The organism is Brevundimonas sp. VNH65, assembly GCF_049445955.1.
Taxonomy (GTDB): domain Bacteria; phylum Pseudomonadota; class Alphaproteobacteria; order Caulobacterales; family Caulobacteraceae; genus Brevundimonas.
In genome coordinates, this window is the sequence record NZ_JBMSDX010000005.1 from 56,306 (window position 1) to 167,254 (window position 110,949).

Below are 110,949 nucleotides of genomic sequence, written 5' to 3' on the forward strand. Positions count from 1 at the left end.
CGCCGGTCAGCAGCTGATCCAGGACGCCGACGTTGTGCATCGACTGATAGGGATACCAGGGAAAGTCAGCGCCCTGAGCCTTCACCTGCTGAAGGGTTTCGGCGAAAACGTCGGCCTGACGTCTGACCTCGTCCATGCCGGATGGTGTTCTTTCCAAGGGGGCGGGCGCCGGGGCCGGATCGTGCACCGGGGGAGAGGCGGGGGCGGCGACCACGGCGGCCGGGCCGGTGTCCCGAGGCCTCTGCGGCGGGACGGCGCGCAGCGGCTTCAGGGCCCGCGCGATGCGGCGCTTGAGGGTGGTCGGCTTTCGGGTCGAGGTCATGTCAGGGCCGATAGGTCGTGATGAGGGCGAGGTCCGGACGCACGCGCTCCATCGGAGCTTCGGGCGCGGTTCCAATGTGAATGAAGCCGGCGATGCGTTCGCCGGGGCTCAGGCCGAACAGGGTCACGGCGTCGACGTCATAGGCGTACCAATCGGTGATCCAGGAGGCGCTGTAGCCGTATGCGTCCGCGGCGTGCTCGAGGTTCATGCAGACAGCGCCCGCAGAGAGTTCCTGTTCCCAGACGGGCACCTTGTGATCGGGCGTCGGCCGCGAGACGACCAGAACGGTCAGTGGCGGATTGGCGAGCTTGGCCAGCACCGCCGTCGACTTGGCCGGCAGTCCCTTGCGTTCGGCAAGGACCGCCAGCTGTTCCGAAATCGCGGCGCGCGTCTCGGGCCCCAGAACCATGAACCGCCAGGGAAACAGCTTGCCGTGGTCCGGCGTGCGGGCCCCGATCGTCAGTATGCTCTCCACCTCCGCCGAAGTCGGGCCCGGGCCCGACAGCGACTGGGCGGCGGCGGAGCGCCTTTGGCCGAGCCTGAGCCGCATTTCGGGAGACGGTGTCGGCAGGGGCAGGGGCTGGCCAAGTTCGGTCGTGGACATGCAGACTAGCTAGCGACGCCGGGGCGGGGACGCCATAGGCCGGACGAGAGGCGACATGAAAATCGACGATGCGCCGGACGATCCGACCCCGGCCTGGCAGGACGGGGCCGACGCGGTCCCCCGCTGGACTGACGATGGGTCGGAGACGGCCTATGACAGCCCCTGGCTGAGCCTGACCCGCCACCGGGCGACGGCGCCGACCGGGCGGACGGTCGACTATGGCGTGGTCAGGCCGAAGTCGGTGGCGACGGGGGTGCTGCCTCTGCACGACGATGGGACGGTGACCCTGGTGGGCCAGGCCCGGTTCGCCCTGATGAACTATTCCTGGGAGATGCCGGAAGGCGGAGCGCCGGTCGGCGAGGACCCGTTCGACGGCGTTCGGCGAGAACTGGCCGAGGAGGCGGGCCTGGCGGCGCGGGAGTGGCGGGAGGTGTTGAGGATGGAACTGTCGAACTCCATCACCGACGAACGGGCGATCTGCTGGCTGGCCTGGGGGCTGTCGCCGGTCGCGGCGGCGCCGGATCCGACCGAGGTCATCGCCCTGGCGCGCGTGCCGTTTAGGGCGCTGATCGGGGAGATCGGGCGCGGCGCGGTCCGGGATTCCATGACGGTGGCGACGGCGTTGAAGGCCTATCATATGGCGAGGGAGGGACTGCTGCCGGGCTGGCTGGCGCACGCCATGCTGACGCGGGTATGATGGTGCCGAGGAGCAAGTCATGAGCCCTGCCAGTCCAAAGCTCGCTGTCGTCGCCGCAGAGACCGGGGTGTGGCCGCAGTTGCGCGCCGCCGCCGAAACGGCCGCCCGCGAGGAACCGCACCTGGGGTCGCTGCTGAACGCCACGGTGCTGTCGCACAAGGACCTGGCTTCGGCCCTCAGCTTCCAGATCGCGCGCAAGCTGGGCGACGCCGAACTGGCCACGATGAGCGTGCGCGAGGTATGCGACGACGCCTTTGCGGCGGATCCGGCGATCGTGGCGGCGGCCGAGCGCGATCTGATCGCCGTGGCGGAACGGGATCCGGCGATCCGGACGCTGTTGCAGCCGTTCCTGTATTTCAAGGGCTTCCAGGCCTTGCAGGCGGCGCGTGTGGCGCACTGGCTGTGGGGACAGTCGCGCGAGACTCTGGCCTTCCATTTCCAGAGCCGCATGTCGGAGCTGTTCCAGATCGACATCCATCCCGGCGCGACCCTGGGCGCCGGTCTGTTCCTGGATCACGGCACGGGCATCGTCATCGGCGAAACGGCGGTGGTCGGGGACGACGTGTCCATGCTGCACGCCGTGACCCTGGGCGGGACCGGGGCGGAGCGGGGTGATCGCCATCCGAAGATCGGCAAGGGCGTGCTCCTGGGCGCGGGAGCCAAGGTGCTGGGCAACATCGTGGTCGGAGACTACGCCAAGGTGGCGTCAGGCTCGGTCGTGTTGAAGCCGGTGCCGTCCGGCTGCACCGTCGCGGGGGTGCCGGCGCGGGTGGTCAACTGCCCGACCGAGGCCGAGCCGGCGCGGACGATGGATCACACGCTCGCCGACGTCGTCTATGACTTCGTGATCTGAACGGCGGGTTCGGGGTTCCCATCGGAAGGGGGCTTGTCTATCAGTCCCGCCGACGATTTCAGAAAGGCCGAGCCGTGAAAGACAGCGACATCAAGCGCGTCGAGACCCATCTCAAGCGCACCTTCAACACCGGCGGCATCATCCTCAAGGCCCGCCCCAAGGCGCCCGATTCGGCCGAGGTCTATGTCGGCGACGAGTTCATCGGCATCGTCTTCGAGGACGAGGACGAGGCGGGCAGCTTCATGTTCGAAATGGCCATCCTGGCGGAAGACCTGCCGGAGTAGGGCTGCTCGATCTGCGTATCGAATGAAGACGCCGGACGGTTCGACCGTCCGGCGTTTTCATTTCAGGGATGTCTTCAGCGCTTGCCGAAGATCATGTCGCCCAGCTTGGCGAAGAAGCCCTTGGAAGGCGCCGGAGCGGCGGCGGGCGCCGGTGCGGGCGTTTCGACCGGCTTGGCCGCTGCGGGGACGGCGGGCGCCGGCTTGGGCGCGGCGGCCGCCGCAGGGGCAGGGGCCGCCACAGGTTTCGGCGTGGCCGGCTTGGCGGCGGCGGGTTTCGGAGCCGGCTTCGCCGCAGCGGGTTTGGCCGCGGCCTTGGGCTTCGCCGTCTTAGGCGCCGCTGCCTTGGCCGCCGGAGCCTTGGCCGGAGCCGCAGGCTTGGCCGCGGCCTTCGGGGCCGCCTTGGGAGCGACGGCCTTCGGGGCGGCCTTGGCGGGCGCTTTCGCGGGAGCGGTCTTCACAGCCGTCGTCTTCGCCGCAGCGGGCTTGGCGGCGGGCTTCGGAGCCGCAGCCTTGGCCGCAGGCTTCGCCGCCGCCGGTTTGGCCGCCGCCTTGGGCTTGGCCGGAGCCTTGGCCGTCGCCGGCTTTGCAGCGGTCGATTTGGCCGCAGCTGGTTTGGACGTAGACGGTGACTTAGCCATGAGATACCCGACCCCTCGGTGTTTCGCGGCCGCCGGGAGTGCGGTCCGCCAATAATCCTGATTCGCAATCATACCGGCGTTTTGGCCATGTCATATACCCCTCTTCAGATTGTCGCCCACGGGGCTCGCGCCGAGACGGAGGCCGCCGCCGAGGCGATGGACGCCGACTCCCTGCTGGAGGGTGCGACCTATTCGATCCTGGAGGAGGACGAGGATCGCGGAATCTGGCGGATCGACGCCTTCCCGACCACGGCGGAGGAAGCCGAGCGGATGCAGGCCGTGCTGGCCGACCATCCCGGCGTGAAGATCAGGGTTTCGGTCCTGGCCGACGCCGACTGGCTGGCCATGTCGCTGTCGGGGCTGCCGCCGGTCGAGGCCGGACGGTTCTTCGTCTATGGCGCCCACGATCAGGGCCGGGTGCCGCCCAGCGCGGTGTCGCTGAAGATCGACGCGGGCGCGGCGTTCGGCACCGGACACCACGGCACGACGGTCGGCTGTCTGATCGCCTATGACGACCTGCTGAAACGTGAGCGGTTCGAGCGGGTTCTGGACGTCGGCTGCGGCACGGGGGTGCTGGCCATCGCGGCGGCGAAGACGGGCAGCCGGGTCGCCGTCGGCACCGACATTGACGCCCCGTCGGTGCGGATCGCCAACGAGAACGCCAAGCTGAACCAGTCCAACGCCAGTTTCGTCCACGCCTCGGGCCTGAACGACCGCAAGGTGCGCCAGCACGGGCCTTATGATCTGGTGTTCGCCAATATCCTGGCACCGCCGCTGGTGTCGCTGTCGCAGGACATCAAGACGGCGCTGCGCATCGGCGGCGTGGCGATCCTGTCCGGCCTGTTGCGGACGCAGGAGCGACGGGTGACGGCGGCCTATGTGTCGCGCGGCTTCCGGCTGGAGCGTCGGATCCGGCGCGACGCCTGGTCGGCCCTGGTGCTGAGGCGGATGGGCTGACGGCGAGTTGGCCCTGCATCTGATCAAGCTGTGCGTCGGGATCGCCAAGGTCGAGACCCTGGAGCGGCGCGTCGCCAAGCTGCCGCATCTGATCGTCAACACCAGAATGACGCCGAAGCGGGCGACCGAGCTGGAGGACGGCGGGTCGCTGTACTGGGTGATGAAGGGGTCGGTCGTGGCCCGTCAGGCGATTCTGGACGTCACGACCCGAGGGGAAGGCAAGGCCAGCCGGTGTTTCATCATGCTGGAAAACAGGGTGGTCCGCACCGCGCCGCAGGGCCGACGTCCGTTCCAGGGGTGGCGATATCTGGAAGCGAAGGACGCGCCGCCGGACCTGTCGTCGATGGATGCGGGCGATCTGCCGGACGACCTGGCGAAGAAGCTGCGCGAAATGGGGGCGTGGTAGACGTGCGGAGGAGGCGAACCTCTACGCCTGACGTTTCTGCGGCGTTTGGGGTGGGCCCTCGGGACAGGCCCGAGGGTGACGGGGCTTTGTGGGATGGGCGGCCAGCCCCCTCCACCGCTTCGCGGTCCCCCTCCCCCGATGGGGGAGGAATGGACATGCGTTGTCGGCTTCTCGGCGGGGGGCCTGAAGGGTGCGGGAGGGGCGGAGCGCCGAGCCTCGCCCGGTCTGGGGTTAGAACTACCGTTTTCGCCGATCCCCGGAACGGTCGGGATTTCAACTCCGACCCAGCCTCGGCTCCGAAAAGGTTCCCCTCCGCGGTCGAGGCGGCGAGGCTCCGATTTGGAACCCCGCCCCCGCTGTCTCGCCTCCACCGCCCGCAGGTCGCCGGCCGACGGCCCTCCCGTGCGGTGAAGCGGGGGTATTATGGATGAGGTCTCACCTTCGCCCGGAAGTGGGGCGCATCTTTCGTGGAAAGCTGAGGGATTACAACGATCGGAGGCGCCGAACCGCGATAGACGCGTCAGGCCATAGGAGTCCAGCCGAGGGGGCGTAGGGCCTCGAGCGGGCGAAACTGGGCCTTGTAGTCCATCTTGGGGGAGCCCTGAACCCAGTAGCCGAGATAGACATAAGGCAGCCGGACCGCCGTCGCCTGACGGATGTGATCGAGAATGGCGAAGACCCCGAGGGAGCGGCGCTCCATCTCCGGGTCGTAGAAGCTGTAGACCATCGACAGGCCGTCCGAGAGCAGATCGGTCAGGGTGACGGCGACGAGGTCGCCCGGCCCGCCGTCCATCGAGGGCAGGCGGTACTCGATCAGGTGGGTGCGGACGGCGGTGTCCTCGACCATGGAGACATAGTCGGACCAGCCCATGTCGGTCATGCCGCCGCCGGGATGGCGATGCGCCAGGTAGCGTTTCAGGAGGTGGAACTGTTCGGTCGTCGCCTCGGCCTCGACCAGATCGCGCGACAGGTCGGCGTTGCGGTTCAGGATCTTGCGCTGGGACCGGCTGTAGGCGAACTGGGCGACCGGGAGGCGCACGGAGACGCAGGCGTCGCAGGCGTCGCAGGCGGGGCGGTAGGCGATGTTCTGGCTGCGGCGGAAACCGGCGTGGGTCAGCTCGTCATTGACGTGAGCGCCGTCGGAAAACGGCAGATTGGCGAACACCTTGCGCTCGGTCATGCCCGGCAGATAGGGGCACGGCGCGACCGCCGTCATGAAGAAGCGAAGCTGACGGTGCGGGATGTGCTGCGTCACGGCCCTAGGTCCGCACCCGGATCGGTCGAGAATATGGCGCGCGCGTCATCCGCATGCGCTGATCTGGCGCCGCAGGGCCGGGGTCCGCAAGGGCGATCGCGCCACAGGTGCGGACCGAAGCGGTCACAGGCTGGTGTCCGAAGGCAGGACCGGCGCCTCGCGCAACAGCACGATGGCGATGCGGCGGTTGCCCGCGAGCGACGGATCGTCGGGGTAGAGCGGATCCGAGCCCGCCTTGCCGGCGACCGAATAGATGCGGTCGGGATCGACGCCGGAGCCCTGGAGAATCTGACGAGAGGCGTCGGCGCGGTTGGACGACAGCGGCCAGTCGCCCGGAGCCGAGGCGCGGCCCGATCCGGCGACCGCCGAGGTGTGGCCGGTGATGGAGACGCGGTTCGGCAGACGGTTGATGACGCCGGCCACGGCGCGCAGCAGGACCTGGGCGCGGGCGTTCGGACGGGCCGAGTTCTGGTCGAACATCGAGCGGCCTTCCTGATCGACCAACTGGATGCGAAGACCCTCGGGCGTCTGGTCGATGATCAGCTGTTTCGACAGTTCGGCCAGTTCGGGCATGCGCTGCATGGCCTGGCGCAGGGATTCGGCGGCGGTCTGGAAGTCGGCCGCTTCACGTTTGGCGATCTCGTCGCGCAGGGCCTGTTCCGAGGCGCCGGAGAGGTTCTGCGACTGGCCTGCCTGATCGGTCGGCGGGGCGGTGGGCGCCAGTTGCTGGACGACGGCGACCGAACCGGCGCCCTTGGCCCCGGCGTCGCCCAGGGCGGTGCCGCCCAGGATGCCGCCCGAACCGGATGTGGTCTGGGACACGCTGGCCGGGGCGAAATATTCGGCGATGCCGCGCTTCTGCTCAGGGTCTGTCGTGTTGATCAGCCACATCAGCAGGAAGAAGGCCATCATGGCGGTGACGAAGTCGGCGTAGGCCACCTTCCAGGCGCCGCCGTGGTGGCCGCCGCCGGAGACCTTCTTGACCTTCTTGATGAGGATCGGACGATCGCTCGCGGACATGCGCACAGGCCTCGGGGAGAGTTCGCCGGACAGAGTGAAGCTTCGAGGTTAATGGGGTGTTTCCGCGGGGCGCGCAGCGAGGCCGTGCTTGCTCCGCGCGCGGCCCTCGCCTAGGTCCGGAGGGTGAGCCTCGAACCGCTGCCCGACGACCTGGCCCAGGAGACCGCCGCCTATCGCCAGGCGCTGGGCGCCTTCGCGACCGGGGTGTGCGTGGTGACGGCCGACAGTCCGGCCGGGCCGCTGGGAATCACGGTCAATTCGTTCGCCTCTGTGTCGCTGACTCCGCGGCTGGTGCTGTGGTGTCTGGACGAGCGGTCGGAGCGGTGGCCGGTGTTCGCCAAGGCGGACGCCTTTGCGATCCATGTGCTGCCGTCCGAAGATGAGGCGCTGGCGCGGCGGTTCGCGCGGGGCGTCGCGGTGCTGGAAGATCATGAGTTCAGTCGCATCGACGACGGGGCGCCGTGTCTGGCCGAGGCGTTGGCGCGGTTCGAATGCCGGACCCACGCGCGGCTGCCGATGGGCGACCATGTCATCATCATCGGCGAGGTTGAGCGGTTCACTTCAGCGCCCGGAGCGGCCCTGACCTTCTTCAGGGGGCGGTTCGGGCGCGCCGTGCAGGATCAGGACGAGGATTAGGGCCATGAAGATCGGTTTCGCCGGACTGGGCGTGATGGGCGGGCCGATGGCCCGGCATCTGGTCGCGGCCGGGCATGAGGTGGCCGGCTATAACCGCTCGTCGGCCAAGGCGAGGACCTGGGCGGAAGCTCATGGCGGACTGTTCGCGGAAACGGTCGAGGCGGCGGCGACGGGCGCCGAGCTGTTCATCCTGTGTGTCGGCAATGACGACGACGTCCGCTCGGTCGTGACGGCGGCCCTGCCGCATCTGGCCGCCGGGGCGGTGGTCGTGGACCACACGACCACCTCGGCGCGGGTGGCGCGGGAGATGTCGGAACTGGCGGCGAGCCGGGGCATCAGCTTTGTCGACGCGCCGGTTTCGGGCGGACAGGCCGGCGCCGAGAACGGCCAGTTGAGCGTGATGGCGGGCGGCGACGCAGCGGCGCTGGAGCGGGCGCGACCGGCGCTGGACGCCTATTCCAAGGCTGTGCAGCACATGGGGCCGTCGGGGGCGGGGCAACTGACCAAGATGGTCAACCAGATCGCCATCGCGGGCGTCGTTCAGGGCCTAGCCGAGGCGGTGCATTTCGCCCAGGTCGCCGGGCTGGACACCGACAAGGCCTATGACGCCGTGTCCAAGGGGGCGGCCCAGAGCTGGCAGATGGACAATCGTTGGAAGACGGCGGCGAGGGGGGAGTTCGAGTTCGGCTTCGCCGTCGACTGGATGCGCAAGGACCTGGGGCTGGTGCTGGACGAGGCGCGGAGTAATGGCGCGCGGCTGTCGCTGACGGCGCTGGTCGACCAGTTCTATGCCGAGGTGCAGGCGATGGGCGGGAATCGCTGGGACACCTCCAGCCTGAAGGCGCGACTGCCCGGACCGGGAGAGGCGAAGTGAGACGATTTCTGGCGGCGGCGAGCGCCGCGACGGTCCTGATCTGCGCGGGTCAGGCAGGCGCCCAGGCGACCGCGCCGTCGACCCCGGCCGTGACCGAGGGCGACTGGACCACGCGCGACTTTCCCATCGCATCCGGCGGGGCCCTGGCCGAGCTGAAGATGCACTATCGCACGCTTGGGACGCCGCGGCGCGACGCCGAGGGACGGGTGACCAACGCCGTGATGGTGCTGCACGGCACGGGCGGAACCGGCGCGCAGTTCCTGCAGCCGCATTTCGCCGAACTGTTCGGCCCCGGCCAGCCGCTGGATGCGGCGAAATACTACATCATCCTGCCCGACAATCTGGGCCATGGGGGATCGTCCAAGCCCAGCGACGGCCTGCGCGCGCGGTTTCCTGAGTATGGATACGCCGACATGGTCGAGGCGCAGCGGCGGCTGCTGGTCGAGGGCCTGAACGTCGATCGGCTGAGGCTGATCTTTGGAACCTCGATGGGGTGCATGCACGCTTTCGTCTGGGGGCAGGCGCATCCGGACTTCGCCCAGGCCCTGATGCCGATGGCCTGCCAGCCGACCGCGATCGTGGGGCGCAACCGACTGTGGCGGTCGATGCTGAAGGACGCGATCCGCGCTGATCCGGCCTGGCGAGGCGGCGATTATGAAGTCCAGCCGGTGCAGGGGCTGAGAACGGCGGTGGACCTGCTGATCCTGGCCGGGTCGGCGCCGATGGCGATGCAGAAGGACTTGCCGACGGCGGATGCGGCTGACGCCTGGATGACGGCACAGATCGCGCGTCGCATCCCGCCGCTGGACGCCAATGACCTTTGGTATCAGGTCAACGCCTCGTGGGACTATGATCCTTCGGCCGGGCTGGAGGCGATCACGGCGCCAGTGACCTGGATCAACTCGGCGGACGATTTCATCAATCCGCCGGAGCTGGGCCTGTCGGAACGGTTCGCGCCGAGGCTCCGCAACGGGACCTATCGGTTGATCCCCAACAGCCCCGAGGGGAAGGGGCACGGGACGCATACCTGGCCGCAGTTCTGGAAAGATGATCTGATCGCCCTGATGGCGCGGTCGGAGACGCGCTGAACAGGATCAGGCGGTCGTCATGCCCAGGTGCGCGACGAACGGGTCGAAGTCGCGGTCGCTGTAGAGCAGGTCGTGGCCGCTTTCGATGCAGCGGGTGGCGATCAGGCAGTCGATGGTCTTGCGAACGGTGACACCGAGCGCCCGCAGGCGACGAAAGTTGCGCGCTGCCTGAACGGCCAGGTCCACGCCGCCGATCTCGATCGGCTCGCAGGCCGACAGCAGGATCCGGGCGCGGTCGAAGTCCCGGTCCGAACGAAATCCCTGGAGCACCTCTGTCAGGATCAGATCGCCGACGGCCACCGGCTGGACGCCCAGATAGAGATCGAGGCGTGTGGCTTCCGGCGTATCCCGGCCGTTGAAGAAATCGATCCAGACGCTGGAATCGACGAGGATCACGCGGCGTCGGCACGCAGGGCGTCGAGGTCGCCCTGCCATTCAAGCCGACCCTTGTAGCGACGAATTTCCGCCTGGCGCTGGAGCCGGATCAGGGCGCGCAAAGCCAGATCGACGGTTTCACGCTTGGTCTTCGATCCGGTGACGGCCTGGGCCTCGGCCATCAGGGCGTCGTCGATGACGATGTTGGTGCGCATGATGTGCATCCATTCCTTGTCCGATACACATAGCATTTCGCCTGCGCGCGGGCAAAGCGGTCGGTCAGAGCGTTAGACCTTCCGCACGAACTCGGCGCGCAGGACCAGGCCCTTTATGGTCGGGTGGCGGCAGTCGATTTCCTGATCGTCGCCGGTCAGGCGGATCGATCTGATGACCGTGCCGCGCTTCAGCGTCTGGCCGGCGCCCTTGACGGTCAGATCCTTGATCAGGGTGACGCTGTCGCCGTCGACGAGCGGGTTGCCGACGGAATCGACCACCTTGACCACATCGGCGGCGGCCTTTTCAGCGGCCTCGGCGGGGCTGAGCCATTCGCCGGTGGCCTCGTCATAGACATAGTCCTGGTCGCTCATGGTCACGCGCCCAGCAGGCGCGCCGCCTGGGGCGCGAAATAGGTCAGGACGCCCGCGGCGCCCGCGCGTTTGAAGGCGTGCAGGCTTTCGAGGATGGCGCGGTCCTCGTCCAGCCAGCCGTTGGCCATGGCGGCCCGCACCATCGCGTACTCGCCGCTGACCTGATAGGCGAAGGTCGGGACCCTGAAGGTCTCGGACACGCGGCGGACGATGTCGAGATAGGGCAGGCCCGGCTTGACCATGACGGCGTCGGCCCCCTCGGCGATGTCCATGGCCACCTCGCGCAGGGCCTCGTCGGAGTTGGCGAAGTCCATCTGATAGGTCTTCTTGTCGCCGGTCAGGGCCCTGGCTGACCCGACCGCGTCGCGATAGGGGCCGTAGAAGGCCGAGGCGTATTTGGCGGCGTAGGACAGGATCAGGGTGTCCTGGAAGCCGTTGGCCTCCAACGCCTCGCGCACGGCCTGGATGCGGCCGTCCATCATGTCGGAGGGAGCGACGACGTCGGCCCCGGCGTGGGCGTGGATGAAGGCTTGTTCCGACAGGCGGTCGAGGGAGGCGTCATTGAGGATGCGGCCGTCCTCCAGCACCCCGTCGTGGCCGTGGTCGGTGTAGCAGTCCAGCGCGACGTCGGTCATGACGCCGATCTCGGGCGCGGCGTCCTTGATGGCGCGGATGCAGTCGGGGATCAGGCCGTCCGGGTCGGTGGCGCCGCTGCCGATGCTGTCCTTGATCGCGCCGTCCACATTGGGGAACAGCGCGACCATGGGGATGCCCAGGTCGCGAGCCTGGACGGCGGCCCTGGCCGCTTCGCTCGGCGACAGGCGAAAGACGCCAGGCATCGAGGGCACGGGCACGCGGTCGTCGGCGCCGTCGTGGACGATCAGGGGCCAGACGAGGTCGGCGGGCGACAGGGTCGTCTCGGCCACCAGGCGGCGAATCCACGGCTGGGCGCGCAGGCGGCGGGGGCGGGCGAGGGGAAAGGGCGCGGGCGCGAAGGGCGGGACGGACATGGCGCGGCTTATAGGCGCTGACTTCCGCTGAGGGAACGGCTTGCCAGGCAGGGGCAATTGGCGGCTAATCGCACCGCAATTTTCGCGTGGGAGGTTCGGATGGCGAAGCGTTTCATCGGAGCGGCGGCGGGCGTGGCGCTGGCGGCCCTGCTGTCGGGGTGCATCGTCATCGAGAGCAGCGGCGGCGAGCGGGTGGTGGTGCAGGCCCCGGCCGCGTCGGGCGCCCTGGCGGCGGCCGACACCTATGCCGAGGTGGTGGCCGATCCCTCGCGTCCGGCGGCCGATGTGGAGCGCGATTCGCTGCGTCATCCGGCCGACATCCTGGCCTTCGCCCGCGTGGCGCCGGGCGACCGGATCGCCGACGTGCGGCCCGGGGCGGGCTATTTCACCACCCTGTTCTCGCTGGCGGTGGGACCTGGCGGCCACGTCTATGGCTTCATCCCCAACCGCACGGCCGAGCGGGACAATGTCACCTTCGCGCCCGTCGACGAGCGGCTGGCCAATGTGACGAAGGTCAACGGCGATCTGGACGCCGCCAGCTTCGCCTTCGGCGAACCGCTGGACATCGTCTTCATGAGCCAGGAGTACCACGACTTCACCATTCCCCGGTTCGGGGTGGACGTGGACCGGATGAACGCAAGGGTGTTCGAGGTGCTGAAGCCCGGCGGCCTTTATGTGCTGATCGACCACGAGGCGGCGGCGGGGACCGGGATTTCGGTCGCCGGCACCCTGCACCGGATCGAGGGGGCGGCGTTGAGGAAGCAGGTGGAGGCGGCGGGCTTTGTCTTCGAGGGCGAGAGCCAGGCGCTGCGCAACCCGGCCGATGACCATTCGATCAACGTCTTCGGCGCGGCCATTCGCGGCAAGACGGACCAGTTCGTCTATCGCTTCCGCAAGCCCGGCTGACGCGTCTATTCCACCGTGCATCCCGGCGAAGGCCGGGATCCAGGTCGCGCCGCTGGATCACCCGCGACACATCCACCCCTTGACCTCGCCGCCTGGATCCCGGCCTTCGCCGGGATGCACGGAAGGGATTGGGAGGCCGGAGGCATCATGAGGATCGTCAGCTTAGCCCTGGCAGTGGGCCTGACGACTATCGGAGGTCAGGCCGTCGGTCAGGGAATCGGTGGCGGAGGTCTGGCGGCGCCCTATGCCGTGGCGCCGGGGCTGTTCGGCGCCGGGCGGCCGGACCTGGGGCTGAGGCCCGCGCCGGGAACGGAGACCTTCACCGTTTTTGCGCCGACCGAGGCGGACCAGAGGTTCAACAACGGGGTGGTGCTGATCCCGTTCAGGGGACGGCTGCACGCCATGTGGCAGACCTCGGCGAAGGACGAGGACAGCGCCGACACCCATGTGGTCCATGCTGTCAGCGACGACGGCGAGACCTGGAGCGCGCCCGTGGTGCTGGAGCCCGCAGGGCAGGGCGGGCGGATGCATTCCAGCGGCGGCTGGATGACGGACGGCCAGACTCTGGTCGCCTATGTCAACGTCTGGCCGGACGGGTTCCAGTCGGGCGCGGGCGGATACGCCGAATACCGGACCAGCGCGGACGGGGCGACCTGGTCCGCGCCGCAGCGGGTCATGGGCGCCGACGGGGCGCCGGTCGAGGGGGTGATCGAACAGGATCCGCATGCCTACGGCGGGCGGGTGCATACGGCCTTTCACATGCGGCCCGGCATGATCGCGCGGCCGTGGTTCACCGATGATCCTCTGGGCCGGACCGGCTGGCGGCCTGGGGCCTATCAGAACCTGCCGCGCGACATCTCGGGCGCGGCGGCGGAGCATGAGAAGCGGCTGAGCCGCGAGATCGAGCCCAGCCTTTTCCGGCGCGCGGATGGTTGCCTGGTGATGGTGTTTCGCGACGAGGAGCTGAGTTTCCGCCAGATCGCCACGGAAAGCTGTGACCGGGGCGAGACCTGGTCGGCGCCGGTCCTGACCGACATGCCGGATTCACGCGCCAAGCAGAGCGCGGGGAACCTGCCGGACGGGACGGCCTATCTGGTCAATGCGCCGAACAGCGACCGGCCGCGCATTCCGCTGGCCGTGACCCTGAGCGACGACGGGCGGCGGTTCGACCGCAGCTACCTGTTGCGCGGACAGGGCGACCTGCAGCCCCTGCGGTTCGAGGGGCAGTACAAGCGGCCCGGCTATCACTACCCCAAGAGCGTGGTGTGGAACGGCCATCTGTATGTGGCCTATGCGGCCAACAAGGAGGACGTGCAGGTGACGCGGGTTCCGATGGGCGCGCTGGAGGGGCGGGAGTGAAGGAAAAGGAACTGGTCCATGATCGTGCAACTTAGATGTCGAGCCTTTCACATCAAATTTCACGATTCAGTTATCTAATTTCTCTATTCTATTAAGCAGTAATACGTGACGTGGAAGACTTTCATCCCGAACATAAGCATATCGCGTATAATGGCGGCCCCATGTCTGTGACCGTTCAAATGGAATAAATACTCTATACTCTCCAACCAAATCTGATACTTGGCATTTATAGTGGTATCCATTTCCGTATGAAGTCCTGTATTCACGAACAGTATATAATTTATTCATGCACAATTTTTGAGTCGGCCAGTCTGGCAGATCGTATCTGGCGTCGTTCTCAATATCTGTGGACATCGGGACGCAATTTATGCCTTTGCGGCAGTCAGAAATCGCATCTTCAGGACTGGTAGTAGAAATTTTCGGACTGCAAGATGCAATGATGAAGCTAAAAACAAACATCGAAATTGACATTTTTTTAGCCACACGGACATCATTTACGTTATAAACAAACATTTATGTGGCAGCTTTCCGGAGTATATTTTCATCAATCTAGGGTGATTGTGCTGGCCAGCCAAAGCTGGCCTGCTTTTCAGTCGCTGAAAGCTGATATTTTTTTCTCCCTGTTCACAAAAGCAATGGCAAGGGACCGATAGCATCCTGCAACGGATTTGAGTACGCCGTCAGATGGGGGTTAGAGCGTCGGGATGAGCAACAGCGCATCGGGCCGCAATGCGACCTGATAATCGTTATCAATTGAGCGGTTAGGACGTTTTGTCCTTGTCGGCGCCATGGACATGAGGGCTCAATCAGCGCAATAGCCCGGCTGAATTTCGTGGGGCCCGGCCGGGCGCTGAAGAGCCGTTGGACGTGTACGACTACAAGGCTGCATTCGAGACCGCCGTCGAGCAGGTGAAGGGGGAGGGGCGCTATCGCGTCTTCGCCGACCTGAAACGTGTGCGCGGCCAGTTTCCGATGGCCGTGCGGCGGCGCGAGGACGGGTCCGAGCAGGACGTCGTCATCTGGTGCTCGAATGACTATCTGGGCATGGGCCAGCATCCGGCGGTGATCGAGGCCATGACGGTCGAGATCGAGGCGGCGGGCGCCGGCGCCGGCGGCACGCGCAACATTTCGGGCACCACCCGTTCGGCGGTGGACCTGGAGGCCGAACTGGCGTCCTGGCACCAGAAGGAAGCGGCCCTGCTGTTCACCTCGGGCTATGTCGGCAACGAGGCGACCCTGGCGACCCTGCAGAAGATCCTGCCGGGCCTGATCATCTTTTCCGATGCCCTCAACCACGCCTCGATGATCGCGGGCATTCGCCACGGCGGGTGCGAGCGGCATGTGTTCCGGCACAACGACCTGGGGCATCTGGAGCAGTTGCTGGCCGCCGCGCCGGCCGATGCGCCCAAGCTGATCGCCTTCGAGAGCGTCTATTCAATGGACGGCGACATCGCCGACCTGAAGGGCACGATCGCCCTGGCGCGTCAGTACAACGCCATGACCTATCTGGACGAGGTCCACGCGGTCGGCCTGTACGGCGAGACCGGCGCCGGCGTGGCCGAGCGCGACGGCGTTCTGAACCAGATCGACATCATCGAATGCACCCTGGGCAAGGCCGTGGGCGTGATGGGCGGCTATATCGCGGCGGACGCCGTGATCGTGGACGCCGTGCGCAGCTGGGCCTCGGGCTTCATCTTCACCACCTCCCTGCCGCCGGCCCTGACGGCGGGCGCCCTGGCCTCGGTGCGTCACCTGAAAACCCACCCCGAACTGCGCACGGCGCATCAGGAACGCGCCCAGGCGCTGAAGGACCGTTTCGCCGCCGCCGGCATTCCGGTTATGGCCAATGACAGCCACATCGTGCCGGTGATGGTCGGCGATCCGGTGCACACCAAGATGGTGTCGGACATGCTGCTGGAAGAGCACGGCGTCTATGTGCAGCCGATCAACTATCCGACCGTGCCCAAGGGCACCGAGCGCCTGCGCTTCACTCCCTCGCCGAACCACACCGATGAGATGATGGACGCCCTGGTCTCGGCCATGGACAAGCTGTGGTCGCACTGCCGCATCGCGCGGATGCCGACGGCGGCGTGATGACCGACGATGCGCTCGGCGAGGTGATCGTCGAGTTCGTGCGCAACGGCGCTTATGTCAAATGCTCGGCCATCCATGTCGCCAGCGGGCGCGAGGTCAGCGCCATGGGACCGGCGAACGAGCCGAAGGCGGTCGAGCGGATCGCCGTCGCCAAGCTGAAGCGGGCGCTGGCAGCGGGCTGAGCCACAAGATGTTGTGGCGATGCGCCGTCGGGACTAGATAGGCGGCAGATTTTGCGTCTTCGGGGACTCGCCAGTGACCGCCTTCACCCATGCCGACTATTTCTCGAAGACCCTGGCGGACGCTGATCCCGAGATCTTCAAGGGCATCCAGGGCGAACTGGGGCGTCAGCAGGAGCAGATCGAGCTGATCGCGTCCGAGAACATTGTCTCGCGCGCGGTGCTGGACGCGCAGGGCTCGGTCCTGACCAACAAATACGCGGAGGGCTACCCGGGACGCCGCTACTACGGCGGTTGCGAGTTCGTGGACGTCACCGAGGACCTGGCGCGGGAGCGGGCCAAACAGCTGTTCGGCGCGGCCTTCGCCAACGTCCAGCCGCACTCGGGCGCCCAGGCGAACCAGGCGGTGTTCTTCACCCTGCTGCAGCCCGGCGACACCTTCCTGGGCATGGACCTGGCCTGCGGCGGGCACCTGACGCACGGGTCGCCGGCCAACCAGTCGGGCAAATGGTTCCGGCCCGTGACCTACAAGGTCAATGAGGACGATCACCTGATCGACTATGACAACGTCGCCGAGATGGCCGAGAAGGAGAAGCCCAAGCTCATCCTGGCCGGGGCGTCCGCCTATTCGCGTCACATCGACTTCAAGCGGTTCCGCGAGATCGCGGATTCGGTCGGCGCCTATCTGATGGTCGACATGGCCCACTATGCGGGGCTGATCGCGGGCGGGGTCTACCCGGACCCGATCCCGCACGCCCACGTCGTGACCACGACCACGCACAAGACCCTGCGCGGGCCCCGAGGCGGGATGATCCTGTCCAACGATGTGGACCTGGGCAAGAAGATCAACTCGGCGGTGTTCCCTGGCCTGCAGGGCGGGCCGCTGGAGCATGTGATCGCCGGCAAGGCGGTGGCGTTCGGCGAGGCGCTGAAGCCCGAGTTCAAGCTGTACGCACAGCAGGTGGTGAAGAACGCCCAGGCCCTGGCGGCCGTGCTGGTGGACCGCGGCCTGGCCATCGTCTCGGGCGGCACCGACAGCCACCTGATGCTGGTCGATCTGCGGCCCAAGGGCGTGACCGGCAAGGCGACCGAGCATGAGCTCGAAAAGGCGCTGATGACCTGCAACAAGAACGGCGTGCCGTTCGACACCGCGCCGTTCACCGTCACCTCGGGCGTTCGCCTGGGCACGCCGGCGGGCACGACGCGCGGCTTCGGCGTGGCCGAGTTCGAGCAGATCGGTCACTGGATCGCCGACGTCGTCTCGTCGATGAACGGCGGGGATGAAGCCGATCCGGCTGTGGTCGCCTCGGTCGCGGCCCAGGTGCGGGAGTTGACGCACCGCTTCCCGATCTACGGGTAAGCCACAGATGAAGTGCCCTTTTTGCGGACATGCGGACACACAGGTGAAGGACAGCCGGCCGTCGGACGACGGTTCGGCCATCCGGCGCCGGCGTATGTGCCCGGCCTGCGAGGGGCGGTTCACGACATTCGAGCGGGTGCAGTTGCGCGAACTGGTCATCCTGAAGCGCAACGGGCGGCGCACGCCGTTCGACCGTGACAAGCTGGAGCGGTCGCTAGGCATCGCCCTGAGGAAACGGCCGGTGCAGCCGGACCAGGTCGAGCAGCTGGTCAGCCGGATCGTGCGCCAGCTGGAGAGCCTCGGCGAGACCGAGATCCCGTCCAGCGTCGTCGGCGACTTCATCATGAAGGCGCTGAAGGGCGTGGATGAGGTGGCCTATGTCCGCTACGCTTCGGTCTACAAGGACTTCCGGCACACGGGCGACTTCGCGCGGTTCCTGGGAGCCGAGGGGCTGGACGACGGCGGCGAGCGATGAGCGCGCCGGGCGGTTCACGGCCGCGCGTCACCCTGAAGATCGCCACCTCGCTGGACGGCCGGATCGGCACCTCGACGGGCGAGAGCCAGTGGATCACGGGGCCGGAGGCGCGGCTGCAGGGGCACCGGCTGCGCGCCCAGGCGGACGCCATTCTGGTGGGGGTCGAGACGGTGCTGGCCGACGATCCCCGCCTGACCGCTCGGGTGCCCGAAGGCGAGACCGCCGTCGATCCCCTGCGGGTGGTGCTGGACAGCCGGCAGAGGACGCCGCCGTTCGCCCGGCTGGCGGTTGCTGGGACATTGATCCTGACAACCCGCGAGCCGCAGCCCATCGGCGGCGCCGAAGTGGTGCAGGTGGCCGCCGACGCAGCGGGGCGTTGCGCGGTCCCGGCCGTATTGAGCCTGCTGCACGAACGCGAGGTGAAAGACCTGATGGTCGAGGGCGGCGGACGAGTTGCGGCGGCCTTCGTCCTGGCCGGGGTGGTGGATGCGATCGAATGGTTCCGCGCTCCCATGCTGCTGGGCGGCGACGGCCGGCCGGGGGTGGCCAATCTGGCCCTGGCGCGCCTGGTGAATGCGCCGAAGTTCAAGCGTCTTGCGGTCGAGCCTGTGGGTGACGATCTGTGGGAACGCTACGAAAGGCTTTGAGGCGTGTTCACTGGCATCATCACCGACATCGGCCGCGTCCGGCGGGTCGATCAGACGGAGCGTGACCGGCGCTATGAGGTCGAGACCGCCTGGGACGTGTCCGGCATCGACCTGGGCGCCTCTGTCAGCCATGCGGGCTGCTGCCTGACGGTCGTCGAGAAGGGCGACCACTGGTTCGCCGTCGAGGTGTCGGACGAGACCCTGTCCAAAACGACGCTGGGCGGCTGGGTCGAGGGCAGCCGGGTCAATCTGGAGCGCGCCGCCAGGCTGGGCGACGAGATGGGCGGCCATGTGGTGTCAGGCCATGTCGACGGCCTGGGCCGCGTGGTGTCGATCGAACCGGTCGGAGGATCGCACCGCATCGTGGTCGAGGCGCTCGCGCCGCTGCATCGCTACATCGCCGCCAAGGGCTCGATCACCGTGGACGGGGTGTCCCTGACGGTGAATGCGGTGGATGGGCGTCGCTTCGACCTGAACATCATTCCGCATACCTGGGAGGCGACGACGCTGGGCGCGCTGAAGCCGGGCGACGCGGTGAACCTCGAAATCGACATGCTGGCGCGGTATCTGGCGCGGTGGCAGGAGACGGCCTGATGCAGCTTGCAGCCAATATGAACGACAGCCCGATCAGTCCGATCGAGGACATTCTGGAGGACGCCCGGAACGGCCGTCCCTATATCCTGGTGGACGCCGAGGATCGTGAGAACGAAGGCGACATCATCATTCCGGCCCAGTTCGCCACGCCGGATCAGATCAACTTCATGGCTCGCCATGCGCGAGGTCTGATCTGTCTGGCCATCACGGCGGATCGCGCGCGGCAGTTGCGCCTGCCGCCGATGGCGGCCGAGAACCGGACCAGCATGGGCACGGCCTTCACTGTCTCGATCGAGGCGAGGGAAGGCGTGACGACCGGCATCTCCGCCGCCGACCGCGCCCGCACGGTGCAGGCGGCCGTCGATCCGAACAAGGGCGCCGACGACATCGTTTCGCCAGGGCATGTGTTTCCTCTGGTGGCGCGGGACGGCGGGGTTCTGGTCCGCACCGGCCACACCGAGGCGGCGGTGGACATCAGCCGGATGGCAGGGCTGACCCCGGCGGGCGTGATCTGCGAGATTATGAACGAAGACGGCACCATGGCCCGGATGCCGGACCTGATCGCCTTCGCCCAGCTGCATGGGTTGAAGATCGGCACGATCGCCGATCTGATCGCCTATCGCCGCCGGACGGAACGGTTCGTGGAGCGAGTGCTGGATACGCCGTTCGACAGCGTTCACGGCGGGCCGTTCCGCCTGATGCTGTATCGCAACGTCATCGAGGGGGCCGAGCATATCGCCCTGGTCCATGGCCGGATCGAGCCGGGCAAGCCGACCCTCGTGCGGATGCATCAGGTGGATGTGGCCGCCGACCTGCTGGGTCATGTGCCGAACCGGCAGGACTATATCGCCTCGGCCCTGAAGACGATCAGCGCCGTGGACGGGCCGGGGGTGGTCGTCCTGTTGCGCGATCCGGCGCTGCAGGGTCTGGCCGAGCGTCTGGCGGGACCGGACAAGTCGAGCGAACGTGTTCTGAAGGCTTACGGCGTCGGGGCGCAGATCCTGCTGGATCTGGGCGTGCGGGACATGGTGGTGATGAGTTCGACGCGGCCCGAGCCGACGGCGTTGGAAGGCTATGGCCTGCGCATCGTCGGCTGGCGCGACATGGACGGAGAGACGAGGTCATGAGCGAGCCGTTCCGGATCCTGATCGTCGAGGCGCGGTTCTATGACGACCTGGCCGACGCCCTGCTGGAAGGGGCCAAGGACGCCCTGCGGGCGCGGGGGGCGGAGTTCGACGTGGTGACCGTGCCGGGCGCCCTGGAGGTGCCGACGGTGATCGCCATGGCCGACGAGGCCGGTCGTTATCCCACGGCGCCGCGCTATGACGGCTTCGTCGCCCTGGGCACGATCATTCGCGGCGAGACCTATCATTTCGAGATCGTGGCGGACCAGTCGGCGGCCGGGATCACCCAGCTGGGCCTGAAGGGTCTGGCCATCGGCAACGGCATTCTGACGACCGAAGACGAGGATCAGGCCTGGGCGCGCGCGCGCGTCAGCGAGGGCGACAAGGGCGGGTTCGCCGCCCGCGCCTGTCTGGATTTGATTGCATTGCGCAAGCGGTTGCGGCACGGGCTCGGCGGATGACCGAACCGAACAGCCTGAAATCCGTACTCGATCAACTGGCCGAGGCCGAAGCCTCACGCGCTGAGCCGCATCTGAGCGGGCGTCAGCGCCGCGCCCGCACCGTCGCGCGCCTGGCCGCCGTGCAGGCCCTGTACCAGATGGAGCTGGCGGGAGAGGGCGTGGAGACCGTCATCAGCGAGTTCTCCAACCATCGATTCGACGGCGACATCGAGGGCGAGATGCTGGCCGAGGCCGACGAGGACTGGTTCGCGGACCTGGTGCGCGGCGTGGTCGGTGACCAGAAGGCGATCGACGCGGCCGTGACCAAGCGGCTGGCTTCGAACTGGAAGCTGGAGCGGCTGGACGCCACATTGCGCGCCCTGCTGCGGTCCGGCGCCTGGGAGCTGGCGCACAAGCCCGAGGCCCCGCGCGAGGTGGTGCTGAACGAATACGTCGAACTGGCCAAGGCCTTCTTCGACGACAGCGAGGCCAAGTTCGTCAATGCGGCGCTGGACGGGGTGGCCCGCGACGTGCGCCCCCATCGCTGATCGCGGCGAGGCGTCATGAGCCTCGAGTTCAGCACCATTCGCGACCTGTTCGCGCCGCTGGCACACCCGCAGTGGGCGCGGGGACTGAAGGACGATGTGGCGGCCCTGCCGTCGCGACCCGGGTATGACCTCATCCTGACCAAGGATGCGATCGTGGAAGGGGTGCATTTCCTGCCCGACGATCCGCTGGACACGGTAGCGCAGAAGCTGATCCGGGTGAACCTTTCGGATCTGGCCGCCAAGGGAGCGGAGTCTTTCGGCTATATGCTGGCCTGCGCCTGGTCCTCTCGCTGCGGCTGGAGCGAGCGGGAGCGTTTCGCGGCCGGGCTGGCGGTCGACCAGCAGGCGTTCGGCGTGAGCCTGCTGGGCGGGGACACCGTCTCGACGCCCGGGCCGGCGACTTTCGCCCTGACCATGCTCGGCTGGGCGGCGCGGGGCGAGACGGTCGGTCGTGACGGCGCGCGGCCGGGCGACAAGGTCTTCGTCAGCGGCCGGATAGGGGACGGCCGTCTGGGTCTGGCGGCCGCACAGGGCCGGTTGCGGGCCGCGCCGGAGCGGCTTGAGTCCCTGATCGAACACTATCGTCGTCCGTCGCCGCAACTGGCCCTGGCGCCGGTGATCCGGGAGTTCGCAACAGCGTCTCTGGACGTTTCGGACGGGTTGGTGGCGGATCTGGGCCATATCGCCGTGGCCAGCGGTGTCGGGCTGGTGCTCGCCCTGGAGACCTTGCCGCTGTCGGCCGCCGGTCAGGCCTGGGTCGAGGCGCGCGCCGATCATCAGGACGCCCTGCTGTCGCTGGCCACAGGCGGTGACGACTATGAAATCGCCTTCACCGTGCGAGCCGAAGACGAGGATCGGGTGCGGCGCCGCGCCGAGGGGCTGCATGTCCGGGTCACCTGCATCGGCGAGGCGACGGCGGCCGGGCCCGGCGCGGTCCAGGTGCGATATCTGGGCCTGGACACGCCGGCGGGGCAGGGCGGCTGGACGCACGGATAGGCGTAGGCCCGGGGCCGTCTCGCCGAGCGGCGTGAGCCGGAGATTCAGCATTCTCTAAGCCGTTCGGGTCATGCTGTCGGGCATGAACCGTCGTCAGATGATTTCCGCCTCGGCCGCCGGTCTCGCCGCCGCCAGCGCCGTGTCCGCATCCGCCGCGGCGCCCGAGAGCGCCGAGACGGACGCCGCGCCGACCGTGAACATCACAGGGGTGTCCCTGCCGGTGATCGCCGACGGGCGGCTGCGCAACTATGTCTTCGTGGGCCTGAAGCTCAATCTCAAGCCGGGCAAATCGGTCGAGGAGGTGCGCGCCAAGGAGGCCTGGTTCCGCGACGCCATCGTCCGCACGGCGCATCGCGCGCCGTTCTCCGTGGCCGGCGACTGGAACCGCCTGCACGAGGGCGCGATCAAGGCCGCCATGGTGGCGATCGGCGGCGTGGTCATGGGGCCGGGCGTCGTGGCCGGATGCGAGGTCGTCAGCCAGTCACCGAGACAGCGCGTCGCCAACCCGACCGCCTGAGCGGCGTTGCCGGACGGCCGATGAGGTGTTAGAGGCCGCCGCTTGATCGGCGGGCCTCCGCCACACATGTAAGCGGCCATGCTCCAGAACATTCTCCTCGTCGTCATGATCCTGATCTCGGTCGCCCTGACCGGGGTCGTGCTGCTGCAGAAGTCCGAGGGCGGCGCCCTGGGCATGGGCGGCGGGCCGTCGGGCTTCATGACCGCGCGCGGGGCGGGCAATCTGCTGACGCTGGTCACCTGGTGGCTCGGCGCGGCGTTCGGCGTCTGCGCCATCGCCCTGACGATCGTCGGCAACATGGACCGCAACAGCGCCTCGGTCATCGATGCGGACTCCGTGGGCTCGATCGCCGTCGACTCGCAGCCGGCGCCCGCGCAGCAGCAGGCCCCGACGCAGCAGACCCCCGCCCAGCCGGCCGCGCCGTCGCTGGACGACCTGGAAGCCAGCCTGCCGACCGCCGGCGCGCCGGCTCCGGCCCCGCAACAGTAAGGATGTCGTCGGCGGCCTCTCCCGCCGCCGTCCCCGCCCTCAAAGTCTCCGCTATCCGGGCGTCGCGCGCGGATGGCGGAGCGTATTTTTCGTTATCAACAAGAGCGACGTCGACGCCCGGGCCGCGCCGGGGCGAATCGGCGCTAAGGTGACTTCCCATGCCTCGTTATGTGTTCATCACCGGCGGCGTGGTTTCCTCTCTTGGAAAAGGCCTCGCTTCCGCCGCTCTCGGCGCGCTTCTGCAGGCGCGCGGCTACAAGGTCCGGCTGCGCAAGCTGGATCCTTATCTCAACGTGGACCCGGGCACGATGAGCCCCTACCAGCACGGCGAGGTGTTCGTCACCGACGACGGAGCCGAGACCGATCTGGACCTCGGCCACTATGAGCGGTTCACCGGAGTGTCGGCCGCCAAGAGCGACAACATCACCACCGGGCGGATCTATCAGACGATCCTCGAGAAGGAGCGCCGAGGCGACTATCTGGGCGCGACCGTGCAGGTCATTCCCCACGTCACGGACCAGATCAAGGCGTTCTGCCTGACCAAGGCCTTGACCGACGCCGGCGAGGATGTGGATTTCGTCCTGGTCGAGATCGGCGGGACGGTCGGCGATATCGAAGGACTGCCGTTCTTCGAAGCCATTCGCCAGCTCGGTCAGGATCTGCCGCGCGGACAGAGCTGTTTCGTGCATCTGACGCTGCTGCCGTTCATCCAGACGGCCGGCGAGATGAAGACCAAGCCGACGCAGCACTCGGTCAAGGAGTTGCGGTCGATCGGCATTCAGCCCGACATCTTGCTGTGCCGCTGTGAACAGCCGATCCCGGCGGAGGAAAAGCGCAAGATCGGCCTGTTCTGCAATGTCCGCGAAAGCGGCGTGATCCAGGCGATGGATTCCGCCGACATCTATGCGGTTCCGCTGGACTATCATCGCGAGGGGCTGGATCGCGAGGTGCTGGCGCACTTCGGCATGGCCGACGCGCCCGAGCCGGATCTGGCGGGCTGGCAGGAGATCGTGCGGCGCCGCCTGCAGCCGGACGGAGAGGTCACCGTGGCCGTGGTGGGCAAGTACACGGTGCTGAAGGACGCCTACAAATCCCTGATCGAGGCCCTGCATCACGGCGGGGTGGCGAACAAGGTCAAGGTCAACATCGACTGGGTCGAGGCGGAGACCTTCGAGGGGGATCGCGAGGCCTGCAACGCGCGCCTGCAAGGGGCCCACGCCATTCTGGTGCCCGGCGGGTTCGGCGAACGGGGAGCCGAGGGCAAGATCGAGGCGGCGCGCTTCGCCCGCGAGAACCGCATCCCTTATTTCGGCATCTGTTTCGGCATGCAGATGGCGGTGATCGAGGCGGCGCGGAACCTGGCCGGCCTGCCGAAGGCTTCGTCGACGGAATTCGGCCCGGCCGAGGAGCCGGTCGTGGGCCTGATGACGGAATGGACGCAGGGCAATCAGCGCGTTCTGCGCCAGCAGGGCGGGGATCTGGGCGGGACGATGCGCCTGGGCGCCTACGACTCCACGCTGAAGGTCGGGTCCCGCATCGCCGAGATCTATGGGGCGACGGACATCAGCGAACGGCATCGCCACCGCTACGAGGTCAACATCAACTATCGCGAGGCGATCGAGAGCCGGGGCGGCCTGAGCTTTGCCGGCCTGTCGCCCGACGGCGTGCTGCCCGAGACGGTGGAGCGGGCCGACCACCCCTGGTTCATCGGCGTGCAGTACCATCCCGAACTGAAGAGCCGGCCGTTCGCGCCTCATCCCCTGTTCGCCAGCTTCATCGGCGCCGCCCTGGTGCAGAGCCGCCTGGTCTGAGATCACATTCCCGGCACCCGCGTTCGCCCGTTAGGGATTGCGACGGATTTGTGGTATTTAATGAGTCTGCCGACGTAGAGTCGATGAATGACCGGGGGTGTCGGCAGGGGAAACGAGATGGTCGGCGAGATTCTGTATTTCTTGCATCGTCACGTCAGGATCGCCACGCCGCTGGCGCTTGTTCTTCTGTTCGCCGCCGGCGCCGGAGCCTTGAATGTGCTCGGCCACATGTGGGCGGCCGTCTTCGGCTGAAGCCTGACGCGCGAAGACCCAGGCCTGTGAGGCGCGGTCTGACGGCATCCTCCCGAACCCTGAGTGCGACCTTCAGCGCCTGATGTGATCAGGCGGCGGGAGCCTGTCGCGAGAATTGGTCCGTACAGACACCGACTGTCATCGACCCGCCGCGCCATCGTCAAAGAACGACGATCCAAGCGTCATCAACTCTCCGACGCCCTGTCACAGACGACCTTTAGGCCACGGTCAGGGCAGGGGGGCGGCGATCATCGCCGGGCGATAGACGCCGTGCAGCCTCCTGATCCGTCGATCTGTTGGACAGACACAGGACCTGATAATGACCGGCCTTCGTTTCAAATCTGCGCTCGCCGTCGCGGCCAGCGCCCTGGTGCTGGCGGCCTGCGGCTCGTCCGAGGTGGCTTCGCCCGGCGAAGGCGACTTCGGCAACGGCGGCAACCCGACCAACCCCGGAAACCCGACCAACCCCGCGCCGGGCACGCCGGCCATGGACTGCCCGAGCGGCTTCGCCAATGTCGGCCTGATCGCCAACGGCACCCTGCGTGTCTGCCAGCTGCCGCAGCAGATCGTCGGCAATCTGACGGTGCCGCTGCGCGCCGGCACGATCTATTCGATCACCGGCCGGACCGAAGTGGGCACCGACCGTGGCATCGATCCGGCCGCTCCGACCGCCGGCAGCCAGCAAGGCATTCTGACGGTTGAGCCGGGCGTGCGCGTCTTCGCCTCGGGCGGCGGCGACTATCTGATCGTCAATCGCGGCTCGCAGATCTTCGCCGAGGGCACCGCCTCGCAGCCGATCATCTTCACCAGCCGCCAGAACATCGAAGGCACGACGACCGCGACCTCGCAGGGCCAGTGGGGCGGCATCGTCATCGCCGGCCGAGCCCCTCAGGCCAACTGCCAGCTGACCGCTCCGGTCACCTGCACCGGCCAGGTCGAGGGCACCAGCGCCTTCTACGGCGGCAACACAGCCGCCGACAACTCGGGCCGTCTGCGCTACGTGCAGATCAAGTACTCGGGCTTTGAGATCTCGACCGGCAACGAGCTGCAGGCTCTGACCCTGGCCGGCGTCGGCTCGGGCACCACGATCGAATACGTGCAGTCGTACAACAGCTCCGACGACGGCATCGAAATCTTCGGCGGCAACGTCAACCTGCGCTACCTGGTCATCAACGGCGCCGACGACGACGCGCTGGACACCGATACGGGTTGGCGCGGCGGCGCCCAGTTCGGCATTGTGACCCAGCGCGCGCCGAACTCGACCAGCCGCTCGGCCGGTTTCGAATTCTCGGCCGCCCCGGCCGCGACTCCGCTGGCCTCGCGCTACATCTCGCAGCCGAAGATCGCCAACTTCACCCTGGTGGGCCGCAACTCGCCGACCGACGCCCACACGGTGGCCCACTTCGACACCGGCACCAAGGCGACGGTGATCAACTCGGTGTTCACGAACGTCTCGGGATCGGCCTCCGGCTGCCTGGACATCGCCGACGCAGATACGGCGACCTCGGCCCCGGTGTTCCAGTCGGTGTTCATGTCCTGCGGCATCTCCTACCGCGCGTCGAACGCCGCCCGCTCGGCCGGGATCTTCACCGCCGGTTCGAACAACACCGCCCTGGGAACCTCGACCCTGACGGCGCCGGCCAGCGGCACCTCGCTGTCGAACCAGACGCTGACCTTCATCAACGGCGCCAACGAGAACGCGGTGACGGCCGCCAGCGCGTCGTCGGCCTACAGCTGGTTCACCAACACCTCCTACATCGGCGCCGTCCAGAACAGCTCCGACGTCTGGTGGCGCGGCTGGACCTGCGGCCTGACCGCCGATCTGAGCTGCTGATCGCGACAGGGCGGCGGCGCCGGACAGGCCCGCCGCCCCCTTCGCCCGTTCCGACTTCTTCGAGGCCCCCGTTCATGAAGACCTTCGCTCTGACCCTGACCGGGGTCCTGATGGCCACCAGCGCGCTCGTCGCCCTTCCGGCGCGCGCGCAGACCCAACCCGCGCCCGTCGAGGCCGCCCAGCCCGATATGGAGCAGACCGACGTCGTCGAGGAGATCGTCGTCCTCGGCCGCAACATTCCGCAGCCGAACCGCGAAAGCTCAGAGGTCGCGGCCTTCCTGACCTCCGAGGACCTGGAGCGCACGGGCGATTCGAACGCCGCCGCCGCCCTGACCCGGGTGACGGGTCTGTCGATCGTCGAAGGCCGGTTCGTCTATGTGCGCGGCCTGGGCGAGCGGTATTCGTCGGCCCTGCTGAACGGCTCGCCCCTGCCGAGCCCGGAACCGTTGCAGCGCGTGGTGCCGTTGGACCTGTTTCCGTCCGGCATCCTGGAGAGCGTGACGGTCCAGAAGACCTATTCGCCCAACTTCCCCGGCGAGTTCGGCGGCGGCGTGGTCGATCTGCGCACGATCGACGCCCCGACCGACCCCTTCTTCGACATGAGCGTGTCGATCGGCGTCGACAGCGAGACCACGGCCAAGGACGGCCTGATCTATTTCGGCTCGCGGACGGACTTCACCGGCTTTGACGACGGCACGCGGGACATTCCGTCGGCGCTGAACCTGGCCTTCCAGTCCGGCAAACAGGTGAATGCCGCCAACTTCACGGCCAACGAACTGCAGACCATCGGCCATTCGCTGGTCAACTCGCCGCTGCGTCTGCTGCAGCAGGACCAGATTCCGGTCGATGTGGGCTTCGGCCTTTCGGGCGGGACCTCGGTCGAGACCGGTCTGGGCACCCTGGGGATGTTCGCGACCGCCGGCTATGACAACAGTTGGCAGACGCGCCAGGGGCAGCAGCAGGAAGGCCAGTTCTCGGGCGATGTGCTGGTTCCGGTGACGGACTACGCCTTCCGGTCGACACAGAACGACGTGCAGCTGAACCTGCTGGCGGGACTGTCGCTGACCGGCGAGTTCCACACCCTGAAATGGACCAACTTCTACGTCCGCAACACGACCAAGGCGGCGCGCAGCAAGGCGGGGCCGGACTTCGACGCCGGCGGGTCGATCCTGCGGACCGACTACACCGAATATTTCGTGCGAGACCTGTTCTCGACCCAGCTGGCGGGCGAGCACGAGTTCATGGACGGGTCCCTGACGCTGGACTGGCGGGCCGCCTATGCGCGGACGTCGCGCGATGCCCCCTATGAGACCAAGTTCGAGTACGGACAGAACGCCGACGGCGACTGGATCCACAATATCCAGGGCAACCTGATCTCTTTCAGCTCGCTGGAGGACGAAGTCCTCTCGGGCGGCGCAGACCTGAACTATCGCCTGCCGCTGTCGTCGCGCCGGGACGCCGTGTTCAGCCTGGGCTTCGCCGCGTTCGACAACACCCGGTCGGCCGAACGTCGCGACCTTCAGTTCGAGGCGGTCAATGGTCTGACGGACTCGCAGCGCCTGTCGCGGGTCGATTTCCTGACCAGCGACTTCAACATCAATCCGTGGACGCTGCAGATCCGCGAGATCGCCGGCGGCAACGGCGACAACGCCTATGACGCTGATCTGAAGGTCAACGCCGTCTACGGCATGGTGGATGCGGAGATCATCCCGCTGGTCCGCACCACCTTCGGCGTCCGTTTCGAGGACGGCCAGCAGAGCGTGACGCCGCGCAACCTGTTCGGGAACACGACCCTATTCCCCTCGACCGAGATCGACGAACAGTATGTGCTGCCCTCGCTGACCGCGACCTGGAACTTCGCCGAGAACCAGCAACTGCGCGTGGGGGCGTCGCAGACGATCGGCCGTCCGCAGTTCCGCGAACTGGCGCCCCAAGCCTATACGGACCCGGAGAGCAACCGCACCTTCATCGGCAACCCGTATCTGGTGGATACGGAGATCCTGAACCTGGACACCCGGTATGAGTGGTTCTTCGCGCGTCAGCAGTATGTGACGGCCGGACTGTTCTACAAGAAGCTGGACAAGCCGGTCGAAGCGACCATCGTGGACGTCGGCAACCAGCGTCAGCAGTCGTTCCTGAACGCGCCCGAGGCGACCGTGTATGGCGCCGAGTTCGAGGTGAAGAAGTTCTTCGAGTTCCCCGACAACGGCTCGAGCTTCGTGGCCAACAAGCGGTGGCTGGTCCAGGGCAACTACACCTACGCCAAGTCGGAAGTGAACGTCGGCGCGGACGATACGGTTCTGACCCTGGGAGGCGGCGGACAGCCCGAACAGGCGGCCTTCTTCATCGCCGACGGCAGCCGTCTGCAGGGCCAGTCCGAGCATGTCGCCAACCTGCAACTGGGCTGGGAAGACGATACGGCGCGGTCGCAGGCGACCCTGATCGTCAACTTCGTGTCGGAGCGCATCACGGCGCGCGGCGCCGGTGCGGCGGGGGCTCGTGAGCCCGACTATGTGCAGGAGCCGGGCGTCTTCCTGGACTTCGTCTATCGCAAGGACTTCGACATCGGCGATCGCGAGCTGGGCTTCGCCCTCGAGCTGCGGAACCTGCTGCGCACCGGCTTCGAAGAGTATCAGGAGCTGGGCAACAAGATCGTCATCAACGGCTATGACCTGGGGGCCACCGGTTCGGTCAGCCTGACCGCCCGGTTCTGATCCGGACCTCGGAACGATGAGGAAGGGGGCGTCTTCGGGCGTCCCCTTTTCTGTTGGCGATCTGGAGTATGACGGTCTTGCGTCGTTCGCTCCGTTTCCAGCCTATTCGTCACAGACGTTTGTCGTCGCCGTCACGGAGCCGAGTGAGAGGTTCACGGACGATCACGCTACGAGCGGCCCCACACGGCCCGAAAGGCCGAGGCGGCGAAGGGGCGCGGCTTGACCGTCGGCGTGGTTCAGATCGGTGATCGGTTCAGATCGGCCCTGATCGGCGTGCGGGAGCGCATGTCGGGACGTGTCGACGGCGTCACCGCCCTGTGCGTGGTGCTGGGCCTGGCGCTGGTCGTTCAGGCAGGCCGGCTGGTCTGGATGCTGGTTCAGCCCGGTCCCACGATTGCGGTGGCGGACGAGGTTCAGGCTCCCCCGGCGGATCCGAGCGTGTTCGGCCGGTTCGACGCCTTCTTCCGCACCGGCGGCCAGAGCAGCCTGGCGGAGGCCACGGGGGCGGACGCCGCCCAGATGCGTCTGTACGGCGTGCGTGCGGGGGGACGGGACGGCGGTTCGGCCATCATCGGTCTGGCAGACGGCCGTCAGATCTCGGTCGGGGTCGGCGAGGAGGTCGAGCCCGGGCTGCTCCTGCAATCCGTCGCCCCCGATCATGTGATCCTGGCGAGAGGCGGCTCAGTCAGCCGGCTGGTGTTCACGGAGGTTCCCGCAAACGCGCCGCAACCTCCGGCGCCCGCCCCGGCGCCCCAGGTCATGACCCCGACGCCCGCTGCGGCGACGCAGGCGCAGGCGGGACCGGCGAGCGTCGATCCCCGCCGACTGATCGCCCAGGCCGGGTTGCGGCCCCGTTTGAAGGGAATGGCGTTGAACGGTTTCGCGGTGACCCCCACCGGCGACGGCGCCGCGCTGCGAGCGGCAGGGCTGCGCGCCGGCGACGTGATCCTGTCGGTGGACGGTGTCGAGCTGAATTCTCCTCAGGCGGTCGCGGGGCTGAGGGACCGGCTGGCCGGCGCCCGCAACGCCCAGATCCGATTCGAGCGCGACGGCGTCGTGCAAACTTCCAGCATTCAGGCCGCCCCGTGAATCCATCGCTCCGTCGTCTGTCGGCCGTCGCGGCCGCCGCCCTGATCGCCGTCCAGGGACTGGCGGCGCCTGCCGTCGTCCTGGCCCAGGAGGCGCGCCAGACCTTGAACGTCCAGGGCGCCGATATCCGCGCCTTCATCCAGGACATCGCGCGCTCGACCGGCCGCACCTTCATCGTCGATCCGGCGGTGACTGGCACGGTGACGGTGTCCAGCGATCGGGCCCTGACGCGGACCCAGACGTTCGAGGTCTTCCTGTCCACCCTGCGCGCGAACGGCCTGGTGGTGACGCCGACCTCGTCCGGCGCCTATCGCATCAGCCCGGCCCAGGGCGCCGCGCAGGGACCGGCGACGGTGGGAACAGAGCGGTTCTCGACCGAGGTGTTCAACCTGCGCCACATCGACGCCGCCTCGGCGGCCGAGACCATCCGGCCTCTGGTCGGAGCGCAGGGCCAGGTGCTGGCCAATCCGGGATCGAACAGCCTGGTCGTCGCCGACTTCGCCGACAATCTGACCCGGGTCAGAGCTTTGGTCGGCCGGATCGATGTGGATCGAGCGGCGTTCGAGGTGGTCGGGCTGTCCAACGCCTCCGCGCGAGAGATCGCCGCAGTGCTGCAGGCTGCGACCACGGGGCCGGGCGGTGTGGCCGGCATGGTCACGGTCACGCCGGTCGAGAGCTCCAACGCCCTGATCCTGCGCGGCGAGCCGGCGGCGACGGCGCGGCTGAAGGGACTGGCGGAGGATCTCGACAACCGCGCGCGGTCGTCGGAAGACGTGAAGGTGGTGTTCCTGCAGCATGCGGACGCGGCGCAACTGCTGCCGGTGCTGCAACAGATGATCGGGCAGGAGGCCGCGAGCGCCCCGACCACGTCAGGCGCGGCGGCGTCCGGGACGACCGGACGATCCGGCCTGGGCGGCGGTTCGACCGAAGCGGAAGGAGCGACTGCATCGCCGCTGGCGGTTTCGGCGGTGACACGGACCGGCCAGCGCGCCTCCATCGCCCGCTTTCCCGGCGCCAACGCCCTGGTGATTTCCGGCCCTGCAGATCTGCAACGCAGCCTGGGCGAGGTGATCCGTCAGCTGGACGTGCGCCGCCAGCAGGTGCTGATCGAGGCCATCGTGGTAGAGCTGTCCGACACGGCCGTGCGCGAGTTGGGCGTGCAGTGGATGCTGGCCGGGGAGCAGGGCGTCGGACTGACGAACTATTCCGACCGCGCGGCGCCGCTGGTTCCGCTGGCGGCGGGGGCGGCGTCCGGTCAGTTGGACAAGGACGATCCGCTGCGCGACCGGCTGCAGGATCTGGCGCTGAACTCCCTGGTCGGCGCCAACGGCTTCGTCGGCGGGGCCGGGGGCTCGATGGGCGACGGGCTGTTCGGCTTCGTCATCAACGCGGCCAAGTCGGACGAGAATTCCAACCTGCTGCAGACGCCGTCGCTGATGACGCTGGACAATCAGGAGGCGACGATCCTGGTCGGGCAGGAGGTGCCGATCACGACCGGCAGCACCCTGCTGGACGGCAATTCCAACCCCTTCACCACCACCGAGCGCAAGGACATCGGCGTCAAGCTGATCGTGCGGCCGCAGATCAACGCCGGAGGGTCGATCACCCTGACGGTGCGGCAGGAGGTGTCCAGCATCAACGGCGTGCTGACCCAGGGGGCGACGGACCTGGTGCTGAACAAGCGGGAGCTGGAGACCACCCTGGTGGTCGATGATCGCGACATCGCGGTGGCCGGCGGACTGCTGGACCAGAACGACCGGGTGTCGGTCGACAAGGTGCCGGGTCTCGGCGACCTGCCGGGCGTGGGGGCGCTGTTCCGATCACAGGGACGCCAGCGCGGGCGCACCAATCTGATGATCTTCATCCGTCCGACCATCATCCGCAGCCCGGCAGAGGCCCAGGGTCTGACAGCCGATCGCTGGGGTTATATGCGGGGCGAACAGCTGCGGGCCCAGCCGACGGTGGAGCCGTCGCTGGACATGCTGCTGCGCGACTATATGCGCACCCAGCCGCCGGTGGCGGGCGCGCCGCCGCTGGTTCTGGCGCCGGTCGAGGGCGAAGCGCTGCCGGCCGCAGGGTCGCCCGCGTCATGATCACCCTGGTCGCCCCGCGCCTGCCCTATGGTTTTGCGCGCCGCCATGGCGTGCTGCTGCTGGACGCGGGCGAGATCGCCGTTGTCGGCCTGCGCGAGGACGCCGATCCCCGCGCCCTGATCGAGACGCGGCGCGCATTGGGCCGACCGTTGCAGGTTCAGCGGATGGCCGCCGCCGCCTTCGATCGGCGACTGGCGGACGTCTATGCGGAAGACACGCTGTCGGGCGCTGATGCCGAGCTGGACATGCCGGGCGGGCTGGACGGGCTGGTTCATGATCTGCCGGCGGCCGAGGACCTGCTGGACAGCGCGGACGACGCACCGGTGATCCGCCTGATCAACGGGGTGATCGCGGAGGCCGTGCGGCAGGGGGCGTCAGACATCCATCTGGAGACCTATGAGGCGGCCCTGGTCGTGCGGATGCGCGTCGACGGCGTGTTGCGCGAGACGTTGAGGTTGAACCCGCGCGCGGCTTCGGTGATCGTGTCGCGCATCAAGGTCATGGCGCGGCTGGACATCGCCGAACGGCGCGTGCCGCAGGACGGCCGGATGTCACTGTCGCTGGGCGGTCGGTCGCTGGACGTGCGGGTCTCGACCCTGCCGGCGCGGGGCGGCGAACGGGTGGTGCTTCGGATTCTCGACAAGGACCAGACCGGGCTGACGCTCGACCAGCTGGGCATGAATGCGGACGAGATCGCGGTGTTTCGGCGGGCGTTGTCCGAGCCCAATGGCATCGTGCTGGTCACCGGGCCGACCGGGTCGGGCAAGACCACGAGCCTGTACGCCGCGCTGAACCTGTTGAACGACGGCGCCCGGAATATCCTGACGGTCGAGGATCCAGTCGAATACGCGATCGACGGCGTCGGCCAGACCCAGGTGAACGCCAAGGTCGGCATGACCTTCGCCGCCGGACTGCGCGCCATTCTGCGCCAGGATCCGGATGTGGTGATGGTCGGGGAAATCCGGGATTCGGAGACGGCGTCGGTGGCGGTGCAGGCGGCCCTGACCGGCCACCTGGTGCTGTCGACCGTCCACACGAACGACGCCCTCGGCGCGGTGACGCGGCTGAAGGATATGGGGGTGGAGCCGTTCCTGATCGCCTCGACGGTGCGGCTGGTGATGGCGCAGCGGCTGGTGCGGCGGCTGTGCGACACTTGCAAGCGGGAGGATGTCGCCGACGCCGCCGTGACCCGACTGATCGGGGTCAAGGCGGGGCAGCGCATCTGGCGGCCGGTGGGCTGCGATCGCTGCGGCCAGACCGGCTATATCGGCCGCGTCGGCCTGTATGAGGTGGCGCGAATCGACGAGACCCTGAGAGGGATGATCTCCGGCGGGGCGAGCGAGGACGACCTGGCCTCTGTCGCCTTCAAGGCCAAGGATCGGCTGGAGCGACGCGCGCGAAAGGCGGTCACCGACGGTCTGACCTCGGTCGAGGAGGCGTTGCGCGCCGCGCGTCAGGAAACGGCGCGTGACGCCGTTGAAGAGGCCGCCTGATGCCGGCCTTCGCCTATACGGCCGTGGACGGGGCCGGTCGCACCATCGGCGGTGCCGTGAACGCATCAGACGCCGAGGCCGCGCGACGGGGCCTGGAGAAGCGCCGGCTGATGGTGCTGGAACTGGGCGCGGCGGGAGAGAACGCCGTCGAAACGCCCAAGGCCCCATCACGCCCGCCCCGGGACCGGTTGGGTCAGCGGCGTCTGGCGCTGGCGACGCGCCAGCTGGCGGCGCTGACGGCTGTAGCGCCCGTCGAGGAGGCGATGCGGAACCTGGCGGGTCAGTCGGACCGGCCCTCCGAGCGGCGCATCCTTTCGGCCGTGCATGCGGGTATTCTGGAAGGGCGGCGACTGTCGGAGGCCATGGCGGAGCAGGGCCGGGCCTTCCCGCCGCTGTATCGGGCCATGGTGGCGGCGGGCGAACAGTCGGGCGCCCTGCAATCCATCCTGTCGCGTCTGGCCGACGATCTGGAACGCGACCAGCAGGCGCGGGCCAAGGTGGTCACCGCCCTGGTCTATCCGCTGGTGCTGGCCGTCGTGGCGGTCGGGGTGATCGGCGCCTTGATGGTGTTCGTGGTCCCCAAGGTGGTGGATCAGTTCGCAGACCTGAACCAGACCCTACCGCTGCTGACGCGACTGGTGATCGGGCTTTCGGATCTGATGCGGGACTGGGGCTGGCTGATCGCCCTGATCGTGGCGGGCGTCGTCGGCGGGGGGATGCTGCTGCGGCGTCGGGAGGATGTGCGGCTGAGGCTCGATACATGGATGCTGAAGGCGCCGGTCATCGGCCGCCTGATCCGCGACCTCCATGCGGCGCGGCTGGCGCGGACGCTGTCGACCATGCTGGCCTCGGGCCTGCCGGTGCTGGAGGGACTGACCATCGCGGCGCGGACGGTGGAGAACCGCCGCCTGCGTCAGGCGACCCTGGCCATGGCCGAGGCCGTGCGCGAGGGCGCGGGCCTGTCGGCGGCCATGCGTCGGGCCGACATCTTCCCGCCGATCCTGCTGACCATGACCGCCTCGGGCGAGAGCGCGGGGCGGCTGGAGCCGATGCTGGACGGCGCCGCCGACTATCTGGAACGCGATTTCTCGACCTTCACCGCGACGATGCTGAGCCTGCTGGAGCCGGCGATCATCGTCCTGATGGGCGGGGTGGTGGCGCTGATCGTGCTGTCGATCCTGCTGCCCATTCTTCAGATCAATTCCCTGGCGCTGCGATGAGCCTTCCCATGTCCAAGATCACTCCTGCCCTCAACCGACGGCGTCGCGGCCGCGCCGGCTTCACCCTGGTCGAGCTGATGGTGGTGATCGTCATCATCGGCCTATTGGCGACCGTCGTGGCGATCAACGTCCTGCCCAGCCAGGATCGGGCGCGGGTCGAAAAGGCGCGTGCGGACGTCGCCGTGCTGGAACAGGCGATCGACACCTATCGGCTGGACAACCTCAGCTTCCCCACGAACGCCCAGGGGCTGGCGGCCCTGCGGGCGGCGCCGGGTGATCTGGCGCGGCCGGAACGGTATCGCCAGGGCGGCTATGTGCGACGGCTGCCGCAGGATCCCTGGGGCAATGACTACCAGTACCGTCGCCAGAGCGCCCACGGCGGGGCGTTCGACGTCTGGTCGTTCGGGGCGGACGGCAAGTCGGGGGGCGAGGGCGATGACGCCGACATCGGCAACTGGGAAGGCTAGGGGTTCGGAGGGTCGGCGCCGTCGCTCCGGCTTCACCCTGGTGGAGCTGATGGTCACGGTGGCGGTCATCGGACTGGCCGCCGGGGCCGTCGTGATGACCGCCATGCCGTCGCAGCCGTCGGCGGTGCGCACCGCCGAGCGGTTCGCGGCGCGGCTGGCCGAGGCGCGCTCCGAAGCGATCCTGTCCAACCGGCCCGTCTCGGCGACGGTGGACCAGGCGGGATATCGCTTCAGCATCCTGCAAGGGCGCGATTGGGTCGCCGCCGGTCGCCCGCTGACCGGACAGGCGTGGGAGGAGGGGGTAACCTCGTCGGGCCCGGCTGAGCGTTGGACGTTCGATCCGACCGGCGCGGTCGAGCCCGCGTCGCGCAGCATCAGCCGGGAGGGTGTGACCGCCGTCGTCCGGATCGACGAAGCTGGTCAGGTGCGGGTCGAAGGGGCGACGGCGGGCGATGGATGATCTGATGGGGCGGGACGGCTTTTCCCTGATCGAGATGCTGGTGGCGATGGCGGTGTTCGCCCTGGCGGCGATGGCGTTGCTCAACCTGTCGGGCGAGAGCGTGCGGTCGGCCGCTCGGGTGCAGGACCGCACGCTGGGCGGGATCGTCGCGGACAACATCGCCGCCGAGGCCGTGCTGGGCCTGGGCGACGGGTCGGAAGAAGGGCGTGTCATTCTGGCCGGCCGTGACTGGCGCTGGCGTCGGTCGGTGGCGACGACGGAGATCCCGAACCTGCGTCGGGTCGAGGTGCGGGTCGTGGCCGAAGAGAACGAGGAGGCGGCGCGCCGCGTCGTGTTCGCCGGCGCGCAGGGCCGGTGAGAGGCGTGAACAGGGCGGGGTTCACCTTGGTGGAGGTTCTGATCGCGCTGAGCGTCTTCGCCTTGCTGGGCGCAGCGGGGACGCTGGTGCTGGCGCGGACGCTGGATACGCGGGAAACCGTGCGGCGGCAGGGCGAGGTTGTCGGCGACCTGCAGAAGCTGCGCGCCCTGCTGCGCGCCGATCTGGCCCAGGCCGCGCCGCGGCGGACGCGCGGGCCGACGGGGCGGCCGGCGCCGCAGCCGATCGTCGGCCCGGCGCAGCCCGGCGACCCCCTGCTGGTGCTGGCGCGGGCGGGCTGGGCCAATCCGGACGGCGCGGCGCGGCCGTCGATCCAACGGGTCGAGTATCGACTGGTTGAGGACCGGCTGGAGCGACGCGCCACAACCCATCTCGACGGCGCGCGGCCGGGACCGGCCCAGGTGCTGATACGCGGCGTGCGACGGGCGGAGGTCCGTTTCGTGACGCGGGGATCCGAGGCGCCGGCCTATGCGGCCTCGGCCGATCGACCTTTGCCTGAAGCTGTTCGGCTGTTCCTGACCATCGACGGGCTGGGAGAGGTGGATCAGCTGCTGCTGGTCGAGGCGGCATGAAGCGGTCTCGCGCGTCTCGCCGGGGAATGGCCCTGCTGACCGTGCTGTTGCTGACGGCGACGATGGCGGCGGTGTGCGTGGTCATCCTCGATGACGTGCGGTTCTCGGTGCGCCGCACGACCAATCTGGAACTGACCGCCCAGGGCCAGGCCTATGGCGCCGGAGCGGAACGGCTGGCGGCGGCGGAGATCGAGCGTCTGACGCGGATATCGCCTGGTCGAACGCCGGTTCAGCCGGCGTGGAACGGACGCCGGATGGCCTTTCCGGTCGAGGACGGATCGATCACGGCGACGCTGAGCGACGGCCAGGCCTGTTTCAACATCAACAGTCTGGTGCTGGGGCAGGGCGAGGACCTGATCGTCCAGCCGGAAGGCGTGGCCCAGTTCGTCGCCCTAGGGGTCGCGATCGGCGCACCGCATCCGCGGATGGCGGCGCTGGCGGACGCCATGGTGGACTGGATGGACGAGGACTCGGAAGCCCGGCCGAACGGCGCGGAGGACGCCCGCTACGCCGCGCGACCCCGGCCGTATCGCACCGCCGGGGTGATGATGGCGGAGGTCAGCGAGTTGCGCGCCGTGCAGGGCATGGACGCGGCCCTGTACGATCGGCTGCGCCCGTGGCTGTGCGCCCTGCCGACCACGCGATTGTCGCCGATCAATCCCAACACCCTGCGACCCGATCAGGCGCCGTTGCTGGTCGCGCTGAGCGAAGGACGTCTGCCGATCGGGGCGGCGCGGGCCGCCCTGGCCGGACGTCCGCAGAACGGCTGGGCCGATCTGGACGCCTTCTGGCGGCAGCCGGCGATGGCTGTCTTCAACCCCGATGAAGCGCGCCGCAGCCAGCCGAGCCTTGCGACCCGCTATTTCAACCTCGATGTCGAGGTCGAGGTGGGCGGCGAAGCTTTCTACCGCAACGCCCTTCTGGAACTGGCCGCCGACGGCCGGGTCCGCACCGTTTCCCGCCGATGGACGCCCTCGGAATGATCCCCACACGACTGATCTTCATTCCCGCGACGGCGGACCAGCCCGCGCCCCTGCTTCATGTCGATGCCGACGGGACCGTGGTGGAGGCCGGGCGGCTGACGCTTGAGAACGCCGCCGACTATCGGCCGATGCGCACCGTCGCCATCGTGTCGGGCTCGGACGTTCTGGTCAGGCGGCTGGCCTTGCCGTTCGGAGGAGACGCCCAGGTGCGGGCGGCGGCGCTGTGGGCGTTGCGCGAGGAACTGGCCACGGCGCCGGAGCGGCTGACGGTGACCCTGGGGCCGATCGAGCCGGGGCGGGAGGATCGGCTGGTCGCGGTGACGGCCTCGGCCCTGCTTCAGGCGTGGACGGATTTTCTGGGCAGTCTGGGGGTGCGGGCCGACGCCCTTGTGCCGGATCATCTGGTGTTGCCCGAGCCCGATGACGATGCGGCGGCATGGGTTCGCGACATTGGCGGCGATGTGATCGTGCGGACGCGCAACGCCGCCGCGACCGTGCAGCCGGACCTGGTCGCGGCCCTAACCGAAGCCGGGTTCCAGGTTGTCGATGATGCGCGTTGGCGCAGGGAGCTGGCGCGGATCGCGGCGTCGCCGCCGCTGAATCTGTCGGCGGCCGATGTGCGACGGCGCGACCGGGCGCGACATGGCGCACTGATCGCGGGGATGCTGGCCGCAGGTCTTGCGGTTTCGCCAGTTCTGATCGACCTGGCGGTCGGAGCGCGAGACCGCATGGCGGCCGCGCGGTCGGAGCGCCGAATCGAAGCCCTGGTTCAGGGCGTGGCGCCGGGCGCGGGCGAAGGTGCGGCGGAACGTCTGATCGCGGAGGGCGACGGCATGCTGTCGCAGGGCGTGACCGGAGCCGCCGCCGCCCTGTTCAAGGCGGTGGAGACGGTCGAGGGCGCGGAACTGGACGCCCTGTCGGCCGAGGCGGGACGTGGATTGAGCGCGACGGTCAGCTATGCCGCGTTTCAGGACCTGGATCGGCTGAGATCCGCCATGGCGGACGCGGGATACAGGCTGGAGGACGACAGCACGGTCGAGGACGGCGGCCGTGTGGTCAGCGGCGTGAGGGTGACGGGACGATGAGCGGCGTGATCGAGCCCCTGTATCGCTGGATCGGCGATCGGTCGCCGCGGGAGCGGGCAATGCTTGGGGTCTGCCTTGTGCTGACTCTCCTGACGGCGGGCTGGCTGCTGGTCTATCGGCCGGTCCACGTCTGGCGTCTGGCGTCCGAGGATCAGCGACAGGCGGCGGTGACGCGGGAAGCAGCGGTCGCCGTCGCCGCGCGGCGGCTCTCGGCCGGTCGCGCCCCGGCCTTCGAGGGCGACCTTGAGGGCGTGGCGCGCCAGAGGGCGGAGGCGGCGGGTCTGTCCGTCGTGTTCGGCATGTCCGAGGGTGGCGACCTGAGCTTCATGGCCGAGCGGGCGCCGGTCGGGACGGTCATGGCCTGGCTGTCAGGCCTGGAACAGGCGGGCGTGCGAGTGACGGCGCTGTCGGTCGTCGAGAATGCGGACACGACGATCACCGCTGAAGGGGCGCTGGCGCGCGGCGACGCGGCGTCCCGAGGTCGGTAAGTCTTTGTCCACCGGACGGACGTAAACTGCCTTTCGTGTGGGGACGAAACGCAGGATGCGTATGTTCGGATTTCTTAGAGGCGAGCGTTCCGCGTCTGGCCGTCGCGCCGATGCGGAGCCGCCCAGCGAAAAGCTGGACCTGCTGACGGGCGCGGCCCTGGTCGCCCTTTCGGGCAGCGTCATCACCCTGATGGCGCAGACCATCCACGTGGCCGGCGCAGGGACGACCCTGCCGGCGGTTTCGGCCGGACTGGTCGCGGGGTCGCTGGTGCTGTTTCGGCAATGGCGGAAGTCCGTGCAGCTGAGCCGGACGTCGGCCGCGCGGTCGCAGTATCTGCTGAACCACGACGTGGTCACCCAGTTGCCGAACCTGACCGGCGTCGTCGCCCTGTTGGACGACCAGCGTCGCCGGGCGATCGCGAACAAGGAAGACCCGACCTTCGGGGCCATCGTGTGCGTCGGTCTGACCCGTCTGCAGGACATCTATGACAATCTCGGCCACGACTGCGGCGACGCCGTGCTGGTGGAGATTTCCAAGCGGCTGCAAGGTGTGTTCGACGACATCGATCGGGTCGCCCGCGTCGGCGAAGACGTGTTCGCTATCGTCGTCGGCTCCCTGACCAAGGCCAAGCTGGCGGTGCTGAGCGGACAGCTGAACCGTCTGATGGACATGCCGGTGGCGACGCCCGCAGGCACGGTGGTGATCGGCAGCGCGGTCGGCGTGAGCTTCCCCGACGCCGACTGCGCCGATCCGCGCGAGGCCATTCGACAGGCGCGTCTGGCCCTGTCTGCGGCGCGCAACGCCCGGGCCGCCGTGGCCTTCTTCGAGCCGGAGTTCGACCAGTCCAGCAAGCTGAGGCTGGAGTTGGCGCGGGAGCTGCGGGCGGCCCTGGTCGGCGGCGGGCTGAACATGGTCTATCAGCCGCAGGTCAACGAGAAGGGCGATCTGGTCGGGGTCGAGGCCCTGATGCGCTGGTCCAGCGAAACGCGTGGAGAGGTGCCGCCGTCGGTGTTCGTGCCGATCGGGGAACAGGCGGGCCTGGGCGAGGCCATGGGCCTGTTCGCGCTGGGCGCCGCGTTCCGCGATTCCAAGCGGTGGAGCGGTCTGAAGGTGGCGGTCAATGTCTCGCCGATCCAGCTCAAGTCCGCGGAATTCGTGCCGGCGGTGAAGCGCCTGCTGGAGCATCATCAGGTCAAGGCTCAGGATTTCGAGCTGGAAATCACCGAGGGCATTCTGCTGGACCCCGATCCGGTCGCGACCGCGAGCCTGGACGCCCTGCGGGCCATGGGCTTCGCCATCGCCCTGGACGACTTCGGCACCGGCTATTCGAGCCTGGGTTATCTGAGCCAGTTCGAGGTCGACAAGATCAAGATCGACCGGTCGTTCGTGGTCAATCTGGGGGTGCGGCCGGATGCGACGGCCATCATCAAGGCGATCACCGACCTGTCCGACGCCCTGGGGGTCAAGGTCCTGGCCGAGGGGGTCGAGAACGGCACGCAGTTGCGGATGCTGCGCGGCGAGGGCTGCAAACTTGCCCAGGGCTTCTATGTCGGGGTTCCGGCTTCGGCGGACGTCATCGATGCGGCGCTGAAGCGGCCGGACGTCGCGATGGCGGCCTGAGCGGCCGTTGAAATGAATACGAAGACGCCCGGGCCGAGAGGTCCGGGCGTTACTGTTGGAACGTGACGCATATCAGGCGGCTTCGCCGAACTGATTCATCGTGTTGTGCACCCCGCCGGCCTTGAGAGCGGCCTCTCCGGCGAAATATTCCTTGTGGTCGTCGCCGATGTCGGAGCCGGACATGTTCTGGTGTTTCACACAGGCGATGCCCTCGCGGATCTCCTTGCGTTGAACACCCGCGACATAGCCGAGCATGCCGGCGTCGCCGAAATACTCCCTGGCCAGGTTGTCCGTGGACAGGGCGGCCGTGTGATAGGTCGGCAGGGTGATCAGGTGGTGGAAGATGCCGGCCCGTTTCGCTCCGTCCGCCTGGAAGGTGCGGATCTTTTCGTCGGCGGCGTCGGCCAGGGGCGTGCCGTCATAGTCGGCGCTCATCAGCTTCGCCCGATCATAGGCCGAGACATCCTTGCCCTCGGCGGCCCAGGCGTCGAACACCTGCTGACGGAAGTTCAGGGTCCAGTTGAACGAAGGCGAGTTGTTGTAGACCAGTTTGGCGTTGGGGATGACCGCGCGGATGCGGTCCATCATGCCGGCGATCTGCTCGACGTGGGGCTTTTCGGTCTCAATCCACAGCAGGTCGGCGCCGTTCTGAAGCGAGGTGATGCTGTCCAGAACGCATCGGTCCTCGCCGGTGCCGGGCCGGAACTGGAACAGGTTGGACGGCAGGCGTTTGGGCCGCAGCAGCTTACCGTCGCGGTTCAGGATAACGTCGCCGTTCTTCAGGTCGGCAGGCGCGATCTCTTCGCAGTCCAGGAAGCTGTTGTACTGGTCGCCCAGGTCGCCCGGCTCATTGGAGACGGCGATCTGTTTCGTCAGGCCGGCGCCGAGGCTGTCGGTGCGGGTGACGATGATCCCGTCCTCGACCCCCAGTTCCAGGAAGGCGTAGCGACAGGCGCGGACCTTGGCCAGGAAGTCCTCGTGCGGAACCGTGACCTTGCCGTCCTGGTGGCCGCACTGCTTTTCATCCGAGACCTGGTTCTCGATCTGCAGGGCGCAGGCGCCGGCCTCGATCATCTTCTTGGCCAGCAGATAGGTGGCCTCGGCGTTGCCGAAGCCGGCGTCGATGTCGGCGATGATCGGCACGACGTGGGTCTGGTGCGTGTCAACGGCGTCCTGAATCTGTCGCGCCTTGACTTCATCACCGGCGGCGCGCGCGGCGTCGAGATCGCGGAACATCATGCCCAGTTCGCGAGCGTCGGCCTGACGCAGGAAGGTGTACAGTTCCTCGATCAGGGCCGGGACCGAGGTCTTTTCATGCATCGACTGGTCGGGCAGGGGGCCGAACTCCGACCGCAGGGCAGCGATCATCCAGCCGGACAGGTAGAGGTATTTCCGCTTCGTCGTGCCGAAGTGTTTCTTGATCGAGATCATCTTCTGCTGGCCGATGAAGCCGTGCCAGCAGCCCAGAGACTGGGTGTATTGCGACGGATCGGCGTCATAGGCGGCCATGTCGCGGCGCATGATGGCGGCGTTGTAGCGCGCGATATCCAGGCCGGTCTGAAAGCGGTTCTGGAGCCGCATCCGGGCGACGGCCTCGGGGCTGATGCCGTCCCAGGTTCCTGACTTGGCGGCGATCAGCGAGCCGATTTGGGCGATGTGATCTTGATACGACATGGCGGGCGTCCTTCGGGGAAGTCGAGAGGCCTTTCGGTTACGGCCGCCGAGTCCGGCCGTCATCGGCCTGCGGAGTGAAGCCGTCAAACTTTACAGACATTCTTTGTAATGATGTAATGTCCTGACAAACCGGTGAGCCAACATGTCCACGCCCCGCCGTCTCTATGTCGGACCCAGCCTACGCCGCATTCGGCGCGACCTGGGTCTGACCCAGGCCGATATGGCGTCGGACCTTGAGGTGTCGGCCTCCTACATCGCCCTCCTGGAGCGCAATCATCGGCCGCTGAGCGCGGAGATGCTGTTGCGTCTGGCGCAGACCTACAAGCTGGACATGGCGAGTTTGGCGGGGGAGGCGACCAGCGACATCGCCGCTCGCATCCAGGTGGTGCTGAAGGACCCGATGTTCGCCGACATCGACCTGCCGCCGCTGGAGAACGCCGATCTGACGACCAATTTTCCGGGCGTGACCGAGGCCTTGCTGAGGCTGCATGCGGCCTATCAGCAGGAGCATCTGGCGCTGGCCGACAGGACCGCAGAAGCTCGATCGGGTCGCGCGGATGACGCCGGCGACCCGGTGGCGGAGTCCCGGAGGTTCCTGGCGGCGCATCGCAACTGTTTCCCGGCGCTTGATGAGGCGGCCGAGGCGATTTCGCGGTCGGTCGCGGAACTCGGCGGCCTGGCGGCCTGGCTGAAGGACCGGCATGGGCTGCGGACGCGGCGGATGCCGTCGGAGGTGATGGTGGGGTCGCTGAGGCGCTATGACCTGCATCGCCGCGAAGTCCTGCTGGACGACGCCCTGGACGCCGCCGGGCAGCAGTTTCAACTCGCATCCCAGATCGCCTATCTGGATCTGGCCGGTCAGATCGATGCGGCGCTGGCGGGGACGCCGTTTTCGACCGAGGACGGGCGACGCCTGGCGCGGCGGGCCCTGGCGGCCTATGCGGCGGCGGCCGTCGTCATGCCCTACGCCGCCTTCGCTCGGGCGGCGGAGACACGGCGATATGACATCGAAGGCCTGTCGCGCCAGTTCGGAACCAGCTTCGAACAGACGGCGCACCGGCTGACCACCTTGCAGAAGCCGGGGCAGGAGCGGGTCCCGTTTTTCTTCCTGCGGGTCGATCCGGCGGGGAATGTGTCCAAGCGTCTGGACGGGGCGGGCTTTTCCTTCGCCCGGCATGGGGGCGGATGCCCCCTGTGGTCGGTGCATACGGCGTTCCGCACGCCGCGCGAGATCGTGCGGCAGTGGCTGGAGCTGCCGGACGGCCAACGGTTCTTTTCGATCGCTCGGACCGTCACGGCGGGCGGAGGCGGATACGGGGCGCCGCGTATCGAGCGAGCCGTGGCCATGGTCTGCGCGGCCGAGCATGCGGACAGGCTGATCTACGCCCAGGGCTTCCCGGACGCGCCGACGCCGATCGGGGTCGCCTGTCGCCTGTGCCATCGCGCCGAGTGCACCGCGCGGTCAGCCCCGCCGATCGGCCGGCCGATCCTGAGCGACGACATTCGCCGCCCGACCGCGCCCTTCGCCTTTGCGGACGGATAAGGACGCGGCCGGACATCAGCCCGGCCGCGCCGAGTTTGGCCCGGGTGGGAGTTCGGGCGACGGGGTTTCTGTGTGCCTGAAGCGGAGCGTGCGCCTTGATCCAGCGCAAAGCAGGGGTTTCAGGCGGCGTGTTGTCGGCAATGCGCGGCGAAGCCGTTCAGGAAGTCGGTCAGGCGTTTGCGGACCGCCTCGTCGGTGATCCGGCCTTCGGCGTCGAACACGGACCCGGCGCGGGCGACCATCAGCCGCCCTTCGAACCAAGGATCGGTCCCGAGCGTCCGCAGCACGGGCAGCCAGGCGTTCTGGCTGAGGATCGTGCCGAAACCGCCCGGCGAGGCGCCGAGCACCGCCACGGGTCGCCCGCCGAACACGCGGCCGATGTCGTCGGCCGGGCGACTGAGCCAGTCGATGGCGTTCTTGAACACGCCGGGGATGGAGTTGTTGTATTCCGGCGTGAACAGCAGCAGGCCGTCGCTGGCCGCGATCAAGTCCTTCAGGTCGGTGACGGCGGACGGCAGCCCCTGATCGCGTTCGAGATCGGCGTCATACAGGGGGATGCCGCGAATGGAGCCCGCGACGATTTCGACGCCGTCCGGCGCGAGGGTCTGGGTGGCGCGCAGGAGGGCCGAGTTGAACGACGCCTGTCTGAGGCTGCCCGACAGTCCGATCAGTCGCATGGTCGTCTCCATAGAATCCGAGGTTGGAGCCTAGGTCGACAGGCGCGCCGAGGCGAGGCGTTCAAAGCCTGTAACCCGATCGCCATGACCCTGCCCATGTCTGCGCTTAGATGCTAGACACCGGTATCATTCGAGACCGACCGCCGCTACGTGCGGCTCCGGTTCACAGTCCCCGCCGAGAGGAAACGCCATGAAAATCGCGCTGATCATTGAAAACAGCCAGGCCGCCAAAAGCGCTGTCATCCACGACGCCCTGACCGCCGTCGCCCAACCCCTGGGCCATGAGGTGTTCCACTACGGCATGTATGCGCCCGAGGACAAAGCCTCGCTGACCTATGTGATGAACGGTCTGCTGGCGGGCATCCTGCTCAACTCCGGCGCGGCGGATTTCGTGGTCACCGGTTGCGGCACCGGCATGGGTTCGATGCTGGCCTGCAACTCCATGCCGGGCGTGTTCTGCGGCCTGGTGATCGACCCCACCGACGCCTTCCTGTTCGGCCAGATCAACGACGGCAACGCCATCTCCATGCCGTACGCCAAGGGTTTCGGCTGGGCGGCCGAGCTGAATCTGCAGGACGTCTATCGCAAGCTGTTCGAGGGCGAGCGCGGCCTGGGCTATCCCAAGGAGCGCGCCGAGATCATGGCCAAGAACCGCGGCATCCTGAAGTCGCTGAAGGGCGTGACCTGTCACGACATGCTGACGGTGCTGAAGACCGTCGATCAGGACCTGCTGAAGGCCGCTGTGGCCGGCGAGAAATTCCAGGAATACTTCTTCGCCAACGCCACGGACGAAGCCATCCGCGACTATATCAAGAGCGTCGTCGCCGCCGCCCCGGTGATGGAACCGGCCTGATATCGCCGAGGCGCAATGATCCCGGCGGCGCGAGAGTCACGCCGCCGGGAAAGCGCCACAGCTGTTATCGACAGTAGGGGTTCGAGGCCGGGCAGGGCGCGGAATAGGCCGTGCCGATCGAGCGGACAGAGTTCAGATACTGGTTGAAGTCCCGCGTGCTGGAGGACGACGGGCTCGAACCGCCGGCGTACGTCGATCCGCGGTACCCGGACGACGAAGTCCCAGATCCGGCGCTATACGCCTGGGCCCCGGCCGCCAGTCCCTGGACGATCGTTCCCAGCGTATTGCCGAGGAAGCGGCCGAAGCCGTTCTGACGAGAGGCGCTGCCCGCAGTGCCGCCGTAGGTCGCGCGCACATTGGCGTTGAACATCGGCATCCAGACATCGCAGGCGAAGTCGTTGCCGCCGTTCATGCAGGCGCGCGCGCCGTAAGCCATGATCTTTTGCCGGTTGTTCAGGCCGAATGCGCTGTAATAGTTGAAAAATATGACACCAGCGCACGAGGTGTAGTTCTTGTCCTCGTCGCAAGACCGCGCATACTCTTGTTCGGCCTTCATGTAGTCGGCCATGCTGAAACTGCCCAGGCGGACCTGGGACCCCTCCGCCACGGCATGGGCGAAGTTCAGGCAACTGCCGGAGACCTTCATGGCGCAGGCGAATTCCAGGGCGCGCCCTGCCGCCACATAGTCGCGAGAGACGCCGGATGCGCCGGTGAGATCGTATTGTCCCTGAATGCTGCAGGCCTGAGCATCGAGATTCGACTTGCACAACTCGGCCGCCAGGCGGCGGGCGTCCGCGTGACGCTCGGCCCGCATCATGCTGTAGACGGCGCCGACGTCGGGCTTCGGCAGGGCGGCAAGGGCGGCGGCCGCCATGGGGTGCCCCATCTGACGAGCCTTCTCATACCAGTCCTGCGCAGAGAGCAGATCGCCGCTGGGGTTCAGGCCGAGCTCGTCGTACTTGCCCATCATCATGAAGGCGGAGGGGTCGCCGAGATCGGCCGCCAGGGTCAGCAGCCGGTGTCCGTCCGCGAAGCTCGCGACCGTCCCGACGCCCTGAAACGCCATGTTCGCCGCCGCGAACGCGCCCGAGCCGTCGCCGCCGCGACCCGCCCGCACATAGTAGCCGAACGCGGCGCGCAGGTCGGGCGGATGTCCGGGGTAGCCGGCGCGGTGCACCGTCGCGAGGTTCATCAGGGAGGGCGTGAAGTTCCGATCCGCCGCCTGCGTCCAGTATCGGATGGCGGTATCGTAGTCGGCCGGAACGGCCTTGCCTTCCTGATAGTAGACGCCGAGGTTGTTCAGGGCCTCCAGATTGCCGAATGAAGCCAGGTTCTCCCATACGGCCCTGGCCTGGGCGTACTGACCGGACGCATAGAGGCCCTTCGCGCGTTCATTCTGTTGATGCGACACGGATCCGGGCTCGGACCAGGGCGCCTCGGGCAATGGCGTGACGTCGAGGTGCTGGGCCTGAGCGTGTCCCGCGGCCGCGCCCGTCAGCGCACCGAACAAGAGAACCAGGGCAAGCCGGACCATCGCCAACACCTACTGACTACGTTGAACGCCGTCAGTTTCGGGCAAACGCCCCTCCTTCGAAAGGGCGGGCCCCGTAGAGTCAGGTTTGGAAATTCGAGGTGCCCCAGCTGTGTGCATGGCGGAAGAGGTGGGGGCACCCCTACCGAACAAAATCAAGGGCTTGTCTGGGCTAACGCCCTATGGTGCGACATTGGCGGCAAAAGGGGAAATTCCGCCTTTGGCTAACCCTGCAGTCGACCTCTTGGCCGAACTGCTAGGCATGACCGGGCCGCCTGAAACGCGAAACGCCGCCCCGGCTGGTCCCCGGAACGGCGTCGCAATCAGTCAGGAAGGCGGCGAGCCGCAATCGGAAATATACGACCTTCTCGGCGACCTTTCAAGTTCCGATGCCGGTGAATTGTCGGCGTTGGACCGGCCGCTTCAGATCAGCCGATTCGATGGGGCGAGCCTCATAAGGGCGACGCGCCTCACGCGCTCTCTGCGCCAGTTGGCCGACGAGGCGCACACCTGGCCACGGCGGAATGTGTCGCCTGGCGCCACCGTCGAAGAGCGCGACGCGATCAAGCGCACCCTTCCGCTGCTGAAGCTGGCCACGTTCAAGGCCAAGCGTTCCGATGACGACCTGCTGACCCTAGACGGTGTCGAGGGTGACTATGATGGAAAGCGCGGTTTGATGACCGTCGCCGAGGCGATGGAGCGCCTAGCGGCAAGTCGGATCGCAGCCCTGATCTACACCTCGCCAAATCATACTGAAGAGGCCCCGCGCTGGCGTGTGATCGTGCCGACCTCGCGTCCGGTTTCGCCCGCCGAACACGGCGACCTTGTCGCACGCCTCAACGGCGCACTTGGCGGCATCCTGGAGCCGGAAAGTTTCGACAGGGCGCGCGGCTATTTCTACGGCGCCCTAAGCGATCGTGCGGCGCCGACAACCTATTTGATCGACGGGCGTCCAATCGACCTGGCGCACGAACTCCCGCGCCTGGACCGTCGCGGCCTCCCGCCCGGCGAGGCGGAGCCGGACGACTTACTGGCTGACCTGGGCATGTCGGGCCCGGCCGACGAAGATGATGACGACCTGGCGGCGCTCATACCCTTCGACGTGGATGGCGGCATTCGCGACGCCCTGCAGCATATCCCCGCCGACGATCGCGATGACTGGCTGCGGATTGGAATGGCGCTGCACCATGCGGCCGAAGGCTCCGAAGAGGGGTTCGAGGTCTGGTCGAAATGGTCGCGTCAGTCGGACAAGTTCAACGCGCGCGATCAGCGGCGCACATGGGATGGGTTCAGGCTCAACCGCGATGCGTCGATCACCATCGCCACTGTGTACGATATGGCAAAGGCGTACCGCGCCGCCAAAGCCAAGCCGATCGAGGCGCCGACGCGACTGACCTTCCTGTCGCCGAGCGAGTGTGAGGCCGCGCCGCGCCGAGGCTACATCGTCAAGGGGATGCTGGCGCCTGGGGACATCGGCTGCATCTTTGGCCAGCCCGGCGCCGGCAAGTCGCTGATCGCGCCCCATATCGGTTACGCGATGGCGCAGGGGCGCGCGGCGTTCGGGATGCGGACGAAGCCCGGCGAGGTGTTCTATGTCGCCGCCGAGGACTCGCACGGTATGCAGGGGCGGGTCGCGGCGCTGAAGCTGCGCCATGGGGATGCGCCGGGCTTCACCGTCGTCGACGGCGTCTCTGACCTACTCGCCGACGACAGCCCAGACCTTGCCGCCCTTATCGAGGCGGTTGAGGCGCGGCGCCCGTCCCTTGTGTTTCTCGACACGCTGGCGATGGCCTTTCCCGGCCTGGAGGAAAACTCGGCGGAGGGTATGGGGCGCGTCGTGTCAGTCGCCAGATCCCTCGCTCAATGGGGCGCGGCCGTCGTCCTGATCCACCACAGCACAAAGGCCGAGGGGCGGACGCCGCGCGGACACTCCTTGCTGAACGGCGCGCTGGATATGGCCATGCACGTCGAAAGAGATGAGTCCGGCATTGTCCGGGGCGTCCTCACGAAGAACCGCAACGGCTCGTGCGACCGTGACGTCGCCTTCCTGATCGACACCGAACACCTAGGCGAGGATGAGGACGGCGACACGGTCACCGCCGCCCTGGTGGATGAACTGCCGGCCGGTGCGGCTCCGAAACCTGAGAAAGCGTCACCCGCAAAGGTCATGCTGCGCATCCTGGACAGGTTAGCGGACTCGTCCGGACCGAGTCCGGTTTGGGTTTCGGAGGACGAATGGCGGGCCGCATGTGCGGCCGATCGCGGCGTATCGGGGTCTGAGAATGTCGAGAGCCGCAAGCGATGCGTCCGACGGCTGATCGAACGACTATCCGGCGACATGCAGATTGAGTTCCGCGACGGGCAAGTCAGACGGTTCGGCGAGTGGTCGGGCGACGGTCTCGACGGGTCGGAATCGGCGTCATGAGGGGGCGGACTCGAACCCCGGACTCACCCCGGACAGGCCCGGACTCTGTCCGTTCCCCCATTGCAGGGGGGCGGACAATCCGGAGACCCCCTTTAGGGGGTCCGGGAGTCCGTCCTACTGGGGCAGTCCGCCGAGATGACCGCCAACGTCGTGTCGCTCATGGAATGACAAGCCAACCGTGTCGCACATGGGGCGAGGCGCAGCGGGTCCTTCCGGGGCCGGCGCCCATCGGGGGGACGCTGAGCCCCGATTCCTCGCTCCCTACAGAAATTTTCAGATCGAGTTATCAAGATGTCTGAGGTGATCGACCTCCTGGCGGACCTGCTAGGCCCCGATTCCGCGCCGCTGAAGCCCCTTGCGCCCTCCGCGCGACCAGTGACCCCCGCCGACCCTGAAACGGCCTGTATGGGCCGCGTTTCGGAGGCCACCCTGGCGCAGCTTTTGGGGCTGACAGCGGGCCGCATCCGCCAACTGCAACAGGACGGCGTGTTTCAACGTGTCGGGCGCAAAGACGAGTCCTTCGACATCGCCGCGTCGGTGCGGGCGTACTGCGATTTCATGCGTGACAGCGTGAAGCGGCAGGGTTCAACCGACGAACTGAAGGCTGAGAAGGTGCGGCAGGCGAAGGCCGCCGCTGAAAAGCTGGAAATCGCCAACGCAAAGTCGCGTGGTGAACTGGTCCCGGTCGCCGAAGTGCGCGCGGCTTGGGCGGACCTGTTGCGGGACGTCCGCGCCGGCCTCCTGGCCGTCCCGTCGCGATGCGGCGCCGAACTGGCGACAAAGCTTGCGGCGGAGGACGTGGCGGTCATCGATCGTGAGATTCGCCTGGCCCTCGAAAGGCTCGCCGATGATCGCTGATTACGCCGACACCCTGGCGCAGATCCGTCGAGACGCCCTGGCCATGCTGCGCCCGCCGCCGAAGATCGCGACGGCCGATTGGATTGAGGAAAACTTCTATCTGCCGATGGGGGCATCCGCCCTACCGGGTCGAATGCGGTTGTGGGCTTATCAGCGCGGCATCTGCGATGCTTTGGATGACCCGTCCATCCGGAGGATCACCTTATTCAAATCTGCCCGCATTGGGTACAGTGCGCTCATGCAGGGCGTGTTGGCGTCGTGGGTATGGAATACTCCCGTGCCGATCATGGTCGTACTTCCGACCTCGGCCGATGCACGGACCTACGCTGTCTCCCTGGAAGAGACAGTCAAAGCCTCGCCTAGCTTGCGAGGGTCGTTCTTCGACGACGCGTCCGACGACCGATCGACTATGTATGATCGACGCTTCCCGGGCGGCTTTCTCAAGTTTGTGGGGGCTGCGTCCCCGCGCAATCTTCGCAGCCACACAGTTCAAAATCTGATCCTGGACGAAGTCGACGGGTATGAGGCGACGGCCGAAGGCGACCCGGTCGCGCTGGCCATCGAACGGACGCGCACGTTCCCGACCCGAAAAATCCTCATGGGATCGACGCCGATCTTCGACACGGGCCCGATCAGCCGCACGTTTGAGCAATCGGACAAACGTATCTGGGAAGTCCCGTGTCCGTCGTGCGGCGAGTTCTCTGAGATTCGATGGGGCGATATCCGATGGGAGAACCGAGACCCGGCGACGACCTATTGGCGGTGTCCGAATAACGGTTGCGTGGTCACCGAAGAGGCGCAGCCCGGCATGGTCGCCCGTGGTCGGTGGCGAGCGACGGCGCCTGAGGTTAAGGGCCACGCGGGGTTTCGGATCAACGCCCTGGCGTCGCCGCACGAGGCGCACCGATGGAGTGTCCTGGTCGCCGAATTCCTTGAGGCCAAAAAGACACCTGAGACGCTGCAGGTGTTTACGAACACCACCCTTGGCGAGGTGTGGCGGACGAACGGCGAAGAGGTTGATGAGGACGCCCTGGCGGCCCGGCGGGAGCCGTTCTCGCTGACGACCCTTCCGCCCGACGTGTTGTTTCTCACGGCCGGCGTGGACGTCCAGAACGATCGCCTGGAGGTCGTCATCCTTGGGCACGGCCGCACGGCGCTCTACGCCTTGGATCATCGCGTTTTCCACGGCCCGTTTGACGGGGACGTAGTGTGGCAAGACCTGGACTCGCTGCTGCGCATGACGTGGTCCCATCCGCTTGGCGGTTCGATCAGGATTGACGCCGCTGCGGTCGACAGCGGGTCCGGCCTGCATAGTGCGGCGGTTCACGCCTTCACCGGCCCGCGGTTCGGTCGGCGCATCGTCGCGATCAAGGGGGAGGACGGATTCAAGCGCCCGCCGATCGTGCGATCCAAGGGGAGCGGGCCGCCGCTTTGGCTGGTCGGCGTCGATACGGTGAAGTCACGCCTATTCGATCGTCTTGTTGAACCGGAGAGCCTGCGATTCAGCGAGAGCCTTGAACCCGTGTTCTTCGAGCAGCTGGTTTCGGAGAGGCGAACGCTTCGTTATCCGCGCGGCCAACCCGTGGTCGGCTTCGAACGGATCAAGGGCAAGCGGGCAGAGACGCTGGACTGCATGACCTACGCCTTGGCGGTTCGCGACCTTATCGGCGAGGATCTTGAGGCACGGGCAGAGGCACTGGCGCAGGTTGTGACGCCTCCGCCGAAACCGGACGCGGCGATGCTGCAGACGGTCGGTCGGTCATCCTGGTTGACGTCGTCTCGCGAGCGGTCGCGGCGGTGGTGATTCGGCCTCTAAGCGTCGGGTTTAGTTACGCGCTTCTTGCGCGGTGCACGCGGATTAGAGACGGGCTTTGGTGGCTCTCCCATATGCACGATTTCTCCGTCACTCAAGGTCAAGCCCGACTCAAGTGATTTTATTCTTCCTGTTACAGAAGCCCAATCTCCAATATTAAGAGCTGCGGCTTGACTATGCCATCGGCTATCTAGATGCACACCGACAAACTTGGATGTATCTCTGCTGTCGGATGGGGTTAAGAGCAACAACGTCTTGCCATTTCCCATGCTCGAAACATTTCTTACTCTACCGCTTAAATTCATCCATTTCCCTTCGTAAGTTTTAGATATGGCTTCTATCTGTAACTTAGTTCTACCGGCGACCTTTGCCGTCAAGACATCGGTGTTAATATCGCCATCTAGAAATATACGCGCTGGCGTCCCTTCGATAGCGAATTGAGCAGCCGAGAGAGCAACTCTTGGCGCCGTCCGAAACATTATCGCAAGCCCTACCAACGAAACCCCGAGCGCTAGTGACCCTCCCCGAAGAAGGTATGGTGTGTACGGGTTTGCGTCGGCGCTCAACGCCGCCACCACAGCCCCGCCGCCGACGCCTAAGGCTGCCAGCAACGCCCCGATTATGATTTCTCTCTTCCCCATCGCGGAGACATATCAGCCTTCCACAGCTTGAGTCGTCAATCGTATTGCGTTCCGTATTTGTTCTCGTCATCGTTCGGCCTGGGTCGATCGAAAACGGAGAGCAACGATGCACACGACAACCGACCCGCACGAACACCTGACGACCCTGGCGGCGGCCCTGATACGGGACGGCCGATCCGACTGGCGCGCGGGTATCGGTTCCCTGTTGCGCGAGGTTGAGGCGCGCGAACCGGGGTTCATTCAAAAGCTGGCGGCAATCGACCAGATGCGCCGCCTGGGCTTGCCGGTGACGGAGGTGTGGCGGTGAGGACGCCGCGACGTCGTCGGCCGACCGACGCCGACCTGGCGACGCTGCGCCAATGCCTCGACATTCTCGGAAGCTTGCTGCAGCGCCTGCGCCCCGCGACGCCGGAATATCGGGCGACGGAGCGGGCCTATAACGAGGTCATGGCTTGCGGTCGCCTCTGGACGGGAAACGAGTTTCTTTGGCGGACTTGCGATGGCGCTGGTCGGCGCGGCTCGCCGGATGGCTTTGTGAAGCGGCCGGAACATGAACGATGGCCCAGGTAGGAGGCGCGCGCCGTGCGCCGTGCGCCTTATGCACACCTTCATGATGATGGGTGGTCAGGATGACCACGTTGGTCTTGATTGCCGCGCGGGTAGGGGGCACCGTCGGGAAACGACGGAGGAGCCTCTTACCTCTCCCCCGCCGTCCCGCTAGGTGCGCCAGTCGGCCGATGCAGGGTCCGTGAAGCCCGGTTGCCTTTAGAGGTGACCGGGCTTTTCTGCGATTCGGCTCGACACCGTCACTTTGGGCGGTCGAATCGTCTGACGGTAGGTCGCTTGGATTTACAGCCTCGAAAGCCTGTGGATGTTCCAGCATTGTTCTGGTTTTACGGGTGTTTGAATTTTCCCGCCCGCACCTGCCGATCCCATTTGGCCAGCTGCTGCGCCTGCCACGCCGTGACATCGCTCTCTAACCAGACCGCGACCTTGTGCGAGATCCGCTTTCCAGCAGGAAATGACCCCTCCCTAATGCGCCGATATATCGTTCGCGGGCTATGACCTGTAAGGCGCGCAATCTCCGCCATGCGCATCCACCTTTCGGGCTTCGGCGCCGCCATGCCGAGGTCGGCGAGAATGTCGATTTCGTCACTCATATGCCAGTAGGCCGCCGGAGATCGCGACCTCGCCCGCCAGTGCCCGTTCGCAGATGTAAGCGAGAAAGCCCATGTCCTCGCCCGTCACCGCCGCCAGTCGGGATTTCAAATGAAAGAATGCGTCGGCGGCCATACCGTCGCTGCCGTCAATGCGCGCGGTCGCCAGCATGTTCGCGGCCATCGCGCGGCCGGCGTTGCAATCAGATACCCAAGTCGAAACGGCCATTTTGTCCACCTATCCAGTTGGCCCGGATCGCCTTCACACGATGCCGGGCGATTGCTGGTTGAAGGCCGCTAGGTGGGTGCGGTCGGGCCGAAACCCGCCAAACAATCGCCCGGCTCCGACATGCGCCGGAACTGTCTCCTAACTGGCCTTCACACCAGGCTGCAAGTCATTTGCGGCGTGGCGAGAATAGACACGAAACAAATCGCCGAACAAGCGAAAAAAGCGAATGATTTCAACATCAAACTTCGCTTTTGAATACTCAAGTATTGTTTGATTTGCAGATATTCAGGGGGCCGACGCATGGCAACACCGGCCCCCTGGTTCGATCGAACATTTTGGCCTTGCCGCATCCCGGCAGGTGCGACCGCTAGGCCCTAGGGGAAGGAGAAACCCATGTGCCCGACCGACCGTCACCCTTCCGAGGCCCGGTCGGCGCCGTAACGACTTTTCGAGGCGGCCTACCTCCGTCACGGCGAGCACATGGAAAGGCCAGCGTGGTTTCCAGTGGGTTAAGCATGGTATATTTGACAAATGCCAAATCCATTTTGACGACTGTAAACAGTAAACGCGGCCACTGATTCAGTTCCTAACTCGAAACTATGAGTTAAGACCTGGTGATAATGCTAAAGGCATCGAACGAAGGATGCCTCCATGTCGAAACTCTATTCTATAGGTCGGATCGCCGCGATCCTCGCTGAAGCCACTGGCGAGGACGCCAGTGTTCTTGAACCGCGTGTGCGGAGTTTCGTCGCGCGTGGCTGGCTGAAGCCGTGCGACGTGCTGGACGCCCGCCGGACCCTGGGCTTTGAGGACGTCGAAATCTACGCCGCCGCGCTCTATGGCGCCTTGCCGGCCGCCGCCTTGGACATGTCGCGCATCGGGCCGGTCCTGAACGAGGGGGCACCCGGCGCCTTTGGGTTGCGACAGATCATCGAACGAGTCGCGGCCGGCGAGCCGTGGCGTCTGAGTATCCGGCATGTCCGCGACGGCCGCCGCAACTTTCACACGGCGCGCATTGAGCGCAGCGACACGCCCGCCGAGCCGATGACGCCGGAATTCGCGCGGCTCCTAGACGTCAGTCACCTTGGCCGACGAGTCGAGGCCGTAACCGAATTCAACCTGGCCGACATCTGGGCCGGGCTTCCGCCGCTCGCTCCCATCGAAGCGGAGGGCTGAGACCATGATGGGCTTTGACCCCGTGGCCGCCTTCCTCGCCTTCGGCCACCGCAACCGCGCCGACCTCGCCGCGATGCTGGACGGCTTTCTGATCCCCGGCGCCGACGGCCGTCCGACGCTCCGCCGCGAGTCTATCGATGACCTCGGCGACGCCCTTGAGGCCACCCTTGCCAAATGTGCGCAGGACGAAGGGAAGTCCGACGCCCTGGCATCGACGATCGCCTGTCTTGAGGCTGCGCCCCACCTGCACGCCACGGCGTCGCGGCAGATGCTGCGCCTGCTGCTGCCCTACACTCGCCTCGGCGCCTTGTGCGGCGAGGCCGCCGGTAGCTGCTGACATGCTGCGCACCGTCGCCCGCGATATCGTCATCAATGCCACGACGGCGCACGCCGAGGCGCTGGCCTCGCTCGCCGATGCGTATTTCGAGATCGGGCCGAACGGCGCCGAGATCCCCGCCCGTCATCATGATGCCTTCGACCGGCAAGCGGTCGGGTGTTTGGTCGATGCGGAACTGTCCCGCGCCGGCATCCGGGCGGCGGGGAATCTGGTCGCTGCTTTCCGCACTCTGTCGCGACGCCCCGATGATCTAGCGGACGCCAAGCGCCAGATGGCCGCGATCATCCTGGGTCGCTCCGCCGTCCATTCGCAGACCGTCGCGCTCGCCGCCGCCCCCGTCGAAGGGAGCGCCTGACGCATGGCACAACAGGGCCGCGACCTGAGGCTGCGAATCCGGGCTGACGACGCCACGGCGCCGGGCGTCCGCTCGGCTGAGACCAGTCTCAAGCGCCTGAAGGCGGCACAGGACCGGACGCAAGCCCGGCGCGATCAGTACGCCTCGGCGGTGGCCGCGACCCGCGACCTGTCCGTCGGCTACGATCAGGCCCGCACCGCCGCGACCCGTCTGGGCAAAGAGGTGCGGGCGGCGGGCCTCAACGCCAGCGGAGAGCAAGTTGCGGCGTTCAAGGCGGCGCGGGCGGCGGTGCGCGAGACGCGCGCCGAGTATGACAAGGCGTCCGCCAGCCTGGCACGGCTGCGCAATACGGGACGCGGCGGATTCGCCGGCCTAGACGCCCGCGCCCTCGGCGGCGGCGCATCGCTGCAGGCCGTGACCGCTCGCGCCACTAAGGGCGGGTTTCTCGGCGGACTGAGACCGCACGAGGTCACCAATCTGTCGTATCAGGTGAATGACCTCATTACCCAGATCGCCAGCGGCACGTCGCCGATGCAAGCCTTTGCGCAGCAGGGCGGCCAGATCGCGCAGATCTTCCCGAAGGCGACCGGCGCGCTGCTGCGGTTCAGCCCGGTGCTGGCGGCCATCGGGCTCGCCGTGTCGCCGCTGATCGTGGGCTTCAAGCAGTTGAACGACGAAGCGACGCGCCTGTCCGGCGTGGACAACGCTCTGAAGGTGTCGGGCAACGCCGCCGACTACAGCCGCACCCAACTCGCCGACTACGCCAAGACCCTGCAGGACATGGGGATCAAGGCGAAGGACACGGCGGCGGTCATCAACGCCAACCTGCGCGACGCGGTCGACCCCGCCTATTTGACCCGGTTCGCCACGGCCGCGCGCGGCCTGTCCAAGATCACGGGCGAAGACCTCGCGGACTCGATCAAGACCGTCTCGCAGGCGTTCACCGGCAACGCCGACGAGGTGCTGGCCCTGGACGACCAGTTGGGCTTCCTGACGGCCACGGAGCGCAAGCACATCGAGCAGTTGCGCGAGTCGAAGAAGGACGCCGAGGCGCGCACTGAAGCCTTCGCCATCTTCGAGCGTCGATATGGCGACATCGCCGCCAAGATGGACGGATCGTGGTCGCAGATCCTGAGCAACTTCGGCGACGCCTGGGGCGCGTTCGGCAAGTGGATGCTGGACGGCATTCAATGGGATGCGATCAAACGGGAGATGGGCGAAGTGATTGCCCTAGTTGCCCGGCTGTCCGCCATGCTCCCGGCGGTCGACAAGAATTCTGCTCGCTATCTGCGCCAGCGTCACGGCGAGATCGATGCAGAGATTCGACGCAATCAGGACCGCATCAATCGGGGCCTGGGCGACATCCCGACGAACGGCCTTCCCGGAAGTAGCGACGCCTATTCGAATATCGCGCGCCTGGAGGAGGAGCGTGATCAGGTGCTGCGCAAGCTATTCGCCGCCGAAGGCAGGCTTGCGACGGCGCCTGATACGACGACCCGCCCGCCGCGCGTCAATCGGACCTCGCCGGGCCGTGTCGCCTTGCCGCGCCCGACGCCGGCCGCCCGTGAGGACAACAGCGCCGAGATCGCCGACCAGAACGCCCTCAAGGCGATCGAGGCCGCGCGTCTGGACCTGGCGCAGCGCCGAGGCGAGATCGAGAGCCGCGCCGACTTCATCGCTCGCCAAACGGCCGAACGGCTGAACGATGCGACGGCCGAACGGAAAGCCGAGTTCGGCGAGATCGTCGGGCAACTGTACGACATGGACGCCGCCGCCCGGCGCCTCGGCGACGCTGAGAAATCCACCAACGACCTTTTACAGCTACGCGGCGCCCTGATCGCTGAGATGCAGACGGCGGCCGACACCGGCGATCAGCTGCGCGTAGAAGAACTGCGCCAGCGCGTAACGGATGTGAATGCCCAACTGGTCGAGGCCGCCCGCGCCGCCCTGGCGCTTATGGCTGGGCTCGCCGGGCCGGAGGCCGAACTGGCGCGGTTCAGCCTGGAGACCCTTTTGAGGGACGCCGGCTTGCTGACCGATCAGTTGGCGAAGGTCGGCGCCAAGGCCGTCGTCAGCGCCGAGGACATTGACGAGATGATCGTGGGCGGCGGCGTCAACGCCTTCGACGACTTCTCCCAAGGGCTGGCGGAAGGCGCAAACGCGTTCGACGCCATGCGGGACGCCTTCCTTCGCTTCGCCGCCGACTTCCTGCGCCAGATCGCCCTCATGATCGTGCAGCGCGCGATCTTCAATGCTCTCGGCGGCGCCGATGGGTCGTCGATCGGCAAGGGCGTGAGCGGGTTTGTGAATGGCCTGTTCGGTTCGAAGCACACCGGCGGCCTCGTGGGGTCGGGCGGCATGTTCCGCAGCGTGAGTCCGGCCGTGTTCGCCGGCGCGACGCGCTACCACAGCGGCGGACTGGTCGGACTGGCGCCGAACGAAGTCCCGATCATCGCCAAGCGCAACGAAGAGGTGCTGACCGAGAGCGATCCGCGTCACCGCGCCAATGGCGGTGGGTTTGGTGGCGCCCGGTCGATCAAGGTCACCAACGTATTCGACCCCGGCGACATTCTGTCGAAGGGCCTCACCACCGAGAGCGGCGAAGCCTCATTCTGGAATTTCGTCCGGGCCAACTCGCAACAGTTCAAGGCCAATCTCGGATGACCGCCGTCGCTCGTTTCCGCGCGTCCCTGGCGCGCATGATCGCCCCTTCGCAGCCGCTTCAGGTCCGCCGCTTCGAGTCTCAAGACGGCGGCTGGACGCCGATCAGCGGCGGGCGCGTGGCCACTGATACGCTCGCCGTCGCGGGCACGATGCGCCGTCATGCGCGCCGGGTCTATGGCGAGGACCCGCACGCGAAATCGGCCGTCGAAGCCTGGACCGTGGCCTTGATTGGAACCGGCGCCCGCGCCACCCCGACGCATCCCGACCCTGACGCCCGTGGCGCGATCACTTCGGCGATCGATCGCTGGTCTGAGTCCTGCGACCTGGACGGAGTCGCCGATTGGTACGGGCTGCAGGCCAGTCTGGCGCGCGCCATGGTGATCGACGGGGAGGCGCTCGCGACCCTGGTCGACACGCCGGAAGGGCTGCGCCTGCGCCAGTTGCCGGCCGAACTACTCGCCGAAGAGGAAACCCGCGACCTTGGCGGCGGCGCCCAGATCGTCGCCGGCGTCGAGTTCGACTCCTACGGCCGCAGGGTGGCCTATTGGATTCGGCCGGAACTGCCGACCGCCGCCTGGGCAGGTTACGCCGCCGCCCGGCGCGTGTCGGCTGACGACGTCATCCACCTATTCCGGCCGCTCGGCGCAGGGCAGGTGAGGGGCGTTTCATGGCTCGCGCCGATCTTGGCGAAGCTGTCTGACGTCGGCGACCTGTCCGAGGCCATCCTCCGGGGTTTCAAGATTTCGGCTTTGCACGCCGGGTTTATCGAGGATGCGACGAACCTCGGCGGTGCGCTGCCCTATGAAGGCGATCAGCAAGGCGGCGTCGTCATCGCCGATATGGAGCCGGGGACGATCAAAGTCGTGCCCGCCGGTAAGACAATCAAGTTCAACTCGCCGCAGCAGGCGCAGCAGGCGCCCGAGTTCCTCAACGCCGAACTTCGTGCCGTCGCCGTCGGTATGGGCGTGCCGTCGCACCTGATCACGGGCGACCTGTCGAAGACAAACTATTCGTCTATTCGCGCCGACTTGGTCGCCTTCCGTCAACGGTATGAGGCCGTCCAGTATGGCCCGATCGCACATCAACTTCTGCGCCGGGTTCACGGTCGCGCGGTCGCGTCGCTGATCTTGTCCGGCGACCTGGACGCGCCCGGTTTCGAGAGCGATCCGCGCGCCTGGACGGCTGCTGAGTTCCTGTTCCCGGCGCCGCCCTGGATCGACCCGGCGAAGGACGCCGCCGCCTATCGCGACCTGATCGACGCCGGCCTCATGTCGCGGACACAGGCCGCCGCCGAGCGAGGTTGGAGCGTCGAAGCCCTAGACGCCGAGATCGCCGCCGATCGCGCCCGTGAGGCGTCGCTTGGCCTGACCTTCGGCGGTCGTGCCGCAACCCCACAAAACGAAGAGGACACGTCCGATGACTGACGTCGCCGAACGCCCCGAAACCTTGACCCGCGCCGCCCTGGCCTTCCGGCCTGAGAGTCTGAACCGTGAGGCGGGTACGGTTGAAGTCACCCTGTCGACCGGCGCCCCGGTGCGCCGTGGCGGCTACATCGAACGGCTCGCCATCTCGCGCGAAGCCGTCACATACAGCAATCGCATCCCCGTTCTGGACTCGCATCGCCAGACGTCGATCGGCGACGTCCTGGGGCGCGTTCTGGACGTGCGTTTTGAAGCCGATCGCATCGACGCGACTCTTCGCATCTCAAACCCGGCCACGCTGGACGCCATCGAACGCGGCGACCTGACCGGAATCAGCATCGGCTACCGCGTCGACAAATGGAGCGAGTCCCCCGCCGCTCCCGGCGTCGCCCGGACCCGAACCGCGACCGCCTGGACCCTTCTTGAGGCCAGCCTGGTCCCGATCCCCGCCGATCCGTCGGCTTTCATTCGGAGTGACATCATGTCGACCCAAGTGGTGGAGCCTGAAGCGCCCGCCGTTCAAACCCCGCCGGCGGTTCAGACCGATACCCGCGCCGCCATCAATGCCCAGATCCGCAGCCTGGCCGAGGTCGCGGGCCTAGACCGCACCTTCGCGGATGCGCAGATCGATGCGGAGGCGACGGTCGAGAGCGCCCGCGCCGCTGCCTTCGAAGCCATGGCCACGCGCGGCGCCCAGAACGCGCAAATCCGCGCCCATGTCGGCGTCGATCACACCGAGCCCGCGATCATCCTGGAACGGCAGGCGGAGGCCCTGGCGCAGCGCATGGGTGGCCCGGAAGCCTCCGGGGCGGCCCGCCAGTACGTCGGCCTGTCCTTCGCCGATCACGCGCGGGCCATCCTGCAGCGCGCCGGCGAGCGCACTGACTCGCTCTCGGCGGAAACGCTGCTGACGCGCGCCATGATGACGACGTCGGATTTTCCGCTGCTGATGGAGCAAGGCGGGACGCGCGTCCTCTCCACGGCCTATCAGGCGGCCGAGTCGCCGTTGAAGCAGATCGCCACCCGGCGGGAGGTGACCGACCTCCGCGACGTGACCGTGGTAAAAAGCGGCGAACTGTCGGGCCTGGAGGAAGTCACTGAGTCCGGCGAGGTCAAACACGGCTCGTTCGGCGAGGGCGCTGAGTCCTATCAGGTGAAGACGTTCGCCAAGATTTTCAGCCTGTCGCGCAAGGTCATCATCAATGACCAGTTCGGCGTGTTCGGCGACATGATGCGCCAGATGGGGCAACTGGCCGCCGCCGCCGAGGCCAACACCCTGATCGGCCTGTTGACCCAAGGGAGCGGCGCCGGTCCTCTCATGTCGGACGACGTGCGACTTTTCCACGCCGACCACGGCAACGTCGCGAGCGTCGACACGGTCGGCGTTCCGTCACTGGAGGGCATCGGCGAAGCGCGTCTGGCCCTGCGCAGTCAGAAGGGGCTGGACGGTGTGACGCCCATCGGCGTGACGCCCAAGTGGCTGGTCGTGGGCCCCGAAAACGAGACCCTCGCCGAGATGTTGCTGGCGCAGGTTCACGCCACGAAGGCCGAGGATCAGAACGTGTTCGCCGGCAAACTCGACCTGATCGTGGAACCGCGTCTGGGCTCCGCCTGGTACGTGTTCGGCGACAAGGTCACCGCGCCGGTTCTGGAGATGGCCTATCTGTCGTCGGCGCCGGGTCCGCAGATCCAGACGCGCGACGGGTGGGACACCCTAGGCCGCGAATATCGCGTGGTCCTGGACCTGGGCGTCGGCGCCGTCGACTACCGCGGCGCCTTCCGCAACGCGGGCTGACCATGACCACCCTAGCGACGCGCTTGGCCGAGGCCGAGGCCGCCTATCATGACCTCATGGTTGGGCGGTCGGCGGTCGCGATCACTGACCAGAGCGGCGAGGCTATCCAGTACGGCCGGACTCGCGCCGCTGACCTGGCCAGCTACATCGCCGCGCTGAAGCGCGAGATCGCTGGTCAGGTCACCCCTCATACCATTCGATTTAAAACGAAAGGAGCGCCCTGATGCGCAACTTCATTCAACCCGGCAATACGCTGACTCTCCCTGCGCCGGCCGACGTCCTGTCTGGCGCCGGCGTCCTGATCGGTTCGATCTTCGGCGTGGCCAACGGCGACGCGGTGTCCGGCGAACCCGTCGACCTGGACGTCGTGGGCGTGTTTGAACTGCCCAAGATTAGCGCCCTGGCCATCGCCATCGGCGACAAGGTGTACTGGCAGGCGGCGGAAGCCGCTGTCTCGAAAACGGCATCGGGCAACACGTATATTGGCGTCGCCGTGTCGGCTGCGGCGAACCCGTCGGCTAAAGTCCAAATCCGGCTTAACGGCTCGTTCTGACGCCAAGGCGGGGCCGGTGGCGCTGCTATCGGCCCCCATGGCGAAATTTATTTCATGAGCGCCCATAAGTGACACGGCGGCCCGCTCAAGTCGCCGGTGAGATTTCATGTGTGCCAGTGGGCGACATTTCGTTTGAGGGAAATCAAACGAAAGATGAGCAAAAACAAGGGCTTCTTGACTCTTCCTCACGAATGACGATGTTGTTTGGCGAACCCAAGCAAAGCCGGACAATCCCCGATGAAGTTGCTACCGATCAAAGAAGTCGCCGAGACTCTGGACGTGCCCGTTCACAGTGTCCGCAAGGTCGCCGCCGAGGCCGGCCTGTTGCTGAAGTTGGACGGCCTGCGCATCGAAGCCGACCGAATCCGCGATCTACTCGACCATTGCCGTCTGACGCCGGGGCGGGAGGTCTGACGACCATGGCGCGCCGGGCTGCAGCTTTCACGCAAACCGATATGGACCGGGCCGCCAAGGCCGCGGCCAAGGTTGGATATGTCGTGGAAATTCGGCCCGGCGCGATCCGACTTGTCCCGTTGCGAGATCCGGCGGAGAATTCGCCGGTCGGCGACTGTGTCGACGCGGATGAAGGGCCGAACCCATGGGACGCTCGGTTGGCGCAATGCTAGGCTTCGACCATGTGACCATGTTTCGCGACCGGCATGGCAAGGCGCGCTACCGCTACCGCCGCAAGGGGCAACCCACGGTCTATCTCCCTGGCGTTCCCGGATCGCCGGACTTCGCCGCCGCTTATGAAGCCGCGCGCAACGGCGCGAGGATTAAGCCGGGCGCCAAACGAACGATTCCCGGCACGATCGACGCCCTGGCGGTCGCTCTCTACGAATCTGCCGAGTGGTCACAACTGGCGCCGACCTCGCGCACGACCTATCGCGGCATCATTGAACAGGTGCGGCGCGGGTTCGGTGACTTGCCTGTCGCCCGCCTGACGCAAGCGAACATCCTGACGATGCGGGATAAGAAGGCCGCCACGCCGACCGCTGCGAACAACCTGATCCGAATCCTGCGCTGGATGCTGGCTTTTGCCGTGTCGCGCCAGATGATCAGAGAGAACCCCGCCGCCGGCATCAAGCCGCTGAAGGTCAAGAGCGACGGCCACCGCACCTGGACCGAAGAAGAGATCAGCAGCTTTGAGGCGAAGTGGAAGGTCGGGACGCGGGAGCGCACGGCCTTCGACCTGCTGCTGTACACGGCGCAGCGCGTCGGCGACGTCCGACGGATGGGGCGCCAGCACGTCAACGGCGACGCGATCCGGGTGCGCCAAGAGAAAACGGGCGTGGAACTGGACATCCCGCTTCACCCACGACTCAAGGCGTCGCTGGCCAAGGTGGCGAAAGACCAGATGCTTTTCCTGGTCACGCAACACGGCGTGGGCTTCACCGCCGCCGGGTTCGGGAACTGGTTTCGGGACGCCTGTCGTGCGGCGGGTGTAACCGCGCCTGCCCACGGCATCCGAAAATCGGCCCTGACCAGACTCGCCGATGCTGGCGCTACGGAATCACAGATCATGGCCGTGAGCGGTCACCAGACCTCGCGAGAGGTGCGCCGCTACACCCTGAAGCGCGATCAGCGCCGCCTCGCGAAGGACGCCCTGGCGCTGATCGGCGGCACGGATGGTGAACAAACTTTGGCTAACCCTGCCGAACGGTTAGCCAATCCGGCGTCTAAGTAATTCAAAACGAAGGAAAATACTTTGAGCATGGCGGAAGAGGTGGGATTCGAACCCACGGACGGCTTGCACCGTCGCCGGTTTTCAAGACCGGTGCCTTAAACCGCTCGGCCACTCTTCCTGGACGCCTCGGGCGGGAGGCGGTGCATAGCAGGCGAAGGGCGGATTAACCAAAACGGAAATTCGTTCTGCGACCCTGTCGGGCGATTTCGAGAGGTTCGGCATGGTCGCGGGTCTGCGCATCGTCAGGATTATGGCCGTCGCTGTCGCGGCGATGTCGCTGGCCGCGTGCGGGACGCTGGGCTTTGGCGGCGGCCGGGGCGGAGAGGTCAGCGGCGGTCGGGCGGTGGTTCCGGTCGTCAGCGATCCGGCGCCGATCGTGTCGGGGACGATGCGGCCGTATCAAGTGCGGGGGCGCTGGTATCACCCGGCCGAGCAGCCCGGCTATGAGGAGACGGGTCTGGCCTCCTGGTACGGCGACGCCTTCAACGGGCGGCCGACCTCGACGGGCGAGCGGTTCGACATGCATGCCATGACGGCGGCTCACAAAACCCTGCCTCTGCCGGGGCTGGTGGAGGTCACCAATCTGGCAAATGGCCGGACCGTGGTGCTGAGGGTCAATGACCGGGGGCCGTTCGTGGAGGGGCGGATCATCGACCTGTCGCGTGGGGCGGCCTCGGAACTGGGCATGTTGCAGCAGGGCGTGGGCCGGGTCCGCGTGCGGTATCTGGGCAGGGCGCCGAGAGGCGGCGGGGTCGGCGAGGTTCGCTACGCCGGGCGGACGCCTGTGCCGGTAAGCTCATCGGCCTCGGTGCGGGAGGGGCCGTTCTGGGTTCAGGCCGGCGCCTATTCCGACCGGACGGTTGCGCAGGTCGCCGCCGAATCGCTGGGTGACAGGGCGCGGGTCGAGCGGGCGGCGGTCGGCGGCCGGGATCTGTTTCGGATCATGATCGGGCCCTGGGACGACGCCAACAGCGCAGAACAGGCGCGTCAGGGCGCAGTGGCGCGGGGCGTGCGCGACGCCCTGTTGATTTCCGGCCGCTGAGGTCTTTCGCGGGGTTGCTCTTGGCGTTCGCCTCGCCATTAGTGGCGCGGTGACACGCGGCAGATTCATCACCCTGGAAGGCGGCGAGGGCGCCGGAAAATCGACCCAGGCGGTGCGGCTGGTCGCGGCCCTGCAAGCGAGGGGGCTGGACGTGGTCCGCACGCGCGAGCCCGGCGGATCGCCCGGCGCCGAAGAAATCCGCGCCCTGGCCCTTAACGGCGCGGCGGACCGCTGGTCGGCCACGACCGAGACCCTGCTGATGTATGCGTCGCGCTCGGACCATCTGGAGCGCACCATCCGGCCGGCGCTGGCCCGGGGCGCCTGGGTGGTGTGCGACCGGTTCGCCGATTCCAGCCGGGCGTATCAAGGCGCGGGCGGCGGCGCGCCGCTGGATTTCATCGAGGGCCTGGACGCCCATGTCGTGGGAGAGACGCAGCCGGACCTGACGCTGATCTTCGACATGCCGGTCGAGGTGGGGCTGGAGCGGGCCCTGGCGCGCGGCGGGGCGGATCTGCGGTTCGAGAGCAAGGGACTGGCCTTTCATCAGCGACTGCGCGACGGATTCCTGGCGATCGCGGCCGCCCATGCGGAGCGGTGTCGCCTGATCGACGCCACAGGCGACGCCGACGTGGTGTTCGATCGCGTCTGGCGGGCGGTGGAGCCGGTCCTGCCATGAGCGACGACCATCCGCGCGATCGATTCGATTTGGCGCCGTCGCGCGAGGCGGAGGCGGCGTTCGAGGATGCGCGGGCGCGAGGACGGCTGCATCACGCCTGGCTGCTGACGGGGCCGGAAGGGCTGGGCAAGGCGACCTTCGCCTATCGGGCGGCGCGGCGACTGCTGGGGGCGGCGCCCGACCCATCGCGCGGACCGCTGGGGGCGCGGCCGGACGATCCGGTCAGTCGGCTGATTTCAGCGCAGTCCCATCCCGACCTGTTGGTGCTGGAGCGGCTGGCCGAGGGCGGCAAGGTGAAGAAGTCGATCTCGGTCGATCAGGCGCGCGATCTTCCGGAATTCTTCGCCAAAAGCCCTTCCCAGGCCCAGGCGCGGGTCGCCATCATCGACGCGGCGGACGATCTGAACATCAACGCCGCCAATGCCTTGTTGAAGATTCTTGAGGAACCGCCCGAACATGGCGTGCTGCTGATGGTCAGCCATTCGCCGGGGCGGCTGCTGGCCACGATCCGGTCGCGGTGTCGGCGGTTGGCCTTCAGGCCGTGGCCGACGACGGCGGTCGCCGACCTGCTGGTCCGGCGCGGCGCGGCCGACCCGGAACAGGCCGATCGGCTGGCGGCCATGGCGGGCGGATCGCCCGGCGCGGCGCTGGCCCTGGCGGGGCCGGAGACGTCGGAAGCCGATCAACTGGCGCGCCGTTGGGTGCATCAGGGGCTGGAGGATAGGGCCGAGGCTCTGGCCGTCGCTGACGGCTTTCGCGGCGCCGAGGGACCGGCGCGGTTCGAGCGGATCATGGATCGCCTGATCGCCGCGGTGCGGGAGCGAGCGCTTGAGGCGCCGGAGGCCGGTCGAGACTGGGCCGATCTCTGGACGGAACTGAGCGAGATTCCCGGCCGGACGGCGGGGTTGAACCTGGATCGCGGCGACGCCCTGGCCGGGGCGCTGTCGGCGCTCGAGCGGACGCGGGCGCGCGCCGCCCTGAACGGATAGACGATGCTGATCGACAGTCATGTGAACCTGCACGCGCCGCAGTTCGACGAGGACCGCGACGCCGTCATCGCTCGGGCGCGCGAGGCCGGGGTGGGGATGATGGTCGAGATTTCGGATCGGCTGTCGACCTTCGAGGCGACCCACGGCCTGGCCATGGCGCATGACGACATCTGGTGCACGGTCGGGGTGCATCCGCATGAGGCGCGCCATTATGAGGGGCTGAGCGACGACCGGCTGGTCGATCTGGCCGCGCGCCCGCGCGTGGTCGGGATCGGCGAGTGCGGTCTGGATTTCCACTATGACCTCAGCCCGCGAGAGGTGCAGGCCGAGGTGTTCCGCGTCCATGTGCGGGCGGCGCGCCGAACCGGTCTGCCGCTGGTGGTGCATACGCGGGAGGCCGACGACGTGATGGCCGGGATCCTGAAGGAGGAACAGGCCGAGGGGGCGTTCAAGTTCTTGATGCATTGCTACACCAGTGGGGCGGAACTGGCGGAATTGGCAGCTGAACTGGGCGGATGGTTCTCGGTGTCGGGCATCGCCACCTTCAAGGCGGCGGAAGAGGTGCGGGCAGTCATTCGCGGCATGCCCGCCGACCGGATCATCGTCGAAACCGACTGCCCCTATCTGGCCCCGACGCCGCATCGAGGACGGCGCAATGAGCCGGCCTATATCGGGCGGGTGCTGGAGACCCTGGCGGAGGTGCGCGGCTGGTCGCGGGAAGAGGCGTTGGCGCGCACGACCGACGCCTTCTTCAATCTGTTCCACACCGTCCCCCGGCCGGCCTCGGCATGACTGACGAACTGGAGATCGTCATCCTGGGGTGCGGGTCGTCGGGCGGGGTGCCGCGCGGGGACGGCGACTGGGGCGCCTGTGATCCGGCCGATCCCAGGAACCGCCGCACGCGGTGCTCGATGCTGGCGCGACGGCATGGGCCCGAAGGGACAACCAGTGTCCTGATCGACACCTCGCCGGACCTGCGCGAACAGGCGCTGGCCAACGGGATCACCAGCCTGGACGCCGTGCTCTACACCCATGATCACGCGGACCAGACACACGGGATCGACGACTTGCGCACCTTCGTCATGCGGCGTCGCAAGCGGCTGCCGGCCTGGATGGACGCCGCCACCCATGAGGCCCTGACGCGGCGGTTCGACTATATCTTCGAGAGCAAGGAGGGGTATCCGGCGTTGCTGGACGCCCATCTGATCCCGGAGCATGGAACGTCCTGGACGGTGGACGGAGCGGGCGGCTCGATCCCCGTCGTGACTTTCGACCAGGCGCACGGGCCGATCCGTTCCGTCGGCTATCGTCTGGGGGAGGTGGCTTATTCCAGCGATGTGTCGGACCTCGATGAGGCGGCCATCGCGGCGGTGAGCGGATGCCGCCTATGGATCGTCGACGCCCTGCGCTGGACGCCCCATCCCACCCACGCCCATGTCGATCGGGCGCTGGAATGGATCGCGCGCGCCGGAGTGGAGCGGGCCGTCCTGACCAATCTGCATATCGATCTGGACTACGCCGACCTGTCTCGCCGCGTGCCGGCGAATGTCGAGGTGGCGTATGACGGGTGGACGACCAGGGTTGAGCTGACGGCATAGAAAAACCCCGCCCGGCGGACCGGACGGGGTTTTCGATCAGGTGGAGACCCGGGCTCAGCCGCGCTGGCTGATCGGGGTGTAGTCGCGCTGGGTCGGGCCCGTGTAGAGCTGGCGCGGGCGGCCGATCTTCTGCGAAGGGTCGCCGATCATTTCCTGCCACTGGGCGATCCAGCCGACGGTGCGGGCCAGGGCGAACAGGACAGTGAACATCGAGGTCGGGAAGCCCATCGCCGACAGGGTGATGCCCGAATAGAAGTCGACGTTCGGGAACAGCTTGCGCGAGGTGAAGTATTCGTCGTTCAGCGCGACCTTCTCCAGCTCCTTGGCGACCTGGAACAGCGGATCGTTCTCGCGGCCCGTCGCGGCCAGCACCTCATAGGCGCTTTCCTGCATGACCTTCGCGCGCGGATCGTAGTTCTTGTACACGCGGTGGCCGAAGCCCATCAGCTTGTACTTGCGGTCCTTCACGCCTTGGATGAACTCCGGGATCTTGTCAGGGGTGCCGATCTCCTTGAGCATCGTCAAGGCTTCTTCGTTGGCCCCACCGTGCGACGGGCCCCAGAGGCAGGCGATGCCGGCGGCGATACAGGCGAACGGATTGGCGCCCGAGGAACCGGCCAGGCGGACGGTCGAGGTCGAGGCGTTCTGTTCGTGATCGGCGTGCAGGATGAAGATGCGGTCCATGGCGCGCACCAGGGCCGGATCGACGTGATAGTCCTCGGCCGGCACGGCGAAGCACATGCGCAGGAAGTTTTCAGCGTAGCTGAGGTCGTTGCGTGGCGACACGAACGGCTGGCCGATGTGGTATTTGTAGGCGCGCGCGGCGATCGTCGGCATCTTGGCGATCAGGCGGATGGCCGAGATGTTGCGCTGGACCGGATCGTGGATGTCCAGGCTGTCGTGGTAGAAGGCCGACAGGGCGCCGACCGTTCCCACCATGATCGACATCGGATGGGCGTCGCGACGGAAGCCCTCGAAGAAGCGATCGAACTGCTGGTGCAGCATCGTGTGCATGGTGATGCTGTTTTCGAACTTCTCGCACTGCTCGGCCGACGGCAGTTCGCCGTGCAGCAGCAGGTGGCAGACTTCGACGAAGTTGGACTGCGACGCCAACTGATCGATCGGATAGCCGCGGTGCAGCAGCACGCCCTCGTCGCCGTCGATATAGGTCAGGCCGCTCTCGCAGGCGGCGGTCGAGGTGAAGCCGGGATCGAAGGTGAAGGCGCCGGTGCCGCCGTAGAGTTTGCGGATATCGACGACGTCCGGACCGACCGAGCCGGACAGGACCGGCAGTTCGATGGAGGTGTCGCCGAGGGTGAGGGTGGCGGTCTTGACGTCTTCGCTCATCGTAGCCCCTTCGTGAAGGCGAGGCCCGCGCCGGGAGAAGCCGGGCCTCCTTTTTCGTTATGGACGTTCACTTAGTCTGTTGCGGCGCATCATCCAAGCGTTTGCGACCTTTGTCGTGACGCTTGGCGTTTCTAGCCTTGTATTTCTGGACGTTTTCCGCCCCAAGTAACGACGGTTGATAAATTGGGCGCGCGGACATGGCCAGTGAAGGCGACGCCGGCCGTGACGGCGCGGCGCAGGCAGACCCGTTGGGTCGCATTCTGGCAGGGCTGGTCGCCGAGGTCGCCGAACAGGGTCTGAGATGGCGGCTGTGGGCGCCCGTGGCCTTCGGCGCCGGTTGCGCCCTGTATTTCTCGCTAAGGGCCGAGCCGTCGATAGGGCCCCTGGGTGCAGCGGCGCTGCTGGCGATCGCGTCCTGGGTCGCGGGGCGTCGATCGGGCAAGGGGCGACGGGTCACCGTGCCGCTGATGCTGGTCGCCTTCCTGGCCTGCGGAGTCGCGGCGGCCAAGGTTCGCAGCGATCGCGTCGCCGGGCCGATCGCGCCGGCGATGACCGCGCCGACCGTGCTGACGGCCTGGGTCCTGGATGTGGACAGCCCCGGCGAGAGCGGCTCGCGCGTGGTCATCGCCCCGACCGGGGTGCGGGGCCTGGAGCCGGAACAGACGCCGCTGCGCCTGCGCGCCACGGTGCGCGGACCGCCGCCTCGGCCGGGAGAGGCGATCCGGCTGTACGCCATCCTCAATCCGCCGCCGGCCCCGGCTGCGCCTGGCGCCTATGACTTCGGACGAAACGCCTGGTTTCAGGGTCTGGGCGGGGTCGCCTTCGCTCTGGGCGAGACGCGAGCGGCGGAGTTGTCGCCGCCGCCCTGGCGACTGAGACTGATGATGAGGGTCAATGCGGCGCGATACGCTCTGGCGGAACGGATCGTCGCCCGTCTAGGCCCGCGCATCGGGGGCGTGGCGGCGGCCATGGTCACCGGGCACGAGGCCTGGATCGGTCGCGAGGATCTGGACGCCATGCGGAAGTCCGGACTGGCGCACATCCTGTCGATCTCGGGCCTGCACATGGCCGTAGTGGGCGGCTTCGTCTTCTTCGCCGTGCGGCTGGGCGTGGCCGCCTGGCCCTGGCTGGCGCTGAGAGTGTCGGGCAAGAAGATCGCCGCCGGGGCGGGCTTGATCGCGGTAGGGGTCTATCTGATCGTTTCGGGATCTCCGCCACCGGCCGAACGGGCGGCGATCACCGCCGGCATCGCCTTCGTGGCCGTTCTGATCGATCGGCAGGCCATAACCATGCAGGCCCTGGCCGCCGCGGCCCTGGTCGTGTTGGCGACCCAGCCCGAGGCGATCGTCACGCCGGGTTTCCAGATGTCGTTTGCGGCGACGGCGGCGCTGGTCGCCCTGGTCGAAATCTGGCCGAGACGTTTGCGGGAAATCTCAGTGCCCTGGCCGATCGCCGCCGTGCAGAGGCTGGGCGGCTGGCTGGCGGCGGCGTGTGCGGCCAGTCTCGTCGCCGGAATGGCGACGGGGCCGTTCGCCATGCAGCATTTCAATCGCACGGCGGTCTATGGGCTGATGGCCAATCTGCTGACGGCGCCGATGGCGGATTTCATCATGATGCCCGCCTTGGCGCTGGGGGCGGCGCTGGAGCCGCTGGGGCTGGGCGCGCCCTTTCTCTGGATCGCGGGCAAGGCGGTGGAGTTGATGCTGGCCATCGGCCATTGGACCGCCGATCTGCCGGGCGCGGTCCGGACCATCGCCAGCGCCCCGACGGCCGCCTTGCCGATCGCCTTCCTGGGCATTCTGATCCTGTGCCTGTGGCGGGGCCGCCTGCGCTGGGTCGGGGCGCCGCTGGCCATGGCGGTGCTGTTATGGCCGCGTGCGCCGACGCCGGACGTGTGGATCGGAGACGGCGGGACCCAGGCTGCCTTCGCGCGCGCGGGAGAGGCCGTCGTGGTGCGCTCGGGCGTGCGGGAGTTCGCGGTCGATGTCTGGTCCAGACGGCGCGGTCTGGACGCCGTCGCCCGCCCGGATCAGGGTTGGAGCTGCAGCCGATTCAGCTGTGCGCCGGAAGACGCCGGGATCGGCCCGGTCGCCCTGTGGTGGGGGCGAAGGCCGCCGGAGCCTGATCTCCTGGAGGGCATGTGTCGCGTCGCGCCGGTCGTGGCGTCCCGCGCACCGCTGCCTGATCTGCCGGAGACATGCCTCGCGCGCCTGGTCCTAGACGGCGTCGATTTCGAACGCGGCGGCGCCGTTGAGCTGTGGCGCGATGGAGAGGGCGCTGCAGCATCCTGGTCCGCCGTTTGGGCGGCGGATGTGAGAGGCAGGCGGCCCTGGAGCCGCCAGCCGACGCCAGAGGGCGAGGGCGCGTGAGCCCGTCAGTGATAGCGGCGGATCAGGCCGACCAGCTTGCCCTGAACCTCGACCTGATCCGGACCGAAGATGCGGGTTTCATAGGCCCGGTTGGCGGGCTCAAGCGCGATCGACCCGCCCTTTTTCCGGAGGCGCTTCAGCGTGGCCTCTTCGCCCTCGACCAGGGCCACGACGATCTCGCCGGAGTTGGCGGTGTCGGTGGATTTGATGATGACCATGTCGCCGTTCAGAATCCCGGCCTCGATCATGGAGTCGCCCTCGATCTCGAGGATGTAGTGCTCGCCCGCGCCCAGCATGGATTCCGGCACCGGATAGCGAGCGGTTTCATGCTCGATGGCGGCGATGGGGGTGCCGGCGGCGATCTTGCCCATCAGGGACAGCTCGCGGGTGTCATTGGCCGCCGTCGTGGTCGTCACGGCCATGGGACGGCCGCCGCCCTCGACGACCTCGGGACGGAAGACGCCGCGTCCGCGCACGGGGGTCGCCTCGTCCGGCATGCGCGTGACCTCAAGCGCCCGCGCCCGGTGGGCCAGACGGCGGATGAAGCCGCGCTCCTCCAGCGCCGTGATCAGGCGATGGATGCCCGACTTGGACGCGAGGTCCAGCGCCTCCTTCATCTCGTCGAAGGAGGGTGAGACGCCGGTTTCCTGAATCCGTTCATGGATGAACATCAGGAGTTCGTGCTGTTTCTTGGTGAGCATGGCGTCGAATCGTCCAGAACAAGCCGTGAACCGCTTGTGCGTGTTCTGTAAGTGTTCTGGTTAAGAGTCAACTAACGGCGCGGCGGTGCCGATGATCAGGACAGCAAGGCCCTGGTCGCCGCCTCGACGTCGTCCTGGCGCATCAGGCTTTCGCCGACGAGGATGGCCTGGGCGTGGGCCTCGGCGACGCGGGCGACGTCGTCGGGCGTGAAGATGCCGCTCTCGGCCACCAGCAGGGCCTTGACCGGGCTGAGCATCGACAGGCGTTCCGTCGTTTCCAGATCGACCTCGAAGGTCCGCAGCGAGCGGTTGTTGACGCCCACCAAAGCTTCGCCGTCCCAGTCGCTGAACAGGCGGCAGGCGCGCGCCATCTCGTCCTCGTCGTGGGTTTCGATCAGGACGTCCATGCCGAACCGGTGAGCCTCGGCCAGCAGGTCACGGGCCAGGGCGTCGTCGACCATGGCGAGGATCACCAGGATGCAGTCGGCGCCCAGGGCGCGGCTTTCGGCCACCTGCCACGGGTCGACCAGGAAGTCCTTGCGCAGGCAGGGAAGGGCGGTCGCGTCGCGGGCGGCGGTCAGGAAGGCGTCGTCGCCCTGGAAGCTAGGGCTGTCGGTCAGGACGGACAGGCAGGCCGCGCCGCCGCGTTCATAGGCTTTCGCGAGCGCCGGAGGGTCGAAGTCGGGACGGATCAGGCCCTTGGACGGGCTGGCCTTCTTGATCTCGGCGATCAGGGACGGGCGGCCGGTGTCCTCATGGCGGTCGGCCAGGGCGGCGCGAAATCCGCGTGGGGCGGAGGCGGAGCCGGCGAGGGTCTCGATCTCTGACTGGCTGCGGGCGGCCTTGCGGGCGGCCACCTCTTCGCGCTTGTAGTCGGCGATGCGGGCCAGGATGTCGCTCATGCCTCTTCCTCCTCAGGCGCAGAGGTGATGGCGGCGAGGCGTTCCAGCGCCGCTCTCGCGTGGCCATCGTCGATCGCCGCTGCGGCCAGGGCGACGCCATGCGTCAGGTCGTCCGCGCGATCCGCCACGACCAGGGCGGCGGCGGTGTTCAGCAGAACGATGTCGCGATAGGGACCGGCGGCCCCGTCGAGCAGGGCGGTCAGGGCGCGGGCGTTATCCTCGGCGTCACCGCCGCGCAGGTCGTCGATCGAGGCGCGCTTCAGGCCGAGGTCTTCGGGTGTGATTGTGAACCGGCGAAGGCGGCCGCCGCGCCATTCGGCGACCTCGCTCGCTCCGGTCGTCGTGAGTTCATCCAGACCCTGGCCGTGGACGGTCCATGCGCGGACGGCGCCCAGCCGGCCCAGCACTTGGGCCAGGGGCTCCAGCAGGCGGGGATCATAGACGCCCATCAACTGGCGGCGGGCGCCCGCCGGGTTGGACAGCGGCCCCAGCAGGTTGAAGACGGTGCGGAAGCCCAGTTCGGCGCGGACAGGTCCGACATGGCGCATGGCGCCGTGGTAGGCGGGGGCGAACAGGAAGGCGATGCCGGCCTCGTCCAGCGCCTGACGCTGTTTGGCCAGGCCCGCCGTCAGGTCGACGCCGAGAACGGAGAGGACGTCAGAGGATCCGGATTTCGAGCTCATGGCGCGATTGCCGTGCTTGGCCACCTTCACCCCGGCGCCGGCCAGCACCAGGGCCGAGGCGGTCGAGATGTTGAAGGTGTGGGCGCCGTCGCCGCCGGTTCCGCAGGTGTCGATGACGTCGTAGGGGTGATCGAGCGTCGTCGCCGCGTCGCGCATGGCCTGGGCGAAGGCCGCGATTTCGGCAACCGTCTCGCCGCGCATCCGCAGGGCGGTGACCGCCGCGGCCACCTGACCCGGCGTCGGCTCGCCGCGCAGGCAGGCGGAGAAGAAGGCGTGGGCCTCGGCCTCGTTCAGGGTCTGGCCATCGACCAGACGCGCCAACAGGGGCTTGAAGCCGCCGTCCGACATCAGCCCGCCCTCAGGCCGCGGCCAGACGCCGGACGCCCGCCAGATCGAGGAAGTTGGCCAGCATGGCGTGACCATGCTCGGTGGCGATCGACTCGGGGTGGAACTGGACGCCGTGGATCGGCCGGGTCCGGTGACGAAGACCCATGATCTCGCCGTCCGCCGTCCAGGCCGTCACCTCCAGCAGGTCCGGCAGGCTGTCGCGCTCCACGGCCAGGGAATGATAGCGGGTGGCGGTGAAGGGGGAGGGCAGGCCGGCGAACATGCCCTGGCCTTCATGCAGGATGGGCGAGGTCTTGCCATGCATCAGGGTCTTGGCGCGGATGACCTTGCCGCCCATGGCCTGGCCGATCGACTGGTGACCCAGGCAGACGCCGAGGATCGGCATGTTCGGCGCCGCGGTCTCGATGAGGGGCAGGCAGATCCCGGCCTGATCCGGCGCGCAGGGGCCGGGGGACAACAGCACGGCCTGGGGATTCAGGGCCCAGGCCTGATCGACGGTCAGATCGTCGTTTCGCACGACGTGAGTCCGGGCGCCCAGTTCCGCGAGGTAGTGGACGAGGTTGTAGGTGAAGCTGTCGTAGTTATCGACGACGAGGATCATGCGGGCTTCCTAGCCCCAGACGCCTCCGCGCGCAAAGGTCGAGGCGTCGCAATCTCTCGTTAACCTTTTCGCCCAACCTTTATCGCCGAACCGTCAGTGAGGGGGCGATGGATTCGACCAGTACACAGATCGAGCGAGCGCGCGGCCTTCTGAGGTCGAATGACGGTCAGGGTTCCGCCAGCCCCTGGGCGGCGCTGGCCGCGGCGCTGCTGGTCGCCACAGCCGGGGTGCTGATGGCGGGGATGGTTGTGCTGGGTCCCGGCGTGGTGTTCGCCGATGTTCCGCCGGTAGGCTCAGTCGCGGCGAACTGAGGCCGGGATCAGAACCAGCCGGCCGAACTGGCCCAGAAGATCGCGGCGCCGATGAACAGCACCGCTGCGGCGCCGATGATCGAGACGCGCAGGACCGTGGTCATGCCCTTGATGTTCTCACCCTGACGGGCTTCCTCGGTCGATTCCTCGACGTGGTCGTTCTGCATGCGCATCGGCTTGGGTCTCCCTTGCTTATCAAGGCAAACGACGCGGCGCGGCGAAACGATCCCTTAGACGTCGCCCGGATGATTGAGCGGCGCACCCAGCTCGAAGCGCCAGGCGTCTTCCGCCGCGCGCATGGGCGCCCGGGCCTTGGCCTGGGTTTCGGCGTATTCGGCGGCGGGGTCTGAATCGGCGACCACGCCGGCCCCGGCCTGGACGAAGACCTGGCCGTCGGCGAACATCGCCGTGCGCAGGACGATGCAGATGTCCGCTTCTCCGCCGGCCGAAATATAGCCGACGCCGCCGCCGTAGCCGACGCCGCGCTTCTCGCCTTCCAGTTCGTCGATGATCTCCATGGCGCGCACCTTGGGCGCGCCGGACAGGGTTCCGGCCGGCAGGGCCGCCAGAAGGGTGTCGACGGCGTCCAGCTTCGGATCGGCCCGACCCTGGACGTTGGAGACGATGTGCATGACCTGGCTGTAGCGTTCGACCACGAAGCTTTCGGTCACCTCGACCGTGCCGGGTGCGGACACCCGGCCGACGTCGTTGCGGCCGAGATCCAGCAGCATCAGGTGTTCGGCGCGTTCCTTGGGATCGGCCAGCAGCTCGGCTTCCAGCGCGCGGTCGGCCTCGGGCGTGGCGCCGCGCGCCCGGGTGCCGGCAAGGGGACGGATCGTGACGCCGCCGTCCTTCAGCCGGACCAGGATTTCGGGGCTCGAGCCGGCCAGCTGGAAGTCGCCGAAGTTCAGATAGAACAGATAGGGCGAAGGATTCTGACGACGCAGCGAACGGTAGAAGGCGAAGGGATCGCCGGCCCAGGGCGCGCGGAACCGGTGGCTGAGGACGACCTGGAAGATGTCGCCGGCGGCGATGTAGTCCTTGGCGCGGGCGACCATGTCGCCGTAGCCGTCGCCGTCGATGGGCGAAGCGAAGGCGGGAATGTCCGTCGGGGCAGGCGCGCTGCGCCCGATCAGCGGGCGACGCAGGCGCGCTTCGAAATCGTCCAGACGCTCCGTCGCCGCGCGCCAGGCGACGTCCGGCGCGATCCCGGCGTCGGGATAGGCGGTGGAGACCATGACGATCTCGCGTCGAACTGAATCGAAGATGGCCACGAGGGAAGGCCGCGTCAGAACGGCGTCGGGCAGGCCGAGCGGATCCGCATTCGGTGCGCCGAGCGGCTCCAGAAGCCTGACCATGTCGTAGCCGAAGACGCCGAACAGGCCTGCCGCCATGGGCGGAAGGTCCTCTCCGGCGACCGCGGAGAGATCGAAAGCCGTGGCCGCGATCAGGGCGCGCAGCGACTTCAGGGCCGGCAGAGGCTCGGGCGTGAAGCGGTCCGCAGAAACGTCGGCGCCGCGCGCCATTTCGGCGGCGTCGCCGCGGCAACGCCAGACCACGTCGGGATCCAGGGTGATGATCGAGTAGCGACCGTTCAAGGCGCCGCCTTCGACAGATTCGAGCAGGAAGGCGTTGGGCCGCCCCAGCCCGACCTTGAGATAGGCCGAGACCGGGGTTTCCAGATCATCAATCAGGCGGCGAACGACGACCTGGGGCCGGCCTTCGATCAGCCCCGCGACGAAGGCGTCGAAACGACTGTCTGTCACGCCGTCTCCGTCAGGGCTGGGGGGCGGCGGGGGCGGCCGGCGTCGTCGGCGCGGTGACGCCGAGGGCCTGCAGCGCCAAGGCGGGGTCGTTTCGGGCCTTCGTCTTGCGTGCGGCGCCTTCGACGACCAGCTCCGAGATCGCATTGCCCATCTCCGGAGATCCGCGCAGGCGAATTTGCTCCGAAACAGGGGCCGCGAGGGCGGGAACGGCGGGGTGAACCGCGTCGACGCGGCCGACCACCCAGGCGGTCTGACCCGTTTGGCCGGAGAAGACCTGACCCTTGCCCTGGCCGAACAGGCCCTGAAGCACGCCCTGGCCGAGCTCGGTCTGGGAGGTCGGGGACTGCTGGACCGAGGTGCGGGTCGTCAGCGACGCGCCGGCCGAGGCCGCCACGGCGGCGATGTCCTCGCCGCCGCGCACGCGGTTGGCCAGTTCCTCGGCCTTGGCCGTCAGGCGGCGTGCGGTTTCGCGACCGACCCACTCGCGGGCCAGCGGCTCGCGCACCTCCGCGAGCGTCGGCAGGGCGGCCGGGCGGACGTCGTCGACGCGAAGGACGAAATACTGGCCCTGGCCGGCGTCGATGACGTCGCTCTCGCCGCCCTTGGACAGGCGATAAGCGTTTTCGACGATCTGGGTGGGGGCGCTGAGCTGTTGACCGTTGGGAAGGCGTCCGTCCTGGGTGAAGGGCGGCAGGGGCACCAGACGGGCGCCGACCTCCTGCACGGCCTGTTGCAGCGATTTTCCTTCGTTGCGCGCCTTTTCATACTGTTCGACGCGGGAGAAGACCTTGGCCTTTACGTCCTCCTGACGAAGCTCGGTGATCAGGGCGGACCGGGAGCCTTCCAGCGTGGCGGGCTCGGCGGGCGTCACGCCGGTGACCTTGGCCACGGTGAAGCCGACGCGGCCCTGTACGGGGTCGCTCACGGCGCCGACCTGGGCCCCGAAAACGGCGCCGGCGATCGCCGGATCGGTCACGGCGGCGCGCGGCGTTTCGTTGAAATCAGCCGGGCGGACCCCGCCGTTGGCCTGACCGACAGCCTGAGGCGTCTGGCCGGCGCGCAGGGCGGCGGCGATCCGATCGGCGGCCGCCTTGTTCGGCGCGGTCAGGGTGACGAAGGTTCGGCGTTCCGGCAGGGACAGGGTGTCCTTCTTGAAGTTGAACCGCTCGACGATGCGCTCTTCGGCGATGGGCGCGGTCGAGGCGTTGGCGTCGCTGAACAGGACGACGGAGACAGTGCGGAACTCCGGCATCCGCAGGCGGGCGGCGTTCTCGTTGAGGAAGGCGGTCAGCTGGGCGTCGGTCGGGGCGCCGACGGCCTCGATCATGGCCGGGGTGACCTCGAACCAGCGACCGTCGCGGGTCTCCATGGCGCGCGAGGCGAGGACGGCGCCGTAGACACGCGGCAGACGCACGCCGGCGCCGACAGCGGCACCGAAATGGGTCAGGACCTCCTGGTCGAACATCTCCTGTTCCAGCTGAGCCGGGGTGACGCCCTGCTCGGCCAGAATCCGCATGTACTCCTGCTCATCGAACTTGCCGGACACCTGGCTGAAGAACGCCGGAAGCTGGCGAATCTGCTGGATCACCAGATCCTTGCTGGGGCGAATGCCCGCGTCCCAGGCCCAGGCCAGCAGGCCGAGCTTGCGCGTGTTCTCTTCGAGGTAGCGAACGTGGACGTTCTCGTTGACCAGATCCTCCAGCGACACGGCGCGGCCGGTCTGTTCGGAGGCGCCCTGGCGGATGCGGTCGAAATCCTGACGGAACTGGACTGGATCGACGCTCCGCGAGCCGGCCGTGATCACATGCTTCGGCCCGAAGCTGGAGAAAACGTCCATCTGGGCCCCGGTGAACACCACAGCGAAGCCGCAGAGGACCAGAAAGCCGATCGCCCATTTCGAACGGGCGAAGTTGCGGAAGACGGTGATCATTCGGGCAAACCTGATGACGGCGGAGAACAGACGCCGCTCCGGCGTATAGGCAGGGCGCGACGGCGCGGCAAGCCGAGGCGGCCGCGTCGGTCCGTCTGACACGGCGAATGGGGCCACAGCTTGGCTTTCGGCGGCGGTCTGCCTATGGAGGCGGGATGAAACAATCCGTGAAGATGATCGTCGGCAACTGGAAGATGAACGGACGGGGCGAGGACCTGTCCGAGGTTCTGGCGCTGGCGTCGGCCCTGGCGGTCCAGCCCTCGGAGCATCGGGTGGCGATCTGCCCGCCCGCGACCCTGATCGAGCGTCTGGCCCGGGCGGCCGTCGGCGGCGCGGTGGAGATCGGAGGGCAGGATTGCCATGAGGCGCCCGGCGGCGCGTTCACGGGCTCGATCTCTGCATCCATGTTGGCGGACGCCGGCGCGCGGCTGGTGATTCTCGGGCATTCGGAGCGCCGGGCTGCATTCGGCGAGAGCGACGGCCTGGTCGCGGCCAAGGTCGAGGCCGCCCTGGCGGCCGGGCTGGAGCCGATCATCTGCGTGGGCGAAACCCTGGAACAGCGCGAGGCCGGGGACGCCGTCGCCGTCGTGTCGGCGCAGGTCAAGGGATCGGCGCCGGATGCGCTGAAAGGGCAGGCCTTCGCCGTCGCCTATGAGCCGGTCTGGGCCATCGGCACCGGCCTGACGCCGACGACGGGCCAGATCGAGGAGGTGCACCGCGCCGTGCGCGCCGCCCTGATCGAACGACTGGGCGTCAACGACGGCGGCGCGGCGCCGATCCTGTACGGCGGCTCGGTCAAGCCCGGCAATGCGGCGGAAATCCTGTCGGCGGACGAGGTGGGCGGCGCCCTGGTCGGCGGCGCTTCGCTGAAGGCCGAGGATTTCCTCGGAATCATTCGCGCGGGCTGACCGCGAGGTCCCTTCCGCGAACGCGGTTGCGTCCATGCGCCGCATTTGGCACGGTTTCCCCTGACTCCCGTCTGGGCGCGCTGATGCGTCCGTGGCGCACGGGGGGGATCGGTCGCCTCACAGAGGTCTGAAGACCCGGAAGCGAACGAGCCGTGCGCCTTTCACCAAGGGCATGGAAACGCCAATGCATATGTATCTCACGCTCGCCTTCGCGGCCGGCGTTCTGGGGGTGCTTTACGGCGCCGTTCAGACCGGCGTGCTGATGAAGGCCAGCGCCGGCAACGACCGAATGCGAGAAATCGCCGCCGCCATTCAGGAAGGCGCCTCCGCCTATCTGAAGCGGCAATACACCACCATCGCCATCGTCGGCGTGGTCATCCTGATCGCGGCCTGGCTGCTGATCGGGCCCTATGCGGCCGCCGGCTTCCTGGTCGGCGCCGTCCTGTCCGGCGCGGCCGGATACGCCGGCATGCTGATCTCGGTGCGGGCCAACGTCCGCACGGCCCAGGCCGCATCCGAGAGCCTGGGCAAGGGACTGGACCTCGCGTTCCGTTCCGGCGCCATCACCGGGATGTTCGTGGCGGGCGGGGCCCTGATGGGGGTCGCCGGCTACTACATCGTGCTGACGGCGCACATGGGTCTGGAACCGACCAGCCGTGAGGTGATCGACGGGCTGGTGGCGCTGGGTTTCGGCGCCTCGCTGATCTCCATCTTCGCGCGTCTGGGCGGCGGCATCTTCACCAAGGGCGCCGACGTCGGCGGCGACATGGTGGGCAAGGTCGAGGCCGGCATTCCCGAGGATGATCCCCGAAACGCCGCGACCATCGCCGACAACGTCGGCGACAACGTCGGCGACTGCGCCGGCATGGCGGCCGACCTGTTCGAGACCTATGCGGTGACAACGGTCGCCACCATGGTGCTGGCGGCGATCTTCTTCCGCGATCAGCCCTATGTGGACGTCATGATGCTGCTGCCGCTGGCGATCTGCGGCATCTGTATCGTCACCTCGATCGTCGGTTCGTTCTTCGTCCGCCTGGGCAAGTCGAACAACATCATGGGGGCGCTGTATCAGGGTCTGATCGTCACCGGCGTGCTGTCGGCGGGCGCGGTCTACTGGATCATCCACCAGCTGGTGCCCGGCGCGGTCGAGACGTCGGGCGGGCTGCTGATCCAGCCGATGAACCTGTTCTGGTCCGGGATGGTCGGCCTGATCGTGACGGCCGCCATCGTGGTCATCACCGAATACTACACCGGCACGGGCTTCCGACCGGTGAAGTCGGTCGCGAACGCCTCGGTGTCGGGACACGGCACCAATGTGATCCAGGGCCTGGCCATGTCGCTGGAATCGACGGCCCTGCCGGCGCTGACCATCATCGTCGGCATCGTCGCTACCTATCAGCTCGCGGGCCTGTTCGGCATCGCCATCGCCACCACGACCATGCTGGGCGTGGCCGGTATGATCGTGGCGCTGGACGCCTTTGGGCCGGTGACCGACAACGCCGGGGGCATCGCCGAAATGGCGGGCCTGCCGCCGGAAGTCCGCGAGAAGACCGACGCCCTGGACGCCGTGGGCAACACCACCAAGGCCGTGACCAAGGGCTACGCCATCGGTTCGGCCGGCCTGGGCGCCCTGGTGCTGTTCGCCGCCTATACCGAGGACCTGAAGCACTTCTCGGCCGAGGCGGCGCCGGGCAGCTTCTTCCACGGACTGGGCACGGTCGCCTTCGATCTGGCCAACCCCTATGTCGTGGTCGGCCTGCTGTTCGGGGGGCTGCTGCCCTTCCTGTTCGGCGGCCTGTCGATGACGGCGGTCGGACGCGCGGCCGAATCGGTCGTGGCCGAGGTGCGGCGTCAGTTCCGCGAGAACCCGGGCATCATGACCGGCGAGGTGAAGCCGGAATACGGCCGCGCCGTCGACATCCTGACCAGTGCGGCGATCAAGGAGATGATCGTGCCGTCGCTGCTGCCGGTGCTGTCGCCGATCGTCCTGTTCGCCGTGGTGCTGTTCATCCAGCCGGACAAGGCCAACGCCTTCGCCGCCCTGGGCGCCATGCTGATGGGGGTGATCGTGACGGGTCTGTTCGTGGCCATCTCGATGACCTCGGGCGGCGGCGCCTGGGACAACGCCAAGAAGGTGATCGAGGAAGGCTTCACCGACAAGAACGGCGTCCTCCACGCCAAGGGCTCCGAGGCGCACAAGGCCTCGGTGACCGGCGACACCGTGGGTGATCCCTACAAGGACACCAGCGGTCCGGCGGTGAACCCGATGATCAAGATCACCAACATTGTCGCCCTGCTGATGCTGGCGGTGCTGGCGAGCGGCAAGATCGTCTGATCAGGCCAGGCCGAAATGGAAACGCCCCGGAGAGCGATCTCCGGGGCGTTTTCGTTTGGATCGGCGGGACGAAGACCTCAGTCCGGGCGGCGGGCGCCGGGGTCGTCCTCGTCGGTGCGGGGCAGCTGGCCGCGGGCGACGTTGCCGAGCAACTGCTCCAGGATGGTCAGGCGGCGGCCGCGGGTCGGGGTCTCGCGCGATTCCATGGCGACCTGGACGCCGTCCTCGAGGCCGAGGGTGCGGACGGCGGCGACCTTGCTGTCGCCCTCGTTGAAGGTGATTTCGGTGACGCTGCGCTGGGAGACCTGGGCGCGCTGATAGGTGTACCGCTCGGTGGTCTGGGTGATGTAGTACCAGACATTGTCGCCCTCGAAGGTCGAGGTCGTCGACGGCGTGCCGAGCCGCGCCAGCACGGTTTCCTTGGTGTCCGTGCCGACGGCGACGTCCATCGGCTTGGCGTCGATGGCCTGAAAGCCGTGTTGGCCGATGACGGGGGCGCAGGCGCCCAGGCCGAGGAGGGCGGCGGCGCCGATGAGGGCAGCGGAACGGGCCATGAAACAGTCGCCTGCGTTGAACAAGGTCTTTGACCTAACCGGAGCGGCGTCCTAGTTCAACGGCGCGGCGGAAAAGGGGCCGACGGACGATGTTGCGCACTCTGTTTCGAAAACGCCGCCAGGCGGATGTGGGCGAGCGGCTCTACGCCGCCGTCGCCGCTCAGGCGCGGCGTACGGATTTCTACACCCGGCTGGGGGTCGAGGATCGAATCGATGCGCGATTCGAGCTCTACACCCTGCATATGCTGCTGCTGAACCTGCGCCTGCGGGACGAGGATCCCGCGGGAGCGCCCGGTCGTGGGGCCGAGGCGGCCCAGGACCTGTTCGACGCCTATGTGTCCGCCCTGGACAATGTGCTGCGTGAACTCGGGGTCAGCGACGTGTCGGTGGCGCGAAAGATGAGAAAACTGGGCGAGGCGGTTTACGGGCGGATGGCCGCCTATGAAACCTCGCTGCGCGCAGAGGCGTTCGAGGCCCTGGCGGCGGATATCGGACGGAACGTCTATGGTCAGGCGGACGAGCCCGACGACAAGGCCAGGGTTCTGGCGCGATACGCCGAGGCGGCGCGGGTCGGTCTGTCCGGGCAGACGTTCGAACAGGTGCTGAAGGCGCCGACATGGCCGGAGATCACGGCATGACCCCCTCCGCATCCCTCTTCAACGACGTCGTCCGGGTGAATGAAATCGGCGCCGGGATTGAGCGTCGTCTTGTGGCGGATGAAGCGCAGCGCGCCAAACTGGCGAAGACGCTCGATCTGGCTGAGCTTGATCGGTTCGAGGCGGATCTGGTCCTCGCGCCCGCTCTCATAGGCTGGCGGCTGACCGGCCGGGTGCGGGCCGAGGCGGTGCAGACCTGCGGGGTCACGCTGGAGCCGTTGCCGGTTTCGATCGACAGCCGCTTCCAGGTCGATCTGGTGGAGGCCGATCCGTCAGCCTCTGAAGGAGAGGTCGAGGTGTCTATGGATGAGGACGGTCCCGACCTCATCGAGGACGGGCGAATCGATCTGGGTCAGTATGCGGTCGAGCAGCTGGCGCTGAATCTCGACCCGTTCCCGCGCAAGCCGGGCGCGGAGTTCGTGCAGCCCGACGAGCCGGGGGAATTGTCGCCGTTCGCTGTACTGAAGGCCTTTCCGCGATCCGATTCCGGTGACGCCGACTGAGGGCGTCGGTTCCGAAACTTGACGCAAGGGCGCCGGGTTTGCATCGGCGCCCGGCGTCGCTATCTTGATCTCGCCGTGAGCGCCGCGTCAGACGGCGCGTGGAGCTGAATGCCTTTGTCCCATCCCATTCTGATCTCGCTGGACGCCATGGGCGGCGACCATGGGCCGCCGGTCGTGGTGGGCGGCGTCAGGGAATACGTTCGTCGCAACGGTGGAGAAGGTGTTCGCTTCCTGCTGCATGGGGATGAGGCGGCGATCCGGGCGGAGGTCGAGCGACTTCATCTGAGTGAGGGGCTCATCGAGGTTCGCCACACCGACAAGGTGGTGGCGATGGACGAGAAGCCGGCCCAGGCGATGCGGCGCGGCAAGGGCTCCAGCCTGTGGAACGCCATCGAGGCGGTGAAGACGGGCGAGGCGGGCGCCGTGGTTTCGGGCGGCAACACCGGCGCCCTGATGGCGATCTCGAAGTTGGTGCTGCGGATGTCAGCGGCTGCGCTGGAGCGCCCGGCCATCGTCGCGCCCTGGCCGACCCTGAAGGGCGTCACGGCCGTGCTGGACGTCGGCGCCAATGTCGAGAGCGACGCCCGGCAATTGATCCAGTTCGCCATCATGGGCGAGGCCTATCACCAGGCGGTCAACGGGGTGGAGAAGCCGCTGATCGGCGTGCTGAACGTCGGGTCCGAGGACATGAAGGGGCATGAGGAGGTGCGCGAGGCGCACGCCATCCTGCGCGACAACACCTTGGGCCTGACCTATCACGGCTTCGTCGAGGGCGACGACATCGCCAAGGGGACGGTGGACGTGATCGTCACCGACGGCTTCACCGGCAATATCGCGCTGAAGACCGCAGAAGGCACGGCGCGGTTCGTTTCCACCCTGCTGCGCGACGCCCTGACGTCCAGCCTGCAATCGAAACTGGGCGCCCTGATCGCCATGCCCGCCCTGCGCGCGATGCGCAGCCGGATCGATCCGAACGGCGTCAACGGCGGGCCTTTGCTCGGTCTTAACGGCATCGTGGTGAAGAGCCATGGCGGCGCGGACGCGCGCGGTTTCGCCTCGGCCATCCGCGTCGCGGTCGATCTGGCGCGCAGCGACTATCTGGAGAAGGTCGGCGCCAATCTGCGCCGGCTGGATGAGGTCATTCCCGCGACCGAGGTCGCGGCGGCCGAAGACGGAGACAAGGTGCAGTGAGCGTGGTCCGCAGCGCGATCACGGGCGTGGGATCCTACCTGCCCGAAAAGATCGTCACCAATGACGACCTGGCGAAGTTCGTCGACACGTCCGACGAATGGATCGTCGAGCGCACGGGCATCCGCCAGCGCCATCAGGCCGCCGACGATCAGCCGACCAGCGACCTGGCGGTCGAAGCCGCGCTGAAGGCCCTCGCCGACGCCGGGCGATCCGCGTCCGACGTCGACATGATCATCGTGGCCACCACCACGCCGGACAGCACCTTTCCGGCCACGGCCGCCATCGTCCAGGCCAAGATCGGGGCGCCGGTCGGCATCGTCTTCGACGTTCAGGCGGTGTGTTCGGGCTTTGTCTATGCGTTGAGCGTGGCCGACGGTTTCGTCGCGCGCGGCCTGTCGAAATGCGCCCTGGTGATCGGGGCCGAGGAAATGACGCGGCTGATGGACTGGCAGGACCGGACCACCTGCGTCCTGTTCGGCGACGGGGCCGGGGCCGTGGTGGTCGAGCCGCGCGAAGGGCAGGGGACCAAGGCCGACCAGGGGCTGCTGGGGTTCGCCTTGCGCGCGGACGGCAGCAAGAAGGATCTGCTCTACGTCGACGGCGGGCCGGCGACGACGGGGACGGTCGGTCACCTGCGGATGCTGGGCAATCAGGTGTTTCGCCACGCCGTGGTCAACATCGCCGAGGCGATCACCCTGGCCTGCGAGGCGGCCGGGCTGGAGATCGCCGAGGTCGACTGGTTCGTGCCGCACCAGGCCAACCAGCGGATCATCAAGGGCGTCGGCGATCGGCTCGGGCTGGACGAGGACAAGGTGGTGCTGACCGTGGCGCAGCACGCCAATACGTCGGCGGCCTCGATCCCTCTGGCGCTGGACGCGGCGATCCGCGACGGGCGCATCAAGCGCGGCGAGGTGGTGCTTCTGGAGGCGATGGGCGGCGGTCTGACGTGGGGCGCCTGCGCGTTCCGACTGTAAAGGACGTTTAAAGCTTCCGTTTCTGACGATTTTCGCCTTTTATATGCGCGCTTTGGACGTTGGAGGGCACGGCCTTGGGCGAACCACACACCCTGACGCGCGCCGACCTCTGCGAGGCGGTGCATGAGGAGGTGGGGCTGTCCCGCCAGGAGTGTTCGGCCCTGGTCGAGCGGACCCTCGATCTGATCGTCGAATCGCTGGAGCGCGGGGAGACGGTCAAACTGTCGGGCTTCGGCGTGTTTCAGGTCCGCGAGAAGCGGGCGCGGATGGGGCGCAACCCGAAGACCGGCGAGCCGGCGGCCATCAATCCGCGGCGGGTCATCAGTTTCCGGGCGTCCCAGATCATGAAGGCCCGGGTCCACGACGCGGCCGTCGGCGACTGAGCCCGTGGCGCGCGCCGTCGCCAGGAGCGCCGCCGTCAAGGGGCCCAACGCCTTTCGCACCATTTCCGAGGCGGCCGAGGCCGTCGGCGCGCCCCAGCATGTGCTGCGCTTCTGGGAGACGAAATTCGCCTTCGTGACGCCGGTCAAGCGGGCGGGCGGGCGTCGCTTCTATCGTCCGCAGGATGTGGAGTTGCTGAAGGCGATTCGGCGTCTGCTGCATGAGGACGGCCTGACGATCAGGGGCGTCCAGCGCCTGCATCGCGAGCAGGGGCTGCGCGGTCTTCTGGGAAACGATGCGCCGATGGAGACGTCGGAGGCCGCGCCGCCGGGTAGCGGCCTGACCCGGATTCTGGCCGAACTGGAGCGCGCGAGGTCCCGGTTGGACGCCGCCCTGGCCGGATAGGCGGACGTCGCCGAGATTTCCGCTTTTTCGATTTGCGGCGACCGAAGCGCGCCGCTATACGGGCGCCTCTCGGAGCGTGGCGCAGCCTGGTAGCGCACTTGACTGGGGGTCAAGGGGTCGCAGGTTCGAATCCTGTCGCTCCGACCATTCCTCACCATGGAATGATCGATTTGAGGGCCGCCTTTGGGCGGCCCTCTGCGTTTCAGCCTTTCTTGCCGCCGCGCTCGGCCCAGCTGAACAGCGGCAGCAGCGGAAGGCCCCAGACGGTTCCGGCGAAGCCATAGAAGGCCAGTTGCGCCAGCCAGTGGTCGGGAACCCGTTCGCCCACCGCGATGACGGCCCAGACGTAGAAGGCGAGGAAGGCGAGGGTCAGAACGGCGGCGACGGCGCGGCGACCGCTGGGGCGGGTGACCGGCTGCATCACCGCTTGTTCCGGAACAGGAAGTAGCCGATCAGGCTCAGCACCGAGGCGGCGAAGGCCCAGGCGACCCAGACCCAGTCGTCCATCGTCGCCACGGCGAACACCCGCGTGGCCAGGAACCAGCCGCAGGCCGCGCCGGTCCCGGACACCAGCAGGGTGGCGATATAGCCGCGCCGGCCGGTCAGCAGATCGGCGATCCAGGCGATCGCCAGGGCACCCGCCACGGCCACGGCGATATCGGCGTACTGCACCATCTTCCTCCAACGTCGTTCGATTTCGCCCGCGACGAAATCGGCTTTGATCTTGCCCAGATCGCCGGGCATACCCGACCCCTCGGGGGCGTTCTTGTCGAACGCCGGCAGTCTAGCCGCAAGCACCGCAGGCGTCGAATGAACCGTTTCCTCCCGCGCGACCACAGTCGATCGGTCGCTGTCTGGCTTTTTCTCTGCGCCGTTCTGGTGTTCGCGATGGTGGTGGTCGGCGGCGTGACCCGCCTGACGGGATCAGGGCTGTCGATCACCGAGTGGAAGCCGATCCTGGGCGCCGTGCCGCCCCTGAACGACGCCGACTGGGCCACGGCCTTCGAGAAGTACAAGGCCATTCCGCAGTACACCGAGGTGAACGCCGGCATGAGCCTGGAGGCGTTCAAGGGCATATTCTGGTGGGAATGGGCGCATCGATTCCTGGGCAGGATCCTGGGGCTGGTCTTCGCCCTGCCGTTCGCCGTCTTCCTGCTGCTGCGCCGCATCCCGCGCCGTCTGATCTGGCGCTGCGCCATCCTGCTGGGTCTGGGGGCTCTCCAGGGCCTGATCGGGTGGTGGATGGTGTCCAGCGGGCTGTCGGAACGGGTGGACGTGGCGCCGGAGCGGCTGGCGGTTCACCTCGGCCTGGCCCTACTGATCTTTGCGGGACTGATCTGGGTTGGGCTGGAGGCCTGGGCCGGGGAGGAGCGGTCACGATCGCCCGAGGGGTGGAGCCGGGGCGCCGCCCTGATGTGGGGCGCTGTCTTCCTTCAGTGCCTGCTGGGCGCCCTGGTGGCGGGAAGCAAGGCGGGCATGGTCTATACCGACTGGCCGCTGATGAACGGCGCGATCTTCCCGCCGGCCGACTGGGGCAAGGGGGCGCTGGCCTTCCTGCATGACCAGGCGCTGGTGCAGTTCAACCATCGCGTCTTCGCCTACGGCCTGCTGATCGCGGGAACGATCTACGCCATTCAGGCCTGGCGCTGGCGGCTGGCCGAGGGGCTCGGCGCATCGGCCGTGGTCCTGGCGGCGTCGCTGTGGCTGCAGGCCGTACTGGGGGTGGTCACCCTGATGCACGCCGTGCCGATCTGGCTGGGCGGACTGCATCAGGCCGGGGCGGCCGTGGTGCTGCTGGCCGCGACGGTCAATCTGTGGATGGTGCGGCGGTCTCAGCCGCGGCTGTTCATGTCCGGACCGAGGTCCATGGGCCTCTGATCGCCAGGGTCATGCCCGGGTACATGATGTTGACGAACAGCACCTGGCCGTCCGGCGAGAAACAGGCGCCCGCGAACTCCGAGTTGCCGGTGAAGACGTTGCGCGCGATCGTGTAGATCCTGCCCTCCGGGGTGACGCCTTTCAGGTGATTGCGGATCTCGCTCGAATAGTTGTCCTCGCACAGGATCAGGTGACCCCAGGGCGCGATCGTGATGTTGTCGGCCATGTTGACGGTCTTCTCGTTCGTGCTTTCGACGAACAGCTGAAGCCGGTCAGGAGCGCCGTTCAGGCCCGGAACCAGACGCAGCACCTGACCGCGTCGGATGGGACCGCCCGAGGTGGCGGTGAAATACATCTCGTCATCGCCCCACCAGATGCCCTCGCCGCGTGCGATCAGCGCCGCGCCGGAGGCGTGACCGCGTTTGCGCAGATCGTCATTGGGCGACTCGACGTCGTCCAGGTCGATCCATTCGACCTCGCGCCAGTCGCCGACATTCCAGGAGCGGACGTCCTGATTGCGGGTATCGGCGGAGGGCGCACCCTTCCAGGCCAGGGCTTGCAGCTTGCCGCCGTCCGCCAGCCTGCCGGGCGTGGTCGGAGTGAAGCGGTAGAACAGGCTGTCGTTGGTGTCTTCGGTCAGATAGGCCATGCCCGTGCGCGGATCGATGCAGACCGCCTCGTGGTCAAAGCGGCCCATGGCCTTCAGGGGGACGGGATCGACCAGGTCGGTCGCCGTCGACGGCACCTCGAACACCCAGCCGTGGGCCTTGGTCACGTCGGCGTCGGCCGGGGTCTCGACGGTTTCCTCGCAGGTCAGCCAACTGCCCCAGGGGGTGGGGCCGCCGCAGCAGTTGGTCGAGGTGCCGGCCAGGGTCAGTCGGCGGCTCACCACCTCGCGCGTGGCCAGATCATAGACGATGGTGCTGCATCCGCCGGGCAGGGGGCGGCCGTCCTTGTAGGTGTCGAAGGCCTTCGAGGCGTCGAGCAGGCCGATGCGCTCCTGATGCAGGCCGCCGGGTCCGAGGTTGCGGTGCAGGCCGCTGGAGCCCTTGAGTTCGTGGTTCACGACCAGGGCGACCTGAGTTCCCTGCAGGGCGAAGCAGGCCATGCCGTCCGGCTGGCCGGGGGCGTAGAGGCCGTCGTCCATGGTGTCGCCGCTCTGTGCCACCACCTGATAGGTGAAGCCTTCGGGCAGATCGAGCAGGCGGTTCGGGTCGCGGGTCAGCGGGCCATAGCCCTCGACCTCGTTGACATAGGTCTCGGCGGCCGGAGCCGAGGGGCTCTGCGCCAAGGTATGGCGCGCCATGCCGGCGAAGGCGAGGGCGGCGGCGCTTCCGGTCAGAAGACCGCGACGGTGGGCGAGCATGGGAGATTCCGCAGAGGCTGTTATTCTGTAGCGCCTAGGCGGGAAAGGTCACGGTTCAGTGACGTATAGGCATCTGCGAGGGTCGCGAAGGCGCGGTATTTTAATACCGCATACAAAATCACTATTATTTACAATGATATGTGGCGATGTTGGCGTGTTGCGACGTATTGACCCCGTCGTCTGTCTCCTCTATCAGCGCGCCTTCCGTTCGTTCCGGCCAGTGGTCGGGGCGGGCATGCCCGTTTCGCCTCCTGTTCAGGACACACCTCATGCTGAAGAGCACCACGGCTTCGCTGAAGCCGGCCGAGGTCGAGAAGAAGTGGATTCACATCGACGCCGAAGGCGTCGTGGTGGGCCGTCTCGCGACCTTCATCGCCAACCGCCTGCGCGGCAAGCACCTGCCGACCTACACCCCGCACGTTGACTGCGGCGACTATGTCATCGTCACCAACGTCGACAAGGTCGTGTTCACCGGCAAGAAGAACACCGACAAGGTCTACTATCGCCACACCGGCCACCCGGGCGGCATCAAGGAAACCACGCCGGCCAAGGTGCTGGGCGGCAAGTTCCCCGAGCGCGTGCTCGAGAAGGCCGTCGAGCGCATGCTGCCGAAGGAAAGCCCGCTGGCCCGCAAGCAGATGACGCACCTGCGTCTGTTCGCCGGCGCCACCCACACCCATGAAGCCCAGTCGCCCGAGACGATCGACTTCGCGTCGGCCTCGGCCAAGAACACCCGGAGCGTCTGAGCATGACCGACGTGACCAACACCGAAGCCACCGGCTTCGACGCCCTGAAGGGCCTCGGCACGACCGCCGAAGCCGCCCCGGAATACGTCCAGAAGCTGGACAGCCTGGGTCGCGCCTATTCGACCGGAAAGCGCAAGAACGCCGTCGCCCGCGTGTGGGTGAAGCGCGGCACCGGCAAGATCACCGTCAACGGCAAGGACGTCGCGGCCTATTTCGCCCGTCCGGTGCTGCAGATGATGGTCGCCCAGCCGCTGACCGTCTCGGACCGCGCCACCCAGTATGACGTCGTCTGCACCGTCGAAGGCTCGGGCCTGTCGGGCCAGGCCGGCGCCATCCGCCACGGCCTGTCGCACGCCCTGACGCACTATGAGCCGGAACTGCGCAAGGTTCTGAAGCCGCACGGCTTCCTGACCCGCGACAGCCGCGTCGTCGAGCGCAAGAAGTACGGCCGCGCCAAGGCTCGCCGTTCCTTCCAGTTCTCGAAGCGTTAAGCCGTTTCGCGACAGCGATTACGAAACGGGGCGCTTCGGGAAACCGGAGCGCCCTTTTTCTTTGATGCGGCGAAGCCGCAATCGCTTGGTTCATCACAGCGAACACAGCGATAGACACAACGAGCACAACGACCGTGGTGTTCTCTGTGATCATCGTCGTGGTCGCCGTGATCCCATCCTTGAGGCCCATCTGGAGCCACTCGAATGCATACCATCTTCATCGACGGCGAGGCCGGAACCACGGGTCTGGAGATCCGCGAGCGGCTGAAGGGGCGGGGCGAACTGTCATTCATCTCGCTGGGCGAGGCCGAGCGCAAGGACGCGGCCAGGCGCAAGGAGGCGCTGAACGCCTGCGACCTGGCGATCCTGTGCCTGCCGGACGCGGCGGCGAAGGAGGCGGTGGCGCTAATCGACAATCCGGCGGTGAAGGTGATCGACGCCTCGACGGCATATCGGACGGCCGGCGGCTGGACCTATGGCTTTCCCGAACTGCGGCCGGGGCAGCGGGACGCGGTGGCCGAGTCGAAACGGGTGTCGAACCCCGGCTGCTATCCGACCGGCTTCCTGGGCCTGGTCGCGCCGCTGGTGCGGGCGGGGATCGTGCCCGGCTATCAGGCCCTGACCGTCAACGCCGTGTCGGGCTACTCGGGCGGCGGCAAGGCGATGATCGCCGAGTTCGAGGGCGGTCCCGGATCAGAGGCCGGGATGTCGAAGGCGCCGCCGTATCGCGCCTACGGCCTCGGTCTGCATCACAAGCACGTGCCGGAAATGACCCTGCATGCGGGGCTGACGCGCGACGTCCTGTTCGCGCCGTCGGTCGGCGCCTATCGCCAGGGAATGATCGTCGAGGTTCCGTTGCAACTGGGCGCCCTGCCGACGCGCACCTCGGTCGAGGTGATCCACGGCGCCCTGGCCGAGGCCTATGAGGGCGAGGTGTTCGTCGAGGTCGTGGACCTGGAGGAGAGCGAGGCCATGAGCGGCCTGACGCCCGAGGGGCTGAACGGCACCAACAAGCTGCGTCTGCATGTGTTCGGTGACCGCGAGGGCGAGCAGGTGCGTCTGGCGGCCCTGCTGGACAATCTGGGCAAGGGCGCTTCGGGGGCGGCGGTGCAGAACCTGAACCTGATGCTGGGCCTGTGGGAAGGGACGGGTCTGGGCGTCGATCCCTTCTGAACGCGGAAACGCCGCCGATCCATGAGGATCGGCGGCGTTCCTGTGAGCCGGCTGAGCCCTAGTTCGACAGCAGCGAGATGATCACGCCCGTGGCCAGAGCCGCCAGAACGATCTCACCCGTATTGGTGCGGTAGTAGCCGTAGCCGCGCGGGGGCGGGGCGTAGCCGTAGCGGTGATAGTCGCGGACGTACCAGTTGGAGCGATAGTTGCGCGGGATCACCGCGCCGCGCTGCCAGCGACGATAGTCCCGACGCTGGTCACGCGCGCCGCGACGCCAGTCGTTGTAGCGTTCGCGATCGGTGTAGCGACGGCCGTCGTAGCGGTTCTGGTCCGCGCGACGTTCCCATCGTTCATAGCGGCCGTCGCGGTCGCGGTCGCCCCAGTGCTGGGCCGAAGCGGCCATCGGAGCGGCCAGGCCCAGTACGGCGCAGGCGGCGCCTACGAGGATCTTGTTCGTCATGTCAGCCTCCTATTTCCGGCGGCGTAGCGCCGCATCCAAACCCGACATGGCATGGAGGATGGTCCTGCGGGGCTGAACCCAGGCTGAACAGGCGGTTCAGACATCGCGCAGGAAAAGACCCCGGAAATCGCTTTCCGGGGTCTCGTTTCATTTAACGGATTTCACCAGCGCCAGAAGTCGCGGATGACGTCGATGATATAGCCGTCGTACTGGTCGATCAGATAGATCGAGTTGTCGACATAGACCCAGCGGGTGCCTTCGGGCGGATAGCCGAGACCGTAGGTGCGCCAGTCGTTGAGCTGACAGCGCCAGAAGATCGACGGCAGATACTCGCCGACATGCCAGCGCTGACCCCAGTAGTTGCGCGGAACGCTGTAGTAGCCGTAGCCGGGGGCGAAATAAAAGCCGATCCGGACGCCGCTCCACCCCCGGAAGCGCCGGTCGTTTCGCCACCAGTCGGACCGGTGATTGCGGTTCCATTCACGGCGCCAGCGGTCGCTGTCGAAACGGTTGCGGTATTCCTGGCGACGACGGTCGCGATCCCAGTTGTTTCCGGGACGCCCGCCATTGTTGTTCCAGTTCCCGCCCGGCCGGCCGTTGTCCGGACGCTGATAACCCGGCCGACCGTTGTCCGGGCGGCCGGTTCCCGGACGATCGGGACGCTGGCCGTTGTTCCAGTCGGGACGGTTCGGACGGTCCCCATCGGGTCGCTGGCCTCCGGGCCGATCGGGACGGCCGGAATCCGGGCGCTGGCCGCCGTTGTTCCAGTCCGGTCGGTTCGGGCGGCCGCTGTCCGGTCGCTGGCCGCCGGGACGATCGGGGCGCGCCCCGGAGTCCGGACGCTGACCGCCGCCGCTCCAGCCGCCGCTGGGACGGTCCGGCCGATTGCCGCCATCCGGACGCTGGCCGCCGGACGGGCGGTCGGGCCGGTCGCCGCGCGACGGACGATCGCCGCGCGAGTCCTGTCTGGACGGTTGCGGGCGGGCCTCCGGCTGACGTTGCGGCGTGGGCCGCGGCGCCTGCTGCGCCTGAGTGGAGGTTCCACCACCCGGCCGGCCACGATCGCGCTGCGGCGCCTGGGCCCGGTCGTCGTCGCCGCGGTCGCCGCGTTCCTGCGCCAGGGCCGCGACCGGTGAGGCGACCAGGGGCAGGGTGAAGGCGGCGATGGCGGCGTAGGCCATCAACTTGGTCTTCATGTCGTTTCTTCCCCGCACGCCCAAAGCGGGCGGCTTGAGTGAAGGATCGACGTTTCGCCATGAACCGTATCTGAACGAGATCGACCCGCAGATTAACTTTCGGACATGAAAAAGCCCCGCAAACCATAGGCTTGCGGGGCCGATCCAGATACGCGAGGCGGATCAGTACATGTTGGCGAAGACGCTGGCGATCAGGCCGGTGGTCACCGCGATCATCACGATGTCGCTGCCGGCGTGGACGTAGCGATAGCCGTAGGGGGCCGGGCGCAGGCCGTACACATAGGGATCACGGACGTAGTAACCGCGATAGGCGCTGGGCAGATAGCCGCCGCGAGCCCAGCGCTGGCCGTAGTAGCGCGGTTCGACGCGGTAGTAGCCGTAGCCCGGCGCGTACCAGTAGTTCTGACGGGCGCCGCGGTAGTCCCGGAAGTCGGAGCGGCCCTGGTACCAGTTGCGATTGTTGCGGTCGTAGCGATGATCGCGGCGGTCATCCCGGCGGTCCTGACGCCACTCGCGACGGTCGTTGCGATTGTCCTGACGCCATTCGCGGCGATCGTTGCGGTTATCCTGACGCCATTCGCGACGGTCCTGACGGTCGCCGCGGTTCTGGGCCTGAGCGGCCAGGGGGGCGGCGGTGGTGGTCAGGGCCAGGGCGACGAGCGCGGCCTTGGTGAAGCGGTTCATCCTCTTTGCTCCCGATGGGTCGGTCGTTTGCGCGCCCGCCCGTTGTCGATGGTTAAAGGATCAGGTCGGCCGCATGAACTCGTCCTGAACGGCGTCGTCAGGATTGCGCAGGCCGGATTTCTCGCCATCTTCCGTGGCGAAGCTTGCCGAGGAAGCCCGCATGTCAGCCCCCATCGAACTCTGGTACTGGCCCACCCCGAACGGCTGGAAGGTGTCCATCGCCCTGGAGGAGATGGGCCTGCCCTATGTGCTGAAGCCGGTAAACATCGGCACGGGCGAACAGTTCTCGCCGGCGTTTCAGGCCATCAGCCCCAATGGCCGCATGCCGGCGATCGTGGACCCGGAGGGCCCCGACGGTCAGCCGCTGCCGATCTTCGAATCCGGCGCCATTCTTCAGTATCTCGGCGTGAAGTCGGGTCAGTTCTATCCGCAGGATCCTCGAGGCAAGGCCGAGGTCGATCAGTGGCTGTTCTGGCAGGTCGGCGGTCTGGGGCCGATGGCGGGACAGACGCACCATTTCCGACAGTACGCCCCGGCGCTGACGGCGGACCAGAGGCATCTGGCCTATGGCGTGCGGCGCTACACCAATGAGACCCATCGTCTGTACGGCGTAATGGACCACCGGCTGTCGGACCGCGACTATCTGGCGGGTGACTATTCGATCGCCGACATGGCGGCCTGGCCGTGGATGCTTCCGGAGTTGCAGGGGCAGGATCTTTCAGAGTTTCCCAACCTGGCGGCCTGGATGGCGCGGGTCGGCGCGCGCCCGGCGGTCAAGGCCGGACGCGCCGTGGGTGACGACCTGCGTCGCAACCTCGCCGCGTCCGGGGCCGAGGCCGCGAAAGCCAGGGCGGTGCTGTTCGGACAAAGGGCGCACCAGCCTGATCGTTAACCGATCGACTAGATGTGTAAACGCGAAGTTTCGTCTTTGTTTCTGCTGAGTGAACAGCAGTATTGGCGTTCACCGATCGTTGGCAAAAAACATCTTTCAGGCGTTTTCCTGTTAACTTTAACTTCAACGCGCGGGCGTTTCATCGCGTCATCAGGGACGCACCCAGAAGGGGCGCGTTTGGAGGATGAAGCCATGACCGCGCAAGAAACCGCGCATGTTTCCGAAGAGGCCGCGTCGCTGCCGCTGCCCACCCCCGAAATGGACGGCGACGCGCTGTTCCAGCTGGGGATGATGTATTCTTCCGGCTCGGGCGGTTGTCCGATGGACCGGGTTTCCGCCCATATGATCTTCAATCTGGCGGCGATGAAGGGCTCGGTCGAAGCCCGCGTATATCGCCGGGAGATGTCTATGGAGATGGAGCGCGACGAAATCGCCGAGGCTCAACGGGCGGCGCGTCGCTACATCGACGCCGGTGTCGTCAGTCTCGCGGCTTGATGTTTCGGGGCGCTGACGCGCCGCGCTATGTTCGCGACGCGGTCGCTCACGACTTGAGCGCGGGAGTCCCAGACATCTTTGCGCTCAAGTGGCGAGGCTCCGCGAGCCGAGCATAGCGCGGCGCGTCAGCGCCCCAGCCTCACGGAAACTGCTGATACTGGCCGTTGATCGTGTAGTTGAAGCCGATCGGCAGGGCCGCCTTCACCTGGGTGAAGAAGGCCGCCAGCTCTCCGAGGTTCGACCGGGGGACGAACAGGATGTCGCCGCGACGCAGCGGCACCGCGTCGCCCCGACGCTGACGCAGGTCGATCACCCGCATCATCCGGACATTGCCAGGCCCGCGCCGGATCAGGGCCGTAGTCTGAAGTTTGCCTGAGGGCAGAACGCCGCCCGCCTGGATGACCGCTTGCAGGGCCTCCATGTCGCCGGTCATCTCATAGACGCCCGGCGTACGGACCTCTCCATCGACCCAGACGCGAAGAGGGCCGGCGGTCTTGACGCTGACCTCCACGACCGGGCGGACCAGCACGTGGGAATAGGCGCCGGCCAGGGTCTGCTGCAGTTCATAGACCGAGCGGTCGGCAGCCATGACCTGGCCGACGAGGGGCATGGCGATCCGCCCGTCGGGACCCACGCGGACGGTGCGTGTGTTTTCCGGAGCCGTCGGGGTCGCCACCTCGATCTCGTCGCCCGGATAGAGCAAGTACTCCGGCTCGGCGTCGGTCCAGTCGGCGAAGGGCACATCGGGAAATCCGCCGCCGTAGGCCTGTCCGCCGCCGCCTGCGCGCGTGTCGTATCCGCCGATGCCGAGGTCCGGCATGGCCACGCGTCCGCCACACGCGGACAGGGCGACGCCGGTCAGAGCCAGCAGCAGGGAGCGGCGGTCGGTCATTCGAAGCGGTCCGTGGAAATCGGGGCCTTCAGCTTATGATCGGGGACCATCTGCGGTTATGGGTAACGAGCCGTTAACGCCGCTCCGCCAAGCATCCTCGTCGTTAACCTTCGACGGATTCGTTCATGCGGACGACGGCCTATATTCCTGCGCGGCCCAAATACGGTCTGGCGGACATCGTCGGCCTGCTGTTCCGCGAACTTTGGATCATGATTCTGGTCTTCATCCTTGTGGTCGCCGTCGGCGCCGCCGCCGTGATGACGCTGAAGAAGACCTATGTCGCCAGCGCCAGCATCTATGCGGGCGTGGGCCAGGAGTACGCCTATGAGCCCCGGGTCGGGCCCATGACCGACCGTTCGACCCAGCCGCCCAGCCTGACCGAGGTGGCCCAGAACGAAGCCGCCATCATCGGCAGCCGCGAGGTCAAGCTGCGTGCGGTGCGGAGCCTGGGTTTGGAAGCGTTCCAGAGGCCCGGCAAGCCGGCGACCGGAACGATCGAGAAGCAGGAAGGCGACGCCATCAAGTTCATCAACGACGGGCTGGAGATCGGCACGGCGCCGCTGAGCCCGGTCATCGCCCTGAGCTTCGAGAGCGACAACGCCCAGAAGTCGGCGGACGTCCTGAACGCCCTGATCGGGTCCTATCGCGAATATCGGCGGGAGGTGTTCCAGGACACCTCGGGTGAGGCGATCGAGGCGCAGCGCCGGACATTCGAAGAGGAACTGGGCGAAGTCGACGCCAGCTATGAGCAGTTCCTGCAGTCAAACGAGATCGGCGACTTCGCGGCCGCAAAGGCGGCGACGGCGGCGGTCTATCAGTCGATCCTGACCGATCGCATGATGACCCAGGCGCAGCTGGACCAGACGGCCGCGCGTCTGCGCACCCTGGAGCAGCAGCAGGCGTCCACCCCGGCCGAGGTGACCTTGCAGCAGGATCTGAATGTTTCGGCGCAGGACCAGATTCGCACCCTGCGCGCCGAGCGGGCGCAGTTGCTGTCGCGCTATCTGCCGGACGCCCAGCCGGTGCGGGACATCGAGGCCCGCATCGCCGAACAGGAAGCCCTGGTGGCGGCCGGCGGCACCGTCGGGGCCAAGGAGGTCCGGATCGGCCCCAACACGGTCTGGACCGAGGTGGAGAACAACCGCATCAACGCGGCCGCCGATCGCGACGCCCTGGCCGACCGGCTGGCGACCCTGAACAGTCAACTGGCCACGCTTCGGGCGCGACAGGCCGACCTGACCCGGCTGGAGTCGGAAAACGCCGTCCTGATGGGCAACCGCGACATCCTGACCGCGACGATCCGTGAGTTCCAACAACGCGGCGCCCAGAACCGCGCCGACAACGAGCTGGTTCGCGGGGGCGCAGACAATATCCGGGTCCTGTCCGAACCGGCGGCGCCGACGCGCGGATCCAGCCTGAAGCTGCCGCTGCTGGCGCTGGTGATCCTGTTCGCGGGCTTCACCGCCCTGTGCGTCGGCCTGCTGAGGGTCGTGACCCGGCGGGGTTATGTGACCCCGGCTTCGGTCGGGCGCACCCTGGATCTGCCCGTACTGGCGGTGACGCCGGTCAAGGCGTGAAGGCCCGATTCGGGCGGATGGGCCGTTCGACCGAGGCCGTCCGTGATAGGGTGATGCCGTTGTTTGGCGCGTAACCGATTCGATGGTCGATCTGACATCCGAAATGGCGAGCTTGCTGGCCGCCCTCGGGCCGGCTCCGGCCTATCGGGGGCGGGTGATCCAGTTCGCCTCGGCCACGGCGGGCGAGGGCGTTTCAACAATGGCGCGGGAGTTCGCGCGCCTGGCGGCCGTTCGGGCGCGTCGGCCGGTCTGGCTGGTGGACGCCGATCTGGCGCAACAGGGCCAGCAGGAGGCTGTCGCCGCCCAGGCCGATCGCTTCGGCCGTCTCGGGGACGCGGCGGTCGCCAGTCCCGACGGACGCGTCTTCTATGCCGTGTCGCCGCAGCTGGTCGATCGCAACGGCGACCCCGCGCCGCCGGGACGCCTGCTGACTGCGCGGCCATGTCTGGGCAGCCGGCTGTGGGTCACACGCTTTCGCGTGGAGAGTCTGAGGTCGGGCCAGCGGGCGGACGTCCTGCCCGATCCTCACTATTGGGACGCCATGCGCAAGCATTCGGACACGGTCGTGATCGACTCTCCGGCCGCCGATCGCAGCGACACGGCGATTGTCCTGGCGCCTTTCGTGGATGCGACCATCATCGTGGTGGCGGCCGAAACGACGGCGGCGAACGAGCCGGTGATCCTGAGGGACGAAATCGAAGCGGTGGGCGGTCGTATCGCCGGGGTCGTGGTCAACCGGTCGCGCTACAAGACGCCGGGCTTTCTCAAGCGGCTGACGGGCTGATCCGTTCGAGCCGGGCCAGTTCCTTCGCGCCATAGAAGCGCGGCTCAAGCCCCTGAATCCAGAACACCTTGCCCAGGCCGCGCGCCGCGCGATCCAGGGTTTCGGCGCGGCGGGGATTGGCGACCAACGTCAGCGCAAGGGACGCGAGGCCCCAGGCGATCGTCTGAGCGGCGCCGACCAGCATCCAGTAGGCGACGCGGGCCGGCTTTCGCTCGCGCCAGGCGATCTGGGGCGGGCTCTGGCCATAGGCGAAGGCGCGCGACAGGGCATAGCGCAAGGTGGCGCGATGCGAAGGCGCGAACTCCTCCACCCAGGCGTCGGCCGCCCAGCCGAACCGTCCGCCGCGCTGCTCAAGGGCCGAGAACAGGGCGTCGTCCTCGCCGCCGCTCTGATCCGAAGCCGCATCGAACGGCGCCGGGCCGGGGAGGGCTGTGGCGCGCACCATCAGGGAGTTGCCGCATCCGTAGGCGTGGTCGATCAGGCCGGTCGCCTCCGGTCCCAGGCGACCGAAAAACCGCTCCAGATAGGGGGTCTTCCAGCCCAGGCCGGACGGCACGCGGCCCTGGATGGGGCCGAAGACGACGTCGGCGCCGGTCTCGGCCTGGGCCGCCAGCAGCGCCGACAACCAGGTCGACAAGGCGGCCTCGTCGTCGTCGAGGAAGGCGATCAGGGGCGCCCGGGTCGCGGCCAGGGCGGCGTTGCGGGCTGTGGCGACGCCGGGACGCGGCTCGTGCCGGTAGATGAGCGGGACAGGGCTCGTGTCTGCGAGCTCCGCCACCGTGTCGCGGGCCGTGGCGCGGGGGTCGTTGTCGACGACGACGATCTCGCGCAGCCGCCCGGCGACGTCCTGTTGGCCGAAGATGGAGTGGAGGGCCCGGGCCAGCGCCTCGGGACGGCGCATCGTGGGGATGATGACCGCGACGTCGAGTGTGGGCGACTGAGCGGTCGCCATCACACCACCTCGGCATAGAGGGCGGCGCGGTACAGCCGGAGGGAGAAGGCGCGCAGGCGGACCGGCAGGGGCTCGGCGAGGGCCGCGCGCTTCAGCATCGGCCGCCAGATTCCGAGGCCGGGCACGCGCTTGAGCAGGCGAGCGACGCGGTGGCTGGGATAGGCGGCGACGATGTCGGGATGCAGGGTCGAAACGCGGGCGAAATTGGGCGCGGATTGCTCGTATTTGCGCGCCAGATCGGCGGCGGTGTCCAGTCCCATGTGGGTGGCGGGGTTGCCGACATGGGCGACCGGGTGGCGACGTGACACGCGCATGGCCCACTCGACGTCCTCCCATCCCCAGCCGCTGAAGGCAGGATCGAAGGCCTCGCTGTCGAAGACGTCGCGGCGCACCAGAAGATTGGAGGTGTAGACGTACTTCTCCGGCGCCTTGGCGCGCTCGAGATGGTCGAGGCATTCGCCGGAGGCGGCCATGGCGCGGTGCAGGGCGAAGCGCGGCGCCGTCGAGGCCTGTTTCAGTGAAAAGCCGCCGAAGGCCACGGCCGGGCGGGTCTCCTGCGCCTCGGCCAGCCAGCGGGACAGGAAGTCGGGGCGGTCCGGCCGCATGTCGCTGTCGAGAAAGAGCAGGAACGATCCGCGCGCGGCGGTGGCCAGCCGGTTGCGGCCGATCGCGCGGCCTTCATTGCGCGTCAGGGTGATGAGGCGGATCGGCAGGGCCATGGCGGAGACGCGATCGACCAGACGGCGAGTCAGGGCCTCGTCCCCGGTTCCGTCATCCAGAACCACCAGTTCGACCGCTCCCTTCAGGACGGTCGCTTCGCCGTCGAGCATCGCCAGCAGGTCGGACGGATCGTCGCGCAGGAAGGGGATGAGGACCGACAGGGCGGGAGCGGCGCCCGGCCAGCCCGGACTTTCGACCGTTCGCGCGGTCATGTGGCCGTCTCCGGGCGAAGCCGCTGGCGATAGATGCGCAGCACCAGATCACGGACCCCTGCGGCGTTCAGGGTCAGGGCCGCAGTTGCATATACAATTCCGCCGATCGTGGCCTTGAGCATCAGCTCCGCGAAGCCGCCGATGTCCGGCAGGGCGGACACGGCGAGAGCCATCAGGCCGGTGGCCACGCCGCAGCGGATCAACGTCTCCCAGGGCACGGGCAGGGGCATGACCCGCGCGCCGAGGATCCTGGCCGTGGTCATGCTGATGGCGAAGCTGGCGGCCGTGGCCCAGGCGGCGCCCATGACGCCGAAGCGCGGGATCAGCAGGACGTTCAGGACGATGTTCAGCACCGCCGGCACGGTCATGGTGACCAGAAGCAGCTTCGTGCGGTGTGAGAGGGTGAAGGCCTGGCCGAAGTAGTAGGCCGTCAGGCCGTAGAACAGGGCCGACAGGGCGATCCAGGGGGTGATGGCGGCCGCAGCATCCCGGAGGTCGGGGCCGATCATGAACTCGCTGAGCGGGCGTGCGACCAGGGCAACGCCCGCCGCCGCCGGAAGGCCGATGAGCAGGAAGGTCGAGGCCTGTTCGCGCGCCGCCTCCTTCAGCCGCGCCAGTCCGCCACGCTCCAGCGCCATGACCAGGGCGGGCTGGCCCGCCGCGCCGAGCCAGACGAACATCACGTCCAGGGTGCGGTTGGCGATGGAATAGCCGGCGTGATAGGCGCCGACGGCCGCTTCATCGAGGAAGGCCGCCAGCAGAAAGCGGTCGGTCGAGGCCAGGACCAGGGCCAGGGCCAGGCCGGCGGCGATCGGATAGCCGTAGGCGGCGTAGGCGCGGATGCGGGCGCGGTCGATGACGCCCTGGCGCGCCTGTTTCACTTCGCCCGGGAGGACGAACGGCAGGACGAACAGGGGCGCCAGCCCGATGCCGATCAGAGGGGCCGCTCCGCCCGCGCCCAGAAGCGCCGCGACGACCCCGACCATCAGGCCGCCGATCGTGGTGATGATGTCCAGGGTCGCCGACCGGCCGACCTCGCCCTCGGCGCGGAACCGCTCCTGGGCCAGTTTGACCAGGCACCGGACGGGGCAGCCGGCCAGGCCGGCGGCGACCGCCAGCTTGAACGGCATGTCCCACGGCGCGAGCAGGACGACGAGGCCGGCCACGGCGATAAAGACGGCCACCAGAATGAAGGCCGCGCGATAGATGGCGGCGAAGTGGTCAGCCAGTTCGGCGGCCGATTTCTGGGCGGCCCAGTAGCGCGCCATGGCGGCTTCCAGCCAGCTGAACACCGCGACGTGGGCGAGGGTCAGGATGGAGAAGGCGAGGGCGTAGCGGCCGAATTCCTCGGGGCTGAGCAGGCGCGTGAACAGGAAGATGGCCAGAAACCCGACCACGCCCTGGACGATGTTGGCGGGCAGATAGCCCCAGACGCCTTTCCAGAACATCGCGCGGCCCCGGTCAGCGCACCGCCATCCGGTCGCCCAGCAGGACGGGGACGGTGACGATCATGATCCAGAGGTCCAGCCAGAACGACTGGCGCTCGATATAGTCCACGTCCAGCTGCACCCGGCGACGGACGTCCTCGGCGGAATCGAGCGGACCGCGAGAGCCGTGGATGGCGGCCCAGCCGGTCATGCCCGGCTTGATGCGGTGGCGATGGGCGTAGTCGGCGACCAGGGCGGCGGATTCGACGGCGCCGGTCTTCATGCCGATGGCGTGCGGGCGGGGGCCGACGAGCGACATTTCGCCCTTCAGCACGTTCAGCAGCTGAGGCAGTTCGTCCAGGCTGGTGGAGCGCAGGACGCGGCCGACGCGGGTGACACGGTCGTCGCCGGCGGTCACCTGACGCGAGGCGGTGGCGTCGGCCGCCTCGGTGCGCATGGAGCGGAACTTCCAGACCAGGAATTCCTCGTGGTTGAAGCCGTGGCGACGCTGGCGGAAGAAGATCGGCCCCGGGCTGTCCAGCCGGACGGCCAGGGCGCAGAGGGCCAGGACGGGCGCGGCCAGCACCAGGGCCAGCGCGCTGATCGCCAGGTCCTGAAGGCGCTTAGCGAAGGCCCGGCGCTCGGCGGACGAGGGGGCGGCGACCGGGGCCAGCGGCGAGCGGGCCAGCTTTTCGAGGGCCTCGTCGCGCTCGCTCTGGTTCTGCGGATCGACGATGAGGCTGACGTCGGTGGGCAGGGTCTGCAACCGGGCCGTCAGCTCCCGCACACGCGCCTGGGCCGAGGGATCGATCGCGACCACGATGCGATCGACATAGGGGATCATGCGATGTTTCAGCAGGTCGTCCGCGCGGCCCAGGACCGGAACGCCGACCAGCGAATCGGGCACGCGGGCCAGGCGGTCGTCGAAGACGCCCAGGACGTTGATGTCGCGCCGCTCAAGCGCGCGTTCGATCAGGCGCTCGGCATGGCGGGTCGCGCCGACGACAACGATGTTGGGCGTCAGGGCGCCGCTGCGTCGCCAGCGCGCGACCCGGGCGAACCAGACCAGATGCAGGATGACCAAGCCGGGCGCGAGGGTGGCGAGCCAGTCCTGGATGCGCGACAGATCGCCGCCGGGCAGGGCGAAGGCGATCAGGGCGCCGCCGAGGGCCGACAGCAGGACGACGGCGGCCAGGCCGGCGAGATGGCGAACCGCGCCGCGATCGCGGGGGAAACGATAGAGGCCGGTCGAGGCGCCCAGCGCCTGCAACAGGACGGCGGCGACGATCACAGGCGCGGCGGCGGACACCACGGCCTGGGCCGGCGAGGCCCCGCCCAGTGCCCACCACAGGCTGACCGGCCAGATCAGCAGCAGATCGACCAGCCGGAACGCATGGGACGCCATCCGCGCCCCGTGCCGTTGACGGACATTCAGCCAGGTCTGGGGCCGGAACGGACCGCGCCGGGCCGCGCCGTCGGCGGTCGCAACGGCGTCGGCGGGAACGGCCTGATCCAGGGTCGGAGCGTCCGCTTGGAGCATGGAGGGCCGGGTCCGCTGCACTGTGCGCATGCCCGATCAGTGCCATGGGCGGTGTGGATTTGACGTTAACGGCCGAACCGGCCGCACAGCCCATTGCACTCGCCGCGCCGGTTCGCTATCGACGGCGCCTGCCGGAGACGTGGCCGAGTGGCTGAAGGCAACGGTTTGCTAAATCGTCGTACCGGGTAACCGGTACCGAGGGTTCGAATCCCTCCGTCTCCGCCAGTTCCCTCTGATTTTATTGGGCTTTGAGGCGCGCAGCGAAAGCTACCCATGCCCCTACCCATGTTCTGCTAGGCGATGGGGCTGCGGCTGGCGATCCGCCACCGCCGTCGCCTGACGCCATGCTGTCGGCGTGCTGTCGTGTCGAGACTTCCGAATTCGCCGTAGCTAGGTGAGCATCGAAGGAGGATACATGACCGCCGAAATGCAAACCCTGTCGCCGCAACTTCTCGGATTCTGGGTGCGATGCATCCGAACTGCCTCAAAGTGGTCGCAGGACGCGCTCGCTGAAGCGTCTGGCCTGACGACACGAACCATTCAAAGGATCGAAGCCGGTCAATCCGCAAGCGTCACCACCCGCCGTAGTCTGGCGCGCGGGCTAGGGTATGAGAACCCCGACGTGTTTGATGATCCCGCCTTCGTGGCCGAGGTTCACAAGCTGCTAGAGACGGTTTCCGATCATAGCGAGAAAGAACGCTACCCGGATCACCTGAAACTGCCCGCCGAACCCGTGCGAACTGGCGACGCCTTGAGCCGCTTGATCGGTGCATCGTCCGCATACGTGTTCAACTGCGACGACGAACTGTCCGATGAAGTGAAGGAGCAAGCCGCCGCCCTGTTCGACCTGTTGCAGGACTACGGGGACATTTGGTCGGACCTGACCCACGGCGACCGCCTGTCCGCGAGCCGCAGCTTCGACGAAAACTTAGGCGAGTTCGAACAGCATGGGGCGCGCCTCTATTCGGCGACGCGGGCGACGAAGATCGTGGGTTCCATGTGGACCGACAAGACACCGCTCCCGATCACGATAGGATATGTGACCGTAGTTCCGAAGAACCGCGAAATCGGGCACATCATGGTCCCGAAGGGGGTGTAGCGATCATGTCCGAAGACGTTGAATATCTAGCGAACTACCTACCGGACAAGCTCTACACGCACCCCGGCAAGGCCGGGACTTACGCGACCATCGCCGGTGAAGGCGAAGAAGTGATCGGCGAGTTCGACGTAACCACCCGATGCAAGATCGTGGTGTCCGCCTTTTGGGTTCAGGACAAGAGCGACTTCGGGACGTTCAAGATAACGAAGCTGACCTATCACAAAACGCATAGTTGGCGTGCGGACGGCCACATACAGGTCAACCACTTCCAACTTGGGCAGATGAAGGAGTTCTTGTCGATCATATCGAACTTGAACTTAGGCGACGCTAAGAAGGCGCGCATCTCGCTCGATAACGTGAACATCGGCGCGCTTGGCGCACTGTTGGGCAGTTCGAAGGGGGCTGAACTGATCCGCGAACTTGCCGAAACCCCGGAGCTTCACCACGACATTTACGCGGTAGCGGCGAAGCGGAAGGCGTTGGCGGAATTCGAACAACGCATGGGCACTGACGCGCCAGAGAAGGATTGGCAAGCTTTCTTCGAAGCGAACCAATGGATATTCGGGCATGGCCTGAATTATGTGTCGCTCGACAAGGTGTCCGACACCTTGACGGCGCGGACTACCGGCAACGAATTCGACCGCAGTGGCAAGACTGCCGACGCGCTTATGCGGACGCGGGCCGAAGTCAGTCAGTTCGTGTTCGTGGAAATCAAGAAGGACACGACGAACCTTCTTCGTAGCGGCGATCCCTATCGGCCCGGATGTTGGGGCGTATCCGCCGAAGTGTCGAACGCCGTCACGCAGGTCCAGAAGACCACCTTCGAATTTGCCCGCAAACGCTTCCGCGTCGCTCTGAAAGATGGCGATGGCAACGATAGCGGAGAGACAGCCTATTCCATCGAACCCCGAAGCTTCTTGATCGTTGGCGACACGAAGGAGCTACAGGGCAATGACGACAAGATTGCGTGTTTCGAACTCTACCGTCGCAATGTCCGTGCGCCTGAAATTCTCACGTTTGACGAACTTCTCTATCGCGCGCGATTCATCGTCCAGAACATAAGCCGCGACGCAGCCGCCGCAGGCTGACGCAATCGACGCCTTCGCTAGCGGTTCGTCTTCATCAACTCGTCGTCACGGCGTTTCGGCCACGCATCGCAGATGATCCGTTGCGCCATCGCGAATGCGCAATCGCGGTGGAAAGCCGGCAAAAAGCCGGTCGCCGCAGCGAAAGGTGGCAGAGGGCTGTCAGCATCCCAAAAAACGAAAAAGGGCGAGAGCCTGACGCCCTCGCCCCTTTTGATAGTCTTGAACCCGTACGCCGAACTCAGGCCTTGGGCGTGCGGGGTTTGCGGGCGGTGTCGCCCTTGGGCTTGCGGCCGCCCTGGCCGAGGCCGATGGCCTTGGCCAGTTCCGAACGGCGCGCGGCGTAGGCGGGGCTGACCATCGGATAGTTGGCCGGGAGGCCGTAGCGGTCGCGGTATTCGGCCGGGGTCAGGCCGTGGGTCGTCAGGTGACGCTTGAGGCTCTGATAGGTCTTGCCGTCGACGAAGCTGACGATGCCGGAATCGGAGACCGACTTGCGGATCTGGGCCGGGGAGGCCTTGGCGAACTCTTCGGCCGGTTCCGCCGCCGGCTCACCGAGGTTGTTCAACGCGCCATGGACCGAGGCGATCAGGCCCGGAAGCTCTTCCGGTCCGATCTTGTTGGCGGCCACATAGTTGGACACGATGTCCGCCGTCATCTCGATCAGGGCGATCTGGTTGTTGTCTTCCGACATGCGTAATCTCCGAAGTGACCTCGACCCGAGGTCCAGAGGGCTCGCATACACCCGTCATGCGGGCCTGGCCAGTATTCTCGGCGACCGGATCTTCGATTGTGTTCGATTCGCCAATGATCGTCGGCGGATAATGCGATCGGCGCGGGATTTCGGCGAGATCAGACGGCGAAAATTTTGCTGACGGGACTGTGTTTGGTGAATCGCCGTCGACGCGACCTGAATCGATTTTCGCCGATTCGCGCCTTGATCATTTGATCTGTCGCTTTTCCAGCTTTCGGGCCAGTGTTCGGCGGTGCATTCCCAGTCGCCGCGCGGTTTCGGAGATGTTGAAATCGGTCTCGACCAAGGTCTCGTGGATACGCTCCCACTCCAAAGTCTTGATCGAGGTCGGCCGGGACGTCAGCGGGGCCGACGCATCGCCGTCGATGCGGGCGAAGGCGGCCTCGATGTCATCGGTGTTCGACGGCTTGGCCAGATAGTGACAGGCGCCCAGCTTGATGGCCTCGACCGCCGTGGCGATGCTGGCGAAGCCGGTCAGGACGACGATGCGGGTGTCGGGATCATGGGCGTGCAGGGCCTTCACGCATTCCAGACCGGACCCGCCGACGACCTTCAGATCGACCACGGCGAAGGCGGGCGAGAACTCGGCCAGGATCGAGGTCAGGCCGTCGAGCCCGTTGCAGACGCGGACCAGATAGCCGCGCTTGATGAACGACCGCTCCAGGGTGGTGGCGAAGGCGGCGTCGTCCTCGACGATGATCAGGCGGGGCGCGGTCATGGGGCGTCAGGCTCCGGGTCGACGTCGGCCAGGGGCAGGGCCAGGGTGACCTGGGCGCCGCCCTGGGGACGGTTGACGGCGGTGACGGCGCCGCCCAGCTTTCGCGCCACATTCATCACCAGGAACAGCCCCAGGCCGCGCCCCGGTCCGGACTTGGTCGAGGCGTAGGGCTTGCCGAGATTGGCGAGGACTTCCGGCGCGAAGCCGGGGCCACGGTCCGAGACGAGGAACAGCAGGCGCTCGCCGTCGCGGCGGGCCTCGACGCCGATCCAGTCGGGCGAGGCCTCGAGCGCGTTCTCGAGCAGGTTGAAGATGACCTGTTTGAGGGCGACGTCGGCCAGCATGCGCGTGCAGGCGGGAAAGGCGTTGCGATAGTCGAGGCGGGGCGGCGTGCGGGCCTTGCGCCACTCCTGCACGCAGTCGTCGATGAACTGGCGGGCTTCGGAGCGGATGACGCCCTCGCCACGCAGTTCGCCGGACGAGATCAGGATGCCGCGCACGATGGACTTGCAGCGTTCCAGCTCGGCCTCCATGACGCCCAGCTCCTGCTTCGCCTCTGTGTTGCGACGGAAGAAGGGCAGACGCCGCCAGTCGCGCAGGATGACCGACAGGGTGGCCAGGGGCGTGCCCAGTTCATGCGCGGCGCCGGCGGCCAGCAGGCCCATGCGGACGATGTGGTCCTCCTCGACGGACTGCTGCTTCAGTTCGGCGAGGCGGCGGTCGCGGTCGCGAAGATTGCGGGTGATGCGTGTGACGAAGACCAGCAGCAGCACCGTCGTCAGGACGAAGCAAATGAACATGCCCTGGATATGAAGCGCGAACAGGTCGCCGTCGGCGCGCGGCGGAAGGCGAAGCGGCTCGAACCACAGGGTCAGGGCCAGGAAGGCGGCGATGGTCACGACCGCCAGCGTCGCGGCGCGTCGCAGGTCCAGCAGGACGGCCCCGAGCATGGCCTGCAGCAGGAACAGGGAGATGAAGGGGTTGGTGGCGCCGCCGGACATGTAGAGCTGGGCGGTCAGGGCCAGCACATCGCCGAGCAGGCCGAGGAACAGCTCGCGCCCGGTGATGGCCGAGGCGCCGCGCAGACGAAGCCAGGCCAGGCCGTTCAGCGCCACGAGGAACCACAGGACGCCGAACATCGGGATCAGGGGCAGGCGCACGTCCATGGCGAACCCGACCACGCAGATGGTGGCTAGCTGGCCGCCGACGGCGAACCAGCGCAGCAGGATCAGCAGCCGCAGATTATGGCGGTCGGCCGTATCCTGGATGCCGACGTCGGCGCTCATGGGGCCAGGTCTCCTGGGACGGAGCGGGCGAAGCGCCAGGCGCCGAACCCGGCCAGAGCCGCCAGGGCGAA

Annotated in this window: 117 protein-coding genes and 3 tRNA genes (2 of these 120 only partly in view); 81 read left to right on the top strand and 39 right to left on the bottom strand. The window is 67.4% G+C overall.

All coding sequences use genetic code 11. The annotated features are described in order from the left end of the window. A protein-coding gene (locus tag ACO2Q1_RS09925) for a methyltransferase domain-containing protein (protein WP_423329348.1) crosses the window boundary here: on the bottom strand, positions 1-322 show its beginning. 617 nt of this gene lie to the left of the window's left edge; only the first 322 of its 939 coding nucleotides appear in the window; it begins with the start codon at positions 320-322; its stop codon lies beyond the left edge, outside the window. Position 323: 1 nt separating this feature from the next. Further along, positions 324-926, bottom strand: coding sequence for a nitroreductase family protein (locus tag ACO2Q1_RS09930; protein WP_423329349.1), 603 nt, complete (start codon positions 924-926; stop codon positions 324-326). Positions 927-981: 55 nt separating this feature from the next. On the opposite strand from ACO2Q1_RS09930, the gene ACO2Q1_RS09935 reads away from it, so the two are divergent. From ACO2Q1_RS09935 to ACO2Q1_RS09945, 3 genes are all read left to right on the top strand, one after another. Continuing rightward, positions 982-1,623 (top strand): NUDIX domain-containing protein, encoded by a 642-nt coding sequence (locus ACO2Q1_RS09935; RefSeq protein WP_423329350.1) that lies wholly within the window; start codon positions 982-984, stop codon positions 1,621-1,623. 19 nt (positions 1,624-1,642) lie between these two features. Next, positions 1,643-2,476, top strand: a complete 834-nt coding sequence (gene cysE, locus ACO2Q1_RS09940) for a serine O-acetyltransferase (protein ID WP_423329351.1) — start codon at positions 1,643-1,645, stop codon at positions 2,474-2,476. 74 nt (positions 2,477-2,550) lie between these two features. After that, a complete protein-coding gene (locus ACO2Q1_RS09945) occupies positions 2,551-2,760 on the top strand; it encodes a DUF3126 family protein (protein WP_423329352.1) in 210 nt (69 codons plus the stop codon). A 74-nt stretch (positions 2,761-2,834) separates the two neighbouring features. Here the strand turns inward: ACO2Q1_RS09945 and ACO2Q1_RS09950 are convergent, their stop codons facing one another. Next, entirely contained in the window at positions 2,835-3,398 is a 564-nt protein-coding gene (locus ACO2Q1_RS09950) for a hypothetical protein (protein ID WP_423329353.1), read from the bottom strand. A gap of 87 nt (positions 3,399-3,485) precedes the next feature. Between ACO2Q1_RS09950 and ACO2Q1_RS09955 the strand changes: the two genes are divergently transcribed. Continuing rightward, the gene (locus ACO2Q1_RS09955; RefSeq protein ID WP_423329354.1) at positions 3,486-4,355 is read left to right on the top strand and encodes a 50S ribosomal protein L11 methyltransferase; all 870 of its coding nucleotides are present in this window, start codon (positions 3,486-3,488) and stop codon (positions 4,353-4,355) included. A gap of 7 nt (positions 4,356-4,362) precedes the next feature. Next, the gene (locus tag ACO2Q1_RS09960; protein ID WP_423329355.1) at positions 4,363-4,761 is read left to right on the top strand and encodes a DUF1489 family protein; all 399 of its coding nucleotides are present in this window, start codon (positions 4,363-4,365) and stop codon (positions 4,759-4,761) included. 520 nt (positions 4,762-5,281) lie between these two features. On the opposite strand, the gene ACO2Q1_RS09965 is transcribed toward ACO2Q1_RS09960, so the two are convergent. Beyond that, the gene (locus ACO2Q1_RS09965; RefSeq protein ID WP_423329356.1) at positions 5,282-6,016 is read right to left on the bottom strand and encodes an arginyltransferase; all 735 of its coding nucleotides are present in this window, start codon (positions 6,014-6,016) and stop codon (positions 5,282-5,284) included. 123 nt (positions 6,017-6,139) lie between these two features. Continuing rightward, positions 6,140-7,036 carry a flagellar motor protein MotB gene (locus ACO2Q1_RS09970; protein WP_423329357.1) on the bottom strand — a complete coding sequence of 299 codons (897 nt, stop codon included), beginning with the start codon at positions 7,034-7,036 and terminating at the stop codon, positions 6,140-6,142. 123 nt (positions 7,037-7,159) lie between these two features. On the opposite strand from ACO2Q1_RS09970, the gene ACO2Q1_RS09975 reads away from it, so the two are divergent. From ACO2Q1_RS09975 to ACO2Q1_RS09985, 3 genes are read left to right on the top strand one after another with little or no spacing between them, the layout of a single operon-like run. After that, on the top strand, positions 7,160-7,672 hold the full coding sequence (locus tag ACO2Q1_RS09975) for a flavin reductase family protein (RefSeq protein ID WP_423329358.1): 513 nt from the start codon (positions 7,160-7,162) through the stop codon (positions 7,670-7,672). Positions 7,673-7,676: 4 nt separating this feature from the next. Continuing rightward, on the top strand, positions 7,677-8,546 hold the full coding sequence (locus tag ACO2Q1_RS09980) for an NAD(P)-dependent oxidoreductase (RefSeq protein ID WP_423329359.1): 870 nt from the start codon (positions 7,677-7,679) through the stop codon (positions 8,544-8,546). Continuing rightward, entirely contained in the window at positions 8,543-9,634 is a 1,092-nt protein-coding gene (locus ACO2Q1_RS09985; RefSeq protein ID WP_423329360.1) for an alpha/beta fold hydrolase, read from the top strand. The genes ACO2Q1_RS09980 and ACO2Q1_RS09985 overlap by 4 nt, the downstream gene beginning before the upstream one ends. 6 nt (positions 9,635-9,640) lie before the next feature. On the opposite strand, the gene vapC is transcribed toward ACO2Q1_RS09985, so the two are convergent. From vapC to hemB, 4 genes are all read right to left on the bottom strand, one after another. Further along, entirely contained in the window at positions 9,641-10,030 is a 390-nt protein-coding gene (gene vapC / locus ACO2Q1_RS09990) for a type II toxin-antitoxin system VapC family toxin (RefSeq protein WP_423329361.1), read from the bottom strand. After that, positions 10,027-10,224: a type II toxin-antitoxin system VapB family antitoxin gene (locus tag ACO2Q1_RS09995; RefSeq protein ID WP_423329362.1), complete on the bottom strand. Its 198-nt coding sequence runs from the start codon at positions 10,222-10,224 to the stop codon at positions 10,027-10,029. The genes vapC and ACO2Q1_RS09995 overlap by 4 nt, the downstream gene beginning before the upstream one ends. A gap of 72 nt (positions 10,225-10,296) precedes the next feature. Beyond that, the gene (locus ACO2Q1_RS10000; RefSeq protein WP_423329479.1) at positions 10,297-10,512 is read right to left on the bottom strand and encodes an alkylphosphonate utilization protein; all 216 of its coding nucleotides are present in this window, start codon (positions 10,510-10,512) and stop codon (positions 10,297-10,299) included. Between the two features lie 86 nt (positions 10,513-10,598). Then, positions 10,599-11,606 carry a porphobilinogen synthase gene (hemB, locus tag ACO2Q1_RS10005; RefSeq protein WP_423329363.1) on the bottom strand — a complete coding sequence of 336 codons (1,008 nt, stop codon included), beginning with the start codon at positions 11,604-11,606 and terminating at the stop codon, positions 10,599-10,601. A gap of 99 nt (positions 11,607-11,705) precedes the next feature. On the opposite strand from hemB, the gene ACO2Q1_RS10010 reads away from it, so the two are divergent. The 30 genes from ACO2Q1_RS10010 to ACO2Q1_RS10155 all read left to right on the top strand — a co-directional run bounded on the left by ACO2Q1_RS10010 (position 11,706) and on the right by ACO2Q1_RS10155 (position 41,892). Continuing rightward, positions 11,706-12,512, top strand: coding sequence for a class I SAM-dependent methyltransferase (locus tag ACO2Q1_RS10010; RefSeq protein ID WP_423329364.1), 807 nt, complete (start codon positions 11,706-11,708; stop codon positions 12,510-12,512). 147 nt (positions 12,513-12,659) lie between these two features. After that, positions 12,660-13,871 (top strand): sialidase family protein, encoded by a 1,212-nt coding sequence (locus ACO2Q1_RS10015; RefSeq protein ID WP_423329365.1) that lies wholly within the window; start codon positions 12,660-12,662, stop codon positions 13,869-13,871. Between the two features lie 867 nt (positions 13,872-14,738). Then, positions 14,739-15,965: a 5-aminolevulinate synthase gene (gene hemA / locus ACO2Q1_RS10020; RefSeq protein ID WP_423329366.1), complete on the top strand. Its 1,227-nt coding sequence runs from the start codon at positions 14,739-14,741 to the stop codon at positions 15,963-15,965. Continuing rightward, positions 15,965-16,147: a DUF6898 family protein gene (locus ACO2Q1_RS10025; protein WP_423329367.1), complete on the top strand. Its 183-nt coding sequence runs from the start codon at positions 15,965-15,967 to the stop codon at positions 16,145-16,147. Before hemA ends, ACO2Q1_RS10025 begins: the two co-directional genes overlap by 1 nt. A 73-nt stretch (positions 16,148-16,220) precedes the next feature. Beyond that, complete coding sequence (gene glyA / locus ACO2Q1_RS10030) at positions 16,221-17,504, top strand: serine hydroxymethyltransferase (protein WP_423329368.1); 1,284 nt, start codon at positions 16,221-16,223, stop codon at positions 17,502-17,504. 7 nt (positions 17,505-17,511) lie between these two features. Then, on the top strand, positions 17,512-17,979 hold the full coding sequence (nrdR, locus tag ACO2Q1_RS10035) for a transcriptional regulator NrdR (protein ID WP_423329369.1): 468 nt from the start codon (positions 17,512-17,514) through the stop codon (positions 17,977-17,979). Continuing rightward, positions 17,976-18,626 carry a RibD family protein gene (locus ACO2Q1_RS10040; protein ID WP_423329370.1) on the top strand — a complete coding sequence of 217 codons (651 nt, stop codon included), beginning with the start codon at positions 17,976-17,978 and terminating at the stop codon, positions 18,624-18,626. The genes nrdR and ACO2Q1_RS10040 overlap by 4 nt, the downstream gene beginning before the upstream one ends. Before the next feature lie 3 nt (positions 18,627-18,629). Then, positions 18,630-19,220 carry a riboflavin synthase gene (locus ACO2Q1_RS10045; RefSeq protein WP_423329371.1) on the top strand — a complete coding sequence of 197 codons (591 nt, stop codon included), beginning with the start codon at positions 18,630-18,632 and terminating at the stop codon, positions 19,218-19,220. Beyond that, a complete protein-coding gene (gene ribB / locus ACO2Q1_RS10050; RefSeq protein ID WP_423329372.1) occupies positions 19,220-20,347 on the top strand; it encodes a 3,4-dihydroxy-2-butanone-4-phosphate synthase in 1,128 nt (375 codons plus the stop codon). The genes ACO2Q1_RS10045 and ribB overlap by 1 nt, the downstream gene beginning before the upstream one ends. Continuing rightward, positions 20,344-20,805, top strand: a complete 462-nt coding sequence (gene ribH / locus ACO2Q1_RS10055) for a 6,7-dimethyl-8-ribityllumazine synthase (RefSeq protein ID WP_423329373.1) — start codon at positions 20,344-20,346, stop codon at positions 20,803-20,805. The genes ribB and ribH overlap by 4 nt, the downstream gene beginning before the upstream one ends. Then, positions 20,802-21,332 carry a transcription antitermination factor NusB gene (nusB, locus tag ACO2Q1_RS10060; RefSeq protein WP_423329374.1) on the top strand — a complete coding sequence of 177 codons (531 nt, stop codon included), beginning with the start codon at positions 20,802-20,804 and terminating at the stop codon, positions 21,330-21,332. The genes ribH and nusB overlap by 4 nt, the downstream gene beginning before the upstream one ends. A 15-nt stretch (positions 21,333-21,347) precedes the next feature. Then, positions 21,348-22,328: a thiamine-phosphate kinase gene (gene thiL / locus ACO2Q1_RS10065; protein WP_423329375.1), complete on the top strand. Its 981-nt coding sequence runs from the start codon at positions 21,348-21,350 to the stop codon at positions 22,326-22,328. A gap of 82 nt (positions 22,329-22,410) precedes the next feature. Beyond that, positions 22,411-22,845 (top strand): hypothetical protein, encoded by a 435-nt coding sequence (locus tag ACO2Q1_RS10070; RefSeq protein WP_423329376.1) that lies wholly within the window; start codon positions 22,411-22,413, stop codon positions 22,843-22,845. Positions 22,846-22,923: 78 nt separating this feature from the next. Beyond that, entirely contained in the window at positions 22,924-23,334 is a 411-nt protein-coding gene (secG, locus tag ACO2Q1_RS10075; protein ID WP_423329377.1) for a preprotein translocase subunit SecG, read from the top strand. A 158-nt stretch (positions 23,335-23,492) separates the two neighbouring features. Continuing rightward, entirely contained in the window at positions 23,493-25,145 is a 1,653-nt protein-coding gene (locus ACO2Q1_RS10080; protein WP_423329378.1) for a CTP synthase, read from the top strand. Between the two features lie 87 nt (positions 25,146-25,232). Further along, positions 25,233-25,397 (top strand): hypothetical protein, encoded by a 165-nt coding sequence (locus ACO2Q1_RS10085; RefSeq protein WP_423329379.1) that lies wholly within the window; start codon positions 25,233-25,235, stop codon positions 25,395-25,397. A gap of 319 nt (positions 25,398-25,716) precedes the next feature. Next, entirely contained in the window at positions 25,717-27,231 is a 1,515-nt protein-coding gene (locus ACO2Q1_RS10090; RefSeq protein WP_423329380.1) for a hypothetical protein, read from the top strand. A 74-nt stretch (positions 27,232-27,305) separates the two neighbouring features. Beyond that, positions 27,306-29,945 (top strand): TonB-dependent receptor domain-containing protein, encoded by a 2,640-nt coding sequence (locus ACO2Q1_RS10095; protein WP_423329381.1) that lies wholly within the window; start codon positions 27,306-27,308, stop codon positions 29,943-29,945. A 219-nt stretch (positions 29,946-30,164) separates the two neighbouring features. Next, positions 30,165-31,034: a type II secretion system protein N gene (locus ACO2Q1_RS10100; RefSeq protein WP_423329382.1), complete on the top strand. Its 870-nt coding sequence runs from the start codon at positions 30,165-30,167 to the stop codon at positions 31,032-31,034. Further along, positions 31,031-33,127, top strand: a complete 2,097-nt coding sequence (gene gspD, locus ACO2Q1_RS10105; protein ID WP_423329383.1) for a type II secretion system secretin GspD — start codon at positions 31,031-31,033, stop codon at positions 33,125-33,127. Before ACO2Q1_RS10100 ends, gspD begins: the two co-directional genes overlap by 4 nt. Beyond that, positions 33,124-34,620 (top strand): type II secretion system ATPase GspE, encoded by a 1,497-nt coding sequence (gene gspE / locus ACO2Q1_RS10110; protein WP_423329384.1) that lies wholly within the window; start codon positions 33,124-33,126, stop codon positions 34,618-34,620. Before gspD ends, gspE begins: the two co-directional genes overlap by 4 nt. Next, positions 34,620-35,840, top strand: a complete 1,221-nt coding sequence (gene gspF / locus ACO2Q1_RS10115; protein WP_423329385.1) for a type II secretion system inner membrane protein GspF — start codon at positions 34,620-34,622, stop codon at positions 35,838-35,840. Before gspE ends, gspF begins: the two co-directional genes overlap by 1 nt. An 8-nt stretch (positions 35,841-35,848) precedes the next feature. After that, a complete protein-coding gene (gspG, locus tag ACO2Q1_RS10120; protein ID WP_423329386.1) occupies positions 35,849-36,307 on the top strand; it encodes a type II secretion system major pseudopilin GspG in 459 nt (152 codons plus the stop codon). Beyond that, positions 36,276-36,767: a GspH/FimT family pseudopilin gene (locus ACO2Q1_RS10125; protein ID WP_423329387.1), complete on the top strand. Its 492-nt coding sequence runs from the start codon at positions 36,276-36,278 to the stop codon at positions 36,765-36,767. Before gspG ends, ACO2Q1_RS10125 begins: the two co-directional genes overlap by 32 nt. Beyond that, positions 36,760-37,125 (top strand): type II secretion system minor pseudopilin GspI, encoded by a 366-nt coding sequence (gene gspI, locus ACO2Q1_RS10130; RefSeq protein ID WP_423329388.1) that lies wholly within the window; start codon positions 36,760-36,762, stop codon positions 37,123-37,125. Before ACO2Q1_RS10125 ends, gspI begins: the two co-directional genes overlap by 8 nt. 5 nt (positions 37,126-37,130) lie before the next feature. Beyond that, positions 37,131-37,715, top strand: coding sequence for a type II secretion system minor pseudopilin GspJ (gspJ, locus tag ACO2Q1_RS10135; protein WP_423329389.1), 585 nt, complete (start codon positions 37,131-37,133; stop codon positions 37,713-37,715). After that, positions 37,712-38,698, top strand: coding sequence for a type II secretion system minor pseudopilin GspK (gene gspK, locus ACO2Q1_RS10140; RefSeq protein WP_423329390.1), 987 nt, complete (start codon positions 37,712-37,714; stop codon positions 38,696-38,698). The genes gspJ and gspK overlap by 4 nt, the downstream gene beginning before the upstream one ends. Continuing rightward, on the top strand, positions 38,695-39,783 hold the full coding sequence (gspL, locus tag ACO2Q1_RS10145; protein WP_423329391.1) for a type II secretion system protein GspL: 1,089 nt from the start codon (positions 38,695-38,697) through the stop codon (positions 39,781-39,783). The genes gspK and gspL overlap by 4 nt, the downstream gene beginning before the upstream one ends. Further along, positions 39,780-40,271 (top strand): type II secretion system protein GspM, encoded by a 492-nt coding sequence (gene gspM / locus ACO2Q1_RS10150; protein WP_423329392.1) that lies wholly within the window; start codon positions 39,780-39,782, stop codon positions 40,269-40,271. Before gspL ends, gspM begins: the two co-directional genes overlap by 4 nt. Before the next feature lie 55 nt (positions 40,272-40,326). Then, a complete protein-coding gene (locus ACO2Q1_RS10155; protein ID WP_423329393.1) occupies positions 40,327-41,892 on the top strand; it encodes a putative bifunctional diguanylate cyclase/phosphodiesterase in 1,566 nt (521 codons plus the stop codon). A 72-nt stretch (positions 41,893-41,964) separates the two neighbouring features. Here ACO2Q1_RS10155 and ACO2Q1_RS10160 read toward each other — a convergent pair whose 3' ends face one another. Beyond that, positions 41,965-43,566 (bottom strand): isocitrate lyase, encoded by a 1,602-nt coding sequence (locus tag ACO2Q1_RS10160; protein WP_423329394.1) that lies wholly within the window; start codon positions 43,564-43,566, stop codon positions 41,965-41,967. 142 nt (positions 43,567-43,708) lie between these two features. Here ACO2Q1_RS10160 and ACO2Q1_RS10165 point away from each other — a divergent pair, with 142 nt between their 5' ends. Further along, a complete protein-coding gene (locus ACO2Q1_RS10165; RefSeq protein ID WP_423329395.1) occupies positions 43,709-45,109 on the top strand; it encodes a helix-turn-helix domain-containing protein in 1,401 nt (466 codons plus the stop codon). Positions 45,110-45,228: 119 nt separating this feature from the next. On the opposite strand, the gene ACO2Q1_RS10170 is transcribed toward ACO2Q1_RS10165, so the two are convergent. Then, entirely contained in the window at positions 45,229-45,786 is a 558-nt protein-coding gene (locus ACO2Q1_RS10170) for an NADPH-dependent FMN reductase (protein ID WP_423329396.1), read from the bottom strand. 190 nt (positions 45,787-45,976) lie between these two features. Here ACO2Q1_RS10170 and ACO2Q1_RS10175 point away from each other — a divergent pair, with 190 nt between their 5' ends. Continuing rightward, a complete protein-coding gene (locus ACO2Q1_RS10175) occupies positions 45,977-46,639 on the top strand; it encodes an RpiB/LacA/LacB family sugar-phosphate isomerase (protein ID WP_423329397.1) in 663 nt (220 codons plus the stop codon). A gap of 64 nt (positions 46,640-46,703) precedes the next feature. Here ACO2Q1_RS10175 and ACO2Q1_RS10180 read toward each other — a convergent pair whose 3' ends face one another. Beyond that, positions 46,704-48,173, bottom strand: coding sequence for a tetratricopeptide repeat protein (locus ACO2Q1_RS10180; RefSeq protein ID WP_423329398.1), 1,470 nt, complete (start codon positions 48,171-48,173; stop codon positions 46,704-46,706). Between the two features lie 115 nt (positions 48,174-48,288). Here ACO2Q1_RS10180 and ACO2Q1_RS10185 point away from each other — a divergent pair, with 115 nt between their 5' ends. The 4 genes from ACO2Q1_RS10185 (at position 48,289) to ACO2Q1_RS10200 (ending at position 54,214) form a co-directional block, all read left to right on the top strand. Further along, complete coding sequence (locus ACO2Q1_RS10185; protein WP_423329399.1) at positions 48,289-50,595, top strand: AAA family ATPase; 2,307 nt, start codon at positions 48,289-48,291, stop codon at positions 50,593-50,595. Positions 50,596-50,895: 300 nt separating this feature from the next. Beyond that, positions 50,896-51,453: a hypothetical protein gene (locus ACO2Q1_RS10190; protein ID WP_423329400.1), complete on the top strand. Its 558-nt coding sequence runs from the start codon at positions 50,896-50,898 to the stop codon at positions 51,451-51,453. Beyond that, complete coding sequence (locus tag ACO2Q1_RS10195) at positions 51,443-53,257, top strand: phage terminase large subunit family protein (protein WP_423329401.1); 1,815 nt, start codon at positions 51,443-51,445, stop codon at positions 53,255-53,257. Before ACO2Q1_RS10190 ends, ACO2Q1_RS10195 begins: the two co-directional genes overlap by 11 nt. A 756-nt stretch (positions 53,258-54,013) precedes the next feature. After that, the gene (locus ACO2Q1_RS10200; protein ID WP_423329402.1) at positions 54,014-54,214 is read left to right on the top strand and encodes a hypothetical protein; all 201 of its coding nucleotides are present in this window, start codon (positions 54,014-54,016) and stop codon (positions 54,212-54,214) included. A 586-nt stretch (positions 54,215-54,800) separates the two neighbouring features. Here the strand turns inward: ACO2Q1_RS10200 and ACO2Q1_RS10205 are convergent. Then, positions 54,801-55,067, bottom strand: coding sequence for a helix-turn-helix transcriptional regulator (locus ACO2Q1_RS10205; protein ID WP_423329403.1), 267 nt, complete (start codon positions 55,065-55,067; stop codon positions 54,801-54,803). Further along, positions 55,060-55,293, bottom strand: coding sequence for a hypothetical protein (locus ACO2Q1_RS10210; RefSeq protein WP_423329404.1), 234 nt, complete (start codon positions 55,291-55,293; stop codon positions 55,060-55,062). Before ACO2Q1_RS10210 ends, ACO2Q1_RS10205 begins: the two co-directional genes overlap by 8 nt. A 777-nt stretch (positions 55,294-56,070) precedes the next feature. On the opposite strand from ACO2Q1_RS10210, the gene ACO2Q1_RS10215 reads away from it, so the two are divergent. From ACO2Q1_RS10215 to ACO2Q1_RS10260, 10 genes are all read left to right on the top strand, one after another. Beyond that, complete coding sequence (locus ACO2Q1_RS10215) at positions 56,071-56,469, top strand: hypothetical protein (RefSeq protein WP_423329405.1); 399 nt, start codon at positions 56,071-56,073, stop codon at positions 56,467-56,469. A gap of 7 nt (positions 56,470-56,476) precedes the next feature. Beyond that, entirely contained in the window at positions 56,477-56,806 is a 330-nt protein-coding gene (locus ACO2Q1_RS10220; protein ID WP_423329406.1) for a hypothetical protein, read from the top strand. 1 nt (position 56,807) lies between these two features. Continuing rightward, a complete protein-coding gene (locus ACO2Q1_RS10225) occupies positions 56,808-57,161 on the top strand; it encodes a hypothetical protein (protein WP_423329407.1) in 354 nt (117 codons plus the stop codon). Positions 57,162-57,164: 3 nt separating this feature from the next. Then, positions 57,165-59,825 (top strand): phage tail length tape measure family protein, encoded by a 2,661-nt coding sequence (locus ACO2Q1_RS10230; RefSeq protein WP_423329408.1) that lies wholly within the window; start codon positions 57,165-57,167, stop codon positions 59,823-59,825. After that, positions 59,822-61,249 (top strand): phage portal protein, encoded by a 1,428-nt coding sequence (locus tag ACO2Q1_RS10235; RefSeq protein WP_423329409.1) that lies wholly within the window; start codon positions 59,822-59,824, stop codon positions 61,247-61,249. Before ACO2Q1_RS10230 ends, ACO2Q1_RS10235 begins: the two co-directional genes overlap by 4 nt. Then, positions 61,242-63,041 (top strand): prohead protease/major capsid protein fusion protein, encoded by a 1,800-nt coding sequence (locus ACO2Q1_RS10240; protein WP_423329410.1) that lies wholly within the window; start codon positions 61,242-61,244, stop codon positions 63,039-63,041. The genes ACO2Q1_RS10235 and ACO2Q1_RS10240 overlap by 8 nt, the downstream gene beginning before the upstream one ends. A gap of 23 nt (positions 63,042-63,064) precedes the next feature. Continuing rightward, a complete protein-coding gene (gpW, locus tag ACO2Q1_RS10245; protein WP_423329411.1) occupies positions 63,065-63,265 on the top strand; it encodes a gpW family head-tail joining protein in 201 nt (66 codons plus the stop codon). Next, the gene (locus tag ACO2Q1_RS10250) at positions 63,265-63,594 is read left to right on the top strand and encodes a DUF2190 family protein (RefSeq protein ID WP_423329412.1); all 330 of its coding nucleotides are present in this window, start codon (positions 63,265-63,267) and stop codon (positions 63,592-63,594) included. The genes gpW and ACO2Q1_RS10250 overlap by 1 nt, the downstream gene beginning before the upstream one ends. A gap of 237 nt (positions 63,595-63,831) precedes the next feature. Next, positions 63,832-64,008 (top strand): hypothetical protein, encoded by a 177-nt coding sequence (locus ACO2Q1_RS10255; protein ID WP_423329413.1) that lies wholly within the window; start codon positions 63,832-63,834, stop codon positions 64,006-64,008. Positions 64,009-64,213: 205 nt separating this feature from the next. After that, entirely contained in the window at positions 64,214-65,281 is a 1,068-nt protein-coding gene (locus tag ACO2Q1_RS10260) for a tyrosine-type recombinase/integrase (RefSeq protein WP_423329414.1), read from the top strand. A 28-nt stretch (positions 65,282-65,309) separates the two neighbouring features. Here ACO2Q1_RS10260 and ACO2Q1_RS10265 read toward each other — a convergent pair. Beyond that, positions 65,310-65,399: transfer RNA gene (locus tag ACO2Q1_RS10265), tRNA-Ser, on the bottom strand. Between the two features lie 102 nt (positions 65,400-65,501). Between ACO2Q1_RS10265 and ACO2Q1_RS10270 the strand changes: the two genes are divergently transcribed. The 5 genes from ACO2Q1_RS10270 to ACO2Q1_RS10290 are packed head-to-tail and all read left to right on the top strand — an operon-like array spanning position 65,502 to position 69,586. Then, positions 65,502-66,323, top strand: coding sequence for a septal ring lytic transglycosylase RlpA family protein (locus ACO2Q1_RS10270; protein WP_423329415.1), 822 nt, complete (start codon positions 65,502-65,504; stop codon positions 66,321-66,323). Between the two features lie 49 nt (positions 66,324-66,372). Then, complete coding sequence (gene tmk / locus ACO2Q1_RS10275; protein ID WP_423329416.1) at positions 66,373-66,999, top strand: dTMP kinase; 627 nt, start codon at positions 66,373-66,375, stop codon at positions 66,997-66,999. Beyond that, positions 66,996-67,988, top strand: coding sequence for a DNA polymerase III subunit delta' (locus ACO2Q1_RS10280; protein WP_423329417.1), 993 nt, complete (start codon positions 66,996-66,998; stop codon positions 67,986-67,988). Before tmk ends, ACO2Q1_RS10280 begins: the two co-directional genes overlap by 4 nt. A gap of 3 nt (positions 67,989-67,991) precedes the next feature. Further along, on the top strand, positions 67,992-68,780 hold the full coding sequence (locus ACO2Q1_RS10285) for a TatD family hydrolase (protein ID WP_423329418.1): 789 nt from the start codon (positions 67,992-67,994) through the stop codon (positions 68,778-68,780). Further along, positions 68,777-69,586: an MBL fold metallo-hydrolase gene (locus tag ACO2Q1_RS10290; RefSeq protein WP_423329419.1), complete on the top strand. Its 810-nt coding sequence runs from the start codon at positions 68,777-68,779 to the stop codon at positions 69,584-69,586. Before ACO2Q1_RS10285 ends, ACO2Q1_RS10290 begins: the two co-directional genes overlap by 4 nt. Positions 69,587-69,640: 54 nt before the next feature. Here ACO2Q1_RS10290 and gltA read toward each other — a convergent pair whose 3' ends face one another. After that, a complete protein-coding gene (gltA, locus tag ACO2Q1_RS10295; protein ID WP_423329420.1) occupies positions 69,641-70,933 on the bottom strand; it encodes a citrate synthase in 1,293 nt (430 codons plus the stop codon). 197 nt (positions 70,934-71,130) lie between these two features. Between gltA and ACO2Q1_RS10300 the strand changes: the two genes are divergently transcribed. After that, positions 71,131-73,302, top strand: coding sequence for a ComEC/Rec2 family competence protein (locus ACO2Q1_RS10300; protein WP_423329421.1), 2,172 nt, complete (start codon positions 71,131-71,133; stop codon positions 73,300-73,302). Between the two features lie 5 nt (positions 73,303-73,307). Here ACO2Q1_RS10300 and lexA read toward each other — a convergent pair whose 3' ends face one another. From lexA to ACO2Q1_RS10320, 4 genes are all read right to left on the bottom strand, one after another. Continuing rightward, positions 73,308-74,003, bottom strand: a complete 696-nt coding sequence (lexA, locus tag ACO2Q1_RS10305; RefSeq protein WP_423329422.1) for a transcriptional repressor LexA — start codon at positions 74,001-74,003, stop codon at positions 73,308-73,310. Between the two features lie 95 nt (positions 74,004-74,098). Beyond that, positions 74,099-74,905, bottom strand: coding sequence for an indole-3-glycerol phosphate synthase TrpC (trpC, locus tag ACO2Q1_RS10310; protein ID WP_423329423.1), 807 nt, complete (start codon positions 74,903-74,905; stop codon positions 74,099-74,101). Beyond that, positions 74,902-75,936, bottom strand: coding sequence for an anthranilate phosphoribosyltransferase (trpD, locus tag ACO2Q1_RS10315; protein ID WP_423329424.1), 1,035 nt, complete (start codon positions 75,934-75,936; stop codon positions 74,902-74,904). The genes trpC and trpD overlap by 4 nt, the downstream gene beginning before the upstream one ends. A 10-nt stretch (positions 75,937-75,946) precedes the next feature. Then, positions 75,947-76,537, bottom strand: coding sequence for an anthranilate synthase component II (locus ACO2Q1_RS10320; protein WP_423329425.1), 591 nt, complete (start codon positions 76,535-76,537; stop codon positions 75,947-75,949). Between the two features lie 107 nt (positions 76,538-76,644). Between ACO2Q1_RS10320 and ACO2Q1_RS10325 the strand changes: the two genes are divergently transcribed. Continuing rightward, positions 76,645-76,848: a peptidoglycan-binding protein gene (locus tag ACO2Q1_RS10325; RefSeq protein WP_423329426.1), complete on the top strand. Its 204-nt coding sequence runs from the start codon at positions 76,645-76,647 to the stop codon at positions 76,846-76,848. Between the two features lie 8 nt (positions 76,849-76,856). Here ACO2Q1_RS10325 and ACO2Q1_RS10330 read toward each other — a convergent pair whose 3' ends face one another. From ACO2Q1_RS10330 to ACO2Q1_RS10340, 3 genes are read right to left on the bottom strand one after another with little or no spacing between them, the layout of a single operon-like run. Continuing rightward, complete coding sequence (locus tag ACO2Q1_RS10330; protein WP_423329427.1) at positions 76,857-77,021, bottom strand: hypothetical protein; 165 nt, start codon at positions 77,019-77,021, stop codon at positions 76,857-76,859. Positions 77,022-77,078: 57 nt separating this feature from the next. Continuing rightward, complete coding sequence (gene trpE / locus ACO2Q1_RS10335) at positions 77,079-78,614, bottom strand: anthranilate synthase component I (RefSeq protein ID WP_423329428.1); 1,536 nt, start codon at positions 78,612-78,614, stop codon at positions 77,079-77,081. A gap of 10 nt (positions 78,615-78,624) precedes the next feature. Next, entirely contained in the window at positions 78,625-80,544 is a 1,920-nt protein-coding gene (locus tag ACO2Q1_RS10340; RefSeq protein ID WP_423329429.1) for a peptidyl-prolyl cis-trans isomerase, read from the bottom strand. A gap of 155 nt (positions 80,545-80,699) precedes the next feature. Here ACO2Q1_RS10340 and tpiA point away from each other — a divergent pair, with 155 nt between their 5' ends. Together tpiA and ACO2Q1_RS10350 are read left to right on the top strand one after the other, a co-directional pair. After that, positions 80,700-81,452: a triose-phosphate isomerase gene (gene tpiA, locus ACO2Q1_RS10345; RefSeq protein ID WP_423329430.1), complete on the top strand. Its 753-nt coding sequence runs from the start codon at positions 80,700-80,702 to the stop codon at positions 81,450-81,452. Between the two features lie 184 nt (positions 81,453-81,636). After that, positions 81,637-83,787, top strand: a complete 2,151-nt coding sequence (locus ACO2Q1_RS10350) for a sodium-translocating pyrophosphatase (protein ID WP_423329431.1) — start codon at positions 81,637-81,639, stop codon at positions 83,785-83,787. 77 nt (positions 83,788-83,864) lie between these two features. Here ACO2Q1_RS10350 and ACO2Q1_RS10355 read toward each other — a convergent pair whose 3' ends face one another. Next, entirely contained in the window at positions 83,865-84,341 is a 477-nt protein-coding gene (locus ACO2Q1_RS10355) for an outer membrane protein assembly factor BamE (protein WP_423329432.1), read from the bottom strand. A gap of 89 nt (positions 84,342-84,430) precedes the next feature. On the opposite strand from ACO2Q1_RS10355, the gene ACO2Q1_RS10360 reads away from it, so the two are divergent. The 7 genes from ACO2Q1_RS10360 (at position 84,431) to ACO2Q1_RS10390 (ending at position 88,598) form a co-directional block, all read left to right on the top strand. Beyond that, positions 84,431-84,979, top strand: coding sequence for a ubiquinol-cytochrome C chaperone family protein (locus tag ACO2Q1_RS10360; RefSeq protein ID WP_423329433.1), 549 nt, complete (start codon positions 84,431-84,433; stop codon positions 84,977-84,979). Then, positions 84,976-85,500, top strand: coding sequence for a YceD family protein (locus ACO2Q1_RS10365; RefSeq protein ID WP_423329434.1), 525 nt, complete (start codon positions 84,976-84,978; stop codon positions 85,498-85,500). The genes ACO2Q1_RS10360 and ACO2Q1_RS10365 overlap by 4 nt, the downstream gene beginning before the upstream one ends. 108 nt (positions 85,501-85,608) lie before the next feature. Continuing rightward, positions 85,609-86,691 (top strand): phosphate acyltransferase PlsX, encoded by a 1,083-nt coding sequence (gene plsX, locus ACO2Q1_RS10370; protein ID WP_423329435.1) that lies wholly within the window; start codon positions 85,609-85,611, stop codon positions 86,689-86,691. Further along, on the top strand, positions 86,688-87,665 hold the full coding sequence (locus ACO2Q1_RS10375) for a beta-ketoacyl-ACP synthase III (RefSeq protein ID WP_423329436.1): 978 nt from the start codon (positions 86,688-86,690) through the stop codon (positions 87,663-87,665). The genes plsX and ACO2Q1_RS10375 overlap by 4 nt, the downstream gene beginning before the upstream one ends. A gap of 74 nt (positions 87,666-87,739) precedes the next feature. Beyond that, complete coding sequence (locus ACO2Q1_RS10380; RefSeq protein ID WP_423329437.1) at positions 87,740-88,048, top strand: integration host factor subunit alpha; 309 nt, start codon at positions 87,740-87,742, stop codon at positions 88,046-88,048. Positions 88,049-88,052: 4 nt separating this feature from the next. After that, complete coding sequence (locus ACO2Q1_RS10385) at positions 88,053-88,451, top strand: MerR family transcriptional regulator (protein WP_423329438.1); 399 nt, start codon at positions 88,053-88,055, stop codon at positions 88,449-88,451. A 70-nt stretch (positions 88,452-88,521) separates the two neighbouring features. Continuing rightward, positions 88,522-88,598 (top strand) — tRNA-Pro (locus ACO2Q1_RS10390). Between the two features lie 55 nt (positions 88,599-88,653). On the opposite strand, the gene ACO2Q1_RS10395 is transcribed toward ACO2Q1_RS10390, so the two are convergent. Then, on the bottom strand, positions 88,654-88,872 hold the full coding sequence (locus ACO2Q1_RS10395) for a DUF2842 domain-containing protein (RefSeq protein ID WP_423329439.1): 219 nt from the start codon (positions 88,870-88,872) through the stop codon (positions 88,654-88,656). After that, positions 88,872-89,195: a transglycosylase gene (locus ACO2Q1_RS10400; RefSeq protein ID WP_423329440.1), complete on the bottom strand. Its 324-nt coding sequence runs from the start codon at positions 89,193-89,195 to the stop codon at positions 88,872-88,874. The genes ACO2Q1_RS10395 and ACO2Q1_RS10400 overlap by 1 nt, the downstream gene beginning before the upstream one ends. Before the next feature lie 66 nt (positions 89,196-89,261). Here ACO2Q1_RS10400 and ACO2Q1_RS10405 point away from each other — a divergent pair, with 66 nt between their 5' ends. Next, a complete protein-coding gene (locus ACO2Q1_RS10405; protein ID WP_423329441.1) occupies positions 89,262-90,329 on the top strand; it encodes a COX15/CtaA family protein in 1,068 nt (355 codons plus the stop codon). Here the strand turns inward: ACO2Q1_RS10405 and ACO2Q1_RS10410 are convergent. Further along, entirely contained in the window at positions 90,298-91,695 is a 1,398-nt protein-coding gene (locus ACO2Q1_RS10410; RefSeq protein WP_423329442.1) for an alkaline phosphatase PhoX, read from the bottom strand. The two genes, ACO2Q1_RS10405 and ACO2Q1_RS10410, sit on opposite strands and share 32 nt — an antisense overlap. Before the next feature lie 272 nt (positions 91,696-91,967). Here ACO2Q1_RS10410 and rplM point away from each other — a divergent pair, with 272 nt between their 5' ends. The 3 genes from rplM (at position 91,968) to argC (ending at position 94,105) form a co-directional block, all read left to right on the top strand. Beyond that, positions 91,968-92,441 (top strand): 50S ribosomal protein L13, encoded by a 474-nt coding sequence (gene rplM, locus ACO2Q1_RS10415; RefSeq protein ID WP_423329480.1) that lies wholly within the window; start codon positions 91,968-91,970, stop codon positions 92,439-92,441. A 2-nt stretch (positions 92,442-92,443) separates the two neighbouring features. Further along, positions 92,444-92,932 (top strand): 30S ribosomal protein S9, encoded by a 489-nt coding sequence (gene rpsI, locus ACO2Q1_RS10420; protein WP_423329443.1) that lies wholly within the window; start codon positions 92,444-92,446, stop codon positions 92,930-92,932. A 204-nt stretch (positions 92,933-93,136) separates the two neighbouring features. Continuing rightward, the gene (argC, locus tag ACO2Q1_RS10425) at positions 93,137-94,105 is read left to right on the top strand and encodes an N-acetyl-gamma-glutamyl-phosphate reductase (RefSeq protein WP_423329444.1); all 969 of its coding nucleotides are present in this window, start codon (positions 93,137-93,139) and stop codon (positions 94,103-94,105) included. A gap of 58 nt (positions 94,106-94,163) precedes the next feature. Here the strand turns inward: argC and ACO2Q1_RS10430 are convergent, their stop codons facing one another. From ACO2Q1_RS10430 to ACO2Q1_RS10440, 3 genes are all read right to left on the bottom strand, one after another. Next, entirely contained in the window at positions 94,164-94,565 is a 402-nt protein-coding gene (locus ACO2Q1_RS10430) for an RcnB family protein (RefSeq protein WP_423329445.1), read from the bottom strand. A gap of 161 nt (positions 94,566-94,726) precedes the next feature. Continuing rightward, the gene (locus ACO2Q1_RS10435; protein WP_423329446.1) at positions 94,727-95,761 is read right to left on the bottom strand and encodes an RcnB family protein; all 1,035 of its coding nucleotides are present in this window, start codon (positions 95,759-95,761) and stop codon (positions 94,727-94,729) included. A gap of 162 nt (positions 95,762-95,923) precedes the next feature. Beyond that, complete coding sequence (locus tag ACO2Q1_RS10440) at positions 95,924-96,445, bottom strand: RcnB family protein (protein WP_423329447.1); 522 nt, start codon at positions 96,443-96,445, stop codon at positions 95,924-95,926. 160 nt (positions 96,446-96,605) lie between these two features. On the opposite strand from ACO2Q1_RS10440, the gene ACO2Q1_RS10445 reads away from it, so the two are divergent. Together ACO2Q1_RS10445 and ACO2Q1_RS10450 are read left to right on the top strand one after the other, a co-directional pair. After that, complete coding sequence (locus ACO2Q1_RS10445) at positions 96,606-97,337, top strand: glutathione S-transferase family protein (RefSeq protein WP_423329448.1); 732 nt, start codon at positions 96,606-96,608, stop codon at positions 97,335-97,337. A gap of 192 nt (positions 97,338-97,529) precedes the next feature. Then, entirely contained in the window at positions 97,530-97,832 is a 303-nt protein-coding gene (locus ACO2Q1_RS10450; RefSeq protein ID WP_423329449.1) for a sel1 repeat family protein, read from the top strand. A gap of 139 nt (positions 97,833-97,971) precedes the next feature. On the opposite strand, the gene ACO2Q1_RS10455 is transcribed toward ACO2Q1_RS10450, so the two are convergent. Continuing rightward, positions 97,972-98,724: a polysaccharide biosynthesis/export family protein gene (locus ACO2Q1_RS10455; RefSeq protein WP_423329450.1), complete on the bottom strand. Its 753-nt coding sequence runs from the start codon at positions 98,722-98,724 to the stop codon at positions 97,972-97,974. Between the two features lie 125 nt (positions 98,725-98,849). Here ACO2Q1_RS10455 and ACO2Q1_RS10460 point away from each other — a divergent pair, with 125 nt between their 5' ends. Together ACO2Q1_RS10460 and ACO2Q1_RS10465 are read left to right on the top strand one after the other, a co-directional pair. Further along, complete coding sequence (locus tag ACO2Q1_RS10460) at positions 98,850-100,301, top strand: GumC family protein (protein WP_423329451.1); 1,452 nt, start codon at positions 98,850-98,852, stop codon at positions 100,299-100,301. Between the two features lie 103 nt (positions 100,302-100,404). Next, entirely contained in the window at positions 100,405-101,085 is a 681-nt protein-coding gene (locus tag ACO2Q1_RS10465; protein ID WP_423329452.1) for a hfsB, read from the top strand. On the opposite strand, the gene ACO2Q1_RS10470 is transcribed toward ACO2Q1_RS10465, so the two are convergent. From ACO2Q1_RS10470 to ACO2Q1_RS10485, 4 genes are read right to left on the bottom strand one after another with little or no spacing between them, the layout of a single operon-like run. Continuing rightward, complete coding sequence (locus ACO2Q1_RS10470; RefSeq protein ID WP_423329453.1) at positions 101,066-102,037, bottom strand: glycosyltransferase; 972 nt, start codon at positions 102,035-102,037, stop codon at positions 101,066-101,068. The genes ACO2Q1_RS10465 and ACO2Q1_RS10470 overlap by 20 nt on opposite strands. Then, entirely contained in the window at positions 102,037-102,969 is a 933-nt protein-coding gene (locus ACO2Q1_RS10475; protein ID WP_423329454.1) for a glycosyltransferase family 2 protein, read from the bottom strand. Before ACO2Q1_RS10475 ends, ACO2Q1_RS10470 begins: the two co-directional genes overlap by 1 nt. Continuing rightward, positions 102,966-104,417 (bottom strand): polysaccharide biosynthesis C-terminal domain-containing protein, encoded by a 1,452-nt coding sequence (locus ACO2Q1_RS10480; RefSeq protein ID WP_423329455.1) that lies wholly within the window; start codon positions 104,415-104,417, stop codon positions 102,966-102,968. Before ACO2Q1_RS10480 ends, ACO2Q1_RS10475 begins: the two co-directional genes overlap by 4 nt. A 13-nt stretch (positions 104,418-104,430) precedes the next feature. Beyond that, on the bottom strand, positions 104,431-105,936 hold the full coding sequence (locus ACO2Q1_RS10485) for an exopolysaccharide biosynthesis polyprenyl glycosylphosphotransferase (RefSeq protein WP_423329456.1): 1,506 nt from the start codon (positions 105,934-105,936) through the stop codon (positions 104,431-104,433). Positions 105,937-106,069: 133 nt separating this feature from the next. Between ACO2Q1_RS10485 and ACO2Q1_RS10490 the strand changes: the two genes are divergently transcribed. The 3 genes from ACO2Q1_RS10490 to ACO2Q1_RS10500 all read left to right on the top strand — a co-directional run bounded on the left by ACO2Q1_RS10490 (position 106,070) and on the right by ACO2Q1_RS10500 (position 108,123). Continuing rightward, positions 106,070-106,161 (top strand) — tRNA-Ser (locus ACO2Q1_RS10490). 190 nt (positions 106,162-106,351) lie between these two features. Next, a complete protein-coding gene (locus tag ACO2Q1_RS10495) occupies positions 106,352-107,035 on the top strand; it encodes a helix-turn-helix transcriptional regulator (protein ID WP_423329457.1) in 684 nt (227 codons plus the stop codon). A gap of 5 nt (positions 107,036-107,040) precedes the next feature. Beyond that, entirely contained in the window at positions 107,041-108,123 is a 1,083-nt protein-coding gene (locus ACO2Q1_RS10500) for a Shedu immune nuclease family protein (protein WP_423329458.1), read from the top strand. Positions 108,124-108,361: 238 nt separating this feature from the next. Here the strand turns inward: ACO2Q1_RS10500 and ACO2Q1_RS10505 are convergent, their stop codons facing one another. The 4 genes from ACO2Q1_RS10505 to ACO2Q1_RS10520 all read right to left on the bottom strand — a co-directional run. Beyond that, positions 108,362-108,814, bottom strand: coding sequence for a MucR family transcriptional regulator (locus ACO2Q1_RS10505; RefSeq protein ID WP_423329459.1), 453 nt, complete (start codon positions 108,812-108,814; stop codon positions 108,362-108,364). A gap of 247 nt (positions 108,815-109,061) precedes the next feature. Then, positions 109,062-109,592, bottom strand: a complete 531-nt coding sequence (locus tag ACO2Q1_RS10510) for a response regulator transcription factor (RefSeq protein ID WP_423329460.1) — start codon at positions 109,590-109,592, stop codon at positions 109,062-109,064. After that, positions 109,589-110,878, bottom strand: coding sequence for an ATP-binding protein (locus tag ACO2Q1_RS10515; RefSeq protein ID WP_423329461.1), 1,290 nt, complete (start codon positions 110,876-110,878; stop codon positions 109,589-109,591). The genes ACO2Q1_RS10510 and ACO2Q1_RS10515 overlap by 4 nt, the downstream gene beginning before the upstream one ends. Beyond that, positions 110,875-110,949, bottom strand: the 3' end of a protein-coding gene (locus tag ACO2Q1_RS10520) for an SURF1 family protein (protein ID WP_423329462.1). Its footprint extends 663 nt past the window's final position; only the last 75 of its 738 coding nucleotides appear in the window; its start codon lies off the right edge, out of view; the stop codon is at positions 110,875-110,877. Before ACO2Q1_RS10520 ends, ACO2Q1_RS10515 begins: the two co-directional genes overlap by 4 nt.

Coding starts and splice junctions, on each gene's coding strand:
- ACO2Q1_RS10290 (WP_423329419.1), top strand. CDS start 68,777: ATGACTGACGAACTGGAGATCGTCATCCTGGGGTGCGGGTCGTCGGGC.
- ACO2Q1_RS10515 (WP_423329461.1), bottom strand. CDS start 110,878: ATGAGCGCCGACGTCGGCATCCAGGATACGGCCGACCGCCATAATCTG.
- ACO2Q1_RS10505 (WP_423329459.1), bottom strand. CDS start 108,814: ATGTCGGAAGACAACAACCAGATCGCCCTGATCGAGATGACGGCGGAC.
- tpiA (WP_423329430.1), top strand. CDS start 80,700: ATGAAACAATCCGTGAAGATGATCGTCGGCAACTGGAAGATGAACGGA.
- ACO2Q1_RS10355 (WP_423329432.1), bottom strand. CDS start 84,341: ATGGCCCGTTCCGCTGCCCTCATCGGCGCCGCCGCCCTCCTCGGCCTG.
- ACO2Q1_RS10340 (WP_423329429.1), bottom strand. CDS start 80,544: ATGATCACCGTCTTCCGCAACTTCGCCCGTTCGAAATGGGCGATCGGC.
- ACO2Q1_RS10205 (WP_423329403.1), bottom strand. CDS start 55,067: ATGAGTGACGAAATCGACATTCTCGCCGACCTCGGCATGGCGGCGCCG.
- argC (WP_423329444.1), top strand. CDS start 93,137: ATGCATACCATCTTCATCGACGGCGAGGCCGGAACCACGGGTCTGGAG.
- ACO2Q1_RS10430 (WP_423329445.1), bottom strand. CDS start 94,565: ATGACGAACAAGATCCTCGTAGGCGCCGCCTGCGCCGTACTGGGCCTG.
- secG (WP_423329377.1), top strand. CDS start 22,924: ATGCTCCAGAACATTCTCCTCGTCGTCATGATCCTGATCTCGGTCGCC.
- ACO2Q1_RS10395 (WP_423329439.1), bottom strand. CDS start 88,872: ATGCAGCCGGTCACCCGCCCCAGCGGTCGCCGCGCCGTCGCCGCCGTT.
- ACO2Q1_RS10220 (WP_423329406.1), top strand. CDS start 56,477: ATGGGCTTTGACCCCGTGGCCGCCTTCCTCGCCTTCGGCCACCGCAAC.
- ACO2Q1_RS10455 (WP_423329450.1), bottom strand. CDS start 98,724: ATGACCGACCGCCGCTCCCTGCTGCTGGCTCTGACCGGCGTCGCCCTG.
- gspI (WP_423329388.1), top strand. CDS start 36,760: ATGGATGATCTGATGGGGCGGGACGGCTTTTCCCTGATCGAGATGCTG.
- ACO2Q1_RS10160 (WP_423329394.1), bottom strand. CDS start 43,566: ATGTCGTATCAAGATCACATCGCCCAAATCGGCTCGCTGATCGCCGCC.
- ACO2Q1_RS10285 (WP_423329418.1), top strand. CDS start 67,992: ATGCTGATCGACAGTCATGTGAACCTGCACGCGCCGCAGTTCGACGAG.
- ACO2Q1_RS10450 (WP_423329449.1), top strand. CDS start 97,530: ATGACCGCGCAAGAAACCGCGCATGTTTCCGAAGAGGCCGCGTCGCTG.
- rpsI (WP_423329443.1), top strand. CDS start 92,444: ATGACCGACGTGACCAACACCGAAGCCACCGGCTTCGACGCCCTGAAG.
- gltA (WP_423329420.1), bottom strand. CDS start 70,933: ATGAGCGAAGACGTCAAGACCGCCACCCTCACCCTCGGCGACACCTCC.
- thiL (WP_423329375.1), top strand. CDS start 21,348: ATGAGCCTCGAGTTCAGCACCATTCGCGACCTGTTCGCGCCGCTGGCA.
- ACO2Q1_RS10485 (WP_423329456.1), bottom strand. CDS start 105,936: ATGCTCCAAGCGGACGCTCCGACCCTGGATCAGGCCGTTCCCGCCGAC.
- ACO2Q1_RS10260 (WP_423329414.1), top strand. CDS start 64,214: ATGCTAGGCTTCGACCATGTGACCATGTTTCGCGACCGGCATGGCAAG.
- ACO2Q1_RS10070 (WP_423329376.1), top strand. CDS start 22,411: ATGAACCGTCGTCAGATGATTTCCGCCTCGGCCGCCGGTCTCGCCGCC.
- ACO2Q1_RS10095 (WP_423329381.1), top strand. CDS start 27,306: ATGAAGACCTTCGCTCTGACCCTGACCGGGGTCCTGATGGCCACCAGC.
- ACO2Q1_RS10165 (WP_423329395.1), top strand. CDS start 43,709: ATGTCCACGCCCCGCCGTCTCTATGTCGGACCCAGCCTACGCCGCATT.
- gspG (WP_423329386.1), top strand. CDS start 35,849: ATGTCCAAGATCACTCCTGCCCTCAACCGACGGCGTCGCGGCCGCGCC.
- ACO2Q1_RS10475 (WP_423329454.1), bottom strand. CDS start 102,969: ATGACCGCGCGAACGGTCGAAAGTCCGGGCTGGCCGGGCGCCGCTCCC.
- ACO2Q1_RS10460 (WP_423329451.1), top strand. CDS start 98,850: ATGCGGACGACGGCCTATATTCCTGCGCGGCCCAAATACGGTCTGGCG.
- ACO2Q1_RS09935 (WP_423329350.1), top strand. CDS start 982: ATGAAAATCGACGATGCGCCGGACGATCCGACCCCGGCCTGGCAGGAC.
- gspL (WP_423329391.1), top strand. CDS start 38,695: ATGATCCCCACACGACTGATCTTCATTCCCGCGACGGCGGACCAGCCC.
- ACO2Q1_RS10410 (WP_423329442.1), bottom strand. CDS start 91,695: ATGCTCGCCCACCGTCGCGGTCTTCTGACCGGAAGCGCCGCCGCCCTC.
- ACO2Q1_RS10240 (WP_423329410.1), top strand. CDS start 61,242: ATGACTGACGTCGCCGAACGCCCCGAAACCTTGACCCGCGCCGCCCTG.
- ACO2Q1_RS10195 (WP_423329401.1), top strand. CDS start 51,443: ATGATCGCTGATTACGCCGACACCCTGGCGCAGATCCGTCGAGACGCC.
- ACO2Q1_RS10025 (WP_423329367.1), top strand. CDS start 15,965: ATGACCGACGATGCGCTCGGCGAGGTGATCGTCGAGTTCGTGCGCAAC.
- ACO2Q1_RS10180 (WP_423329398.1), bottom strand. CDS start 48,173: ATGGTCCGGCTTGCCCTGGTTCTCTTGTTCGGTGCGCTGACGGGCGCG.
- ACO2Q1_RS10225 (WP_423329407.1), top strand. CDS start 56,808: ATGCTGCGCACCGTCGCCCGCGATATCGTCATCAATGCCACGACGGCG.
- gspE (WP_423329384.1), top strand. CDS start 33,124: ATGATCACCCTGGTCGCCCCGCGCCTGCCCTATGGTTTTGCGCGCCGC.
- ACO2Q1_RS10185 (WP_423329399.1), top strand. CDS start 48,289: ATGGCGGAAGAGGTGGGGGCACCCCTACCGAACAAAATCAAGGGCTTG.
- ACO2Q1_RS10250 (WP_423329412.1), top strand. CDS start 63,265: ATGCGCAACTTCATTCAACCCGGCAATACGCTGACTCTCCCTGCGCCG.
- nrdR (WP_423329369.1), top strand. CDS start 17,512: ATGAAGTGCCCTTTTTGCGGACATGCGGACACACAGGTGAAGGACAGC.
- ACO2Q1_RS10280 (WP_423329417.1), top strand. CDS start 66,996: ATGAGCGACGACCATCCGCGCGATCGATTCGATTTGGCGCCGTCGCGC.
- ACO2Q1_RS10435 (WP_423329446.1), bottom strand. CDS start 95,761: ATGAAGACCAAGTTGATGGCCTACGCCGCCATCGCCGCCTTCACCCTG.
- ACO2Q1_RS10090 (WP_423329380.1), top strand. CDS start 25,717: ATGACCGGCCTTCGTTTCAAATCTGCGCTCGCCGTCGCGGCCAGCGCC.
- ACO2Q1_RS10495 (WP_423329457.1), top strand. CDS start 106,352: ATGACCGCCGAAATGCAAACCCTGTCGCCGCAACTTCTCGGATTCTGG.
- ACO2Q1_RS10330 (WP_423329427.1), bottom strand. CDS start 77,021: ATGCGCATGCAGAACGACCACGTCGAGGAATCGACCGAGGAAGCCCGT.
- ACO2Q1_RS10360 (WP_423329433.1), top strand. CDS start 84,431: ATGTTGCGCACTCTGTTTCGAAAACGCCGCCAGGCGGATGTGGGCGAG.
- lexA (WP_423329422.1), bottom strand. CDS start 74,003: ATGCTCACCAAGAAACAGCACGAACTCCTGATGTTCATCCATGAACGG.
- plsX (WP_423329435.1), top strand. CDS start 85,609: ATGCCTTTGTCCCATCCCATTCTGATCTCGCTGGACGCCATGGGCGGC.
- ACO2Q1_RS10125 (WP_423329387.1), top strand. CDS start 36,276: ATGACGCCGACATCGGCAACTGGGAAGGCTAGGGGTTCGGAGGGTCGG.
- ACO2Q1_RS10400 (WP_423329440.1), bottom strand. CDS start 89,195: ATGCCCGGCGATCTGGGCAAGATCAAAGCCGATTTCGTCGCGGGCGAA.
- ACO2Q1_RS10255 (WP_423329413.1), top strand. CDS start 63,832: ATGAAGTTGCTACCGATCAAAGAAGTCGCCGAGACTCTGGACGTGCCC.
- gspK (WP_423329390.1), top strand. CDS start 37,712: ATGAAGCGGTCTCGCGCGTCTCGCCGGGGAATGGCCCTGCTGACCGTG.
- ACO2Q1_RS10010 (WP_423329364.1), top strand. CDS start 11,706: ATGGCGAAGCGTTTCATCGGAGCGGCGGCGGGCGTGGCGCTGGCGGCC.
- ACO2Q1_RS10500 (WP_423329458.1), top strand. CDS start 107,041: ATGTCCGAAGACGTTGAATATCTAGCGAACTACCTACCGGACAAGCTC.
- ACO2Q1_RS09930 (WP_423329349.1), bottom strand. CDS start 926: ATGTCCACGACCGAACTTGGCCAGCCCCTGCCCCTGCCGACACCGTCT.
- ACO2Q1_RS10405 (WP_423329441.1), top strand. CDS start 89,262: ATGAACCGTTTCCTCCCGCGCGACCACAGTCGATCGGTCGCTGTCTGG.
- gspF (WP_423329385.1), top strand. CDS start 34,620: ATGCCGGCCTTCGCCTATACGGCCGTGGACGGGGCCGGTCGCACCATC.
- ribB (WP_423329372.1), top strand. CDS start 19,220: ATGCAGCTTGCAGCCAATATGAACGACAGCCCGATCAGTCCGATCGAG.
- ACO2Q1_RS10235 (WP_423329409.1), top strand. CDS start 59,822: ATGACCGCCGTCGCTCGTTTCCGCGCGTCCCTGGCGCGCATGATCGCC.
- ACO2Q1_RS10040 (WP_423329370.1), top strand. CDS start 17,976: ATGAGCGCGCCGGGCGGTTCACGGCCGCGCGTCACCCTGAAGATCGCC.
- ACO2Q1_RS10325 (WP_423329426.1), top strand. CDS start 76,645: ATGGATTCGACCAGTACACAGATCGAGCGAGCGCGCGGCCTTCTGAGG.
- ACO2Q1_RS10350 (WP_423329431.1), top strand. CDS start 81,637: ATGCATATGTATCTCACGCTCGCCTTCGCGGCCGGCGTTCTGGGGGTG.
- ACO2Q1_RS10445 (WP_423329448.1), top strand. CDS start 96,606: ATGTCAGCCCCCATCGAACTCTGGTACTGGCCCACCCCGAACGGCTGG.
- ACO2Q1_RS09950 (WP_423329353.1), bottom strand. CDS start 3,398: ATGGCTAAGTCACCGTCTACGTCCAAACCAGCTGCGGCCAAATCGACC.
- ACO2Q1_RS10480 (WP_423329455.1), bottom strand. CDS start 104,417: ATGTTCTGGAAAGGCGTCTGGGGCTATCTGCCCGCCAACATCGTCCAG.
- ACO2Q1_RS09970 (WP_423329357.1), bottom strand. CDS start 7,036: ATGTCCGCGAGCGATCGTCCGATCCTCATCAAGAAGGTCAAGAAGGTC.
- hemB (WP_423329363.1), bottom strand. CDS start 11,606: ATGTCCGTCCCGCCCTTCGCGCCCGCGCCCTTTCCCCTCGCCCGCCCC.
- cysE (WP_423329351.1), top strand. CDS start 1,643: ATGAGCCCTGCCAGTCCAAAGCTCGCTGTCGTCGCCGCAGAGACCGGG.
- ACO2Q1_RS10170 (WP_423329396.1), bottom strand. CDS start 45,786: ATGCGACTGATCGGACTGTCGGGCAGCCTCAGACAGGCGTCGTTCAAC.
- ACO2Q1_RS10320 (WP_423329425.1), bottom strand. CDS start 76,537: ATGATCCTCGTCGTCGATAACTACGACAGCTTCACCTACAACCTCGTC.
- ACO2Q1_RS10175 (WP_423329397.1), top strand. CDS start 45,977: ATGAAAATCGCGCTGATCATTGAAAACAGCCAGGCCGCCAAAAGCGCT.
- ACO2Q1_RS10210 (WP_423329404.1), bottom strand. CDS start 55,293: ATGGCCGTTTCGACTTGGGTATCTGATTGCAACGCCGGCCGCGCGATG.
- ACO2Q1_RS10365 (WP_423329434.1), top strand. CDS start 84,976: ATGACCCCCTCCGCATCCCTCTTCAACGACGTCGTCCGGGTGAATGAA.
- nusB (WP_423329374.1), top strand. CDS start 20,802: ATGACCGAACCGAACAGCCTGAAATCCGTACTCGATCAACTGGCCGAG.
- ribH (WP_423329373.1), top strand. CDS start 20,344: ATGAGCGAGCCGTTCCGGATCCTGATCGTCGAGGCGCGGTTCTATGAC.
- ACO2Q1_RS10080 (WP_423329378.1), top strand. CDS start 23,493: ATGCCTCGTTATGTGTTCATCACCGGCGGCGTGGTTTCCTCTCTTGGA.
- ACO2Q1_RS10085 (WP_423329379.1), top strand. CDS start 25,233: ATGACCGGGGGTGTCGGCAGGGGAAACGAGATGGTCGGCGAGATTCTG.
- ACO2Q1_RS09955 (WP_423329354.1), top strand. CDS start 3,486: ATGTCATATACCCCTCTTCAGATTGTCGCCCACGGGGCTCGCGCCGAG.
- trpD (WP_423329424.1), bottom strand. CDS start 75,936: ATGTCGGACGGCGGCTTCAAGCCCCTGTTGGCGCGTCTGGTCGATGGC.
- gspM (WP_423329392.1), top strand. CDS start 39,780: ATGAGCGGCGTGATCGAGCCCCTGTATCGCTGGATCGGCGATCGGTCG.
- ACO2Q1_RS10270 (WP_423329415.1), top strand. CDS start 65,502: ATGGTCGCGGGTCTGCGCATCGTCAGGATTATGGCCGTCGCTGTCGCG.
- ACO2Q1_RS09995 (WP_423329362.1), bottom strand. CDS start 10,224: ATGCGCACCAACATCGTCATCGACGACGCCCTGATGGCCGAGGCCCAG.
- ACO2Q1_RS10465 (WP_423329452.1), top strand. CDS start 100,405: ATGGCGAGCTTGCTGGCCGCCCTCGGGCCGGCTCCGGCCTATCGGGGG.
- ACO2Q1_RS09980 (WP_423329359.1), top strand. CDS start 7,677: ATGAAGATCGGTTTCGCCGGACTGGGCGTGATGGGCGGGCCGATGGCC.
- ACO2Q1_RS10510 (WP_423329460.1), bottom strand. CDS start 109,592: ATGACCGCGCCCCGCCTGATCATCGTCGAGGACGACGCCGCCTTCGCC.
- ACO2Q1_RS10015 (WP_423329365.1), top strand. CDS start 12,660: ATGAGGATCGTCAGCTTAGCCCTGGCAGTGGGCCTGACGACTATCGGA.
- trpC (WP_423329423.1), bottom strand. CDS start 74,905: ATGAGCGACATCCTGGCCCGCATCGCCGACTACAAGCGCGAAGAGGTG.
- ACO2Q1_RS10470 (WP_423329453.1), bottom strand. CDS start 102,037: ATGGCGACCGCTCAGTCGCCCACACTCGACGTCGCGGTCATCATCCCC.
- ACO2Q1_RS10155 (WP_423329393.1), top strand. CDS start 40,327: ATGCGTATGTTCGGATTTCTTAGAGGCGAGCGTTCCGCGTCTGGCCGT.
- ACO2Q1_RS10300 (WP_423329421.1), top strand. CDS start 71,131: ATGGCCAGTGAAGGCGACGCCGGCCGTGACGGCGCGGCGCAGGCAGAC.
- ACO2Q1_RS10440 (WP_423329447.1), bottom strand. CDS start 96,445: ATGAACCGCTTCACCAAGGCCGCGCTCGTCGCCCTGGCCCTGACCACC.
- ACO2Q1_RS10230 (WP_423329408.1), top strand. CDS start 57,165: ATGGCACAACAGGGCCGCGACCTGAGGCTGCGAATCCGGGCTGACGAC.
- ACO2Q1_RS10200 (WP_423329402.1), top strand. CDS start 54,014: ATGCACACGACAACCGACCCGCACGAACACCTGACGACCCTGGCGGCG.